A 115,343-nucleotide genomic window follows, 5' to 3' on the forward strand; every position below is an offset into this window, starting at 1 on the left:
GGACGGGTGGTCATGATTTTTCCTGTCAAAAGGATGTTTTCCCCTTTCTGCTAAGAGGCTAGAAGGAATAGCTAAGCAATCTTAAAAATCAACATTATAAGGTTGCGAATATATCAAAGTTCAACATATCCCTCCATCATGTTCCATGATATACTAAAATAAACCAAAATATAGTTCTTGGAGGTACTATGCGAAGACCGATATTAGGACTTAATACACGGGTTGAAACCAGTCTGGATGTCGCACCTAGGCAGCAAGCTGTGGTTCGTATAGAAGGCGCTGCCTTAGAAAAAAGGTTGCGCTCCAAACGTTCGGGCGCTTTCGTCGAAGCGATGACCAAGCTTGATGTTAGCGGTGTGGTTGCGACTAAGGAGAAGGTTCAAGAGCTTATTGATCAGATAACCAGTGAATTTCCTGAGCTAGCGGTTGATCAACTTCCCTTAGGTATAGTGAGCAAGTGTTACTTGGGGGATTCTTATGAAGTCCATTCACTAGATGCTGGTTTACAGATTATCAATCATTATAAACGAGGCGAGGTTCTACCAAATGGCATGGAGAAGGCTAGAAGACTGGCTATGCATCCTGCCTATGCTTACATCGAGGTATATATGAATATGATATGTGCTGTAGCTCAGTCTGGTGAAGTATCTATCATTAAGGAGTAGAGGACCGATGACAAATGAAGCGATCTCAACGGCTAACTTGAATCGGATAGAAAAATCATTAAGAGCTATTAATGACAATATCAACACTTCAATAAATTCTATTAATACCAATATTAACAATTCACTAAGTGCAATTCATGACAATATAAATGTAGTTTCTGATCAGGTTACAACAGTTGAACAACAACTGGAGCTTACAAAAAGTGACCTTGAACTTCTCGCAGAAGAGTTTCGTGAGTATGTCCGTCAGGACGCGCTAATTAAAAATGTCCAGTTGGCAGAAATGAGATTAGTTAAGGTTCGGCAAGAGATTGAGAATAAATACGGGCACTATGAGGAAGTTCGCCGTAGAGCGATTGGAATACTGCAAGCTGTCGATACCAGTTTGGTACGTAAAGATACAATTGAGAATGCATCGGAGGAGCAGCTGCTGGCTGCCCCACGATATTGGCTCGCGCCCTGCTTAATTGCATTATCCGCATGGCTTAGTGACAATAAAGAGTTGGCTGAGAAGGCAGTCATTGAAGCGATAAGAAGAGATGACGAAAAGACATCTTTATTTTTTGCTTTGGTTACTCGTCGTGGGGGGCGCTATCAGTCAAGTCGTGCTTGGTTGGAACGATACTTCGGTCAGCAGGATCCAAATGAGCTAAAGAGGGAAATCGTTGTTTTAATTGATGGTTTTTCTAATGGGATTTTTGGTACAGAAGCTAGAGCAAGATGCGGCTTACTAATTAAAAGCTGGTTGGACGAGTTATCGCAAAAGGCAGGGTTTATAGAAACGCAGCGAGACCAGTGGAAGAAGGCGCTCCAGGCACGTACAGAAAAGCTGGATTCTTCAAAATTTCCACATTTGCAGAAATATAGCCCAACTTGGCCAGAGCTCCAGTATTCGCTTGAGGGTGCAAAGCTGCATGAACTTATTTTTCAATATTTTAATTTTATACTTACACAAGAGATTATTCCTTCCAGGAATTTGGCTTTTGCAGTAGATCAGCTCCTCGACATTTTAGTTCGTGAATTCGATGAAGAAGAAATGCCGTTGCGGCGTGAAGAACGATTAAATGAATTAATTATAAAAGAAGATGGGGATAAAGTATCCGCACAGAATTTGTTCGCTAACGAGAAAGTCATTGAGGAGAGACTTGACTTTACCCAGTTATTAACGAACTTCTCCATGTACCCTGCAGAAACCAACGCTTCAGTTGCTACCCAAAAGCTGGCTATAGCGCTGTCAAAGGAATGGATTATCCATGCCCATGATGATCTAACTGCCGAGAATCGCAATTCTGTTCCAATCGATATTGAGATTAAATTAGATGACTGGAGTGGCATGTCGAGGGACGGGACTAATGAAGAGCAGCTGATTTCTGAGTTACAACAGCATATTCAATCAAAAAAAGAAGATGCTTTAAGAAAAAACAAACTGAGTATGAAAAACTGGATGGCACTCGTTGCAGGTATTGGATTCTTCATTTTGGGTATAGGCACATTAGTCTTGTTTATTGCTTCAGCAATCTTTTTGATGGTATTCACAAATGGCCTGATGAATGTAAAAAGGAATGAAAAAGCGATTGAGCAGAATTATGAGGAGCTATTCGAAAATCACAAACAAATTTTAGTGGCAACCCTAAGCGATATTGTGGATTATCGCCGAGAGTATGCTGCTGAAGACATGAATGCTGGTAAAATAGGCGATTTGCTTGAACAAGTGACACCAGAGCAATATACATATTCGACCTATGATTCTGCTCGAGCTGTTATTTCCTCACATTAAAAGGAGTGCATTTGTAATGCTAAATAGAAGCAAGCCAGTTATTCAGAATTCCTCAACAGATTCAACTGACCAAATGCAGGAGAAGCTGGATCTGAAAATTGAAGAGCTGCAGAAGCAAACGCTAAATCAATCACTAGCGGAATGCTTTCCAACATGGGATTTGAATCCACCAGCGATATTAGTTCGTAGACGGAGCTCGAAAGTACTATGAGTTCTCCGAATTACTATTCCGAATGGATTGAGCTGTTACATCAACTGAAAGAGATTGGCCAGGAAGATGAGAAGATTATCTCTGTTCTGGAAAAGGGAAGTTTGGATTGGACATCAGGTGTAGCTGATAAAATTGTGAATTTAACCCTAGATGTAATTGAGTTCAGATTAAAGTATACGACTCGTCAGTTTCAACAGGAATTAGATTATTCAAGTGGTCAGGAAGAGGCTATTATTTCGGCTATTATAAATGCTCGATATCGTTTTGATTTACTTTATCGGTTGTGCAGGCTTGCTATTTTTCCTGATGATATCAGGGAGTCTTTAGAGAATGTTGTTAGTAAGTACGTCAGAGACTCTCAGGAGGCATTGTTGGAAAGCGCAAAGCATGATCGAACGGGTCAGCTTGCTTATACGATTCGACATAATAGCTTAATACAGCAACAGTCTTCAGCAGCGGCAGTTCATGAATCTGTTGAACAGAAAGAGACGAATTCTAATCAATTTAAGCCTAGAAGAAGGGTGCTATTTTAAATGAGTGACTTGCAGACATGTATGAAAACCATGGAGCAGTATTTGAAAGCTAGAATCCCCTTTATTTCTATACGGACATCAGAACGATCCCGTGCGCTTAGTTTTATTGCCCAATTGTCGACAAAACTAAATTTAAACATTGGCTATCATACGCTGTCCCAGGGAATGAGGGATATATCCACTAACCGGCTTCTCAATGAGGACCGCTCGGTTATCGGTGGATTGGATTATGCAACACAAAAAATCGGTCAACTACAAAATCAAACCTTTGTTTTTACTGAAGTACAGGAGCTTGAAGACGATACTCGAATGGCAAGACAATTACAGGATGCTGTAATGCTTGCCACTGAAACAGGTGGGGCTATCGTTGTAATTACGAATAACCCAGTTTGGGGGCCCTTGCAGCGCCTCGGCATGTCGATTACGTTATCTCAGCCTAATGAGGATGAAATGTTGATGATCATCCGGGAACAAATTAATCCTTATCGAAGTGAAATGTTCATTGAATGGGGAGATGCTGAGGAGAGACAGGCAGCTGCAATACTCGCAGGTATAAGCCAAATCGAGGCAGAGAACGTCATCGCTACCTTATTAGCTAACGGCCGCATTGTGAACGATGATTTGAAGGAATTAATGCACGCTAAAGATAAAATTTTTGCCGATATTTCTGGTATTGAACGGGTCATTGTAAGAGAGGACTACCAAATTGGCGGTTTGGACGGTCTCAAGTTATGGCTTGAAGCTAACCGTCAGCTATTGACGGCGGACTTACGCGAACGTGGAATTCGACCTCCCAGAGGGATTCTGCTAGTAGGCGTTCCCGGATGCGGCAAGTCCTTATCGGCTAAGGCGATCGCCTCCTTATGGAACCTGCCATTATATCGTTTGGATTTATCCACCATACACGGTCAGTATTTAGGGCAAAGTGAAAGTCGCTTGAAGGAAGCATTATCCACTGCTGATCATGTGGCGCCATGCGTATTATGGATTGATGAGATTGAGAAGGGACTTGCTGGTGCAGTAGGCGGAGGTGATGGAGGCACATCGATTCGTCTGGTTGGCCAATTTCTTTATTGGTTACAGGAAAGCCTTGCAAGAGTTTTTGTTGTAGCTACAGCCAATGATGTATCCAAGTTGCCCCCGGAACTGCTGCGCAGAGGGCGATTTGATGAGTTGTTCTTTGTGGATTTGCCAACTGCGAGTGAACGGGAAGAAATCATAAAGATTTATATTGAAAAAGGGCTGAAAAGATCGATATCCAATGATTTATTGCAGCATTTGGTCAGGATTTCTGAAGGTTTCGCAGGTGCGGATTTGGAAGCGGCTGTTCGAGATGTTGTGAAGCAAGCCTTTGTAAAAGGGGATGATTCAATTACAGATGAAACCTTTATAAATTTCTTTACAAACGTTGTGCCTTTATCGCAAACAAGTCCCGAACAAATAGAGACGATTCGTACTTGGGGCAAAGAAAGAGCAGTCCCTGCTGGTAAAATAAATGAAGAACAGAACGGACATGGTGTGCACCGTCCAAGCGGACGAAGAGTTATGGTATAGTAACGAATATTACTTGGACGAGTACAGTTTATGTATAAGATCATTCTTGAGTGATGAATGTGAAACTGAAGCTGGTCTCAAGGTGGGGAGCTAAGTGTTTTGGCGCTTAGCTTTTTTGTTTTGGCACTGCTGTACCGTCGGCATCTCATGATCTTTAATTTCCAGACCGTAAGAAGCTTTACTGCAATTTGAATATCGATTAGAGAATGTATACAATATATACAATAAGTTCGGGGGGATTTATAGGAAGGAATTATACATAAGTCAGTTGAAATGCAACGAAAGTGATTTTTTTTACATAAGGTAGACTGTTTATCTCGTTCAGAAATGGATGTGCAAGACCGTGGGTAAATATTACCTGACGGATGAAATGAAAGGCGGCTTGGGCGATCGGGCATGCCGTAATGATCGATGGTGTGGTATACTCATCGCCGTTTTGCATAGGGATACTATACGAAAGAAAGAGGTTGAGGTATGACGCTCCTATTGATTTATCTGTTTCTTGCATTGGGTATTTCGTTTCTTTGTTCTGTGCTCGAGGCAGTTTTGCTATCCACAACCCCATCGTATTTAAATGTCAAGCTGGAGAACGGCAACAAAAGAGCGGGATTGTTCATCGAGTTGAAGAAAAATGTGGATCGCCCCCTTTCCGCAATTCTTACACTGAATACAATAGCCCATACCGTTGGTGCCGCAGGGGTCGGGGCGCAAGCGACTAAAGTATTTGGCGAAGCGTACTTTGGCATTATCTCCGTTGTGCTGACTATACTGATTCTTGTTTTTTCGGAAATCATTCCTAAGACGATAGGGGCCAGGTATTGGAGAAGCTTAGCGCTTGTCTCTGCTCAACTGATTCAGTATCTCATCTATATCACATATCCTTTAGTTATCATATCTGAATACATTACCAAAATAATAGCTAATAAATCTCACGTGTCCACAACGACGAGCAGAGAGGAATTATCTGTGTTGGCGAATGTAGGTACGGAAGAGGGTGTATTCGAGGCAGATGAGAACAAAATCATTCAAAGCATCATCAAACGTAAGGCAATCAGAGTACATGAGGTCATGACGCATCGTACCGATATTGTCGCCCTTTCCGTGAACGCTTCTCTGGACGAGGTTGTATCTGTGGTCAGCAAGGAGAAATACTCCAGATTGCCAATTTACGAAGACAGCATAGACAATATTGTAGGGATTCTGCATGCCAAAGATCTCATTAAGTACTTAAGTGGTCCTCATAGTGTGGACGAATTTAATGTACGGGATTTCAGCAGAACAGCTTATATCGCACCCATGTACAAGACGATGGATCAACTATTCAAGGACTTCCAGCAGAACAAAATCCATATTGCGATCATTATCGACGAGTTTGGGGGTACGGCAGGTATTGTAACCCTTGAAGATTTATTGGAGGAAATTGTCGGCGAAATATTTGATGAGGACGATGAGATTGTTAGGGATATCATTAAGGTAGATGACAACACATTCTATGTGAATGGAGGCATCAGCCTGGATGATGTTGTGGACTATTTCAAGGTAGATCTGCCGATTGAGCAATACGAGACGTTGAATGGGTTTATGATTGGCCAGCTCGGCCGGATTCCTAAGCTTGGAGATAGAGATTCTATTGAGTATGCCGGATTGGTATTTAAGATTGAGGAAGTCGATGGAAGAATGATTTCGAAGGTTAAAGTGTGTAAAGTTTTGGAGCATTAGGATTGGATCTGGGCTAGTATGGAAATACGATGCCTAGTATGGAAATGGCAGCCCGGGCATCGCGAGCGATGTCCGGCATGGTGAAGCTGTGAGGCTTGCCCAGCGATAGGCCAGTCACCGCCATGTCTGTATATATAATATATATCTACACTGTTCGCAGCCTGGAGGGAGAGGCCACAGTGAAGTAATCCTTGCTATTCGGCCCCAGGTGGGGTATGATGGAGTCAATGGAATACTGACCTGCCTATAAATTCACATTTTGCAGAGGGTTGTTATTTTATGGAGACGACCTTGTGCAATATGTGAATTTTTATTTTCTGAATAAGAGCTCATATAAATTTTGAAGGAGGTGTTCCGATGGAAGCTGGAACAGTGAAATGGTTTAATGCGGAGAAAGGCTTCGGTTTTATCGAGGTTGAAGGCGGTAACGACGTTTTCGTTCATTTCAGTGCGATTGTAGGCGACGGCTATAAGTCGTTGGACGAAGGTCAACGTGTTGAATTTAATGTGGTACAGGGTAATCGTGGACCGCAGGCTGAGAATGTCGTAGTACTGTAAAAAAGAATGAAGCTAATGCCCCGAACCCTGTGTTTTGGGGCATTTATTCTTTTTGTTTGATGAATAGATGATCATCGTAAACGGATATGGACAGCTGAAAGCATGGCCAGATTTGCCTTAGGTACAGAGCGACAAGATACCAAGAGGGAGGGTACGTTTATGTACTATTCGCGGAAAAGGTTGGAGGATATCCCCCAAGAGGCTACCGCAATATGGTCCTGTATTCAGGAGGATTGTAACGGATGGATCAGGGACAATTTTGCTTTTGCGGAGGTACCGACCTGCCATCAATGTCAGTCTCCTATGAAGAGAAGCATGAGTGAGCTGCCTGTGCTCGTGAATAAGAGAGAGGATCAGAAATTCCTCAAGAAGGGCATTCAGATCGAGAAAGAATAACAGCGCCCCATTCCCTTCATATAACAAACTCGCTCTATGAGCGGGTTTTCTGTTTTTCTTGGCTCGAATGGCAGCCTGTCACGTCTCTCTCGCGGGACAAACGTCGAGCCATACGCATCACGCATCTGTTGCACAGCAATGGCCTCCTCATAAGAAGATCCAGAAACGATGAACCACCACAGTTCCTTGTGGTGTCCCCAAATACTCGCAATATTACCTGTTCAAACGTGTCATCAAACCAGATCATACTGGAAGTGATGAATGTCATTACTCCACCATCAACATTCAGGAAATTCTCATCACAGCGGGGTACGAATCCGGGACTCCATACCGATATTCCACAACCGGTGTCGTCCTCCTTCGCTGACAGCATCTATACCGACCATGATGATTCGGGTGTGTTATAATAAAGTACAAAGTCCCAGTTTATGGATGGCTGAAAGAGGGTGGATATGATGCTGTTGTTCTTCTTGTGTTAATCATAGTTAACCGTTCCGCTTTCCCTTATAGAACATCTAAATAAGGAGCGGAACAGCATGAAATATGTAAACGGGAATGTTATATTTCCTGAGTCTTTGCTCAAGGAAATTCAGCAGTATATTCAAGGTGAGTTCGTATACATTCCACAACCAGGATCACGTAAACGATGGGGTGAAAAGTCAGGTCTAAGAGAACAATTGGATCGCCGAAATAACGAAATTCGTGAGTTGTACATGAAAGGCGAGTCCATTGAGCGACTTACGAAGCTGTACCATCTATCCCATGAAACGATAAGGAAGATCGTCTATTCGAAGAAATGTTAAAGCCAAGGCCCGGCAGTTTCCACTGCCGGGCTTTATTGTGTATTAAACACCTATACTTGTTGTCTCTCTATATAAAGAAGGAGTGAATCCGTACAATTTTTACAGGACAGTGAATCCTGAAGAGTTGGAGCGGTGAAAATGATATATGAACTCGACAACCATCAGTTTCATAGATGCAGGGACCTCGTAAACCGTGGGGTGAACATCGAAGAGAAGGCGATTGTAGAAGGGACAAATCCGGGCAGAATCTTTGTGGATCACATCGAGAAGCCAAGGAGCGGTCTCATCTGGCAGGGGAATCATGATGGGTTTATATTTGTTGGAGATTCAAGAAATGAAGCATTCAATCAGGATGTGAAAAGATACATTGATGAAGTCATCGCATTTGAGGCGAAGGCGCAAGGGCTGAACTGGTTCGAATGCATCGGCAATCATCCAAGCTGGTATACAGCATTTCATGACATCTTCCACGATAAGAAACTGGATTCGTGGGATCAGAATGTATATATGATATGCCCGGACACGTTTAACGCTATAGGGAAAGAGCGGCATCAGGACGATGAGTTTACCGTTGCCCAGCTGACGAAGGAGTTTCTACATCAAGGGACTATCGAGAATGTGGCGTTTGCCATAACCAAAATCCTGGACTGCTGGGAAAGCGAAGAAAGGTTCTTTGAACAGGGAATGGGATACTGTATTCTTCACAATCAGTCAATTGTCAGCATCTGCATGTCAGGATACCGATATAAGGACATTCACGGGACTGCGATCGAAACCCTTCCATCGTATCGAGGAAGGAAACTGGCTTACAAGGCTGCGTCTTATTTCGTGGATCACTGTTTTGCCAGGGGGTACAGGCCATACTGGGACTGTATGGAAGACAATCATCCATCGAATGCGGTCGCTAGAAATTTAGGGTTTGTTAAAGAATTTGGGTACAAGGGATATATGTTTAAGTTGTAGGTTTGCTTCTCTTTACACCCCAACCGGCCAGAAACCATAAGGCGTCGCTTATGCCGCGGGTTCCTGGCTGTTGCTAGGGTTCTACCTTGTGGTGCCGGATAACCATTTTTGGTACAGTTCCTCTTTAGTGTTTTGAAGCAGCTCCGCCAGCTTCGTAGAGTCCATTTTTGTTCTTACAAGCGCGGGAGCTCCCGTGTGAGCTTCTTCGATAGCAGAAAAAGCTACCTAGCAGTGATACGCCCATAAGTATCCTTTCGATTCCAGCCGCATGTCATCCGGTTTTCTTTCGGTTCCATAATGATGGTATGGTTGAAAGTTCGTTCCTCACCGTCTGTTTTGGTCTCTGCCCATAGTATTTCTGAAGACGTTCATCCAACTGCTTCACCATATTCAGCGTCATCGGCATGAGCAGATAGTCCAGGGCTTGAACACGAAAGGCTTCAACTGCAGGAGCCGTGGTTCGCCGCTGATCCCGCACTAAAAAAGCGACCGTGATCGGTCGCTTTTTTAGATTGTGTATCCGGATTGTTGTTACGACTAACGATGGTTATCCGATTCACTTTCATTGTACTTTTCGTCGCCGTCATGCAGCGCCATTTTGCTGCGGTCATTGCGGGCTTGCTGTTGTTGCTGGGCGTCTAAACTGTTTACAGGTGTCGTTTCCAGTTCTTTCACCGTATTGATGAGGTTCTTATCTGGCTCGTTTCTGTTCACTATGAGAAGATCCTCCTTGTCATATCAGGTGCGAACTTTAGTATGCACCGTCTGCAAGGTACGTATTCCCGGACGCGCAGTTGTTCAAGCTCTTTTCATTTTTTCCGTTTTAATTATGAAGACTTGGTGAAGGGAATTGAACGTTGAGAATCGTTCCCATATAATAATAGTTATAAGTAGTGCAGATGGTCGGGGGCTAAAGGTAGTCGAGGGTCCTGACGCTGTGCTGTTTCGAAACCATACCATAATCCAAAGGAGAGATTGCCATGTCATTGATTGGAAAAGAAGTACTCCCATTTAAAGCACAAGCTTATCACAACGGCAAATTTATCGAAGTTACTGAGGAAAATTTCAAAGGTCAATGGAGCATCGTTTGCTTCTATCCGGCTGACTTCACTTTCGTTTGCCCAACTGAGCTTGAAGATCTGCAGAACCAATATGCAGCGCTTAAAGAGCTTGGCGTTGAAGTATACTCTGTATCCACAGACACTCACTTCACACACAAAGCTTGGCATGACAGCTCCGAAGCTATCGGAAAAGTAACTTACATCATGATTGGCGACCCATCACATACCATTTCCCGTAACTTCGACGTTCTGATCGAGGAAGAGGGCGTTGCGAACCGCGGTACATTCATTATCGACCCAGACGGTGTTGTACAAGCTATCGAAATTACAGCTGAAGGCATCGGACGTGATGCAAGCACGCTGATCGACAAAGTAAAAGCGGCTCAATATGTACGCAACCATCCAGGCGAAGTTTGCCCTGCTAAGTGGAAAGAAGGTTCTGAAACTTTGAAACCAAGCCTTGATCTTGTAGGCAAGATTTAAGGAGACGAACTATGAAACTGGAAGCAGACATCAAACAGCAGCTTGAGCAGTACTTGCAGCTTTTGGAAGGGAATGTTCTGCTGAAGGTCAATGCGGGAACCGACTCTGTATCGGCTGACATGCTGGATCTGGTGAATGAACTGTCCAGCATGTCGGATAAAATTACAGTTGAGCAAGCATCATTGCCTAGAACACCAAGCTTTAGCGTGAATCGCGTTGGTGAAGACACCGGTGTTACCTTTGCCGGTGTCCCTCTTGGGCATGAATTTACTTCGCTCGTTCTGGCATTGCTTCAGGTCAGCGGAAGAGCACCAAAAGTTGAACAAGACGTCATTGACCGGATTAAGAGCATTAAAGGCGAGTATCATTTCGAGACTTATGTCAGCCTGTCCTGCCATAACTGCCCTGACGTTGTGCAGGCACTCAACATGATGAGCGTCCTGAACCCTGGCATTACCCACACGATGATCGACGGCGCTGCCTTCAAGGAAGAAGTGGAAAGCAAAGAGATCATGGCCGTGCCTACGGTTCACCTGAACGGCGAGTTCTTCGAGAGCGGCAGAATGACGATCGAGGATATCCTGGCTAAGCTTGGCACCTCGGATGCATCGGAGTTCGAGAACAAGGAGCCATACGACGTACTGGTTGTCGGAGGCGGCCCAGCTGGCGCAAGCGCGGCGATCTATGCTGCTCGTAAAGGGATTCGCACAGGCATCGTAGCGGAGCGTTTTGGCGGACAAGTGAATGATACTTTGGGTATCGAGAACTTTATCAGCGTGAAGTACACCGAAGGTCCTAAACTCGCAGCTAGCCTTGAAGAGCATGCGAAGGAATATGGCATTGACATCATGAAGTCCCAGCGTGCGAAACGTCTGGAGAAGAAGGATCTTGTTGAAATTGAATTGGAAAATGGCGCGGTGCTGAAGAGCAAAACCGTCATCCTCTCCACAGGAGCCCGTTGGCGCAACCTGGGTGTGCCGGGAGAAGCCGAATTCAAGAACAAGGGCGTGGCTTACTGCCCGCACTGTGATGGTCCTCTGTTCGCAGGCAAGCATGTTGCGGTGGTAGGCGGAGGCAACTCCGGTGTTGAAGCAGCGATTGATCTTGCTGGTGTTGCAGCACATGTTACCGTTCTGGAATTCATGTCTGAGCTGAAAGCGGACTCGGTACTGCAGGATCGCCTCAATAGTTTGCCAAATACGACTGTCATCAAAAATGCACAAGTGAAGGAAATCACAGGTGCTACTAAAGTAGACGGGATTACCTACACGGACCGTGAAAGCGGCGAAGACAAGCATATTGAACTGCAGGGCGTATTTGTCCAAATCGGTCTTGTACCGAATACAGACTGGCTCGCAGATACTTTGGAACGTACACGGATGGGCGAGATTGTCGTTGACAATCATGGTATGACCAGCATTCCTGGCGTATTCGCAGCGGGCGACTGCACGAACAGCGCGTACAAGCAAATTATCATTTCCATGGGATCGGGTGCAACAGCTGCACTGGGCGCATTCGATTACATGATTCGGAATCAATAATCCGTATAATACAAAGCTGGACAGCGGAATCACGCAGGTGTTTCCCGTCGTCCAGCTTTTTTTTTGTTATGCCGATTTCACCCAGCATCCGGTGTCCGGCTTGCTGCCTTTGTGCGATTATCCCTTTCGTTCAGGAAACATCTATTCCACTGTAATGCTGCCGGACTTGGTTTCAATGCTCACATGAACCGAGCCGCTGCCGGTCGTCCCCTCCGTCCGTCGTTTCTGCTCGCGCTGACCGTCTAAGGGAAAGGCGACAGATCGTCTGCCGCTTGAGGATTGAAGCCGCCAGGAAGCATCAGGCTCGCTGTCCGCTAGTCGTAAACGCACATTGCCGCTATGGACAGATACGTTCAGATCCTGATTCAGCTCCGCATATTCAAGCAAGATGCCCCCGCTTTTCCCTTCAATATGGAGACTATGCGAGCGAAGCTCTCGCCCTGTGACGCTGCCCGAACTCCCCTTGACCACAACTCTTCTTTCAAAAGAAGCAGGAATGACAACATGCAGCCGCGGCTTTTTTCCGAGATTGATCAATCGTGAGATATCACTGTTCAATCGAATGTTTAAGGATTTCTGACTTTCATCCACGATTATGCCTTCCCCGCCCCGAGGAAGCAGCAGCGAGGCCTTTAGCGAATCGACATCCGCAACCTCCAGGGTGAGCGGTGTGCTGCCGTGGTCAATGTGAACCGTATGAATATCTTCAAGTGATGCATGCCGGATATCTTCTGCTGTATCATCACTCGTACAAGCACTGAGAAGTAGTGTGACCATGAGCACGCATAGAAGCGATAAACGTGACATGAGCTGGGTATGCTTCATTGGGTTCCCCTCCTAATATAAAGGACTGCCTCACCTGATAACATGCGTTAAAGACCAAGCTAGCAGATAGGCATCCATCATCCATCCATTACGTCTCTCATCATAAGTGATGACGCAGCGTCACTTTCAAGCAAGATTTTAGGGGTTGAAAGTGACGTTACGTCATTTTATATACTGGTTGGGAAGCAGCTACCAATATCGGTTGAAGGAGACATGGATTTGAACAAAGGAGATGTGGTGATCTACGCTTGTGTTATTATCGGGGCAGGTGTTGGTTTGTATCTGGACAATGCGATCCCCGGGGTTCTGATCGGTCTTAGTCTCGGCTATCTCATCAAGGAAGGGATCAAGCCGAAGGGCGACCGGTAACTCGGCAATGCATAACAGAAGGAGGTGGCGAGGGCCATGAGGGAGATGATCCCAATTCAGCAGGTAGCGAAACAGTTGGGTATCACCGTCCGGACGTTGCGATATTATGACCAGATCGGCTTGCTGAAGGCTGTGTCGAAAACCGAGGGCGGACACCGTCTGTACACCGAGGATAATTTGAAGAAGCTGCAGCAGATCCGTTTTCTAAAAGAGATGGGCTTTCGGCTGGACGAAATCAAGTCGATGCTGCTCAAGCCGGATTGGAACTGGAACTCGGCACTGAAAAGTCAGCTGGCTTACGTGCTGGAAGAGCAGGAGCGGCTGCGTCATATGGAATCCTCCCTGCGTGAGCTGATTAGCGGGATTGCAATGGACGGGGAAGGAAATCTAATGGCGATGCAGAAGCTGATCCGTCTGTCGCGGCAGGACAGGGAGAAGCAAGCGGCTTTTAAGACGGCTGTGTTGAGTGAGAAGGAGATGGGCTTATGGCAGCAGCTCCCACGTATGAAAGCGGAAGATCCGGATTCGCTGGAATGGATCGCCCTGATTGGGCAGGTGCAGCGCTGCATGAAGGAGGGACCGTCCTCGCCTAGAATACAGAGCATTATAAGGCGTATGGCTGAAAAAACAGAAGAGAAATTTGCAGAGGAGCCGGAGTTTCTGGACAAGCTGTGGGAGCTTCGCAAATCACCGGAAGCTTCGGAACAGTTGGGGTTTTATCCGATAGATGCCGAGGTGCTTCATTTTCTGGAGAAAGCATTTGAACTATATCATTCCGGCTTGCAGCAGGATTCGCAGGACCAGGAAGAAGCATCCTTATGAGTATCCAGCTGCTGGTTACGATTGGCGGACTTGCACTGCTGGATACGTTGAGTCCGGCGACGATCGGCGTGACGCTCTATTTGCTGCTCAGCGAGACGCGGCGGCTTGGTTCCCGGCTATTTGTCTACCTGTCGGTGGTGGCTGGCGTGTACTTTGTTATCGGGGTGTGTCTGATGCTCGGGATGGAAGCGCTGGCCCATACGTTCACCTCTTTTATTCAAAATCGTCTGGTCAGCTGGATCTTGTTCGGTATAGGCGCTCTCTTGTTCATCGCCAGCTTCTATGTGCCAACGAAGAAACGGAAGGAGCTGCCAAGGGTAAGATCATACAGCTTGGGAGCCATGGCGATCCTTGGGTTGACGACCTCCTTGGTGGAGGCGGGGACGGCGTTTCCGTATTTTGCGGCGATTGGACTCATGGCCAGCGCGGAGCTGAACATGTTGCAATGGTTGCCAATCCTGTTCGGCTACAATTTCGTGATGGTGCTCCCGCCGCTATTTCTGTACGGTATGTACTTGCTGTTTGGACGCCGGGCACGGAGGCCGCTGAACCGCCTCAGCGAGAAGGTAGGTGCGATGTCCGGGTCTGCGCTATCCTGGGTCATGTGTATTGTCGGCCTGCTGCTTATTTTTAATAGTCTCGATTTTTTATAGTTTATCTTTCCTGTAACAAGATATTGAAAAACAAGCGGCCATCCTCTAATTCTCTAATTGGTGGAGAGCCATCACTGTCCATAACGACGCAATCCCCCTGACGCATACCAAGCTGTCAGGGGGTGTTTTTATTAGAGGATTACGAAGCTGTACCGCAGCCTATCTTGATATCATATTCTGTGCCGCGGGCGGAACTGGTTGGGAGACAGGCCGGTGCCCCGCCGAAATTGTCTGGAAAAATGGCTCGCCGAGTGATAGCCAAGCTCATCCGCGATATCCTCAATGGTACGGTTGGTGCTGACCAGCAGCTGCTTGGCCAGATTCAGCTTCATGTCGGTCACATATTGGCGAGGGGATACCCCGTAGATTTGCTTGAATATTTTGCTGAACTGGCTGCGGCTCATGTTCAGTTCGTCCGCAATTTGCGCGATGGAGCCGTCGGCAGAGACGAGACGCCGCAGCTGCTCCTCGATAAGGTGGGCCGTATCGGCTGCATGGATTGTGACCGGGGCGACCGTCCTCTGCTCTGCACTATCCGCCTGCTCCAGGGAGATGATCTCCTGAATGATCAGGAGAATATGGGCTTGCAGGTTGATTTTCTGCACTGGAGTCAGGGTCAGCCTACGCTCTGTAGGTGAGGAAGAGGGGCTGGATCGTTCCGGATCCAGGCTCCGATGCATCTGCGACTCGATGGCCTGAATATAGCTCGGGAGCTTGGTTGTGGCAGCGACGGAAGCCTGAAGCAGACTGTAGTCAGTACGGCTTAAAGACCTGCGCATATCCACATCGTCGATATCAAAGTGTATATTGAAAAATGAAAAGCTGCCCTTCGGCGATCCGTTACGGATCTCATGCCGGACACCGGCGCGGATCAGCAGCCAGTCCCCAGCATAAAGCGTCAGCTCCGCACGATTGATGACCAGCCCGGCTTCGCCTTCCTGGCAGTGGAGTACTTCATATAAATGGTGATGATGCTTCGGGTAGTGCCAGCCTGCAGGCTTGTTCCCGAAATGGCATCCTGTAATTTGCAGCGTGCTGGTCATATCCGGAAAGATGATGTCAGGGCACATGGAACTCACTTCCTCGCCTTGTTGCTCAACACACCTGGATTATATCATCAAACCCGGCACAAAAGGTCAAAAACTCGGACGTTTTGTGAATGGCAGGGTCCGGACCGTGCTTTTATATTGAAAGGAAAGCAGTGGCTCGTGAGGACCAGGTAACCGACTTCACAGCGAACAGGGGCAGGGAAAGGAGAGATGTGTCATGAGCAACAGTGCGAGCACTCCGGATTGGGTAAAAGCGTCAGCGCAGATCGTGCCGTCGGAACGCCAAGTAAGGTGGCAGGAGATGGAGTTGTATGCGTTTGTCCATTTTACAGTCAATACGTTTACGGACCGGGAATGGGGGCTGGGGAGCGAGGATCCTCAGATCTTCAACCCGACCGATTTGGATGCACGGCAATGGGTAGAGGTATGCAAATCTGCGGGCATGACGGGGCTCATTCTGACCTGCAAGCATCATGACGGGTTCTGCTTATGGCCGAGCAAGTACACGGACCATACGGTGGCTGCCAGCCCATGGCGCAGCGGCAGAGGAGATCTGGTGAAGGAAGTCGCCGATGCCTGCCGGGAAGGCGGTTTGAAGTTTGGGATTTACCTGTCGCCATGGGACCGTCATGAGCGCTCGTATGGAGACTCGGACGTATATAATGAATTTTTCCTGAATCAGCTGCGCGAGCTGTTAACGAATTACGGGGAGGTGTTCTGCGTCTGGTTTGACGGCGCTTGCGGGGAGGGTCCGAACGGCAAAAAGCAGGTCTATGACTGGGATGCATACTATGCGCTCATTCGGGAACTCCAGCCTGAGGCGGTCATTTCGGTATGCGGCCCGGATGTGCGCTGGTGCGGCAACGAGGCGGGACATACCCGGCCGTCGGAATGGAGCGTTGTACCTGCCTATCTCCAGGATAATGAGAAGATCCAGAAGGAGTCACAGCAGGTGGATGACGGTACCTTTGCCAGCAGAATGGATACGCAGGACATCGACCTTGGCAGCCGGGATGTCATCAGGGGCCAGCGGGATCTGATCTGGTATCCGGCAGAAGTGAATACGTCGATCCGTCCCGGCTGGTTCTACCATGCTTCCGAGGATGAGCTTGTAAAATCGGTGGATGAGCTGATGCGGATTTATTATGGCTCCGTTGGAGGGAATGCGAACTTCCTGCTCAATCTGCCGCCTGATAAGCGGGGACGGATTCACGAGACGGATGCGGAGCGGTTGCAGGCCCTCGGCGACAGGCTGCGGAGCATATTTCGCCACAACTTGGCGAAGCCGGCGATTATTCAGGCATCGGAGACGGCGGATGAGCTGTACGCAGCGTCTGCGATATTGAGCGATGATCCTCACTCCTACTGGCGACCGCGGGAAGGGACGGAGCAGGCTTGGCTGGAGATCGACCTCCGGGAAGAGGCGACCTTCGACCATGTCGTGCTGATGGAGCATATTCGCTCGGGTCAGCGGATTGAACGGTTTACATTGGAGGCGCGGAGGCAGGGCAGCGAGGAATGGACTGAATTGTGTAATAGGACGGTTGTGGGGTACAAGCGGATCTGCCGCTTTGCACCAGTAACGGCAAGGTGGATTCGTCTTACGATCCATGAATCCAGATGGTATCCAACCCTGTCCAGGATCGGGATATATATGAGCGAGCAGGAGGGACTGGCAGATGGCAAATCTTGAAGTGAAGGAATCTCAGTTTGTATATGATGGCAAGCCTGTTCAGCTATTGTCCGGAGCGCTGCACTACTTCCGGATCGTTCCGGAATACTGGGAGGACCGGCTTCTGAAACTCAAGGCATGCGGACTGAATACGGTCGAGACGTATGTGCCCTGGAATTTCCACGAGCCTCGGCCGGGGGAGTATCGTTTTGATGGCATGGCTGACCTGGAGCGATTCATTCGCCTGGCCGGAGAACTCGGGTTGTGGGTCATTGTTCGCCCCAGCCCATATATTTGCGCGGAGTGGGAGTTTGGGGGATTGCCTGCCTGGCTGCTGGCAGATGACCGGATTCAGCTTCGCTGTTATGATGAGAGGTTTCTGGAGCATGTGGATCGCTATTATGATGAGCTGCTGCCGAGATTAAGGCCTTTGCTGAGCACGAACGGCGGTCCGATCATTGCGCTGCAGATCGAGAACGAGTATGGAAGCTATGGCAATGACGCACAGTATTTAGCTTACCTTCGTGAAGGGATGATCCGGCGCGGCATGGATGTGCTGCTGTTCACCTCGGACGGTCCGACCGATCATATGCTGCAGGGCGGACCGGTGCCGGGGATGCTGATGACCGTCAATTTCGGGTCAGGAACGAAAGAGGCATTCGCCAAATTGCGTGAATATCAGCCGGATGGGCCGCTGATGTGCATGGAATACTGGAACGGCTGGTTCGACCATTGGGGCGAGGAGCATCATACGAGAGACGCTGCTGATGTGGCCCGTGTGTTCGAGGAGATGCTGGAGGAGCAGGCGTCGGTCAATTTCTACATGTTTCATGGCGGGACCAACTTCGGGTTTTACAACGGGGCGAACTGTCAGAAGAAGAATCAATATGAGCCGACCATCACGAGTTATGATTATGACTCGCTGCTCAGTGAATCGGGGGAACCGACGGCAAAATTTCACGCCGTGCGCGAGGTGATTGCGCGCTATAAGGATATCGGTCCGCTGACGCTGCCGGAGCGAATCGGAACACGCGCCTACGGCAAGGTGGAGATGACGGAGCAAGCAGGGCTGTTTGCCCAGGTAGAGCAGTTAGCTACACCCGTGCGGCGGACGACCCCGGAGCCGATGGAGAAGCTGGGGCAGCATTACGGTTATATTCTGTACCGTACACGAATCACCGGCCCGAGAGAGAAGCAGGAGCTTGTCGTGCAGGAGGTACGGGACCGGGCGTTGGTCTTCCTGGATGGGAAGCTGCAGGGCGTGCTGGAGCGCAATGATACGGAAACAAGCCTTGCATTTGATGTGCCTGCGGGGGGCGCGGAGCTGTCCATTTTCGTTGAAAACATGGGGCGGGTCAATTACGGGCCGTACTTGAGAGACCCCAAGGGCATCACGGAAGGGGTTCGGCATGGATTTCAGTTCCTGTATGACTGGACGATCCACTGTCTTCCGCTGGAGGACTTGTCCTCGCTGCAATATAGCAGCCTGTCAGGGAACGACCAGAAGGAGCAACCAACCTTCTACAGGGGAACGCTGCTTGTTGATGAGGTGAAGGACACATTCCTGCGGCTTGATGGTTGGACGAAAGGCGTGGCGTATGTGAACGGGTTCAATATAGGACGCTACTGGCATCGCGGCCCGCAGCAGACGCTGTATGTGCCAGGGCCGCTTCTGCGGGAAGGCAAGAATGAGATCGTGGTGTTTGAACTGCACGGTACGGCAGAGCCAGTGGTTCGTTTCGTGGACGAGCCTGATTTGGGTTAAAACGAGATGGGGAGATGATAGAGATGAGTGAGATCAAGGAAACGCTGCAGGAAGCGGAAGAGCAAGTGGTTGAAGCCGGAGTACATAACTTCAGCAAGGAGGAGTCATGGGTCAAGCCGGAAGAGCCGCTGCTGAACGAGCGGCTGGAATGGTTCAAGGATCAGAAGCTTGGCCTGATGATGCACTGGGGTCCATACTCCCAGCTCGGGATGGTGGAATCCTGGGCGCTGAGTGACGAAGACGGCGATTGGTCCAGGGATCATGTGGATTGGACTGACGATATGGAAGAGTTCAAGCGGGAATACTTCGACCTGAACAAGACGTTCAACCCGATCCGGTTTCAGCCGGATAAGTGGGCGGACCTTGCTGCTGATAACGGGTTCAAATACTTGCTGTTTACCACCAAGCATCATGACGGCTTCTGCATGTGGGACACGCATACAACAGACTACCGGATTACAGGGACGGACACGCCGTTCCATAGACATAGATATGCCGATATTTGCCGGGAGCTGTTCGATGCTTTCCGCGCCAAGGGGCTGGGCATCTCGGCATACTTCTCCAAGGCGGACTGGCACACGCCATACTACTGGGCGCCAGGGATGGAGCGTGGGCGGCATATGTGGCGCGGGCCATCCTATGACCCGCAGAAATACCCGTGGCTATGGGAGCAATTCGTACAGTTTACGCATGAGCAGATCATGGAGCTGATGACCCGGTACGGCCGGATCGAGTGCCTGTGGCTTGACGCGGGCTGGGTCCGTGACGGAGGACGTGTCCCTCAGGACATTCGTCTGGGCGAGGTCGTGGAGAGAGCCCGGAAGCACCAGCCATGGCTGCTGGTGGCAGACCGCACGGTAGGAGGCCCGTACGAAAATATCGTAACACCAGAGCAGACCATCCCGGATCGGCCGATGAATATTCCGTGGGAGAGCTGCATTACGGTGGGGCATTCATTTGCCTTCGGATATGATGACCAGTACAAATCGGCCAGACAGCTGGCCCACATCCTGCTGGAAGTGGTGGCCAAAGGCGGCAACCTGGCCTTGAACGTGGGGCCGCAGCCGGATGGACGGCTGCCCGCCGGCGCGATTCGAAGCATCAAGGCGCTTGGCGAATGGCTGAAAGTTCACGGAGAAGGGATTTACGGAACCCGAATCTGTGATCCTTATTTTACAGATGGCTGGGCTTTTACACGCAAGGAGAACGTCACCTATGCTTTCCGTCTATACAAGAAGGACGAGGACGTGCAGCAGCAGCTGGTGATTCCTTATACCGGAGGCGTGAAGCGGATCGAGCTTGTGGGTACGAGTGACGAATTGGCCTATGAGCGCACTGCGGCGGGACTGGTGGTCACACTCCCTTCGGCGGAGGTTACGGAGGCAGCACCGATTACACATACGTTTAGATTGTTCGCGGAGTAAAGATATAAGCGAGAAAGTGGCTGTGCCCAGGATCTACGTGTTCGCTCAATAAGACAGTGCGGGTTGATGGAAGAACAGCACAAGTAAGGAAATTAGGGGACTTTATCCTCCTTGTACGCCAGTTCGTCCCGTAACAGATCGTGGCAGGAACGTGGAAGGTGGCAAGAAACGTGGAAGGGCAATAAGAGCGTGTGTACAAAAGCAGGTCGGTGCCAATGGACGGTGGCCGGTGGGTTGGCGGTAGATCAACACCCCGGCCGCTTTGTATCATTATCCCGTTTGATCAGGGCGGCAACGGCACACTACCCATTCCATTTCCACCGCTCTATTTCCACCTCCGGCCCCTTGTCTCCTGAACGAAAGGGATAACGGTGCAAGGAAATGCAGCCACACCAATTTCCTGAGCGAAAGGGATAACGGTGCAAGGAAATGCAGCCACACCAATTTCCTGAGCGAAAGGGATAACGGTGCAAGGAGACGCAGTCACACCAAGTTCCTGAGCAAAAGGGATAATGACGCAAGGAGACGCAGTCACACTAAGCCCCTGAGCAAAAGGGATAATGACGCAAGAAGGCGCAGTCACCCCAAAGGTATCCCTACATAATTTGGACTCGATGTTTACTTACCCAGACATCGAGTCTTTTTTCTTTCCTCGCTAAGTATTTCCGGCTTTACGTTATGACCTTCCTCTAACTCATCGAACCGACTCCATGCGCTGCATGTATTCCCTTGGCGAGACGCCCTCCACTTTCTTAAACACCTTGCTAAAATAGAATGCACTTTCGTACCCGAGCTTCTGGGAGATCTCGTAGATTCTTCCCTCACCGCGAAGCATCATGTCCTTGGCTGCGGCGATTTTGGTATTCGTCACATACTCCACAAAGTTGACCTTGGCAATTCTGGAGAACAGATGACTCAAGTAATTCGGACTGAAGTTGAACACATCGGCGACTTGGTTCAGGGACAGCTTGGTATCGAGATTCCGGCGAATATATGCCTGAACGTTTCGCACCACCTGTTCTTTGTAACTCGTCTTACGCGAGGCGAGCATCTCGCAGCAGCCGTCGCGGAAGCGGACCAGCCAGCTTACAATGCCATCGATGGATTTCATTTGGTAGAGGGCGCGATATCCTTCCGGTTCATGTTCGAAAATCGATTCGACGATGTCCTCGCCGTCTGTCAGCAGCGATGTGGCCATGTACAGGACGCTGCAAGCGGCGTCCATGGCCGGAACGAGCAGGTCAGGCCGCTCCTCGAAACTGTTGATCATGCTGGATATTACCGAATGTAGAGCGTGCGTATCAAGCTCCTCGAAGGCGCGCCGGATCTCGGCACGAAGTTCGGTGAAATCGAACAGGGGCTGCTCTGCATCCCCATGCTCCGCTTGGTCATAGAAGACGAATGACTGCTCCTTCACGGCTGCCGGCAATATCTTCCGGGCGGCCCAGTAACTGTCCCGCAGCTGGTACGGGTCTTCTACCGCAAAGCCCGCCGCGCCAATCACGGTGACGTTGAAGTAATTATGCAGGACGCCTGCCATGTCCGCTAGCAGCTTCTGTACTTCCGGCATCCAGGTGTCCGGGGCCGTTCCTAGGGCCGGCAGGGTGATGGCGAAATTGCGCAGGTCCAGACTGGTGACATAGCAGTCGCTGACCGTGCTCAGGGTGTCCTTGGCCATCTGTACGGTGCTGGCGCATAAGGCCACCAGTTTGTCACCCCGAGACGGTACGGTATCCGGCCCAAGAATACGGCAGGTGCAAACCAGGTAAGCTGGAGCCGGGAATTCGATCCCCAGGTCTTCCTTCTGAAGCACATACTGGCTTTTGCTTTCAAACAGATGGTTGAACAGACGGATGAAAAATTTATCCCGCTGTGCCTGCAAATTGCCTCGCTGCAGCAGATCCGGATAAGTCTCCATCGTTCGGTAATCCCGGAGCAAGGAAGCCGCCTTGCGGATGGATTCGCCCAGCGATTGCGGAGTCAAATCAAGCTTGACGAGATAATCCACCGCCTGCAGCTCGATGGCGCTGCGGGCATATTCAAATTCCTCGTAGCTGGTCAGCATAATGAACAGCGGAAGGCGTCCATACCGCTCGCGGGCGGATGCCGCAACCTCGAGGCCAGACTTGACCGGCATTTTGATATCCGAGAGAACGATATCGGGACGAAGGGCTTCGATCATCTCCTCGGCCTGCGCGCCATTATGAGCGACCCCAACAATCTCGATATGGTAATCCTCCCATTTCAGCATGGACTGCAGCCCGATACACACCAGCGCTTCATCATCGGCAATCAGCAATTTGATCATGATGACATCCTCCGTTTCTCTTCATTATCCTGGTACTGCTCTGCCCTTATCTGGCAGTAAGGGGAGTGTCAGAATCGGCCGGGCGACTCGGTTCGGAGATGGGGCAGCAGAATGCGCATCCTGGTGTATTCGTTCAGGACACTCTCAATCGATATGCCGTATCTCTCGCTGTAGGTCAGGCGGAGCCGCTCGTTGACATTGCGCAGGCCCATACCTTCAGTGGTCAAGCCCTCCGGGTCAGGAGCGTGCTTTGATAAGATGCTGGCAATCTGTGCTTCGCTCATCCCCACGCCGTTATCCTCCAGCACAATCATAATTTCGTTCATTCCGCTGCGCTGCACACTGAGCCTGATATGGCCGCCGCCTTTCGGTTCAACCCCGTGAAAGATTGCGTTTTCCACGAGCGGCTGGAGCGTAAACCTTGGGATTAGCCCGGACAGCAGCCGTTCATCCTCGATGGCCGTTTCCATCGTGATTTTATTGCCGTAACGGTAGTTCTGAATCAGGAAATAATCATCCAGCAGACTGAGCTCCTCCTTAAGCGTCACCAGCTTGCGCATATCCTTGGCGACGCTCCGCAGAAGGCGCGAGAGGGACGTTGTCATCTCGGCAATCCCGGTTGCGTTCTGGATGGTGGCCATCCACTTGATGGAGTTGAGTGTGTTGTAGAGGAAGTGCGGGTTAATCTGACTCTGAAGCATGCGATATTCCAGCTCCTGCCTCAGCTTCTCGTCAGCCACCCGTCTTTCCATAAGAGCAACGATATCTTGGGACAACCGGTTAATTCCCCGACCGACATCGCCCAGCTCGCTGTTCCATTCCATATTACGGTCAACGAGGAAGTTTCCTTGTGCGATTTTATCGATGCGTTTCTTCAGCTTTTCGACCGGGAGACTGATAGTTCTCGTCAAATACACCGTAATGAACCCGCTGGAAGCCAGGACAAGCAGGCATACTCCGATCATCAGCAGCAGCCAGATATTCCATTGGGGGGCGAATTGTCCTTTCATTAAGGTCTGTGATAAAGCAACCCCTTTGCGTATCGGATACGTCACCGAGATCATTCGGTCCCCAGCTTCATTCTCCAGCAGAGATACGGATGTCACGCTGCCGCTGGCCGTATCTTCTTCATACGGGGAGACCGTATAGCTCGCCGTGATGGGGAGAATGCGATCCCCTTGAATTTCATAGCTGTTGCTGCCCAGGGTCAGCAGCAGCCTCGAATCTGACGGCAGAGGATAACCTTTCAATTTGTCAGTGATGATGTTGGTGCTCGCCAGCAGGTATACGGTCCCGGTGTGGCTGGCCCGGTCTCCGTAAATCGGCATGACAAACGGGATGGTCTGGGTGAGGGAGAACGGGTCTCGAATGATTCGCACCCACTCCTCGGAGACGTCCGGAAACAGCCCGGTCAGCTGGCTAAGATTATGAATGGTTAAGGGAACGGAGGCACTGACGGAATTGTCCACCTGGATAAACTTATCCTCATTGTCGGTTACGATCAGCCGACGCACATAGCCGTTGGAGCGGTTCACCCGGAAGTCCTCCTGCAGCGAGGTGAATGCATGAATCGCCCCCATAGCGGAGCTGGCCGGGCTCGAACGAAAATATTCATTCAGCATCCGGTTCGTCGAGGAATTGGTGCTGCTGGTCATCGCCAGCATGGACAAATTGATAAAATCCTGTTCGATAATATGAGACACCAGCTGCAGATTGAACTCGGTCGCCTGGATCGTCGTTTTCCGCTGAAAATAGGAGATCAGCTCATAGCTGAAAAACGACAGCAACGAAGCCATGAGCAGGGCGAAAATCGTCATCAGCATAATAATTCGACGTTTGATGGTCGCTTTTCGTCTCGTCAGAACCGCCTCCCCCTTGCCGGCAAAATTAAAAGCGCTTCCAAAGCGTTGGTATTCTTACCATACCAGAATCATTTTTCAGCTGATACTCCTCCCAGGACAGAAACTGCAATTTTTACAGGTTTTCATCACAATAATACAGCTTTCTGACCTGAGCTTAGAGAAAGGAACACAAAAGTGAATGAACAGACAACAAAAATGTATGCCCTTTCATTATAAATTCAACTAGGATATTTATAGAAGTTCGACAAGGAAGTCAGGCATCCAAACCAGACGAAAAGGGGAGCACATATGAGCATGCGTAAATTGTTAGGAATGACGTTGACGGTGATCCTGTCATTCACTCTGCTGGCCGGTTGCTCCGGTCAGAAAAGCACCACACCTTCGGCCGAGTCTCCTGCGCCGGACCAATCTGGAAGCGCTTCCGAGTCTCCGTCGACAGACCCGGTCACTTTGAAGTGGGCGCTGTGGGACTGGGAGGCAACGACGTATTATCAGCCATTGATCGACGCATATCGGGAGAAGAATCCGAATGTCACGATTGAATACGTGGATCTGGGCTCCACCGATTATATGACGATGCTCAGCACGCAGCTTTCGGGAGGGGCCGATCTGGACATTTTGACCGTAAAGGACATTCCGGGTTACGCCAACCTGGTGAAGCAGAATCATCTGGAGCCGCTGAAAGCGTTCATGAGCGAGCAGAACATCGATCCGGCACGCTATGACGGAACCGTTGAGCAGATCGTAATGAACGAAGAAGTGTATGCGCTTCCTTTCCGCAGTGACTTCTGGATTATTTATTACAACAAGGATCTGTTCGACCAAGCGGGCGTTCCTTATCCGACGAATGACATGACCTTGGACCAATATGATGAGCTGGCCCGGAAGGTAACCTCCGGCAGCGGAGCGGAGAAAGTATATGGCGCTCATTATCACACGTGGCGAAGCGCGGTTCAGCTATTCGGCATTCTGGACGGGCAGCATACGGTGGTTGAGGGGGAGTATGATTTCCTGAAGCCGACCTATGAACGAATTCTGAAGCAGCAGGAGGACGGGATCGTGATGGATTACGCGACACTGAAAACATCCAGCACCCACTACTCCGGCGTGTTCTACAACAATTCGGTGGCGATGATGAACATGGGCAGCTGGTTCATATCCACTCAAATCGAGAAGGTTAAGAGCGGTGAATCACAGGCAACCAACTGGGGGATTGTGAAGTATCCGCATCCGGAGGGGGTAGAAGCAGGCACGACGCTCGGCACCATCACCTCCTTGGCAGTTAACCAGAAATCCGCGAATAAAGCGGCGGCGCTGGATTTCCTGAAATTCGTGACCGGTGAAGAAGGCGCAGCCGTCATTGCCTCCACAGGCACGCTTCCGGCGATCAAGAACGAGGAAGTGATCAACTCGATTGCATCCATGGATGGATTCCCGACGGATGAAGCGAGCAAGGAAGCATTAACGACGGCAACCACCTATCTCGAGATGCCTCTGCATGACAAGAGCGCGGACATCGAAGTCATTCTTAATGAAGCACATGACAGCATTATGACCCAAAACACCACCATCGAACAAGGGCTGGAGGATATGACAACACGGGTACAGCTGATTCTCAACAACTGAGACAGTATGCCGGGTACCGATGAATTGACGGTCTTGACCAGCGGTGCAAGCGCGCGGCATCAAGCAACCTAAGGGCATGTATCGAGGGCGGGCTATAGCAGCCCGCCCTTCCTATGTAGCGCCAACAAGTTTGGAGGAGAACGGATGCGGAACGAAACGACAATCAATCCGAAAACAATAAGAAAGAGTCGCTTATCCAAAAAGACCCGAGAGCATTTGATTGCCTATAGCTTTATTGCCCCGAACTTTATCGGCTTTGCGCTCTTTACGCTGGTGCCGATGGTATTTGCGTTTATTCTGGCCTTTGTAAAATGGGATGGCGCAAACCCGATGGAATATACCGGGGTCAGTCATTTTATTCGTTTATGGAAGGACCCCACTTTTCATAAAGCGTTGTGGAACACCATTGTTTATACCGTCGGCGTCGTGCCGCTGACGATGGTGTGTGCGCTGGGGCTGGCGATTCTGCTCAATCAGAAGCTGTTCGCCCGCGATTTTATGAGAACGGTGTTCTTCTTCCCGTATGTGGCCTCCCTCGTTGCGGTTGCTGCGGTGTGGAACTTTATATTCAGTCCGACGATGGGCCCCGTAAACAATCTCCTGCACGCACTGACAGGCGTGCCGATCGAGGATCTGCCTCGCTGGGCTGCGGATAAAGATTGGGCCATGTTCACGGTCGTGCTGTTCACCGTATGGAAGAACATGGGCTATTATATGGTGATTTATTTGGCCGGGCTTCAGGGCGTCAACCCCGAACTGTATGAAGCCGCCGAGCTCGACGGCGCAAATGCCTGGCAGCGATTCCGGAATGTGACGATTCCTCAGTTAGCGCCAACGAGCTTTTTTGTCCTGATGATTCTGATCATTAACTCGTTTAAAGTCTACGATATCTTCATTAACCTGTTTGCCGGTGCGGATAACCAGCTGAACGATGCGACCAGGGTACTGGTCTATCAAATCTACAATACGGCATTTCGTTCGTTGGATTACGGTTATGCCAGTGCCATCGCCATCGTATTATTCCTGCTCGTCCTTGGAATTACGTTGATTCAGTTCCAGGGTGAGAAGAAGTATGGACAATAGGAGGATTAACAGATATGGTAGGAACTAACAAAGGGGTTAAAATCGGGGTCAAGGTGCTGGCCTATTTGATATTGTTTGTTGTTGTCCTATGTATGCTTGTTCCCTATTTGTGGATGCTTTCCTCTTCGCTCAAGCTGAACAAGGACGTGTTCACCTTTCCGATGCAGTGGATCCCGGAATCTCCGCGTTGGAGCAACTATAAGGAGATTTGGACGCGCATTCCGCTGGGAACCTTTATTTACAATACGGCCAAGTTGTCGGTGATCGTGACCGCGCTTCAGATTCTGACCTCGAGCTTTGCCGCCTATGCGTTCTCGAAGCTGAATTTTACAGGCAAGCATGCGCTGTTCCTTGGTTATATCGCGACCATTGCGATTCCTTGGCAGGCGTACATGGTGCCGCAGTTTATCATGATGCGTTCCATGGGGCTGAACAATACGCACCTGGCGATTATTTTACTGCAGGCGTTTTCGGCTTTTGGCGTATTTCTGATGCGGCAGTTCTACCAGAGCATTCCGGATGAGCTGTGCGAGGCAGCCCGCATTGACGGGCTGAGCGAGTACGGCATCTGGGCGCGGATTATGGTGCCCCTGTCCAAGCCGGCGTTGTCCACGCTGACTATTTTCACCTTCGTTTCCACCTGGAACGACTTTCTGGGACCGATGATTTATCTGACGAAAACCGAGCTCAAAACGATCCAGATCGGCCTGCGAATGTTCATCTCGCAATATTCAGCGGAATATGGGCTGATCATGGCGGCCAGCGTCATATCGATCATACCGGTGCTGATTGTGTTCCTGGTGCTGCAGAAAAACTTCGTGCAAGGCGTGGCTTCCACCGGCATTAAAGGATAGTGGCAGGCTATTAGGATCAGATTCTAATGAAGGGAAGTGGCCAAGATGGCATGCAATACGGGGGATAAGGATATCCGTGCAGCGCTGGCGGCGAATCCGCTTCGGTCCCGCGAGGACATGGAAGCCCTGCTTCAGCAGCTGCTTGCACCTTTGGAGCCGTACTACAGTCAGGGGAAGGCCCGGCTTGCGCTGGGCCACTCCGGAGCGAGCTATCCATCCGTCATCGCTGAGATGGAAGCGTTCTCTCGGGTGCTGTGGGGACTGGTGCCTTTGCTCGCCGGCGGGGGAGAGAGTGAGTTGTGGGAGCATGTACTTGAAGGCATTGCCAACGGTACGGACCCTGAGCACGAGGAGTACTGGGGCGTTGTTTCGGACTATGACCAGCGGTTGGTGGAAATGGCGGTGTTCGGTTATGCGCTGGCCCTGATTCCGGATCGAATCTGGAAGCCGCTTGGGGAGAAGGCGCGGCATAACCTGTACACCTGGCTTCATCAAATCAATGCGCATCCTTGTCATGACTGCAACTGGCTGTTCTTTCAGGTACTGGTGAACATCGGATTCCACAAAGCCGGTCTTCCCTATGATAAAGCGCAGCTGCAGCGGAATTTGGAGCGGCTTGACACTTTTTATCTGGGGGACGGTTGGTACAGTGACGGGCCGGAGGGGCATAGCGATTATTACGTGCCGTTTGCCTTTCATTACTATGGTCTGCTTTATTCCAAGCTCATGTCCGGGGAGGATCCGGAGCGCGCGGCGCTGTACCGGGAGCGGGCGAATGCCTTTGCTCCGCATTTCATGGCCTGGTTCTCCCCGAACGGCGCGGCGCTTCCTTATGGACGCAGCCTGACGTACCGCTTCTCACAAGCGGCGTTCTGGGGGGCGATGGCTTTTGCGGATACGGATGGAGTGGCACCGGGCGTGTTAAAAGGGCTGCTCCTCCGCCATTTGCGCTGGTGGTTCAGCCAGCCGATTGTGGATTCCGGAGGGCTCTTGTCCATTGGATACGCCTACCCGAATTTGGTGATGGCGGAGAACTACAATTCGCCAGGCTCTCCTTACTGGGCGCTCAAGGCGTTTCTGCCGCTGGCTTTGCCTGCTGACCACCCGTTCTGGGTCTCGGAGGAGCAGCCTTTACCAGAGATGGCTGTCGTGGACGTTCAGAAGCCCGCTCATCTGGTATTGGTGCGGGATCCGGTATCGGGGCATGTGGCGGCATTCAACAGCGGGCATGCCGGGACGAATGAACATACACATACGTCGGCCAAGTATGAGAAGTTTGTGTATTCGACGGGGTTCGGGTTCAGCGTGCCGCGCTCCGAGTGGGGGTTGTCCCAGGGGGCCTTTGACTCCATGCTTGCCCTGAGCGAGGGCGGGGACAATCTGTACCGGGTGAGACGACATAATAGGAGCACTTTGATCGAGGAAGATCTGCTCCATGCCGTGTGGAAGCCATGGTCCGATGTAGAGGTCAGCACATGGCTCATCGCAGGGCTGCCGTGGCACATCCGGATTCATCGGATCGCGACCCAGCGGGTGCTGGATGCAGCCGAGGGAGGATTTGCGCTGGGTATTGAGCAACCGCCCCTTCAGCGCGTCGGGGATGACGAAGCCTGGGCAGGGAGTGCCTGGGGCATCAGCGGGGTGAGGAGCCTGCTTGGCTATGACGGGGCCCGCCTCATCTGGCCGAATGCGAATACCAACGTGCTGCGGCCGCGCACCGTGATTCCGACGCTGACCGCTTCGCTTCAGCCCGGCGTTCACTGGCTGGCCTCTGCTATATACGGCGATCCGGTGATGGATAAGACAGAAAGCGGCCGCGCTTGTGCCAAGCAGCCATTCGTTCTGACTGAAGATGGGCTGGACGATTTGCCGCAGATTGGGCTGAAGGTGGAAATCGGTCAGGATGATATGATCGTTTATAGCGGGCGGGACAAGAAGATCAAGCTTAGGCTGCCGCTAGATCGGCAGCAATTCTAAAAGCACGACGATGATCGTGATCTCGCTTTGTTATCGACTCAGCTTCCCTAGATTTAGATGAGGAAAGGAATCGTCATGGACAATCCGAATATGAACAGAATCGGGCAGCGCCAACTATCGGATGTGGTTGAGAGGATGGTACCTCCAGGGCTGCATTTCTATTACCCTGACGGGGATGGACCGGCATTCTGGCAAAGGGTTAGGGAAAGCAAGGCGTACGCTGCTGATGTAGCCGAAATCAAGGCGGAAGGCAAGCGCCTTCTGGGGCAAGCGGTCCCGGAGCTAACCTATGCCTTGTTCTCCTTGTATGCGAAGCAGGGTTCGAGACTGGAATATGAGCGGGTTTATTTTGAGCGGAGACGGCGGCTGAACACTTTTGCGCTGTTAGGTCTGCTGGAGCCGGAACGCGAGGATTATGTGGAGGAGCTGCTGAATGCGGTTTGGGCGATTTGCAGTGAACTGACCTGGTGTCTGCCTGCGCATGTTGGCGAGCGGCGTCCGGTTGCGGATACGATAGATCTTTTCTCGGCGGAGACCGGGTTTACACTCGCTGAGCTTACGCTGCTGCTCGGGGATCGGCTGCCGAAGATGCTGAAGGCGCACATCCTGGAGCTGGTGCACCGCAGGCTGCTTCTGCCATTCCTTGAGAAGGGCCCGTATGAATGGGAGGAAGCTGAGCATAACTGGGCGGCAGTATGCGCGGGATCCATTGGCGCTGCTTCCCTGTTGCTGCTGCAAGAAGAGCGGGAGCAGGACCTGCTGGTCCGGATTCTGGAGAAAACCGAGCGCAGTATGGCCTGTTACCTGAAGGGCTTCGGGGAAGACGGGGGATGCCTGGAGGGGCTTGGCTATTGGAATTACGGGTTCGGTTATTTTGTGTATTACGCGGATCTGCTGTTCAAGCGTACTCAAGGGGAGCTGGACTGGTTCAGCCTCGAGAAGGTTGAGGCGATTGCGGGGTTCCAGCAGAAGTGTTTCCTGGGCGGAAACGCCGTCGTCAATTTCTCGGATTCATTCCCACATGAGCAGGTGCAGCTTGGGCTGTCCCGTTATCTTGCCGGCCGTTATGACAGCGTGCAGTCGCCACCGTCCGCGCTTCGAGCAGACTACCGGAAGGATCATTGCAGCAGGTGGGCAACGGCCCTTCGCAATTTGCTGTGGCGGGAGCAGGCCAGCAACGTACCGGATTGGCCTCCCGGAGACTACATGCTGGAGGATGCCGGCTGGCTGATCTCCCGCACGGTATCGAGCGCCGGAATCTTCGGCTTCGCTGCCAAGGGCGGTCATAATGACGAGCCGCATAACCATCTGGATCTCGGGCAGTTTATGCTCGCAGGAGACGGGGAGTTTTATCTATCGGATCTGGGCTGTGGAGAATATACGAAGGATTACTTCGGTGCTGGCCGTTATCTCTACGATTGCAATGGTGCTCAGGGGCATTCGGTTCCGATCGTGAACGGCTGTCTGCAAGCTGCGGGAAGGCAGCGGAAGGCATCTGTCGTGGAGCAGGCGATCAGCGGTCAGGAGGCTCGGCTTACGATTGAGCTGGCCGCCGCCTATGAATGCCCTTCGCTTCAGAGCTTGCGGCGCACCTGGCGGTGGCATAAGCATGAGCTTCCGTGCCTGGAATTAAAGGATGTATTTGTGCTGACTGACAGACCGGACGCGCTGCTGGAGCGATTCGTGACGCTGATTCGACCGGAGCAAGCGGAGGATGACGAAGGGCAGCTGCTGCTGGACCGCGGGACGCTTGCATTGAAGCTCGCCTATGACCGGGAGCTGCTGCGGCTGGAGGTGACCGAACGAATCTGGCGCAATCATGATGGGGAGGACGAGGTATGGTATACGCTGGATTTTCATGTGCTTCGGCCAGAGCGGCATGTGGAATTGGACTTTATATTTCAGTTTGTAAGACGCTAAACAAGCAACAGGCTGACGCTTAGTGACGCAGGGGATACGGCAAATGAGAAGGGAGAGGGATGGAAATGGTGAATGCGTGGGTGGATGAAGCGTGGCAGAGGTCGCTCGACAAGACGCTGCGCAATACGACTAGGATCGGTTCGGGGTTTCCGCATGCCAGTCAGGACGGTGTATACCAGCTGGCGGAGCCGGCTTGGTGGACCGCCGGTTTCTGGCCGGGGCAGCTGTGGCTGTTATATGCCCAGAGCGGGAAGGAAGAGCTGAGAGCACTGGCCGAAGCGTGTGAGGCGAAGCTGGACGAAGTGCTGGACGGATATGTGTGGCTGGACCATGATATCGGGTTTATGTGGACGTTGACGAGCGTGGCTAATTACAAGTTGACCGGCAGTGAGGCTTCACGGATCAGGGGCTTAAAAGCAGCGAACTATTTAGCCGCCCGCTTCAATGTCAAAGGGCAATACATCCGGGCCTGGAATCCATGGTCGGAAGGCGAACGCAACGAGGGATGGGCGATTATCGACTGCTGTATGAACATGCCGCTGCTGTTCTGGGCATCGCGCATCAGCGGTGATCCGCGGTATGCGCATATTGCCGAGGCACATCTGGATACGGTGCTGAAGCATTTTATCCGTGCGGATGGTTCCGTATATCATATCGTGATTTTTGATCCCCATACGGGAGAAAGACGGAAGGCGGTAGGAGGACAAGGCTATGCGCCAGAGTCAGCTTGGTCGCGGGGAGCGGCATGGGCGATCTATGGTTTGACGCTGGCTTATCACCATACCGGCAAGGACGAATATTACCAAGCAGCCACACGGGTGGCGAACTTCTTCCTCAGCAGGCTGCCGGAGGACCAGGTGCCGGCTTGGGATTTTCGTGCTCCGGAGGAGCTGCGCAGCTTGCGGGACACCTCGGCTGGGTCATGTGCCGCAAGCGGTCTGCTTCTTCTCGCGGATAAAAGTGAAGGCGGAGATGCCGAAGCTTACCGAGCAGGTGCTGTGCGAATCCTGAAGTCGCTATACGAAAATTACGGCGCCTGGGATCGTCCGGATGAGGAGGGGCTGATCCTGTCCGGCACCAGCAATTACCCGCAGGGCACCAATATAGACGTTCCGCTGATTTACGGCGATTTCTACTTTGTAGAGGGTCTGGCGCGATTGAAAGGGTATGGTCCGTTCTACTGGGAGTAACAAGCTTTACCAGGGATACCTGGATGGATGACCAATCTTCTGGCCTGGACGGGATAATCTGGCAGTATTCACACAACCGTCAGGCTCACTAAGGAGGAGGACATCAACTAAGTGATACAATAGCGTTAACGAGAAGAGCTTCACGGAATGGAGGTGCCTTTTTGCAGCGGATGGAGGATCGATTGCAAGCCTGCCTGTCAGAGCATGCATCGCTGATATCAGACCTGAAGCGGGTCAGAGCGCTGGAGCTGCCGGACTGGTGCATCGCCGCAGGATATATCCGCAACTACGTGTGGGACCGATTACACGGTTACGACGTCCGGGATAACCACAGCGATATTGATGTCGTCTATTATGATCGCCAGAATCTGTCCGAAGACAGAGATCGCTTGCTTGAACGGCATTTGCGCGAAGTGACCGGAAACGGGAAGTGGTCGGTTAAAAATCAAGCCAGAATGCATGTGAACAATGGGGACTCGCCGTATGCCGATACTGCGAATGCGATGGCGCATTGGCCGGAAACGGCCACAGCGGTTGGGGTTCGCCTGGACGAGCGTGACCATCTGGTTCTGGTTGCGCCGTATGGTGTGGATGATCTTTTTGAATTGAAGGTGAGACAAAGCCCGCTGTTCAAGAAGAGGGATGTATTCCTGAATCGCGTACAGAAGAAGGGATGGCTGGAGCTGTGGCCTCAGCTGACCTTGATTGCGGATTAGCGGTATTTTTCTATCAGTATGGGGAGCGCCATTGCAGAGGAGGTAGATGAGGAGCTTTTTCATAAGGAGCCTTATGATATCCATATGATCAAAGAGCTATAGCAAACGGGTGTCTATATCATAACCAACGGATCGAGGAGGAGCCGGGTTGATCGAAATTGTCGAGGTAACGGCGGATAATATCCAGGACAAGGGTTTTTTCTGCATGCGAAGCAAACCGAAAACGGAGGGCTATCAACGAAAGCAGGAGTGGCTGCTTCGCCGATTTGAGGAAGGGCTGAAGCTGAAGATCATCGAGGAAGATGGTTATCCTCGGGGTTTTATGGAGTACACCCCCATTGAGTTTGCCTGGCGTGGGGTTACCGGGGAGAATTATTTGTTTATCCACTGTCTGTGGATTGTAGGCCGGGGCAAAGGCAAAGGATACGGCAAGCAGCTGCTGAATGATTGCATAGAAGACGCCAGGCGCAGCCGTAAATCAGGAGTTTCCATCATGACAAGCAGTCAGACCTGGTTGGCTGACAAAAGCTTTTTTACTAAACAAGGGTTCGAGCTGGTCGATCAGACTCCGTCTGGCTTCGAGCTGCTTGCAAGGCGATTTGACGATTCTCCTGTGCCCCGGTTGGTTCATGGATGGGAGGAGAGGGCTGCCAGTTATCGTGAAGGCTTGACCATTCTGAAATCGGACCAATGCCCTTACATTCAGGATGCGGTGACAACCATCGTGGAGGTTGCCCAAGAACGAAATATACCGATCCAGGTGATGGATATGGAAAGCTCGGGGGACGCGCAGCACGCTGTATCGGCCTACGGGTCGTTCAATGTGATTTATAACGGCAAGCTGCTAACCTACCATCCTGTAACGAAAAGGGAGCTGTATAAGCTCCTGGACCAAGCGTAGGGCTGGAGATATTCCCGAAACTAAGGTGAATCTATGGAATGTGTGAAAAGGGTCGTATTGTTACTCACCATGTTGTTTGCCATTATGGGATGCCAAAGCGGTAAAGGCATTTCCGTCGAACAGGTGGAGGAACTGCTGGAGGAGCGTGCCTATCAACCATTAAAGCTGAATCAAAGCCAGAACTTTGAACACCAAGAGCGGCCCTGGCTCTGCTTATGTTCCGAGCTTAATGGCCAGCAGTATATCGTGGTCATCTCTCCCTCTGCTGAATGGACCGAGATTCCGCTGGGAATGGAAGGGCGTTTAACCTATGAGCAAATTGCAGAAGTTCTTGTACGAGAAGGCTTGGTGTCGGATATAGAGCGTATGGACCTGAATAATCTCAACCCGGGGTTAACGGATGACACCCCTATTCACTGGTATTATCATGATGTGTCTGGCGATAGATTGCACAGATTTGATCTGGAGGGTGAGCGGATCTCTCAAACCTCATTTTCTGGAAGGTAGCTACCTTTCGTTTAAGGCGATGCACTGCTCGAAAGAAATCAAAAGAAGTCAAAAGAAGTCAATCAAATTGCCTCCCTCGTTTCCTGCTGCTATACTTTTGCGTATGAGATAGGATTGGGGGTAGGTTTTGTGGCAGTGTTAACTTGCTCATTTGCTAGGAAGTCCTCATGCAAAGCCTGATTTGGGGCGATACTTTGCGTGAGGTGCGGTTAGGATGAAATTCGATCGCCCAAACTTCATATTATCGTTTCTAATGATTGGCTTTGCGCCTTATTGAATTTTTTAAAATCATAATAAGGGGCGTAAAAAGCGATGAGCACACCATTTATTAGAAACCATCAGTACAACGTCATTAAGAAACAATCCGAGTTCCTCCTGAAGACATTGCGATCTGTTGCGGATCGGGGAGTGTTGGAGACGGTAAGATACAGTGCCGTGACGAACATTGTGGAGGCTTTTCCTGTTGTCACCGAGGAGCAGAGACGGATGCTGGAATCCATATTGGCCTGCGAGACGGCCTATGATTTCCAGAGCTATCTGAGCGGGTTTGAACGGTATTTGGAGCCTTTCCCGGCGATTACGGAGAAGCAGATCCAGAAGCTGTTCCCCAAGAGCAAGAAGCTGAAAATACCGGATCTCCCATCGGTAGATTTCCGTTATATCACGTATCTGAGCTGGGTGGATATTGCCACGAGCAGGTTGTTTATTGTCTATCCGCTAGAAGGCCAGTTTGTGGGCATTGAGGGGAGAATTACGCCGACCAACAAGAAAGGCTACTGCATGTTCTGCAATCGGCATCAGGAGCTGGCGTTCTTCTCGGTCAGAACCAAGCCGTCCCACCCTTCGCCGGATAATATCTCCGCGATCGGTCAGTACGTATGCATGGATAACCAGGCTTGCAATCAGAGCATTACCGATACCGAACAGCTTGAGAAGTTTATTCTTCATGCGAGGAAATAACATCATAGATAAGAACGAGACTGCCATTTTTATGGCAGTCTTTTTATAACGTTTTTGATACCTTTACAGATCCATTAAATGGTATCATATGGAAACGAAAAGAAACGAAGGTCACGGTCAGGAGCCATAGCGAGAACGTCACTGCAGGAGGAGCTTATTATGAAGATAAGGGATGCCATCAATGAGATATTGGATGAACTGCCGGATGAGGAGCTGCAGAAGCTGTATTGGTCTATTCGGATTTTTCATGAACATTATGCCTTCAACAGAACCATACAGGATAAAGGTGTGGTCATCTCTCCGCTGTACGAGGATAGAGAACATATCAAAGCATGTTGGGACAAAGCATTTGCTCATCATGTTCCGGACGAGATCAAGGAAGCCATCCACTATGACCAATACAAGTGGCATCTGTTCAGCTATGAACAGGCCGACTGTCTTCAGGCCGAGGAGGCCAGAGCAGCCTTCGATTCGATGATGAAAGGTGACTTGTATGTGATGTATCAGCATGGGCCTGATGTATTCCTATATGAGCATGCGAAGGATCTGATATCCACGGATTTTGATGCACAGCAGGATATCTATGTTTTTGACAGGGAATTTAGCTGGACCTATATACACACGCATGAAGCTATGTGCGGGCCCTATTTTGCAACCTCGAAATAAAATGGTGTAGAGCGGAGGGGTTATGATGAAAGGAAGCAGCGATACCTACTCTTTGTTCTGGTTATCGTAGTAGTGACCGGATGCTCGGGACTGGGTGGTGAGGCTGCCGGGGATCGCGAGCGGGTTGTTCTGGTGGAAGAGGAAGCATTAGCGGCAGAGTTCGGTGAATTCGCGCAGCTCCCATGGTCTAAGGACATAATTCCACACATCGACTGGGCGCTGACAGGAACGTTTACATCGAATGGTTATGAGATGAGAGGGCGTGAGGGACAGGTCGGATTTCTTGATATAGGCTAGCGGGATGTTCAACAAGGCATTCACGCTGCTCATGCTTCTGATCAAGGCAAACTTTCTTCGCTATGTAAAACGATGGGAGCGAACATATAAAGCGGGGTGCTTTCATGTATTTTCTTCAAATGTCGGGTTTCCCCGGTTCCGGGAAATCGACGCTGAGCAGACGAATCGCCGCCATGACGGGGGCGCTCATTATTGATCATGATGTTTCCAAAACCGCACTATTAAAGGCGTCAGAGGGCGAAGGAATCGAATTGAGGACACTCGGCAGGCTCTCATACACGGTGGATTGGGCATTGGTTGAGTTTTATTTATCACAAGGGTATGATGTGATTTTTGATAGTCCATGTTTATATTCCGAGATGATTGAGAATGGCATGAATCTAGCGGAAAAGTATGGAGCTACATATAAATATGTGGAGTGTCTATTTCATGATTTCAACGAAATCAACCGCCGATTGCGGACCCGCCAGCGGATGATCAGCCAAATCTCGGAGACGGCGGAAGCCGATTTTATAGCTGCCATTCAGGACAGCAAGCGGCCTCCATCCCATATCAAAAGCTTGGTAGTGAATTCTTCCCAGCCACTCGACAGTTATATCCAAGATGTGTTGGATTATATCCGGGAATAGCATGCGTTCACTCACGAGCTGGTTGATAGATTAAGGTGTTATAAGAATTATAATAGGAATGAGGATAACCATGACAGAATATCGATTCCACCCAATGACTGAGGAATATGCAGCCGAAATCTCGACTTGGAAATACCCGGAGCCTTACTCGTTATACAGTATGGAGCACAGTGATGAAGATATCGCTGAACTGATGAATGGAGATTATTTCTACGCTTTGGATATGCAGAATGCTCTGGCAGGATTTATATGCAAGGGCAATTCAGCCCGGGTTCCCGGCGGGGTACAGGCCGGCCTCTATGATGATGCTGATGTTATGGATATGGGGCTGGGGTTAAGACCCGATGTCACAGGGAGGGGGAAGGGACGGGACTTTCTGCTGGAGGGAATCGCCTTCCTGAAGGAACGGTTTGAGCCTAAGCGGCTCCAGCTGGTCGTCGCTCTGTTTAACAAGAGAGCGATAGCCGTTTATGAACGGTCGGGATTTGTGAAAGGCAAAAAGTTCAGCAGCAAAGTCGGCGAGCGCGATATGGAGTTTGTAGCGATGCATTTTACAGGGGGGATAACGGATGACAACACATGAAGAGATCTATGCAAACCAAGCGGTTGCTTATGATTTGATGATTAGCCGGCAGCCTGATTTGACCGAAGTGATAAGTGAGATCAAAGGTTTTCACGATCTGGATGTACTTGATCTGGGGGCAGGGTCTGGGAGGTTGGCGATGATTCTTGCCCAGAAGGCCCGTTCATTGGTGTGTACGGACCGTTCTTCTTCGATGCTGGACTTATTAGAGCGTAAGTTCATTCAGCAGGGAACGGCTCGTCACTGGCAGACTGTTGTGGCTGATCACCGTCAGCTTCCTATTCCGGACGAATCCGTAGATTTAGCGGTTTCCGGTTGGAGCATCAGTTATTTAACAAACTCGGGCAACCCGGAATGGAGAAGCAATCTTGAACGTATAATGTCAGAATTATACCGTGTCGTCAGGGTGCATGGAACGATCGTCATTTTCGAGACGCTGGGTACGGGGACGATAACTCCAGATCCCCCAGAAATTTTGAAGCTATACTACAGTTCTCTTGAAAAGGACTACGGATTTCAACATACATGGATACGCACGGATTATACATTCCGGGACGTGGAGGAGGCGAAGGAGAACATGGCCTTTTTCTTCGGTGAAAGTATCGCACATCAGATTACGGTCAATCAATGGTCAACCGTGCCAGAGTGTGCGGGGGTGTGGTGGAAGCACTTGTGAGCGGCACTACAATAAATTCTCCATGATCATAACATCGATCAGCATGCATTAATAGAACACATCACCATTTCTCAGTCGAACTCACTCATGTAAGAAATGACCTCATCTCCATATGTGTTCATTAATGATCAATGGTTGTTGCTACGAATTTTCCTTCTGCGGGTCAGCGATAAAATGTCTACTCTTCGATCCGAGGTATCGGTGTTTTTTGTACTAGCTTCAGTTTGATTAAGGGCTGGATTTGACGGCTGAGCGTCGTAATATCGATGCCGAGCGTCGGCTATTAGCTTCATGGACGATCTATTGTTGACGATTCATCTCATACAAGATGTGACTCTGGACAGGAGACAGATCGATATCGCCTACGCAGCCGCCGAAGCTCCGGGTATGGGTGCTTACACATGGTACTTGGAGCTGTGCCTCGAATAAGTGTATGAAACTCGAATAAGTGTATGAAATAAAAAAGAACCCGCTAATGGCAGCGCTTTGGCTGATCATAGCGGGTTCTTGTATGGCGAGGCGGGAATATACGCCAGTCCTTGCTAGAAATCGTATGCAGCTTCCTTCGTCTCCCGGATTTGCGCATGGGTCTCGGTCAGCGTGACGGTATCCTCAACCAGCCGCTCAATGCGGAATTTCACATCATCGTTGACGATCTGTTTGCGCATAAAATCCTTTTCCTCGATAAATACATAAGTCTGAACGATATGGGCCTTCATATAAGCCAGAATCGGCTTCAGCTGCTGCTCCGGCATTAGAAAATGCTTGGGGGACCCAGCGGTCACAATCATGCTGACCACTTTATCCAGCAATGCGTTCTGCGGAAGCAGATCAAAAATGTTTTTCAATGTAGCAGGAATGGATGCCTGAAACACGGGGGTCCCGATCATCAGTGCGTCGGCGCTCATGATCGCGCTTGTCACATAGCCGGTGTCCCCTGGATATTCCAGATAGTTTCGACCGTCACTGAATTGCACATCATATTCGGCAAGGTCGATCATCGTGGCGGTTACGTCAGGATATTTGTCGGCCAGGACCTGCATGGCTTCATTCATGGCTGTTCGCGTCTTGGAACCGACGATGGAACCGGATAACAATACAATGTTCATCTGCCGGGCCTCCTATTCATGGTTTAGCTGTATATTTTCGAATGGCAGGTAAAATTTCGGTGCCGATTAACTCGATATTTCGCTGCAGCTTATCAAACGGCATGCCGCCAAAATCAATCTGGGCGATATAGCGCTGGTGACCGAACATTTCATGCTGGTACAATATTTTCTCGATGATTTGCTGCGGACTGCCGATATTCATAATGCTGCGTGTGTCGATGCCCTGGGCAAACAGCTGCTTGGAGAAGCCTTGTCCGTTCGTTTTCTTCATGCCCTCGTTGATATAGGGGTACAGCTCCTGCAGCGCTTGCTGCGATGTATCTGCCGCATAGAAGAAGCCTGCGGTGGCAACCGGCAGCTGAGCGGGGTCATGCCCTGCCTGACGGGCCGCTTGGCGGTAAGCGTCAATCGTCTGCTTGAAGACGGATACGGGGCCGCCCAGATGCGCCATAAACATCGGAACACCGGCCATCCCGGCTTTGATGGCACTGGCAGGACTGCCGCCGACGGCCCGCCATATCGGCATCGAGCCGCCTTGCGGTCGTGGTAGCACCTTCGCATTGCGCAGTGGGGCACGATACTCTCCGCTCCAATTCACAATCTCCTGCTCGTTGATTTGCAGCAATAGCTCGAATTTTTCCTCAAACAATTCTTCATAGTCCCGAACATCGTAACCGAGAAGCTCGAACAGGCCGATTCTCGAAGCACGCCCTGCGACGATTTCCGCGCGCCCCCCCGAGATCAGATCGATGGTGGCAAAGTCTTCATAGACGCGAACCGGATCTGACGTACTGATAATGGTGGAGGAGCTGGCAATTTTGATCTTCCGGGTGGCCTGCGCGATCGCCGCCAGCACTACCGAGTGAGCCTGGGTCGCAAAATAATCCTGATGGCTTTCACCCACACTAAAGAAATCGAGCCCTGCCTGTTCTGCAAGCTTCGCGTATTCAATAATCTGATGGATTCGTGCCTGGGTCGATATCCGTTCTCCCGTATTCGGATCGGGCAGATGGTCGCCCAGTGTATATATGCCAAACTCCAGTCCCTTGTGAGGGTTCAGACGGTATTGTTCCATGATGTCATCACCTCTTGGTTTATGGTGTTCATTCTTGACGGGACTATGCCCTTCATGCTGCTATTATATAAGTCATTATTGTTGATAGTAAGTACACACTTAAAAGTGGTATAGTATCTAAAAAGATACCAAGGAGGTTTCCCATGGAAAAGCAACCTGATCTGTGTCGTGTTGAGGACGCCTTGGACATATTGGTGGGGAAGTGGAAGCCGATTATTCTATTGCATCTGCTTCAGCAAGGAACGAAGCGCTTCAGCGAGCTGAAGCGGAGTATGCCGGGGATCACGCAGAAAATGCTTACCCAAAAGCTGCGGGAATTAGAGGAGGAGGATATCGTGGAGCGTATCGTGTATCCGGAAGTCCCGCCGAAGGTCGAGTATTCGATCACGGCGTATGGAAGAAGCCTGGAGCCGATTCTCGAAGCAATGCATGAATGGGGAACGAACCATATTGTGCACAAGATTCGGAAGCAGGAAGGGATGAATAAAGCGGGATCCCAAGAAGAGCGCAAGTAGATATCGTCTGCAAGGAAAAGGGCGACCTATCCGTACATAATGAGGTGATGAGGTTGAATATGCGACTGCCTTCTCCAGAACTAATCATGCAGATTGAACAGTCAGAGAAAGATTATATGAGCGACAGAATGTTAGCGATTCAAGAGCGAGAAGGGAATCCGGAAGGGATTGAAATGGTCCGTTTCGGGCAAGCGCTGTGTTTATATAGCCGGACGATGCCCTGGCCTTCTTTTAACACGGTGAAAGGAATGACATCTGAGGATCGGATTTATCTGGATGAGATCATAGCCTTCTACAGAAGCCGGGGGCGGAAGATGCAATTTGAAATGGTCCCGACCAGAGTGGATGGCCATCTGTTGGCCGAGTTAACCCGCCGCGGATTGTACCCATCGGGCTTCCATGCCTCCACCTATGGTGTCCCCTCTAAGGAACTGCTGAGCAGGCCGGATCATATTGAGATTAGGAAGGTCGAAGAGGGGGACTTTAGGACCTATGCGGCCATCCATTGTCGCGGGACAGGACTGCCGGAAGAGGGGATTCCGCATGTGGCTCGCAATAATCGTGTATTGTGGCGGCGGCCGGGCTGGGAATTTTACATCGCCTATGTTTCCGGGCAGCCTGCGGCAGCGGCCGTCATGTATATCCGGGATGGCATCTGCTCATTGACCTTTGCGGCGACTTTGCCGGAGTACAGAGGACAAGGTCTGCATCAGCTTCTGCTGAATACCCGAATTGCGCGGGCGTATCAGCAAAATTGTGAGCTGGTGGTTGGCCAGTGTGCTTTCCTGTCTCAAAGCCATCGCAATATGGAGCGGGCCGGGATGAAGCTGGGTTATGTCAGGACGACATGGACAGAATCGGAGTCCAATTGAAATCTTTATTTAAAAGGTCACGTTGTAGTAATATCTTCGCTAAATTCGTTAGTAACTTAACTGATGAAGAAATCAGCAGTGTTAGTAAGTTCGCGGATAGCGATATGTTTTCCTACTGGGTTATAAACGATATTGAGTTCCTGGCGGCTATTGAGATGGTGCTTGATTACAAGGGCGCGCATTTCAAACCTTTGAGAAGTGTAACTCAGGCTGTTTCTGTTCTTTACTAGAGCGTTTTCTTTTTTATCTTTTGCAGCGAGTATCGTTGACATTAATGAAATGACAAGAACAATGAACAAAAGGCGGACAAAAGCTTTTTTCATTCCTACTCCCTAAATATGGTATGATATTACAGGAATATCCTACTATTTGGATACTATATGTAAATAGCTTCCTCTGGCTATTTGAAGAAACGGAGTGTCGGAATGTATGAAAAAGTTTAGGATGTTGGATTATATTATATTTTTTACCGTTCCCCTTATTTTAACACTTCTGAATATTGCGGGGACAAATTCAATTATAGGGGCTGTTGTGGCTTCGGTTATTATCTCTATTTTTGTTAGTTTTATTTTTGGCACGATTACGAATGTAGTGTTTAAAAATAAGTCGGTTAAATAGACACGTCAAAGGCTTAATATGCTTGGACCTGTGGCTGCTATTGAAATAAAGTTTCTAAACTATATTGCGGGTAAAAACTTGTTGTGAACAGCGAAATGGCTGGGGTCTGTACCCAGCGTTGTACCCCACAGGGAGCAAGCCGGGAAACGCTGCTGAAGCGGCTGAAGAGTAGAGGCGACCATGCACAGTCATGGCCTGCCCAGCAAATTGACCGCTGTGTATCCAGCTTGTCTGAGGACATGTTTCGCATGCATCTTCATACGGATGATTTAACACCGGAACAGGTTATTGAGCGGATTGCAGGGGCGTGCGGGATTGAGATCCAGCCCGATCCTCGTGGGCGATTTCGAAGGAAGCTAGATCGGTTTATCACGAAAATAAGACATATTCGATTCTAGCATTGTGAAATGAGTCAAGGCTAATTGAAATCGTTGCTTACTGAACCCGGCTTTGGATTGTCCAAGGGCGGGTTTTTGCTGTGATATGTAGGGCAGCTCCAGGTGTGGACCGTTTAGCGATTCTACCCCCGCTTTAAATTCCAAAAATAGGTTGTAAGCGCATTATTATCTATCTTATAATGAGATTACATAAAATGATAGAAATAGAAGATGATACAGTCATCCAAGTGTCGATTAGCTTCAGGGTGCAGTGTGTGTAGGGAATTTGCAAGGCAATATTTCATTAAAGGAGCGATTGAAATGTTGAAACGAGGTAAACCGTTGTGCCTATTTCTGATGTTTACACTCCTCTTTGCTTTCGTGCCTGCTGGAAACGCCAATGCTGCACCTAACTGGAGTTTGGTCTGGAGTGACGAATTCAATGGAAATTCGCTGAACCCGGCCAACTGGACCGCCGAGATCGGGACTGGGAGTGGGGGCTGGGGCAACAACGAGCTGCAGTATTATACGAGTCGCCCTCAGAACCTGCAGGTGAGCGGCGGCAATCTGATCATTACAGCACAAAGGGAGTCATACGGAGGGATGAATTACACCTCTGCACGAATCAAAACCCAAGGACTGCAGAGCTTTACGTATGGCAAGATCGAAGCGAGAATTAAGCTGCCGTCCGGACAGGGACTGTGGCCAGCATTCTGGATGCTTGGGGAGGATTTCAGCTCGGTAGGCTGGCCGTACTGTGGTGAGATCGATATTATGGAGCGGGTGAACAATAATCCGCATGTGAACGGAACGGTCCATTGGGATGCGAACGGTCATGCAGAGTACGGACGGACATCGGGGAATCTGGATTTCTCGCAATATCATACCTACAGTGTGGAATGGGACCCGAATTATATTCGCTGGTTCGTCGATGGGGTCCAATATAACGAGTTCTACATTGCGAATGGAACTGGGAACACGGAAGAGTTTCAAAGACCATTTTTTATTATTCTGAACTTGGCGGTAGGTGGCAATTGGCCAGGGAGCCCGAATGCATCGACACCATTCCCGGCTCAGATGCTGGTAGACTACGTACGCGTTTACCAGGATAGTAACCTGTCCAGTATTGTGAATGGTGGCGTGTATACTTTGGCGTCCAAAGCCAGCGGCAAAGTGCTGGACGTGGCTGAAGTGTCGACAGCAGATGGGGCGAAGATGCAGCAGTGGACGAATTTCAACAGCAACAACCAGTGTTTCAGATTAGAGAGTACGGGAGACGGCTACTACAAGCTGGTAGCGATGCACAGCGGGAAGGTGGTTGATGTGCCCAGCTCCAGCAGGAATAGTGGCGTGCAGCTCCAGCAGTGGACCGATAATGGCACCGATGCCCAGCGATGGCGAATCGTCTCTGTAGGCGGGGGATATTACAAACTGGTGTCCAAGGCGAGCGGACTGGTGATGGATGTGTCCGGGGCTTCCAGGGCTGATGGGGCAGCTGTACAGCAGTGGGAGGACAACGGATCCGATGCCCAGCTGTGGAAGTTTACGAGATTGAATTGAAACTTGCTGCTTGGGAAGATGAACGTCACTGCACCGTGGATAGAGAAACCCGGAAGTTTGAAGGGTTTCTCTTTTTTGCATGGACAGATGCAGAGTAGTATTTTACAAATAAATATACTATAGACATAATATTACATCTAAACTATACTTATAGTAAGCGCTTACAATCATAGATATATCTTTTACTTACCTTTACTAGCAACTATTGTATCCCCCTACCATTTCCCGAAAGAGGTGATGCTTCCTATAGCTGTACGTGTCGCTGGGTTGTATTCCATTACAGAGGAGATGTGATGATGAAAAGAACGCTCTCAAGGTATGTGTCGGCGATTCTGGCCTTCACTGTGGTGCTGTCCGCGGTTGGACTTCTGCTGCCGCCGGTGTCGCCCGTGTCCGCGGATGGTGACGGGACCACGGCCAGCATCGAGCAAATTTTGAGGAATCAGAGGCCGGACGGCGGTTGGCGGAAGGATTATTCTGTAACGAGCGGAGAGTGGGCAAAGTCCACAATAGACAATAAAGCAACCTATACGGAAATCAGAAGATTGGCAGCAGAATACACCAAAACGAGGGATAGCCGATATTCGGACGCAGCGGTAAGAGGGATCCACTTCCTCTTGAATATGCAGTATGCGAATGGCGGCTGGCCGCAAATTTATCAGGGCACAGGCTATCACCGCCATATTACGTACAATGATAATGCGATGATTAACGTGATGATGCTGCTGGATGATGTAGCCAATCGGAGGGGCGATTTCGCCTTTGTGAACACTTCTTTGGCGGATCAGAGTAGAGCAGCGGTTACTCGAGGAGTAGATTGTATATTACGAACCCAGGTCGTTGCAGGCGGCCGGTTGACTGCATGGGGACAGCAGCATGACTCTGTAAGTCTGGCGCCAGCGGGAGCGCGCTCCTATGAAGTGCCTTCCCTTACAGCAAGTGAAAGTACAGGCATTGTACGTTTTCTGAAAACAAGACCTCAAACCTCACAGATCAGAGCCTCCATTCAAGCCGCCGAAGCCTGGTTCCAGACGGTGAAGATCACGGGGATTCGTGTAGTGAAAACCAATGATGATGTCATCGTGGTTGAAGATCCGAGTGTAACCACGCCGATCTGGGCGAGGTTCTATGAAATTGGAACCAACCGACCTATCTTCGTCGGTCGTGACGGCATCGTAAAGTACAGGCTCAGTGAGATTGAGCAGGAACGGAGAACCGGCTACAACTGGTACGGCAATTGGCCAGCGAGTCTTTTCTAGAATCTGAGGATACAGTGTAAGGGCATCGCTTGTTGCGGTGCTCTTTTGCTGCTGGGATGCGACTGCCTCTCCATGACAAGCATGTCGTAACAAACTGCCCAAACTGGAACAGCGTGAGCTCTTTTTCGAATGATTGCCGGATGTGTCCTGAATTCAGGTGAATTTCGTTCCTGCCGTTTTTGGCAATCCTCCATCTGCCGCATATGATGATTATAAAGGTCAGATAACGTCAAATAAAGGGGAGAGGGAATATGTTGGGGTGGACACCGTTTCGTAAACGTGGAGAAGAATCCATCGATCGGATGATCCCATCGTTTCAGGATGTTCTCGCTCAGGACTGGCTGTCCTCATTTCACGGTGCGGCGCTGTCCTTCAAGACAGACATCCAGGAGACGGAGAAGGCATACCGGATTGCTGTGGAGCTGCCTGGCTTTCCGAAGGAGGACATCGATATACGATATGAAGCGCCTTATTTGGTCATTCAAGCGGTCCGAAGTGAAGAAGCCACTATGGAGGACTCGAAGCATCATATCATCCGGAAAGAGCGTCGCTTCGGAAAATATATGCGCAGATTGTATATGCCGGGCATTGATGAACACGGAATTGCTGCCTCCCTGAAGCGCGGGGTGTTGCAGCTTGAGGTGCCGAAGCTTGCACAATCCCGCGCCAAGCGTATTCAGATCCGCGACGACCATGGATCACGATGAACAGGGGGGCAAGCATTCGAGGCAGACAGAGCTGAAGAAGCGGGACTTGTCTATGGGGGGAGCCGCTTCGAGCCCGGTCAGGCGGCCGGGCGGCCTGATCCTGGATCATATATCCAGCATCATCGAAGTTTCGCCAACGGTGCGAAGCACCAGTTCAGTCAGTTGCTGGACCGTTAAGGCTTCTGCCGGGCGAACAAGCTGATGCATGTCGAGGTGAGCGGCCATTCGGGCCGTGACATCAAAATGCCATTTCGTCAAACCGCTGCCCTCAAGAAACATATTGCGATAAGTATGGCGGTGCAGGAGAGGAAGACGCTCCAGCTTGTTCACCGGCCGAATGCTGACCTCGCTAGCATGAGCCTTCACAAGTTCAAATACACCTGCCAGCGGCAGGGCTTCATTGGTGAAGCGGGACGCCACCGGAACGGCGTATTTGGTCTCACGATCGAATAAAGGACGGTACTCGTCTGAACTGAGCCCGAAGACATCGAGGCTTTCCTGCCACAATTTCTGTTGCGGATAGGCTGGCATCGCATACGGTTTATCCTGATCCCCCAGCTTGACGGCAATGACGTCATCGCTTAACAGATGACAGCCGCGCTGAAGCAGCGCTGACGCCAGTGTGGATTTGCCATGACCCGAATGGCCGACAAAGGCATACGCCTGTTGTCCGATAACCACCGCGCTACCGTGAAGGGGAAGGATTCTCCGCTGGAGCAGTGCGGCTCCCATGCAGGTTCCGAGGACATAGAGGCGAAGTTTATCCTCGTGATCCTCGTAAATGGCTTCCTCCGGGGAGATCCGGATGGAGGTACCATCTTCCACCGCGAAGACGGCAAGCCCGGGCACCCGGAACATGATGCGATGCGGGGAGCAATGGTAAGACTTACGGCCGTCTGAATGAGCGGACCACATATCGCTAAGGTCGGCATATAGAACGGCTATATCGGCAGGACGGTTATGGGGAGATGGCTGCAGCTCAGGCAAGGGCAGCTCGCTTTGTATCGTTAAGCCGAAGGCCTGGTAGACCGGCTGCTTCAAGGCTGGGAACATCGCACTCACTCCATTTGTTTTATAGTGGAGAATAAAAAAAGTCAGCCCGTATACCCCGAGTGGTATAAGGGCTTTCTTTTTTTGGAGGATAATGTTTGTGAATTAGCTGTAGTGAACCACTTCATCCGGATCCGGCTGAACGGCATCCGGAAGAGAGCTCCCGGGACCAGCCATCGTCATTTTCATGTCCAGTACTTCCAAAGTAGGTGTGCTCCATTCCTTTTTCATATGGTTTCACCTCCTTATTAGAATATATCTATAGACAAGGCACAGAGCCTGACTATCTGTATTCAAAAGTTTTTCTTCAGAAATCGGTGCAGGATGATGCTGCGCATGAGCAATTTTATCGTCGGACTGTAGGCCTGGTTCGGTTCCAGCCCGTGACGAGCCTCATCGAGCGCCGATTGGAACACCGGCATGTTGATGAATTGCTGCATACGGGAATCCTTGCTGATGTGCTCAAGCTCATTCAGAAATTGCGGCCAGTCCTTGTTCATGCGCTGCACAGCATCCGCAGCCTGAATGCCTCTCGTTCGCTGGTTTAGGCGTATCGAGTCCGGAAGCAAGCCCTCAGTCGAGCGACGAATGAGTGCCCGGTCCATGCCGTTGCTGACGAATTGCTCGATCGGTGTGCCTAGACATAAGCGGATGACTCGCAAGTCATTGGTCGGATCATGACTCCATACCGAGTAGCGAAGAGAGAGCTTGCAGTTGGTTGTCCCGGTCGTGCTCCAGACATTTACCCGGTTGAAATGCTGCTGCCGGGCTTCAAGGGGGTCTGGCGAGAGATCCGCCATGGAGCCGATGCCTGTAAATGCAGGGTCTTGAAGCTTCTCTTCAATTCCTGCTCTTCTGGCAAAATCGGGATTGATCAGCTGCGGAATCGCCGGGTGGGAAGCGGCGGGTTTCCATCGATCCAGCGCAGGAATCGCTTTGCGAACAAGAACGGAGATCAGCCGTTTGCGCCCGATATCTGCGTTCCTCCCATACTGACCCAGCTCCCGCGACAGCCGTAACCAGCGGAGCTTCTTTAATAGCCTGGCATAATAATCGAGCGCCGGGCCCCAGGATATGCTGTAATTGCCTCGCGCTCCATTCAGCAGAATGCCGACCTTCTCTAGCTGAGCCTGCTCGTAAATTCCCCGCAGCCAGAATGTGTTGTCGAAAAACTTGTAGGGATGCTCTAGCGTATCCAGCCAGTCGTCGATTTCGGTAAAGGGATTTTTGTCGTGAAAACTCAAGTACTGGTCGTTAATATTTCCGACATATTGAACCGTCTGCCTGATCAGCGGGCTCTCATCGGCGAGTCTTCGCTTGGGCGTCCAATCGACAAAGCCATCTGCAGGAACGTAGCTGTAGGTATGCAATGTCCGATTCTCCTTCTGCAGCGCCCGGGCTGCCAGGCTGACAACAGAGCCAGAGTCCAGGCCGCCGCTAAGGTGAGCGCCGACATTCAGGCGGGTCCGGCGTAATCTGGAGGTGACAGCGGTGTGAAACACCTCCCGAAAGGCTTCAACGTACTCTTCTGTGCTGCCAAGCTTTAATGGCTGAATATCCGACAGGCTATTGTAACGTTGGATGGACAGTTTCCGGTCCTGCACCTTGAACGTATGGGAAGGCGGAAGCTGGTAGATTGATCCATAGATCGTCCTTGAAAGATCTGGCGGTTCGAACACGCCGCTAATGGCCAGAAACTCGGCCAGCCAACATTCATTAAGCTTTCTATGTATATAGGGAAGGGAGAGCAGCGGGCTTATCATCGTGCTGAAGGCCATCTGCTCGGCATCATGATAGTAATACAACGTTCGGGCCCCCGAGAAATCTCTGGCTCCAAACAGCAGCTGTTGCTGTTCGTCCCAGATAACAAACGCAAAATCCCCAACCAGCCGCTCCGGCGTTCGTTCTGCCCACGCTTCATACGCCAGCAGAATGATTTCGCTGTCGGTCAAGTGAGCTCTCTTCCCGGGCGGGACTTGCAGCAGCTCCATAAGCTCATCACGATTGTCAATAATGGCATCTGCGGTAATCGCAAGGCCGCGACGGGCGTCATAGAACGGGAGTTGTTCATGATGGGATTGGACCGTCACCCACTGCGCATGATTGCCCAGCATAATATGGTCCTTATGCCATACATCGGTTCGATCAGCGGGGTACTTCCCCAGCGCGCCCATGATGCGATGAATATCCTCGGAAGGAATCGGTTCCCTGCAGCCACGATAAATACCGGCAATTGCACTCATTGTCTGCTCCTCCGTTTAGGACTCCATTCCTGTCTCATCTACTTCGATACAAAATGTATCTACCCAATTATATAATGTGTATACGTAATGTAGCAACAGCTAATTTTGGTTTTAGGTATTCGTGACAGTGTTATGGGCATTATTGCTTAGGCTGGATGGACGCCTTTTCCTTTGCAGAGAACAGCAGTTCACAGCATAGATATGCAAGCAGAATGCCCAGTCCGTCATTTACCACATCATATATTCGTCCTCCGCGGAAGAAGAAGAGCTGGAGAACCTCGGTGAAGGCCGCGTAGACGAGGCACCACAGGAAGGCCGATCGTATTTTGCCGAAGTTGGATGCCAGGAGAGCAAGGATGAAGAAACCGATGAAGTGTCCTATTTTGCGTATGATCCATCCCACCTCGGACCAATACAAATCCAGCCTGAGCAGCTCTGACCAATCCGGAGACGGATTAAAGCGGAAGTTGATGATGTGGTAACGGATGAGCAGGTTAAAGTTCAGGGAGCAGGTAAATATGAGCAGGACAGCAGCCCATATCACAGTTAACAACATTCGCATTGCACGGCTCCTTTATGAAAACGCTTCTATAATATAGATGTTCACCGATGAGAAGATTTTCGATACATTATGTATCCATTGGGATAGTATATTATATCAGCTTGGCGTTAGTTTCAATAGCGTAATCGTTCGAAATTTCATAAATGGGTGTGATCCGAGCAGCAGAGTAGGCAGATGAATGAACCCATTTCTTCACCATTGACTACTATGTAGGAAGGAGGGATGAGGAATGTCCGATAAGCTCACAGACAATTTGAGGATGAATATAGGGTCAAAGGCTGATCCGCTAGAGCCGGAGGAGCTTAATTCCAATTTCATGAAGATCGATGAATCGCTGAAGGATCAGGGCGTTAATGTCAAATGGTTCGGTGCGGTTGGGGATGGGATAACGGATGACACGGCGGCCTTTCAGGCGGCGATGCAAGCTTGCGACAAGAGATACCGCTTGTTTATCCCGGCCGGGGACTACCTGGTTCGGCAGACGATCGAGAATCATAGCCGGGGGATTTTCGGGGTGGCCTCCTATGTAGATGGTGCCCAGGCGGGCAGCAGAATCATCTGGGATCCGGAGGATAATGAAGCTGACTTGCTTCCGTGCATACGAATCCAGGATGCTGGCATCCATGCGGTCTTTGAGGACTTCACCGTGTCTGGAAAGACAAGCTATACGCCCAAGAACCTGGCAAATTGGGTCGACAAGGAGCGGTTCGAACAAGGGCTGTATGAGATGTTCTCCCCGGGTCCGGCGGGGATCGAAATCGCAGGCAGAGCTCAACCGATATTCCGAAACATCCGCACGCTAGGCGTGAAAGTCGGACAGCTGCTAAACAGCACCAACGGACATATCTATTCGTATGACTGCAACTGGGGAGGGCTTGTTGGCGTCTACTGCCGGATCAACTCCGGGGATTATCTGTATCAAGGCGGCATGATTACAGGAGCGTTTTGCGGAATCCTGCTCGGTACGATTCTGCATGCAGGTCATCGCGGCGGAATCGAAGTGAATTTGCATCGAGTGCATATGGGGTTTGCGCCTTATGGAATATATCAATGTATTGATGGCGGTCTGGACGACTATAACCGTGCTCCTTCGGTATTGGGACTGAGGGGCATATTCACAAACGCCCAGTTTGAGCAGTGCGGAGAAGCGGCGATTAAACTGCTGACCAAGTCGCTTACCTCCAATTTGAGGATGTTCGGCTTCGGGTTCTCATGGTCTGTTCTGGACTACCCTCCCGAACATTCGGGCTGGGCTTATCCGTTGCCGGATACATTGAAGCCCCGGGAGGAGAAGCAGCAGTATGCTGCATGGTTTGGCACGGTTCAGGCTCCGGTGACCATCAGTGAGCATCTGGGAAAACTGCGGAGATCGTCTGCTCCGGGTGCTAGAGGCACCGCGTTTATCGATACACTGACCGGGTATCAGGCCTCGGATCTTTCCGGACTCGAAATGGCAGATGTCGTTATTCGGCGAAAAGTTTCATCGATATACCGTAACGAGGACTTGCATACCCGCATGATGGAAAGGGAGCATCGTGCTCTAATGCCTGTCTCGGCGCCCAATCTGCTTCGAAATCCGGAGGTGCTGTCCAATTGGACAGCCACGAATGGCGCTTCGCTCAGTCTGGTGCGGGCGGATCAAGTGCCCGTGCCGATCAGCAACGAGATGAAACAGATTTTAGGTCCAGACCCGGTCATTCTGAAGGTAACGCCGGACGGCGACAGGTCGCCGACGGTAAGTATTAAATTTAACGCGGACAGACTGCCTTATCGGGGGGATGCGGGCCGGAACTTGGCGATGCAATATTTTATTCTGGAAACAGAATATGAGACCCCTCCTTACTATAAAACGATTGGACGTATCAGCGGGGAAAACCACGAGTATATCTTCAACGACGCTTCCAGTTGGCAAAATAAAGAGTGGAAGCATCAGCGGGGGAGGGAGATCGCGAGCAAAACCGGTCTTCTCTACGACTTCAGCATCGGATTTATACCAAAATCAGGCGACACTTATATTGCCGGGGTTATGGTCACCTGGGACCATATCGGCTCCTACTCGCCTTATCCGCATAGTTATATGACGAGTTCACTCGAGATTGGCGGTCAAGGCAGCGGGGTGATTCTAACCGATTCGGTCACTCAGGAGCGATACTTGTTATCCATGGCGAACGGCAATATTCAGATTACGAAAATGAATTGAAGCTATCCCCCAGTACCATAGTGATAACACGGGCTTTTCTTATTTGTGCAATCTGCGGTTTCGTTAATCCTTGATTAACGAGGCCGTATTTTTTTGGGGCAAAATCCAAGACGAGTAAGCGTTAACAAGCGGTATGGCTAGGGGAATCGTTGCTACGAACTGTGTCGTCGCTTATGAAAAGTCATGAAAATTACCGTTGACATGATACAATCTGTATCGTAAATTATGGGATATGAACTATACAAATCGTAGCAATTTAGGATTGAGGATTGTGCGAGTATGAAAAGTCACGGGTTTCAGTGGACTCCAAAACAAGCATGATTAGGAATCTACATTAAGCGCGGGGGGTTGCGAACAGATGGAGCTTAAGCATTATTTTCGGGTGATTCAGAAGCGATGGTGGATCATCGCAGTCATTGTGATCGTAGCCATGGCGGCGGCAGGGATCAAAAGTTTCTATTTTACGACACCGGTATATTCCGCAAATGCCAAGCTGATTGTGAACCAGTCCTCAGGCGACGGACTCAACACCAGCACGATCCAGACCAGCATATTTCTCATTAACTCGTACAAGGAAATTATCAAGTCCTCGGCAGTGATGAACAAGGTAGTTGAGCAGTATCCCGAGTTAGGAGAAAGCTCGGCGAGTCTGGCAGCGAAGGTGTCGGTCTCGGCTGCTAACAATTCGCAAGTTATGAACCTGATGTACCAGGACATCTCCTATGAGAAGGCCGCCAATGTGGTCAATGCCGTATCGATGGTGTTTAAGGAGCAGATCCCTCATATCATGAATGTCGATAACATCACGATTTTGAGCGAGGCAGATACGAGCATATCCCCCGCCCCTATTAACTTTAACCCTTTGATGAACATATTGATTAGCTTCGTGGTGTCATTTCTGCTGGCGATCGGTTTTGTGTTTCTTCTCGACTATCTGGACGACACGCTCAAGACGGAAGAAGAGATTACTAGACTCATGGATGTCCCAGTGCTCGCCGTGGTGGGCCGCATCTCCAAAGGCGATATGAAGAAACCCAAGCAGCCGAAGGCCATGAAACAGCAAAAGGTAGGTGAAAACCAGTATGCGCCGCTCAATCAATAGCAACAGTCTCGTTGTTTCTCTGAACCCGAAGTCCCCTATCTCCGAAGTCTATCGCTTGCTTCGTGCTAAAATTCCGTTCTTCTCCAAAGATCAAGACCTGAAAACGGTAATGGTGACATCCTCCCAGCCCGGGGAAGGAAAAACGACCACCATTAGCAACCTAGCCGTTACGTATGCTCAAGAGGGCAAGAAGGTGCTGCTGGTCGATGCCGATATGCGAAAACCTTCCCTTCACAAAATGTTCTCCATGATAAACCACCGCGGCTTGAGCACTTTGTTGTCGGGCCACAGCAATATACAGGACTCCATTGCGGAGACAGATATTAGCAACCTGTACCTCCTTCCCTCCGGGCCGGTTCCTTCGAATCCGTCCGAGCTTATCGACTCCCCGGGGATGCGTGAGCTCCTGACGCAATTGAAGGAGGATTATGACGTGATTCTTGTCGATACGCCAGCGATGTTGTCGGTTTCGGACAGCACGATCGTCAGTCCGCTATGCGATGGCGTTATCATCGTGGCCGCAGCCGGAAAAGTGCAGAAGCATAATCTGAGGAAAGCGAAGGAACAGCTGGATCACGTCAATGCCCGCCTATTGGGGATCGTGCTGAATCGCGCGCAATAACGCGCCATAAATAGATGCCCGTCAGGATCAGGCCTGCCTTAGACAACAATCCGGAATGGGATGGAAGGCGCCTTCGGCAAGCTTGAATCAGGTAATGTCTACTGCACCTTTATCACTGTAGGCACTCGGTTACGCTGTGGGTCTTGATCGGACCTTAGACATGATTGTCGAGGGTGTAATGTGAGGATGGGTTGAATGCCCTATGGTCTATAGAAGGCTTAGCTATGTTTTTTTCAGCGGAAGAGCATATAGCTAAGCCCTTCTGATTCACCATCACAATGATTTTGGCATGTAAAAAAATAAAAAGAGTTGGAGAGTGAAGAAATGAAGAAAGTGAAAAAAGCCATTATACCCGCAGCGGGACTCGGAACACGTTTTCTGCCAGCGACAAAAGCCATGCCGAAAGAAATGCTTCCGATCGTGGATAAGCCGACGATTCAGTACATTGTTGAAGAAGCGGTTGCCTCCGGTATCGAGGATATCATCATTGTGACAGGCAAGGGCAAGCGCTCCATCGAGGATCATTTTGATCATGCATTTGAACTGGAACATAACTTGTTCAGTAAAGGGAAGTTTGATCTTCTTGATGAGGTGCGCCGCTCTTCCGACGTGGATATTCATTACATAAGACAGAAGGAAGCGCGAGGTCTTGGACATGCTGTGTGGTGTGCGCGCAACTTTATAGGGGACGAACCGTTTGCAGTGCTTCTTGGGGACGATATTGTGAAGTCCGAAGTGCCTTGCATCCAGCAGCTGGCAGAGCAGTTCGAACAGGTTCAGAGATCGGTGATCGGGGTGCAGACGGTTTCTGAAGACCAGACCCACCGTTACGGGATTATCTCCCCGCTGGAAAAGATCGACCGCTTATATAAGGTGGACTATTTTATCGAGAAGCCCCCGAAAGGCCACGCGCCTTCAAGGTTGGCGATTATGGGCAGGTATATATTAACGCCGGAAATCTTTGATTTCTTGGAACGGCAGGAGGAAGGCGCCGGTGGAGAAATTCAGCTGACCGATGCGATCCAGAGGCTGAATGAGCGCGACGGGGTATACGCCTATGATTTCGAGGGAACCCGCCATGATGTCGGCGAGAAGCTCGGCTTCATTATGACGACCCTGGATTTTGCACTTCAGTACGAGGAGCTACGAACACCGCTGTTGCAAGGCATGGAGACGATTCTTGAACGCGAGAAAATCCAAAACAAAACGCTGATGAGGTGAACGAAAGGATGTATCCTAATCCGCAACGAAACGAAGTCGATGTCGTTTTCAAAAGCGCCCCGGAATATGCCAAGGCGGCATTGGAAGAGCGAGATTCCAAAGCTTCGTATCTGGTGATCAAACGGATCATGGATGTTATGCTCGCGCTCATCGGGCTGGTGCTGTTGTCTCCGCTCTTTATCCTTGTTGCCCTGCTGATTAAAATGGAGGACCCGAAAGGGTCCGTTTTCTTTTACCAGACACGCATTGGCAAGAACGAGCGGCCGTTTCGGATGTACAAATTCCGTTCGATGGTGTCCAACGCAGAGGAACTGCTGGAGAAGCTGCTGGATCAGAATGAAGTGGGCGGCGCCATGTTCAAGATGAAAGAGGACCCTCGCATTACGAAGATCGGAAAATTCATTCGCAAAACCAGCATTGATGAACTCCCGCAGCTGTGGAATGTGGTGCGCGGGGATATGTCGCTCGTAGGACCGCGGCCGGCATTGCCACGAGAGGTGATGCAGTATACGAGCTATGACAAACAGCGCTTAAGCGTCAGCCCGGGGTGCACGGGCTTATGGCAGGTCAGCGGACGCAACAATCTCAGTTTTCAGGAAATGCTGGAGCTGGACCTGGAGTACATTGAGCGAAGAAATTTGTGGCTGGATATCAAGGTGATGCTGCGTACCGTCAAAGTGATGGTATTCCCGAACTCAGCCTACTAAATGGAGTTGTGTAGAACATGAATATGACAATAAGCGTGATCATTCCGACGTATCACCGGGTTGAGGCACTCATGAACTGTATGGATGGTCTTCTGAAGCAAAGCCGATACCCTGATGAAATCATTTTTGTCGTAAGAAGCACGGATGACGATACGCTTCAAGCGCTGTCGCTGCGAAACCTGCCGAATCAAACCATCGCCCTTGTGGAGAAGTCAGGTCTGATTCATGCATTGAACACAGGGGTTCAGCACAGCACCGGAGCGATTGTTGTGCTGACTGATGATGATACGATTCCTCATTCCGATTGGCTGGAGAAGATTGAGCAGCACTATATACAGCGTCCCGAGGTCGGTGGAGTCGGGGGGCGCGATATTGTCCATTTGCGCGGGGAGCCCATTCCGGCCCAGAGGCAGGAGGTTGGCGTCATTAAGCCATACGGCCGGATCATAGGCAATCATCATGTCGGACTCGGAGGCGTTCGGGAGGTAGACATTCTGAAGGGCGCCAATATGAGCTACCGAAGAGCGGCCATTGAGGGCCTCAGGTTTGACGAAAATTTAAAAGGCACCGGGGCGCAGGTCCATAATGAGCTGGAATTCAGCCTATCGGTGAAGAAACAGGGCTGGAAGCTGATTTACGATCCGGAAGTATGCGTGGATCATTATCCGGCGGAGCGGTTTGATGAAGACAAGCGCAATGCTTTTAATGAAACCGCCTTTCTGAATATGTCGCATAACGAAACCTACTCCCTGCTGAAGCACTTAAGCGGAGCTCGAAGAATTCTGTATGTTCTGTGGATCATCATCGTTGGCAGCAAGTCTTCCCCTGGTCTTCTGCAGTGCATTCGAATGCTGCCTTCGCAGAAGGGCACGGCGTTCAAGAAGGCATGGCTCGCCTTAAAAGGCAGATGGGGAGGATGGAGAACATGGAGAGGCTCTTTGGATTAGGCGCTTTCAAGTCTCGCCTTGGAAGATGGGCCGAGATGGTGCTCATCTTGGCGGGGATTGTCATTCTCGGCGTAATGGTAGGCTTGGCCAGCTCTATAGGCTCGCTTCACATGCGCATGCTGGAATTTACCCTCCTGCTCCTCAGTATGCTGATGGCGCTATATCTCTGCTTGAACCGACCTCACATGCTCATATCCTATACCTTGCTGCTATGGGTCATCAGCCCGGAGATCAGGCGGCTGCTGGATTGGTCGTTTCAATCGTACACGGACCTTTCCATCATCATTCTCATTCCCTATTGTGTCAGCCTGGTGATGATTGTGCCTGTTGCCAAGCATATTAAGCGGCTGGATCCGAAGATTAGCCTGGTGCTGAAAATTTTATGCGCCGCATTAGCCTACGGATTCTGCCTGGGGTTTCTGAAATATGGGTTCTCCTCTGTCTATGATCTATTAAATTATACGGTGCCGTTTCTGGTCATGATCTACGTGAGTGTTACGCCATTTAGCAGCGAGGTGCGAGACAGGTGGCTGAAATGGTTCTCATTCCTTGCCGTGATAGTCGGGGCATACGGCATATATCAATATTTGGCACTGCCGCCCTGGGATGAATTCTGGATGATATCCTCCGAGATGAACTCCATAGGTCAGCCAGAGCCTCAGAAATTCCGGCTGTTCTCATTGCTGAATTCTCCGGGGCCTGCGGGTGTGTTTCTGGCCGCTGCCTTGGCGCTGATGACAGTGCAGAGGAAATGGCGCGCTTTTGGCATGGTGGGTATCCTGATCGTCGCCTTTGCGCTGTTGTTGACCTTGGTCCGCGTGGGCTGGATTGCATATGTCATTATGATCGCAGCGTATTTCCTTCGGTCGCAGCTGAAAAGCAAACTGCAGCTGTTACTATTAGGTGCCCTGATCGTGATGGCTTATCAATTGTTGCTTCCTCTGCTGCCAGGGGCGGGCGAAGTCTCCTCGCGAATCGAAACCTTCGGCTCGCTGGATGAGGATCATTCCTTCAACGAAAGACTGGTGTTCTCCACCCATATTATGTCGATGGTTATGGGGAATCCGGTCGGCATGGGACTGGGAAGCTCCGGCCTGGGAGCCAAGCTTGCTCAAAGCGACAATGTGGTCAAGGTGTTCGATAACGGTTATTTGAATCTGTTCTATACCTTTGGCCTGCCGTTTGGTCTGGCCCTGATCTCTGTCGTGATATTTCTGTTTATCCATGGCTTCAAAGCCAGCAAGAGCGAGAAAAAGTTCTCGCCGATTTCGTTTGCAGGGAGCAGCGCCCTGCTCTTTCTCCTGCTAGGCAGCAACGTGCTGCTGGGTTTTAGCGGATTTATTCTGCTATGGATCACCGCCCTTGGCTTTATTCCAAAGCCGGAGACCCAGGATGGGGGATGAGTATGTCTGTTGAAAGAGGTAAGCCGATGAAAATCTGTTTTGTGACACATAAAGTGAAAAAAGGCGATGGGCAGGGGCGAGTCAACTATGAGGTCATCACCGAGGCCCTTCGTCAAGGGCATGAGATTATCGTTATCTCGTCCGAATTATCGGAAGATCTGAGGTCTGACCCCAGGGTGGAATGGGTTCAGATTCATGTGCGAAGGGTGCCGACATTCCTGTTAAGATACCAGGCCTTCGCCATATGGTCTGCAATCTCGCTGTGGATTCGCCGAAGCCGCATCGATCTGGTGGTCGTGAACGGATTCATTACCTATGCTGGATCGGACATTAATTGCATTCATTTTGTACATAGTGCATGGGTGAAATCCAAGTACCATCCGTTTCGGGAGCGGAAAACGATACACAGCCTGTACCAACTGGCATACAACAGTCTGAACGCTTTTCTGGAGCGGATCTTCCTGAGAAGAACAAGGCACATTATAGCGGTATCGGAGCAGGTCAAGCAGGAGCTTGTGCAGGATGCCGGTATCGCAGCCGACCGGATTACGGTGGTGCCAAACGGCGTGGATCTGAACGAATTTTATCCGAGATCTGTTAACCGTGCTGACTTTCAGCTTGAAGAGAACAGGATATATGCTCTATTCGCGGGCGATCTCAAGTCCAAAAGAAAAAATCTGGACACCGTGCTCAAGGCGCTCGCCGAGGTTCCGGATATTCATTTGCTCGTCCTGGGCGATGTAGATAAGAGCCCTTATCCGAAGCTGGCGGAGCAGCTCGGATTAAACGAACGTGTTGTTTTTCTCGGCTATAGGAAGGATATTGCGGACATTATGTCCCTTTCCGACCTGTTTATTTTTCCCTCAAGGTATGAGCCGTTCTCCCTTGTCATCCTGGAGGCGATGGCGACGGGCTTGCCGGTGATTACGAGCAGCAGATGCGGGGTTGTGGAGCTGTTGTCCGAAGACGCGGCGGTTGTAATGGACGATCCCGAAGACACGCAGGCGCTGGTGAGCGCACTTCGGGAACTGGTTAACAACCATGAGCGCATCCAGCTTATGGCGCAAAAAGCGAGGGAGGATGCTGGACGGAACTCCTGGGGGAGGATGTCGATTCAATATTTAAGTTTGTTTCAAGAAACCTCTAGGGTGAAATTCCATACCAGTAAACAGACCTGAAGGGACAGAATAAAATGGCGATCACAAATTTGATGAAGCTGAGAAGAAGCGGAGGCAGTCTAGCCAATGTACTGCAGGTATTTGCCTCCAATATATTCATCCTTGGACTTAATGTAGGGACGGGCGTGATCATCGCCAGGTTTCTCGGGCCCGAAGGGCGGGGGGAACAAGCCGCGATGATCATGTGGCCCTCGTTCCTGGCCTATTGCCTTACGCTGGGCATCCCGGCAGCCCTTGTCTATTACATGAAGAAGAAGGGCGAGGATCAGGCTTCTCTCTACATGACTTCCTTGTATTTGAGCGTGATTCTGGGCTTCGTGGCGATGGGTGTGGGAGCCGTGCTGATCCCGTTCTGGATGAAGGACTACTCCCAGGAGGTTATCAGCTTTGCAGTCTGGGCGCTCATCATGTCGCCGATTACGATGATCGGTACGATCAATACCGCGGCACTTCAGTCGCGGGAGGAGTATCATCTCTACAATCTGACCAGATATTTGCCGGTGGTGGGCACCTTGCTAATCCTGTGCGGCCTGGTTGTGACAGGAAGCATCAATCCGTTCTATACGTCGGTGGCGTATCTGTTCCCTGTACTTCCGGTCACGGCATGGATTACGTTCAAGCTTGTTTCGGAGTACAAGATCAGACAGAAGAACAAGGTGAAATCCGGCAAAACGCTTTTGAGCTATGGTGTGCGCTCCTATGGCACGGATGTGGCCGGGACGTTATCCGGATATATTGACCAAATTCTAGTTGTCGGCTTGCTGTCGCCAAGCAGCCTCGGTCTTTATGTCGTATCCCTGAATCTTGCCAAAATATTAAGAACGCTTCAGGGCGCGGTCACCTCGGTGCTGTTCCCGAAAGCCTCGGGTCTTGAGCGCGAGGAAGCGTTGAAGCTGACGTTTAAAGTGTTCCGGATCAGCACGATCGTTACATTGATTGTCGGCGCAGGTGTTTTTATCATAGCTCCGTATCTGCTGGTGATCTTGTATGGGAAATCCTTTGTCGAGGCGATCGGCATATTTCGGATACTGCTCTTCCAAACGGCGATCACGAGCGTATGCTGGATACTCTCTCAAGGCTTCATGTCGATCGGAAGGCCGGGAACGGTAACCATCATTCGGGCGACAACACTGGGCCTCAATGTTGTATTCATGAATGTGCTTATCCCGCGGTTAGGCGTACAAGGCGCAGCGATCTCTTTATTGACTACGGCGCTGATCGAACTGATGGTCATATTTCTGCTGTATACGTTCAAACATCGTGTGGAGCTTCGCCACTGGATGTTCTCCAAAAGTGATGTTGTCTGGCTGATCGACCGTGTACGCAGGCAGAAAGAGCGTGGCAGTGCCGCAATGTAAACCATGGAGAAGAGGAGAAAAAACGGAGAGAGCCATAAGGAGGGGAACCTTTGCATATCTTGCACATTGCGAATCATGTAAAGCAGTCAGGAAACGGGATTGTGAATGTGATGATTGACGTGGCCTGCGAGCAGGCCATGCTCGGGCATCGCGTGGCGGTGGCTTCGGAAGGCGGGGAATACATAGAGCTGCTGAAGCGGCATCATGTCGAACATTACAGGTTGGATCAAACGAGAAAGCCGTGGCAATTGCTGCAGGCTTTTTTTCATTTTCGGCGCATTACCAAACAGTTTCAGCCTGATGTCATCCATGCCCACATGATGACGGGCGCGCTCCTTTCACGGTATCTGAGGGGATTTCGGAAATACAAGATCGTAACGCATGTTCATAATGAATTCCAGAAGAGCGCGGACTTTATGAAGGTGGGCGACACCGTCATCGCCGTAAGCCAGGCGGTGGCTGAGTCGATGGCGAGGCGCGGCATTGAGGAGGAGAAGCTGCGGGTCGTGCTTAATGGAACGATCGGCAGCAGAAGGAGTGAAGATCTGGAGGCCGTGCAGCTTAATGGCCGCTCCATCGTGACGGTGGCCGGACTTAACGAGCGGAAGGGCATCGCCGATTTAATCGAGGCGTTTGAGATCGTATCGGCGCGATGCCCGGATTCGGAGCTGTATATTGTGGGCGATGGACCGGAAAGTGAACGGTTTAAACAGCAGGCTGCCCAGTCGGCGAGCCGGCACAAAATTCACTTTGAAGGATTTCAAACCGATCCGAAGCGGTATATGAGTTCGTCCGATGTATTCGTTCTGGCCTCGCATAAGGACCCGTTTCCTCTCGTTCTGCTGGAGGCGAGGGAGTCAGGCTGTGCCATCGTGGCCACGGAGGTGGACGGGATACCGGAGGCGCTGGACTTTGGACAGTCAGGAATGCTGGTTCCCCCACAGTCGCCGGATAAGCTGGCAGAGGCGCTGATTACCATGTTAAGCGATGAAGAGTTGCGTCAAGAATACAAGCGCTCTGCCCAGCAGGGGCTGGATTTCTATAGGGTCGAGCGGGTTGCAAAAGAAACGCTGCGCATTTATGAGGAACTGCTGGTCCGTGAGAACCGTTTAGTCAATTCCGAGCAAGGATGAGTGATTGAAGCTTTGGAAGCTTCACCATTAAGCAATTGGAGTGAATCCGATGAAAGTAGCAATGATTGCCAATACGGATCATAACTTGAATTCCGGCGTATCCGGAACGAGGCTTGCCATTGCAGATGCATTAAGGAACTTGGGGGTCCATGTGGACACCTATTTTATGGATGACTTAAAAGTGTTTCAGGGCGGCATTCTCGACAAATTGATATTCCCCTGGAGACTCGCTTCCAAACGGTCGAAATGGCGGGCGTATGATGTGCTTGATATCGCTTCGGGCGACAGCTGGGTACTGTCTTATTTCCATAAACGTCCGGCGATTGTCGCAAGCAGTCATGGTCTTGAGCATTTGGCGCATGAGGAAGTGTTGGAGGAGAACCGGCTGGGTCATTTGAAGCTGAGCAACAAGTATTTTGTCTATTGGGGAGGCTACCGCATCTGGGAGGTATCCCAGTCCATTAAAAGGGCGGACTACTCGATTGTCCTGAATTCCCAGGACGAGGGCTTCGTCCAGCATCAGTTAGACAAGGACTTGAGGCAAGTGAAGGCGGTGTTTAATGGCATCCCGGATTACTTGTTGAACCCGCCATTGGATGAGATGGGGATGGAGAATACGTCCGTCATTCGAATCGCACAGGTGGGCAGCTACATTCATCGAAAAGGCATTATGTATAGCACCCAAGCGCTGGGAGAGATTCTCGCCCGGTATCCGAATGTCGAGGTGGCTTTTATGGGAACCGGATGCGAGGAGGAGAGGGTGCTGTCTGATTTTGACGCTGAGGTGCGGCATCGGGTCACGGTTATCCGGTCGTATAGCCATCGCGACCTCCCGAATTTATTAAAGGGGTACCACATTAAGCTGTTTCCTACCTTGTCCGAAGGGTTCGGCAAGACGCTAATCGAGTGCATGGCATGCGGGCTGGCTCCTGTGACGACGGATACCGCGGGTCCAGGCGACATTGTAACCGATGGCGAGGATGGACTTCTCATCCCTAAACGCAGCGTGGCGCATATGGTACTGGCATTGGAAAAGCTGATCAATCACCCGGAGCTTCTGACGAAGCTGCGATATAACGCCTATCATACGGCGCAGAGCTTCACTTGGGATAATGCTGCCAGAGCCCGCTTGGCATGTTATCAAATGGCTGTTAACTACAGGGCCCAGCCTGCCCAAACTTATGGAGGAAAGAGAGATAACCATGAATGTGCTATCGACCGGAATGGGATGGATTGATATTCAGCATGGCGGATTGAACCGGTATTTTGCCGATTATGCAAAAGCGATGAAGGAATACGGCCATCAAGGGCTGGGACTAGTAGTAGCCCCCAAGGGAGCCGAGCTGCCGAAGGAACACAATATTCATAACGCCACGGGCGAGCTTGAGGCCAGCCACTTTCTCCCGCGCATGAGGTCGGTTCAAAGGCACACGGTCCAAGCGATTCGCAGCTTTCAGCCCGATGTGTTCAACCCGCATTTTGCCTTTTATACCACGATGGTGACACGGCAGCATATTCCTGCTCATATCCCGATCGTTACCCATTTCCACGGGCCGTGGGCGATGGAGTCCAGGGTGGAGGAGAAGGCCAGGGCCGGGGTGGTTAAAGGTGCGAAGTACTGGGTGAAAAAACAGGTGGAACAGCTGACCTACCGCCGCTCAGACGGATTTATTGTGCTCAGCGAATACTTCCGCGACATATTGACGGAAACCTATGGTGTGGAGCCGAGCAAGGTTCACATCATCCCGGGTGCTGTGGATCATCAGCTGTTCCGTCCGCATACGGATCGTGACCAGTTGAGGACTGAGCTTGGCATCAAGCCTGGGCAGCCGGTGCTGTTCTGCATACGGAGGCTGGTGAAGCGGATGGGGATCGACCGGCTGATTCAGGCCATGGTTGAAGTGGTCCGCCATCATCCCGGCACGCAGCTGTGGATTGGCGGAGACGGGCCGATGCGCGCTGAATACGAGACCTTGATCCGGCAGCTGGGACTGTCCGCGAACGTCGAGCTGCTTGGAAGAATTTCGAACGAAGAGCTGGTCAGGCGCTATCAGGCTGCGGATATCAGCATCGTCCCCACGCTTACCCTTGAGGGATTCGGCCTGATTACCGTAGAGTCGCTTGCTTGCGGAACGCCTGTGCTGGGGACGCCATACGGCGGGACAAGGGAAATCCTGCACCAGATTTCGGATGAGCTGATGTTTCAAGACGGCACTTCAGAGTCAATTGGCCGGAAGATTATCGACGTGCTCAATCAGGAGTCGTTCCTTCCGTCCCGGGAAGCATGCCGGGAATTCGTATTGCAGAAGTACACCTGGAGCCGGGTGGCTGAAGCGGTGACCGAGGTGTTCAAGGAAGAAGTTGATAAGAGGAAGGTATTCCGATCATGAAAATAGCCTTCTATAACCATACAAGCACGATCAGCGGTGCAGAGATTAGCCTGCTGCTGACAGCCAAACATATGACCGAGGCCAGTCCGGTCCTGTTCGCCCCGGAAGGCGAGCTGCTGGCGAAGGCGCGAAGCTATGGCATCGAGGTCTGTCCGCTTCCGAGCTTCCGGGCCAGAATGACCCGCAACCCGGTAATGCTGGCCGTTTATGCGGCAGGGACCTGGTGGGCGGGCTGGAAGCTGGCCCGGACGATAAGAAGAAGCGGAGTCGATCTGATTCACGCGAACTCGATTAGGGCCGGCATAATGGCCAGCCTATTTCGTTGGTATCACCGGCTGCCGGTGGTATGGCATATCCGAGATATGCCGCCCCAAGGGGTGATCGGGCGGGTCGTCGGGCGAATGGCCGGCACGGCCCAGGCGCTGATCGGCATTTCCGAGCCGGTCATTCAAGGCATATCGCATGCGGCGCCCGTAGACAGGGTCCATCTCGTGCACAATGGCGTCGAGCTCCGAGCGGTTGATCCTAGCCGGAGGCGGGAGATCGGGGACAGGATCCGCAAGCAGCTTCAAACCCCGCCGGATGCGGAGGTGCTGGCGATCATTGGTCAGATCGCGCCGTGGAAACGGCAGGAGGATGCGCTTGAGGCCTTGTCCAGGCTAGTTCGGGAGGGGCGTAACGCCGTCTTGTGGATTGTTGGAGAGGCCAAATTCCGGCAGGAGAACGAGCGCTACCTCGCCAAGCTGAAAGCGAAGACACGTGCGCTGGGACTTGAGGAGCGGGTGGTATTTACTGGGTTTAGAGAAGATATATTGGAGATCTGCTGCGGAGCGGATCTCCTTTTATTATGCTCGGACAACGAGCCGTTTGGCAGGGTCATCATCGAGGCCATGTCCCAGGGAACACCGGTCGTAGCGTCACGCGGCGGAGGCGTGCCCGAGATTATAGAGCACAACGAAAGCGGCTTGATGTATGACAGCGGGAGCATACACGAGCTTGTTCATTGCATTCGGCGGGTGCTGGATGACGAGACACTGTGGCTGAAGCTGAGCCAGAACGGACAAGAAAGAGCAGAAGCCATGTTCTCCATTACAGAGACATCCCGCAAGGTGGAGCGGATTTACCATCAGCTGCTGCATAGCTCCAGCGCTCCGGCCATGGATCGCCAGCAGGCAAAGGAGATGATGTAATGCAGAAACTGAAAGTGGCGATTGTCCACGATTATCTCAATCAGATGGGGGGCGCCGAAAGGGTGGTGGCCGTGCTGCACAAGATGTTCCCTGAGGCGCCCATCTATACGACGATTATCGACCGGGACAAACTGATGCCCGAATTGCAGGACGCTGTCATTCACACGACGTGGATGCAGCGCATCCCGGGAATTCTGCACAGGTTCAAACTGTTCTTCTGGCTGTATCCTTTCGCGGTAGGGTCGATGAGGCTGAAGGGGTACGATCTTATTCTCAGCTCCAGCAGCGCTTATGCCAAAGGCGTACGCAAGGAACGGGGAGCGCTGCATGTATGCTACTGCCATAGCCCGATGCGTTTTGCATGGAACTTCGAGTCCTATATGGAAGGCGTCCAGGTTCCTGGCGCTTTGAAGCGGATCGCCAAATGGCTGACGCTCCCGCTGCAAGCCTGGGATCGGCGCAATTCCAGACAGGTGGATCGCTTGATTGCTAACTCCACGGCTGTGAAAGAGCGAATCCGGCAGTGGTACGGCATGAATGCCCCGATTATTTTTCCTCCCGTCGAAATCCGCCGCTTCGGTATCTCCGATGAGGCGCCGGAGGATTACTTCCTCGTTGTGTCTCGCCTGGTGTCCTACAAGCGAATCGATCTGGCTGTCGAGGCCTGCACGAAACTGGGGCACAAGCTGATCGTAATCGGCGATGGCCCTGACCGGGCTAGACTGGAACAACGGGCAGGAGAGGGTGTCGTCTTCCTCGGAAGAAGAAGCGATGAGGAGGTTGTGGGCTATATGCAGCGCTGCAAGGCACTCATTTTCCCCGGGATTGAGGATTTCGGAATCACGCCGCTGGAAGTGAATGCATGCGGCAGGCCGATCGTTGCTTACCGCGAAGGTGGAGCGCTGGACACGGTGCTGGCCGGGCAGACGGGGCTGTTCTTTGAGGCGCAAACCGTCGATTCGCTGGCTGACGTCCTCAGCCGCTTTGATGAATATGAATGGAATCCATCAAGGATTCGTCAGCATGCCGAGAAGTTCGGTGAGGAAGTATTCATGGAGCAGCTGTACTCAAGCATTGACCGGCTGCTCCAGTCCAAAGAAAGAGAAGCGAAGATTACGCAAGCGGAGGGGAGCTGGTAAGCGTGCAAGTCGTCTTATTGTCCGGAGGCAGCGGTAACCGGCTGTGGCCGCTATCGAATGAAACGAGGTCCAAGCAGTTTCTGAAAATTCTGAACACCCGCTCGGGTGACCGTGTGTCCATGGTTCAGCGGGTATGGGGGCAGCTCGGCGAGATGAATCTGCAGCAATCGTCGGTCATTGCCACCGGGAAATCGCAGGTCGAGTTGTTGCAAAATCAGCTCGGGTATGAAGCGGAAATCATCGTGGAGCCCGAGCGCCGAGACACGCTTCCGGCGATTGCATTATCCGCCTGTTATTTATATTCCGTTAAAGGGGTAAGCCTGCGGGATATTATCGTTGTCCTTCCCGTTGACCCTTATGTCGAGAACCATTTCTTTGAGAAAGTGAAGGAACTGGAGCAGCTGATGCAAGGCACGGACGCTGATTTGGGACTGATCGGGGTGTCGCCGGATCACCCGTCCTCCAAGTTCGGATATATCGTCCCTGAAGCAGCCTCCGAATTGGAGGATGGCACGGGCTACTTCAAGGTCAGCCACTTCGTGGAGAAGCCGGATGAAGAGCTGGCCAGGCAATTGATGTCGCAGTCTGCGCTGTGGAATTGCGGCGTATTCGCATTCCGGCTCGGGTACGTGATTCAGTATCTGGAAGATCGCTCCCTGCCTATTCAGTATGACGAACTGCTCAAGCAGTACGGTCAGATCGAGAAAACGAGCTTTGACTACGCGGTTGTAGAGCAGGCGAACAAGATTGTCGCTTTACCGTATCAGGGGATGTGGAAGGATCTTGGCACCTGGGATGTGCTTACCGAGGAAATCCAAGTGCCGCTTGTGGGCAAAGGCACGCTCACCACAGATTGTGTTAACACCCATGTCATTAACGAGCTGGACATACCGATCACGGTGATCGGAGTCCCCAATTTGATTGTTGCGGCAAGCCCTGACGGCATCCTCGTGTCCGATAAACATGCCAGCAAACGGATCAAGGAAGTGCTTCAGTTTGGCGATCAGCGTCCGATGTACGAAGAACGGCGCTGGGGGCGCTACCGTGTACTGGATTACACGAAGTATCCGAACGGCAACGAGGTGCTGACGAAACGGATCTGTGTGCTGGAGGGCAAAAATTTGAGCTATCAATACCACCTGCTGCGAAGCGAGGTGTGGACTGTCGTGTCCGGGCACGGCGAGATGATTCTGGACGGGGATGTCCGCATCATTGGCAAGGGAGACGTGGTGCTCATTACGGCGGAGGCCAAGCACAGCCTGCGTGCGATTACGGATATAGAAATCATCGAGGTACAGACCGGAAGTCAATTGATTGAGGATGACATTGTCAGGCTTGCGATGGACTGGGAAGAGATCAAGGAGATTGTGATGAGCTGACGTACACGTCCCGTTCTCCGGCTCTGGAAGCAAGTGTGACAGGATATCCGGTAAATCTTTTAAAGTAGGAGTGAAAACGATGAGAATAACGGTAATCGGTACGGGTTACGTTGGATTGGTGTCCGGGGTTTGCTTCGCAGAGCTTGGCAACAGGGTCATCTGTGTAGATAAAATGGAAGCCAAGATTGATCAGCTAAACCGGGGCGAAGTGCCGATCTACGAGCCCGGGCTTCAGCCGCTCATCAGCGCCAATCGGGAGGCTGGACGGCTGAGCTTCACCACCGATCTCCGTGCATCCGTAGAGGCGTCCGAGCTTGTCATCATTGCCGTAGGGACGCCATCATTGCCGAACGGACAGGCGAATCTTAGCTATATTGAGCAAGCCGCTGCGGAGATTGGTCAGGCGATGAACGGCTACAAAATCATCGTGACCAAAAGCACGGTCCCGGTTGGTACGAATGAGCGCATCAGAGATATGATCCGCCAGCATACGGAGGAAGTGTTTGACATCGCATCGGTGCCCGAATTCCTGCGGGAGGGGACTGCCGTCTCGGATACATTGAATCCGGACCGCGTCGTTATCGGCACGGATAGCGCAAGGGCTGCGGAATGCCTGGTAGAGCTGCACAGCCGCTTGACGGATCATCTGATTGTCACCGATATACGCAGTGCTGAAATGATCAAGTATGCATCCAATGCGTTCCTCGCTACGAAAATTTCATTTATCAATGAGATTGCGAACATATGCGAGAAGGTCGGAGCTGATGTGACCAAGGTGGCTTATGGCATGGGTTTTGACAAGCGCATCGGCTCGTCCTTCTTGAAGGCCGGGATCGGATATGGCGGCTCCTGCTTTCCGAAGGATACCCAAGCGCTCATTCAAATTGCCGGACAGATGGATTATGACTTCAAGCTGCTCAAATCGGTGGTCGATGTGAACCGGGAGCAGCGTTATAATGTGATCCGCAAGCTGGAAGGGCTGCTGGGCAACCTGGCTGGCACCACAATCGGCGTATGGGGATTGGCATTTAAGCCGGAGACGGATGATGTCCGGGACGCCCCGGCCTTTGAAATCATTGCCGAGCTGCATAAAAGGGGAGCGCAGGTACAGGCGTACGATCCCGTTGCTGTAGACAATTTTCGTAAAGAGTACGGTTCGGATGGCATTGTATACTGCAGCACTGCGCGGGAGGCCGCCTGGCAAGCGGATGCCCTCTGCATCCTGACGGAGTGGAAGGAATTTCAGGAGCTGGAGCCGCTGGAGGTTGAAGGCTGGTTGAAATCGCCATACCTGATCGACGGCAGAAATATATATGAAGAAGAGCAGCTTTCGGGCACGAATATCGTGTACTATTCCGTCGGACGCCCGGGCATGAACAGCGGTTTGAAGGAACCGGCGCCATTATTGTCATTATGACAGCAGGCGAGGTGAATCATGATGACCAATACTGCTGATGCGCTATACGTCCACGATCTGTCCAGGGAGTTGTTATTGCTGCTTCATCTACTGGGCAAGCGCCAGCTGGATACGGAAGCGTTAAGGCCATTAACCGCGGACCTCGACTGGGCATTGTTCAATAAGCTGGTGGTCCATCATCGGGTGGTCCCGCCTGTGTATCTGGCGTTGCAAGAGCATTCGGCGCTCGTTCCGGAACATGTTATTCCGTTTCTGCACCGCCATTATCATCAGAACATGATGAAGATGCTGCATCTGGGCAGGGCGATGAGTCAGGTCCGTGAGGCATTCGAGCACAGCGGCATACGCAGCCTCTGGCTAAAAGGCCCCTTATTGGCCTTACAGCTGTATGGGGATATGGCACGCCGGTCCTCCAAGGATCTGGACGTGCTTGTGGACGACCGGGATGTGGAGAAGGCCCGGGAAATTCTGATCGAGCTGGGATATGTGCCGGAAGAGGAATGGCTCCTGAACAACTGGAAAAGGAAAAGCCATCATCTGTCGATGGAGCATCCGGAGCACGGGGTCCAGGTCGAAATTCACTGGCAGTTAAGTCCGCATTCCGGCAAGGACTGCACCTTCGACGATCTGTGGTCGCGGAGAAAGGAAATCGTGCTGTCGGGCCAGTCCTTCTACGGGATTGGAGGCGAGGACCTGCTGCATTATCTTGCGGAGCATGGCGCCAGGCACGGATGGTTCCGGCTGCGGTGGCTTCTGGATATCGCGGATCTGCTGCCACAATCAAGCAGCGCGAATATGATCGCGCATCTTAAGCTGCATGGAGGCCGGCACTATATAGGCCAGGCATTGCTGCTGTCAGGTCAGCTGCTGTCTGCGGCGGTTCCGAAAGCGCTAGCGGACGAGACGGTGAATGTGCGTTCTTATCGACTCGCCGGAATGGCTCTTCATTATATAAAACGAATGGTCCAATTGAATCCGGTGCCGGAGAAAAGCGTCGCTTGGCATTATCACCGCTACCTGTTCCTGCTTATGTCAGGCAAGCAGCGCGTGGCCTACATTGCCGGTAAGCTGCTCCCGAGCTCAAGGGACGCGTTGATGCTTCCTTTGCCCAAGCCGCTGCGCTTTCTTTATTATCCGTTGCGGCCGTTTCTATGGTTCTGGCGGCGGATGAAACAACCGTCACTATGATGTTGATGGCTGTCTGATGTTATCACCGAAGGAGGGAACGATGGATGAACACGGATATTATCACTGCCGAGGATCTGATTGTGCAGTCTGAGGGCTTTCTGGTCAGCGAAATGGATGGCGAGAAAGTGATGCTCAATATTGAAAGCGGTAAATATTACAACCTGGGCCGGATCGGCGGGCGGATCTGGGAGCTGGCCGAATCGCCGATCTCGGTCACGGGGATGGTGGAGCAGCTGGTAGCCGAATATGAGATCGAGCCGGACACTTGCAGACAGCAGGTGGAGAGGTTTGTGAACCAGCTGGCAACCGAAGGCCTGATCCGGGTGACAAGAGCGGAATGAGCTTGCTTCGAAAAGCGCGCCGGTTCATATCCTATCCATGGCCTATGCGGTTCATGTTCATCGAGGCGTATCTGTTCCTGGCTTGGGGGAGGATATTCAAGCTGCTTCCCTTCCACAAGGTCAGACATACCCTTGGCGAATATATGAAGGAGACGCCAATCAGCGGCTGTACAGAGCAGGAGCAGCGGCTGCTTCGTCAAATTTCCAGGGCGATCCATACGATGAGTCGGGTGACCTGGTGGGAGAGCCAGTGTCTGGTCAAGGCGGTGGCGGCGATGAAAATGCTGGAGCGAAGAGGTCTGGCATGCACGCTGTATCTCGGCAGCGGCCGGGATGACCACGGCAAGATGGCTGCGCATGCCTGGCTTCGCAGCGGCTCGTATATCGTGACAGGCAAGGAAGGGCATGAGCGATATGCCGTTGTCGGTATTTTTGGCAAGGATAGCGCGAGGAACAGGGCAGCGGCGGCCGTCAAGCGCCAGCGCATATAGCCGATATCGTGCATGAAAATGTCTAACTGCATGTAGGAAGTGCATGTATGAAGGTGCGTGAAGTTCATGGCGTGGGAGAAGGAAGAAGATGGGGAAAGGCATAGGGTGAGTGAAGGCATAGGGTGTCTACTGCGTATAAGGAGTTATGACCGTGAAGGATTTATTCTATTATGTTCGTAAACTGCGTCAGATCGCCGGAGGCAGACTATATCTCAATATGTTCCTGATTCTGCTGATCAGTTTGCTGGAAGGGATCGGCTTATACCTGATCATTCCGCTTCTGGGCCTGGTCGGGGTATTCCAGGGCGATATGGGCGGCGTGCCGCTTGTGTCCCATCTGCTTGAGCTGCTCCGTTCCTGGTCGTGGGAGCCGAGTTTGACAAGTGTGCTGATCCTGTTCGTGATCATTGTCGGCGGGCAGGCTCTCCTGACCCGGAGTCAGTCGATCCTAAATGCAGCCATTCTGCAGAAATTCATTCGCACGCTTCGGATGGAAACCTATGAAGGCCTGCTGCATGCCAAGTGGGCGTTCTTCTTGCGCAAGCGCAAGTCCGACTTTCATCATGTGATGTCCAATGAGCTGGGCCGCGTGAACCAGGGCACCTTCCTGTTTCTCCAGATGATATCTTCTCTGCTGTTCACGCTCGTTCAGATCGGGCTGGCCTTCTGGCTGTCGCCGGTACTTACGCTGACCGTCCTGATCAGCGGCGGGCTGCTGGCACTGTTCGGACGCAGATTCATCCGGAAATCGAAGTCGATCGGCGAACAGACGTCCGAGCTGTCCAAGCGTTATTTTGCGGGGATTACGGACCATTTTAGCGGGATCAAGGATATCAAGAGCAACCGGCTGGAGCAGTCGCATCTGAGCTGGTTCAGCCGCCTGTCGGGCCAGATGGAGGAGAACTTCATCCGGTTCGGACGGATCAATGCGCTGTCACAGCTTATTTACCGGCTGTCCTCGGTGGTGCTGATTGCCGGCTTTGTGTTTCTGGCGCTGGAGGTGCTGCGCACGCCGGCCGAATCGCTGCTTGTGGTGGTGCTTATTTTTACACGGCTATGGCCGAGGTTCATCAGCATTCAGACGAGCTCCGAGCAGCTCGTATCGAATCTTCCCGCCTTTCGCACCATGCGGCAGTTGCAGCAGGAGTACGAAGCGGAGCGGGAGATGACAGGGGCGGTGAGCGCCGCGGTCGCTCCGCGGCTTCATATGCAGGAAGGGATTGAATGCCGGGATGTCGATTACCGTTACGATCCTTCCTCGGCCGAGTACGCATTAAGCGGAATCCGTGTGTTCATTCCCGCCAACCGCATGACGGCCATTGTCGGCAAATCCGGCGCAGGAAAAAGCACGCTGATCGACCTTGTGATGGGGATGATTCAGCCTGAACGCGGAGAGGTTCTGGTCGATGGCAGATCCATCAAGGACCAGACACAGCTGATGGCGCTAAGAAATGCGGTCGGCTATGTGGCGCAGGATCCATTTCTGTTCAATGAAAGCATCCGCGATAACCTGAAACTGGTGGCGCCGGAAGCGACCGATGAGGAGCTGTGGGCGGCACTGGAATTTTCCTCCTCCGATGATTTTGTGAGGAGGCTGCCTCAGGGTCTGGATACGGTGATCGGCGATCGGGGAATACGTTTATCCGGGGGAGAGCGCCAGCGAATTGTGCTGGCCCGAGCCATCCTGAAACGGCCATCTATTCTTGTGCTGGACGAAGCGACAAGCGCTCTGGACAGCGACAATGAAAGACGGATTCAGGAGGCGCTGGATAAGCTGAAGGGCAGCATGACCGTCATTGTTATCGCTCATCGGCTGTCCACGATTCGCCACGCCGATCAGGTGATCGTGCTGGAGCAGGGACAGGTGGTACAGCAGGGGGGCTATCAGCAGCTGGCCCAGGAAAGCAAGGGCACCTTCAGGCAGCTGCTGAATTATCAGACCGGCTCTTCGTTGTAGGCGCTGGATGGGTTATAGTTGTCTGGTTAACCATTGGTGTTTAAGTGAGAGGCAAGAAGTAAGAAGCAAGAAGTAAGAAGTACGAGGTAAAAAGCAAGGAGTACCGAGAAGCACGGAGAAGTATGGCAAGAAGTAAGAAGTAAGAAGTATAGCGAGCTGAGAGGGGAAGAGCTCCTTCGGCTCGCTTGTTTGCGTATGTAAGCCATGGCAGGCGGTTGTAGAAGCTTGTATCCCCATACATGTACCAATTGCATGTACAGGAATAACATAAGGGGAGGACTTGTATGATTTTTCGTACAAATCAAGCCAATATTCAGTAAAATGGCCGATTTTGTATTATTTTTCATATAAAATTAGAAGCCTGGAGGGATGACGAGGGAATTTGTATGATGATTCGTACAAATGGCTGGTCATCCCTCGATTTAGCCTAGGCTTTGTATGATAAATCACACAAAGTCACAAAAGTACGAAGTGGCAACGCACACAGCCATCCTGTAGTTCGAAGGACGCCTCGATCTATCTGCCTGAGCAGAAGTGATCGGGGCGTTCTTTTTGCAGTTCACGGGCTGATACCACAATAAGTGATTATTTTCACAATCAATGATTAATTTCTGACAAATAGATACAAATTCACCTAAAATGAAACCTTCATCCCATTTATCATGTATTATTAGGAGACATATCATCCTTTTTAAGGAGGTTCGTGATGACGATTTTGTCGAGATTCAGGGATATTATGGCGGCAAACGTGAATGCTTGGCTGGATAGATCGAAAGACCCGGAGAAGACGATCAAGGAATATATGCAGGCCCTGCGCAGCGACCTCGGTCAGGTGAAGGCCGAAACGGAGTCGCAGGTTGCCCAGGAGAGAAGAGCGAAGCGGGCGCTGGACGAAGGTCAGGCTGACGTGCGCAAGCTGCAGCGGTATGCTGAGAAAGCGGCGATGGAAGGCAAAGACGAGGATGCACTCAAGTTTCTGGAGCGCAAGGCGCTGGAAACTGAGAAGCTTGCCCCTCTTCAGGAAGCCTATGATGCGGCCGCCTCGAACTTGGCCAAGATGAAGGAGATGGAAGCGAAGCTGGTGAAGGATATCGGCCAGTTGGAAGCCCGCTATGCGGAGCTGAAGGGCAAGCTGGCCGCGGCGAAGTCGCAGCAGGAACTGAACGAGCGAGGCGCTGGCGCCGGGGGAGCGCATGCGGCGCTGTCCGCCATGGAGGAGAAAGCAAGCCTGGCCCTGAACGAGGCGCTGGCGCTGGCTGAGCTGCGGGGAGGAGCCCAGGAAGACGATCTGGATGACCTGATTGCACAGCTGGAGAAGGAGCAGCGTGCAGGTGGGTCGAACGCTGGACCCGACGCGGGGGTTAATGCGGGTACTGGCTCCAGCAGCGAGGTTGATGGACCGAAGACGATGAGCGCTGAAGACGAACTGGCCGCATTAAAGGCCAGATTAAATCCAAAGGAATAGCCGCATAGATAGGCTGATCGAGGTGAGCAAATGCCGGTAATTGAGTATAAATGCCCGAACTGCGGCAGCGGTATGGTGTTTGATGCGAATACGGGAGCATTATCCTGCCAAAGCTGCGGACGACAAGATCATATTGAATCTATCTCTGATCCCCTCACGAACGTGGTGTTTTCCGAGGAGGACAGGACGAGAGAGTATCACTGCAACAGTTGCGGAGCCGTCATTATGACAGAGCCTGAGACGAGCGCAACGAACTGCACCTTTTGCGGGTCGGCCGTTGTGCTTGGCGACCGGCTTGCGGGAAAGCTTGCTCCGGCGCAGATCATTCCGTTCTCGATCAGCAAGGAGCAGGCGATGGAGGCTTTTCGGAAATGGTGCAGGAAAGGGCTGCTGACCCCAAGCGGATTTATGACGGCCAATCGGGTGCAGAGCATCACCGGGGTGTACGTTCCGTTCTGGCTCTATGATCTGAAGAGCGATGTAGAGGTCCATGGCCGCGCGACGAAGGTGCGGATCTACAGACTGGGCGATTATGAGTATACGGAAACGAAGCATTACAGCATATACAGGGACATTCATCTGGAATACGTGAAGGTGCCGATTGACGCTTCGGAGAAAATGAACGACGAGCTCATGGATAAGCTGGAGCCGTTCCCTTACAGCAAGCTTGAGCAGTTTAAAACCCCTTATCTGGCCGGTTACATCGCTGAAAAATACAGCTACACCGACAGTCAGCTGCTGCCTCGGGCCAAGGACAAAATCAGAAGTTTTATCGATTCCTATATTTCATCCACGGTAACGGGTTATTCCACGGTAAGCTATACCGATGTCGATATCGATACCAGAGCGAAGCATGCGGAATATGTGCTGCTTCCGGTATGGATGGTCAATTACAGCTATAATAAGAAAAATTATATATTCGCTATGAACGGACAGACCGGAAAGGTGGTAGGGAGGCCGCCGATCAGCAAGCTGAAAGTGACTGCGTGGTTCACCGGCATCTCGGGAGCAGCATTCCTCGTTCAACAGCTGATATCACTCATCATACAGGGAGGTGGTTCCTAATGAGAAGAGCTCGGATCCTGCTGGCTTCCCTTCTTTTCACCGTGATGATCGTGACAGGGGCTCTTTCCTGGGCGACGGAGGCCAGGGCCGATGAGAAACAGCTGATCTTTGATGATGCCGGTCTGCTCACAACCGAGGAGTATGAAGAGCTGAATCAGTTGGCAAATGAACGGTCGGCTGAACGAGAGACGGACATTATGATCCTGACGGTGGATGGTCCGGATGCCTATGATGTGATGAGGATGACACAGGACTTTTATGATGAATATGCGCCAGGTTACGATCAGCCTCACGGAAACACGGCCATCCTGATGGTGGATATGTACCACCGCGAGTTTTATGTTGCCGGTTTTAAGAAGGCGGAGGAATATGTGAACAATCAGAGGGCGGACGAGATTCGTGATCACATTACGCCCGATATGGCGAACGGCGACTATAAACTTGCCTTCCAGAAGTACATCGAGGATGTATATGAATACATGGGCATAACCCCGGAACCGGATATGGGCACGGATTCGAATTCAGGTATGGGTTCGGGAACCAGCTCGGGAACCAGCTCGGGCACAGGCTCGGGCGGAGGGAACAGTTCGAGTTCCGGTAGAGGCGGCGGTTCCGGTTCGGCGTATTCCCCATCGCGTGAGGCTGACGACAGCATTTTTAATAATATCTGGGTTCAGATTGGCATCTCCGTTGTCATCGGCGGCGTTGTGGTCGGACTGATGCTTTACAATGCCGGAGGCCGGGTCACCGTCAATGGCCGCACTTATGAGAACTCAAGCGTGTCGGGCGTACGGGCCCGCAGAGACCAATATCTTCATACGACAACAACCAAAAGGAAAATCGAACGAAACAACAACTCTGGCGGTGGCGGCTTCGGAGGTGGCGGCGGGGGCCGGACTTCCGGCGGGCATTCGCACAGCGGCAGCAGAGGTTCATTTTAACAGAAGGGATGGGAGTATCGATGGGATTCTTTAGAAACCAGTTCGCCAATGTGGTGGAATGGGATGAATTTCGGGACGACATGATTTTTTGGAAGTGGAGCAATAAGGAAATTAAGAAGGGCAGCAAGCTTGTCATCCGGGCCGGACAGGACGCTGTGTTTGTGAATAATGGCAAAATCGAGGGCATTTTCAAGGATGAGGGCGTGTACAACATCGACTCGGAGATCATCCCGTTTCTGTCAACGTTAAAAGGCTTTAAATTCGGGTTCAACAGCGGCATGCGGGTCGAAGTGCTGTTCGTGAACACGAAGGAGTTCACCGTGCGCTGGGGCACGCAGAACCCGGTTCTGATCCCGACGCCGCAACTGCCAGGCGGCATGCCGATACGTGCCAACGGCACCTTCAATTTCAAAGTGAGCGACTACGTCACGCTGATTGACAAGATCGCCGGCATCAAGAACAGCTATCTGGTCGAGGATGTGAAGATTCGCATCACGTCCGTGCTGGATCAGCTGCTTATGAAGTGGATCAGCCGGGAAGGCAAGGACATGTTCAACCTTCAGGCCAATGCGGACGATATCGCCCGAGGCATCCGCGATGATCTGGATATGCAGGTGATGGACAACGGCATCTCCATTACAGGCTTCCAGGTGATGAGCTTCAATTACCCGAAGGAAATTCAGGATATGATTACGAAGACCGCATCGCATGAGATGATCGGCAACCTGCAGAAATACCAGCAGGTGAGCATGACCGACGGCATTGCTTCCGGCAAGGTTCAGGGCGGCGGCGCCGCCTCCGACATGGCAGGCATGATGATGGGCATGAATCTGGCGAATGAAATGATGAAGAATATGAACCAGAATGGCGGGTCATCGTCTTCCGGCTCGAATACACCGCAACCGCCGAGCGGCGGTGCAGCCTCCGGCGGCGGACAAAAGCCGAACTTCTGCCCGAACTGCGGGACGAAGAACGAAGGCGCCAACTTCTGTCCGAATTGTGGTCAGAAGCTGGGATAAAGGTTAAAGACAGCAGAAGCGCGCTTGTCTGCAAGGACGAACGGACCCGCAAGACGGGGATGAAGCAGCCTGGATCGGGAGGAAATTATTCCGAACAGGCTGTTTCTTTTTATAACTTTTCAATGTATGCGCTTCAATTTCATGATATAATGCATCTAACCTTATCCTTAGAGATTCAAGGAAGAACCGGTCAGGAGTGTTGCTAGAATATGAGACGATATAACATATGGCGACCGATACTGCTCATTGCCATCGCGCTGCTAACGAACAATCTGGTGACGAATGTGTGTCTGTTGCTCGGCTTGGCGCAGAATACCGCGAGCGATATTGGCTTTATCGCGATGATCATTGCTGCCTTTGTCACATATGGCCGATTCACGAGCCAAAATCGAAAAAGAAAATAAAATACGAGTTTCAACAGCTTGCACAGCTGGCTAAAACTGCTCGAACTTAACATTCATTTGACATATGTAAAGGGAAAATGAATGTTATTTTTTCCACGGAAAATAAGGCTCCGCCGACATACCACCCCTAATTTCACACCCGCTGTAATGCTTGTGTTACTTATTATTGTTGATCTATCAATGCATGTCCATTTCTGTAAACCTTTCATCCCCTTTCCAAGGAGGAATATTCCACTTAATTGTTTTACCGCGCTACAGAAGCAGCTGGTTGAAATGGGCTAAATTTTTGTTGAAAAGGGTCAGTTTTATTAATATATTGTTATAGTAAAGAGTCTGTAAAAATAGCAATCAGTATTATTCCTAGGAGGGTTATCCTGAAATGAAAAAAGGGGTCATATCATTAATAAGTCTGGCATTGTCTGTTACGATGCTGGCAGGCTGCGGTTCTTCGAATACAGGAACAGAGCCGAGCGGCAGCGGCAGTGCAGGCGAAGAGACACCGAAAGCAAACTTCAAAGTCGGAATGGTTACGGATGCGGGCACCATTGACGATAAATCCTTCAACCAAGGCACGTTCGAAGGGATTGTAAAGGCCAGCGAGGATTTTGGTCTGGAGCACAAATATCTGAAGCCGGGCGGCGAGACAGAAGCGGATTATACGAAAGAAATCACGAACCTGTATGATGCGGGCTTCAAGTTTATCGTAACACCGGGCTTCAAGTTCGAGACAGCGATCTTCAAGGCACAAGACAGATATACAGATGCCAAATTTGTACTGATTGACGGAGCGCCGAACTCCGGCGAGCCAGGAGCAGAGCCTGTGGTGAAGGAGAACACGGTATCCATCTTCTTCGCAGAGCATGAATCCGGCTTCCTTGCAGGTGTAGCTGCTGCCCTTCACGTGAAGGAAGGACAAGCTGGCTTCATCGGCGGATTGGAAATTCCACCAGTACAGAAGTTTAACTGGGGCTTCCAGCAAGGCGTGAATTACGCGAATGAGAATCTGGGCACGAATCTTGTCATCAACAAGGAGAACGTGGTGTATCAGGGCTCCTTTGACAACGTAGCGGCAGGTGGCCAACTGGCTGCCCAAATGTATAACAACGGTGTGGACGTTATCTTTGCAGCTGCTGGCGGCGTAGGCGTCGGTGCAATTACCGAAGCGAAGAGCCGTGCGGAGCAAGGCGAAGACATCTGGATCATCGGCGTTGACGTTGACCAATACAGCGACGGAATCTATGACGGGGACAAGTCGGTTGTTCTGACTTCCGCGGTGAAGAAAATCGACGCTGCAGCTTACGATATGATCAAAGCTGAACTCGACGGAAACTTCCCTGGCGGACAAACGATCACATTGGATGCGAAGAGTGACGGTGTAGGCCTTCCGGAAGAGAACCCGAACCTGAGCGAGGAAGTGCTGAGCCAGGTGGACGAAGTATTTAACAAGATCAAGTCCGGCGAAGTGACCGTGAGTGCAGAACAAGGCGATCTGATCAAGTAAGAGGAAGATCCCTTGGGGTGCTTCGACAGTAGAGAAAGACGTGTTTGCTAAGAAGAGACGGATGCCATCCGTCTTCTTTTTATGAGTAAGGCTCAAGTGAGGCATTTAATCCATAGAAAGTGAGGACCCTATAAGACCATGGACTATGTTGTCGAGATGGTGGGCATCCGCAAGGAATTTCCGGGTATTGTGGCAAATGACGACATTACACTCAGGCTGAAAAAGGGAGAAATCCACGCATTGCTTGGCGAGAACGGGGCCGGTAAGTCCACGCTCATGAGCATTTTGTTTGGCATGTATCAACCTGACCGTGGAACGATCAAGGTGAGTGGCAAAGAGGTGCGCATTACGAACCCGAACGTGGCGAGCAGGCTTGGCATCGGTATGGTGCATCAGCATTTCAAGCTGGTAGAGCCGTTTACCGTGACCGAGAACATTATTCTCGGCAGCGAGACGCGCAGGCTTGGCTTTATGCTCGATGTAAGAACCGCTGCCAAGCGGGTCGAAGAGCTGTCCAAGAAATATGGGCTGAATGTGGATCCTTATGCGAAAATTGAGGATATTTCGGTGGGGATGCAGCAGCGTGTCGAGATTTTGAAGATGCTGTATCGCGATGCCGAGGTGCTGATTTTTGACGAGCCGACAGCTGTGCTGACACCTCAGGAAATTGAAGATTTGCAGAACATTATGAAGAACCTTGTCAAGGAAGGCAAGTCGATTATTCTGATTACGCACAAGCTGAAGGAGATCAAGGCGGTAGCGGATCGCTGCACCGTCATTCGCCGCGGCAAGACGATCGGCACGGTCGATGTGGCGGAGACGAGCCGCGAGGAAATGGCGGAGATGATGGTCGGCCGCAGCATTTCCTTTAAAGTGGACAAGGTCGAGAGCAAGCCGGGTGAACCGGTGCTGGAGATTCAGTCCCTTACGGTCAAGAACAGCAAGAAGGTGGATGCGCTCAAAGCGTTCACGCTGGATGTGCGGGCAGGCGAAATCGTTGGCATCGCTGGTGTGGATGGGAACGGTCAGTCCGAATTGGTGGAGACGATAACCGGACTTATGAAGGCCGAGAGCGGAAGCATCCGCCTGAATGGTCAAGAGATTTCCGGATTGTCTGTGCGAGAGCGCAATGAGAGCGGAATCGGCCATATCCCTGAGGATCGGCAAAAGCGGGGGCTGGTGCTGGATTACACATTGGAGGAGAACATTATCCTTCAGGTGTATAACAAGCAGCCTTACTCGAAGCATGGAATTCTTCAGCCCGCTGTCATTCGCAAGCATGCGGAGCAGATTATCCAGAGCTTCGATGTCCGTTCAGGCACCGGCGCCAGGTCGGTTGTGCGCTCCATGTCCGGCGGCAATCAGCAGAAGGCCATTATTGGCCGCGAGGTCGAGCGCGATCCGGATCTGCTTATCGCGGTCCAGCCAACGCGGGGTCTTGATGTGGGTTCGATTGAATATATTCACAAGCGTCTCGTGGAGCAGCGTGATAAAGGAAAGGCCGTGCTGCTCGTTTCGCTTGAGCTTGATGAAGTGATGAACCTGTCGGATCGTATTGCGGTCATTAACAACGGCGAACTGGTAGGCATTGTGAACGCCTCCGAGACGAACGAGCAGGAGCTCGGGCTTATGATGGCCGGGATTCATAAGGAGGAGGGCACGTCATGAATAACAGTGTGAAATCGTTACTCGCCGTCCTCTTCGGACTGCTGGCGGGGGCCGTGCTGATGATGCTGACCGGACATAATCCGATTGAAGGCTACCAATATCTCGTTCAAGGTGGGTTGAAAAATCCGGAGCGGATCGGGAATACACTCGCGACCGCAACGCCGCTCATTCTGACGGGACTGTCTGTCGCTTTTGCATTCCGCACCGGGTTGTTTAATATCGGAGCGGCTGGACAGATGCTGGTTGGTGGCTTCTGCGCGACAGCGGTCGGTCTGTCACTGGATCTTCCGCGCGGTATGCTGCTGCCGCTGATGGTGCTGGCCGGATTTATCGGCGGCGCGCTGTGGGCGGTCGTCCCCGGCTTCTTGAAGGCACGTTATAATGTGCACGAAGTGGTATCGACCATTATGATGAACTGGATTGCCTACTGGACGGTTTACTATGTGATCCCGGCGTATTTCAAAGGGGACAGCGTGGAGACAGAGTCGCGGCAGCTTCCGGCTAATGCGATGCTCCGCGAGTCATGGCTTAGCGATATGTTCCAGGGCTCTTACATCAATCTTGGATTCTTCATTGCCGTGCTAACGGTCATCATCGTGGCTTTCCTGATCAATAAAACAACGCTGGGCTACGAGCTGAAGGCGGTGGGCTTCAACCGCCACGCTTCCGAATATGCCGGCATTGGCGTGAACCGCAGCATCGTGCTGTCGATGTTTATCGCTGGCGGCATCGCGGGTCTTGCCGGGGTTGCCCAGTATACGGGCAATGCTTCCAGCATTCAGATCGGGATTCTGCCAAGCCAGGGCTTCGACGGCATCGCGGTTGCGCTTCTCGGTGCCAACGCGCCGCTTGGCGTACTGGCTTCGGCCCTGTTCTTCGGACTGCTGTATTCCGGAAGAGGGTTCATGAACGCGATGACCGACATTCCGCCGGAAATTGCGGATACAATTATCGCCATCATTATCTATTTTGCGGCGACAAGCATACTGATTGAGCGTTTGATCCGAAAGTTGCGGCTGCGCCGTTCGGCAAACAAAAAGCAGGAGGACTGAGAACATGTGGACAACGATTGAACAGATATTCCCGTATGCCATCGTTTTCACGATTCCGCTTTTGATTACCGCCTTGGGCGCGCTGTTCAGTGAGCGAAGCGGGGTTGTGAACATCGGTCTGGACGGGCTGATGATTGTCGGTTCCTTTATCGGAGCTTTTGTAGTATCCAAGCTTCAGGAGCAATATTTGGGATCCTGGTGGGTGCTGTGGGTCGGTCTTCTGGCCGCGGCTGCAGCGAGCGCCTTGTTCTCCCTGCTGCATGCTTTTGCAAGCATTAACCTGAATGCCAACCAGATTATAAGCGGTACGGCAATTAATATGATCGCTGGCGCACTAACGATCTTCCTCGCCCGCAACATTACGGGCAGCGGAAATATCCGGGTGACCAGCGGGTTCAAGTCATTTGATTTTCCGGTATTGTCAAAGATCCCGGTCATCGGGGATCTGTTCTTTACCCGAATGTATCCGACGACCTTGTTTATTATTGCGCTGCTCTTGATCAGCACGTTTATGCTCTATAAGACGCCATTCGGGCTGCGCCTGCGCTCCTGCGGTGAGCATCCGCATGCGGCGGAGGCCGCGGGCATCCGGGTGAGAAGAGTCCGTTATGTGGGCGTCCTCATTTCCGGTGCGTTCTCGGGTCTTGGCGGAGCGGCAATTCTGCTCACCTATTCCGGTGAGTTCAACGGCAATGTAGCCGGTCTTGGCTTCCTGGCGCTGGCTTCCTTGATCTTTGGCCAGTGGAAGCCGCTCGGAATTCTGGCAGCAACCTTCTTCTTCGGCTTTGCAAGCACGATTGCCAACGTATCGCAGGTCATTCCGTCGCTTGCGGTCATTCCGCCGGTGCTGCTGAAGATTTTCCCTTATGTCGTGACCTTGATCGCGCTTGTTATATTCTCGAAGTCTTCGCATGCACCAAGAGCGGTTGGGGAGCCGTTTGATTCCGGCAAACGATAAGATTCATAGCATGATAGATAGGGATGTGCTGATCTGAGATAGAGATCGCGCTCTCCTTCACATGACAGCCTCTGAGTGGTCAGTCCCGTAAGATCGGGCTCTGATCTGCTCAGAGGTTTTTTTACATAAAACCCCCTTTGGATTAGCTCTCTCAAAACAATTCTGGTATATATAGTTAATGAGTGCAGAATTTAATAGAAAAGGAGAGTGAAAGTTAAGATGTTGTCGGGGTTGCATAGGTGCAAACAGCTAGGAAGTGTGTTTCTTGCCATCATGTTGGTTGTCACGATGATTCTTCCTTCCGGCTTTGTCCGGCTTGCGGAGGCTTCTCCGAGCAATGACCAGGTTGTGATCAGCCAGGTCTATGGCGGGGGTGGCAACAGTGGCGCGGTGTATACGCATGATTTTATCGAGCTCTATAATCCTACGAACTCCTATGTTGACCTTGCAGGCTGGAAGGTGCGCTATGCTAGTGCAACGGGCACGTTCAACAACGTGACGGAGCTGAGCGGCAGACTCGGACCTCACCAGTATTATTTAATTCAGCAGAGAGGGGGACAATCAGGGAACGGGAATGCTTTACCGGCAGCTGATCTGACCGGAAACATCGATCTGAGCGGGACGAATGGCAAGGTCGATTTGGTGGATGCCACTGGGGCGGTCGTTGATTTTGTAGGGTATGGCAGTACGGCATCGGCAGCCGAGGGTCAGCCGACGCGTTCGCTGTCAAATGCAACCGCAGCCATCCGCAAGGAGATGCCTGGAGGTCCGGCAGGCAATCGGGGGCTGGATACGGATAACAATGCGAATGATTTCACCGTCACAGCGCCGGATCCGCGCAATACGGCCTTCACAGGCGCTCCGGAGCAACCGGGGAATCAGCTTGGGGAAGTAACGGCCGCGCCGGAGCCGAATGCTTGGCCTGCCGGAACGGCCATTACGCTGGCGCCGCCTGTCGTCGGGGCTTCCGTCTATGCGGACGTGTACGCTTCGGGCACGAACAACGGTTCAGGGTTTCGTCTGATCGATGGGCCGATTGAACTGCAGGAGCCGATTCGTATCGAAGCCTATGCTGCCATGGAAGGCCTTGATAACGGACCGACCGTTTCGTTTGTGTATGATATTTTGTCTCCGGTTCCGGTAGCCGAAGCCCGCACGAAGGAACGATCGGAGCATGCATGGACTGAAGGAATCATTACGCATATTGAGGGCAGAGAGATTTACATTCAGGATGATACGGCCGGCATCGTGCTCTATGACTATCCGCTGGATGCGAGCGTGGGCGATAGGGTCAGTGCGGCCGGTGTCATGGATATCTACAACAACCTTCAGGAGCTGAAGCCGCATCCGCTGCTGCCTTATGAGGTGACGGAGAGGAATGCGGGTGTGCCGCAGCCGATCCGCATCAGCGGAGCTGATCTGGCACCGGATCAAGGGGAGGCATACGAAGCAAGGCTTGTCTATATGGAGGATGTGGCTATTACGGCCCAGAATCGGCCGGGCGAGTATACGGCGGTTCAGGATGGCCATGAATTTATCATTTACTCAAGCCTGCCAAAGCTTGAAGTCGGCAAAGTGTTCAGCCGCGTTACCGGCGTAGTCAAGCAGTACAGAGATATCTATGAGCTGATTCCGCTGAATGAGGCTTCCCTGGTGGAGGAGCGGCTGTCCGTCATCGCCAGCCCAGGCCCGGGGCCGATCGTGCCGGGAGAAAAGGTGACCTTGACGACGCCTGCCGAAGGGGGCAGCATCTATTACACGACGGACGGCACGGAACCTACGGTATCCAGTGCGTTGTACAGCACCCCGATCCCGATTGACCGGGATATCACGATCAAAGCGATTGTGGTTGCGGGTGGGGAGCAGAGCCGGGTATTTGCGTTTGACTACCGGGCCGCCCTGCAGCCGCGGATCGGAGATATCCAGGGTGAGACGCACGTTTCACCATACAACGGACAGACGGTTCAAGACATTGAGGGGGTCGTAACTCAGTACGGATATACGTTTTCTAACGGCAATGATAAAGGTTTCTATATTCAGGACCCTGAGCCGGATGACAATCCGAGAACATCGGATGCCATATTCGTCTACGCTCCGAATGCCACGTTGCCGGATATCGGCGAGACCGTGTCCGTGACGGGCAGAGTCTCGGAATATAACGAGGGCAGTGCCAGCAATCTGACCACCACGCAGATCGAGCTTCAACGCTACGAGCGTCTGGGGCCGGCTGACGCGCTGCCGGAGCCGGTTACGCTGGGCAAGGAAGGGCTGCCGCTCCAGGCAGCAATCATTGATAATGACAGCTTCGCTGAATTCGATCCGGAGGAAGACGCGATCGACTTCTATGAGTCGCTGGAGGGCATGCGGGTTCGACTGCCGCAGCCGACAATTATTAGTCCTTACTGGACCAGCGCCGGAACGTATAACATTCCGGTTCGCGTGGAGAACGATGTGGAGGATGTACTGACGCCGCCGGGCGGGCTTGTGCTGAAGGAACAAGGCAATCTCAACCCGCAGCGCCTGTTGATTGCGTACGGGAATCCGGGCGAGGAAGTCGGTACAGGGGACGTGTTCACCGAGGATGTGATCGGTGTCATCGGATACAACAGCGGCAACTTCAAGGTGATTCCGCCCAAGGACGGTTTGCCGAGCCTGATCAGCAGCCCGTTCGAGCAGGAAGTATCCACGATCCGGGCCGGCGAGGATCAGTTGACGGTGGCGACGTACAATATTGAGAATTTCTATCCGGGTGTCGGTGCTGCCAAGATCAACAAGCTGGCCGAATCGATTGCAGACCATCTGAAATCCCCGGATATTATTGGCCTGGTCGAAGTGCAGGACAATAACGGCGAGCGCAATGACGGCACGACCGCTGCAGATCACAGCTATCAGGTTCTCGTCGATGCCATTGAAGCAGCCGGGGGACCTGTATACAGCTATACCGATGTCGAGCCGGTGAACAACAGCGACGGCGGCGCGCCGGGAGCGAATATCCGGGTAGGGTTCCTCTATAATCCGGAGCGGGTGAAGCTGGCGGATAGCGTGCATCAGCGCAAGGGCTCGTCCACCGAAGCGACGCAGTATGATGCGTCCGTGGATCAGCTTACCTACAATCCGGGCCGGATCGATCCGCTGAACCCGGCGTTTGCATCCTCCCGCAAGCCGCTGGCGGCCCAGTTCGAATTCCGGGGCGAGAAGGTGATTGTGATTGTCAATCACTTCAACTCCAAGTCGGGGGATCAGGGGCCTTTCGGGGCTGCCCAGCCGCCTGCGCTGTCAAGTGAATTGCAGCGTCATCAAATCGCGGCGGTTGTGAACGGATTTGTGAAGGAGGTTGTGTCGGGCAATCCGGAGGCCAACGTGGTTGTGCTAGGCGATTTGAATGATTTCCAATTCACGGAAACCGCAGCGATCCTCAAAGGCAGCGAGCTGGACAATCTGATTGAGAAGCTGCCGATCGGAGAGCAGTACACGTATACCTATGACGGCAATTCGCAGGTGCTCGATCATATTCTGGTCAGCAAAAATTTAACGCGCACCGCCCAGATCGATGTCGTCCATCTGAATGCGGACTTTCCGCCTTCCCGAGGCCGCGTGTCAGACCATGATCCGGTCGTTGCCGCGATTGATCTTGGAGGAAGCGCCGAGGGCGGCTTCCCGCTGACGATTCTGCATACCAATGATACGCATGCGAATCTGGATACCACAAGCTCGCCGGACAACATTGCGCGCCGGGTGACCGCGATCAAGGAAGCGCGGGCAGCTTCGGTGAACCCGCTGCTTGTGGACGCCGGGGATGTGTTCTCGGGTACGCTCTATTTTAATAAATATTCGGGATTGGCTGATCTGGAGTTCATGAATCTTGTAGGTTACGATGCGATGACCTTCGGCAACCACGAGTTTGATAAAGGATCCGAGGTATTGCGTGATTATATCGAGCAGGCACAGTTTCCATTTGTCTCTTCGAACGTGGACTTCTCGGCCGATCCGGTGCTCAGCTCCAAATTCAAGGATGAGGTGACGCGCGATGCACAGGCGGGTTCTGTATATCCGGCGATCATCATGGATATGGACGGGGAGCAGGTGGGCCTGATTGGACTGACGACAGAGGATACAGCGAGCATCTCCTCTCCGGGCCTTGTTACGTTTGAGGATGCGGTAGCGAAAACGCGGGATACGGTAGCGATGCTGCAACGCGAAGGGATTAACAAAATCATCGTGCTTTCCCATCTCGGCTATGACGCTGACGCCAATCTGGCGCGAGAGGTCGAAGGCATCGACATTATCGTAGGCGGTCACAGCCATACGAAGCTGGATGAGCCTGTCCTGGATCGCTCGGACAGCGAGCCGAAGCTGATTGTGCAGGCCGGGGAGAAGGGGCAGTACCTCGGCCGGCTTGAAGTGGTATTTGATGAGGAGGGTGTGCTTAAGGAGTGGGACGGACGCCTCATCTCGGTCGATGAGAAGGACGGCCATGACCAGTATGTCATTGCCCCTGACCCGGAGGCGCTTCACCTACTTAATACCAAATACAAACCGGGCGTTGAGGAGCTGAAAGGAACACAGGTCGGACGGACGCAGGTGCTGCTGAACGGCGAGCGTGCCGATGTGCGCACCAAGGAGACGAACCTTGGCAACTTGATTGCCGACGGAATGCTGGATGCGGCGAGGGCGGCTGGTACGGGTGCTGTAATGGCCTTGCAGAACAGCGGGGGCATCCGCGCGTCGATTGAAGCCGGGCCGATCACGATGGGGGACGTGCTGACGGTGCTGCCGTTTAATAACGATCTCGTGACGATGACGCTGACCGGTCAGGAGATCAAGGAGGCGCTGGAGAACGGCGTCTCCCGCATCCCGAGTGCTGATGGGCGCTTCCCGCATGTCTCGGGCATGAGATTCATCTATGATTCCACGAAGCCGGCAGGCGAGCGCGTGCTGCGGATGGAGGTAAGGGGAGCGGACGGCTATGAGCCGATCGATCTGAGTCAGTCGTATGTGATGGCGACCAACGTCTTTACTGCCCAGGGCGGAGACTTCTATGAGTCGTTGAAGCAGGCTTATCTCGAAGGCCGTGTGAATCTGTTGTATTTGCCGGACTATGAGGTTTTCTCCAATTATATTGAAAAAGTAGGCACGATCACAGCCGACACCGCTGCGGTTGAGGGGCGGATCACCGATCTGAAGGGAGCGCCGCTGCCAGAGGTTCCGGGGCCTGGAACGCCTGGAGGGCCGGGAGCACCCGGAACCCCTGGTTCACCAGGCACACCAGGCACACCAGGCACACCGGGCTCCCCTGGTACCCCTGGAGCTCCTGGGCCAGGGACGCCGCCAGTGCCTGGACCTGCACCGGGTACGCCGGGCACGGGTACACCTGCCGCTCCGGGCACGGTCCGGCTTGAAGTGCAAGCAGTAAATGGCGAGGCAGCAGCCACCGTTACCGAAGCTGCGATGCAGCAAGCGTTGAAAGAGCCGCATAACGGAACCGTGAGGATTGAGGTGACAAGCCCAGGCAGCCAGCTGCTCACCTCTGCAGCGGTTACGATCAGCAGCGGGGCCTTGCAAGCATGGCTTGCCCAGGCTGGGGCCGATGTACTGGCGATTGTGACGCCATATGCCAGCTATGAGCTTCCTAAGAAGGAGATTCATCTCCCGTCGTTAGCACAGAAGCTGGGCTCGGAGGGGGGCGGTCTTGCGCTTGTGTTCACCCTTGCGCTGAACCAAGATGCGCTAGAGTCAGCAGCAGCGCGTGGCTACAGTGGGCTTCAGGCAGTTGATTATACCGTAGCACTCCGGACCGCGGACGAGAGCGTCATGCTGGAATCGTTCGATTCCTACGTGAAGCGGACGATGAAGGCAGGGCGGCCTTACTCTGCCTCAAGCCTTGCTGTCGTGCGGATCGATGGTGATGAGGGGACGAGCGCTGCTTATACCCCCGTTCCATTTATGACTGAAGGAGATGCCATTGTAATCTACAGCAAGACCAATAGCACCTATCTGGCGCTTCACAATCCGGTAACCTTTGAAGATATCGCGACGCATTGGTCCAGAGGGGACGTCGAGTCGCTTGCAGCCAAACGCATTGTAACCGGACGTACGGCAACCCGATATGCTCCTGACGATGAGGTCACCCGTGCGGAATTCGCAGCACTGCTGACACGGGCATTGGGGCTGGCTGGACATCCGAGCGGTCAGGGCGCAGGTCAGGGACAGGTGCCAGGACAGGGAGCTGTCTTCAAGGATGTCGCTGCATCCGACTGGCATGCCGGGTATATCGAAGCGGCGGTCAGAGCGGGCATTGTCAGTGGATATGCTGACGGCACTTTCCGGCCGAATCAGACGATTACTCGGGAAGAGATGGTGCTCATGGTGTTCAAGGCATTGGAGGCGACCGGATATGAGGCAAGCGGAGGTTCCTCCCTGCGCTTTGCCGATCAGGAACGGATCGGTGCCTGGGCAGCAGAAGCAGTACAGCATTTAGTCAGCATGGGGATTATGAACGGAGACGAGCGGAATCGATTGATGCCTAAGTCCAGCAGTACCCGTGCGGAGAGCGCGGCTGTGCTGAATCGCATGATCGGGAAGCTGACGTATTCGAAATAGGGTTTGGATCGAAGCAGCAGTCTTGGCCTGAGATGATCTCGGGTCGGGGCTGTTTTTTTTATCTAATGAAAAAAATAGCAACCAAATGTGACCAATACACGTCCAGCATTGTGTTATAGGTAAAAGGAGGCACAACACGATGCAAAGCGATTCGCTCCGGCCGGGCGGAGATATTGGCGAGATTTACGAATTGTATGGAAGCATGCTTTTCAAAATCGCGATGATTCATCTTGGGAATAAGCAGGATGTGGAGGAAGCGCTCCAGGAAACCTTCTTCAAGCTGATAGATAAAGCGCCGCATTTCAATGACAGCGAGCACCAGAAGGCGTGGCTGATCCGCGTCCTTACGAATCAATGCAAAAATATGCGCGGCAGCCTGTGGCGAAAGCGGGTGACGAGGCTGGATGATGTGCAGGCGTATTTTGCGGAGCCTTCTGACCGGGCGCTCATCGATGAGGTGATGAGTCTGCCTTTTAAATATAAGACGGTGATTCACCTGTATTACTATGAAGGTTATTCGGTGAAGCAAATCGCCCATATATTGCAGATCGGCGAATCTGCGGTCAAAATGCGGCTTGCGCGGGGCAGGGAGCTGTTGCGAATGGAACTGGAAGGGGAGAATGAGGCATGAACAGGAATGCGTACAAAAAATTGATGGATCATATAGAACCGGATGAAGGAGTGAAGAAACGGATGATGGAACGAATGAATAAAGGAAAAGTGCAGTCGACAAGATGGAGCCGCAGGGCGGTCGCGATGGTCAGCCTGGCAGCGGTATTGGGCCTCGGTGCGGTTGTCACGTTCACGTGGGAGCGCGGTGCAGACGATCAGGCGCTTACCGCCGTTAAGCCCGAAGGGACCGGGCAGCACGGTTCGACTAATCCATCTGAGGTGGCGACAGAGCCAGTAACCATCCCGCAGGTTGAGTTGCCTGGGGACAGCGGGATTCAAGCGAACATGATCGGGCTTGTGGTGTACCAAGGGAATATCTACACTCAGTCGAGTACACGCATTACACCGGAGGCAGCTGAGCAGCTGCTCGGAGATAAGCTCGGCAGATCCAAGGCGGGCATTACGGAGTGGAGTGATGCTTCGGATTATACCGAATTGGCTTCTACGATTGGCGAGACCGATATTTACGCTGTCAAAGGCTACGATACCGATTTCCGTATTATGTCATACCAGGTCATTGACGGTCAGGTCTATGCCGAGTTCTACGACCACCTGAATGGCATTACGATTGCAACAGGGGAAGACTTGATCGGGAAGCTGAATGTTAAGGATCGGATTCAGACCGCACAATGGCAGAGCTTTGACAGCTGGAACATGGGCGAGAACCGCCTGCAGGCGGTTCAGGCGGCAGATGCCCTCTCATCTTTCGTGACCGCGCTGCATACAGCCAGTCCGGTGGCGGAAGAGGCGCTGGGAGAGGAGCCGTATGCGAGCAGCGAGCAGAAGTTTCTGTATTTGAAACTGGAGGATGAGACAGAGGTAGAGCTGCGCTTGTTCAAGCTGGGGAGCGGGAACTATGCCAAATACGGCCTTACCCCTGTTTTCCTTCAGGTGGAGGATGCCGTCTTTAATGCGCTGTGGGACAGCATGGAATAGTGTCTTTATATAGAGATAGCCCAACCTGACAAGTTCAGGTTGGGTACTCTGCATGGAGAACAGGCCTAGGTCTCAAGGCATGAACACTAACAGAAGCTGACTCTGTTAGAATGATGAAGCTTAAAAAGGATTCAGCACATGATAAAACACGTTTGGCGATGCCATCCGGTAATAATGGCTGCACCAGCCGACACCTTTATGGTTCCAACGATTGGTGGTGCTGTAGACGAGCCGTTCCTGCTCCAGCTCCTCGATGCGAGGAATACGTCCTTCGGCGTAATCGAGGATGCGCATTGCGGCCGTATCGAGCCGGGTCAGCACGCCGCCATAGCGAATATCGATCACTTCCCAACCGAACGGCTTGAACATGCGAAGCCACTGTGTCCGGTGGGCGAGGCGAAGCTCCGTGACGGCCGCAGCAATGGCGGGCAGCTCCACTTCAGCGATATGCCGAAGAGTGGCATGGTCTTGCGTGTCATAAGCCTGCTTGAGCCGGATGCCGATTTCGCTTTTGCGCTTCAGCACAGCGCTCAGCTTCTCCGGCATTTCGAACAGATAATCCAGTGCCGCATTCTTGTCTCGCTTGTTCTGAATAGCCAGCTCCAGCTTGGCGTAGTGGTCGTTTAGCGCCAGCCCCTCGATCTGCTTGTCGAACAGACCGAGAAGCACATCCTGGTACAGCAAGAACTTGGACGGATTGCTCTGCTTGGCGTTGTTCGGCTCTTGCCCCGGAATCTCGTCCAGATCCTTGAGCAGCAGGAAAGCTTCCATCTCCACGCCAGTGCACAGCTTCACCCGCTGCGCAAGCTGCGCCTGACTCGGCGTCCCCTCTGTGTAGGCATGCTCTGCGTACAGCTGGAGACCGAGGAGGGCTGCAAACGGGTTGCCCTCGTTGCCGTCGTCTCCCCACATGGTGGCGTATACTTCACGAATGCCTTCCTCCTTGCACACTTGGAGGGCCACATCCGAGGCGTTCAAGGATAGACCGTAGTTCACGCCGAACGTATTAAATATCCATACGGCGCCCGCGAACACGAGGTTGCAGCCCAGCGGGCGATGATTGGCGATGACCTTCGTATAGTCCTCAGGCTCGGTATGGGTGTAATCCCAATACACCATGTCGACATCCTTCGGGATTCGACGAGCCATATCCTCCGGGATCGTCGTCTCTTTATCGTAATAATCATCGCCCTTGCCGGAGGCAAGCTTCAGGAACATGTCGCTCCACATCATCGGTTTCAACCCGCGGGCGCGCACTGCCGCCAGCACGTTGTCCAGATGCGAGACCATAATGTCAAAGCGGTCCTGGTACCCGTTCAGATCCAGGTATTTTCCGCGCCCAAGCTCTTCGGCTTCGTCCATGCCGATATGGATTTTGCGGCTGCGAAACGGTGCGGTAGCCGACTCGATCATTTTCTCGATCAGCTTGTCTGTCTGCTCGCTGCCAACCAGCAGCGCCCCCTTGGTATCGCGGTAGGACTTCACAGGCTCCCACTTCAGGAATTCCTCCAAATGAGCAAGCGTCTGGATGCTCGGGAATGCTTCAATGCCGAAGCTGTCGGCATAATCATCGATTTCTTTAAGCTCCTCCTCGGTGTAACGGCCCCGCATATAACCGAAGTACGGTTCTCCTTCGATTTCATACGTGTCCTCCATATAGAGCATGACCGTGTTCATGCCCATCAGGGCGAGTTTGTTCAGAATGGCCTTGAACCCGTTCACCGTTAATACCGCATTGCGGGACAGATCGAACATCGGACCGATTTGATCGAACTGCTGCTTCTCCAGGACGCGGAAATCATCGCCGGTACGAAGATGCTGGACCAGCAGCCCAAGCCCCCTGAAAAACTGATGTTTTTTGCTAAACCTGATCATGCCTTGTCCGCGCTCATAACTGACCTCGAGTGCATCGTCCTGGGTATCCAGGGGTCCTTCTACAAGCACCGGGATACCGTCCTCGCTGAATTGTACGTCCAGTTCAGGCAACAGCTGCTGGATCCCTGCTAACAGCTCCTGTATATCCCCTTCGAAACGCAGCTTCATTCCTATCCACATCCTTTATCGATCATCAAAACGTTATATCATTATAATGTTTAATCTTATTGCAATCCGATGGGGAAAGCAACCTCACTTTTCACTTTTAACTTGAATAATTAAGGGAGCGTATTGTCGAAAAATAGTGTCGGTGCGAAAGGAGGGGACGTATGCGGAAATATGTCACAGCCCAGCGGGATATAACACGAAAGTCAATAGGCAGCTATGCAGCTGCCTATTGACGTAGCACCGGCCCCGTCCGTGTGGAGGATCGGGGCCAGTGCCGGGCAGATGGCGCTTTGCTGACGCAAGCTCCAGCAGACAAGGGTGAATTGTCAGCGCACGGAAGTCAGCTGGAGCTCATGCCGGTGGAAAGTGCTTGCTCCAGCCGGACCATCCGCTTCATCAGCTTTTTCAGCATGACGGAGGCTTTTACTTTGATCTCGAGATCATTCGAAACATGAAGCTTGTATTTCCCTTGCAGGATAGCCTCCTTAAGCTCAACCGCCGATTCGCATGGGGTATCCAGCTCGTTGAAGATGCTGCCGAATTGCAGGCATTGATGCGTATCGCTGCCAGCGGTGACCGGCTTGCCCAGCTCGGAAGCAAAGCGCTGTACCTGTTCCTGATTGCTGTCGCAGCCGTACTGGTACATATCTTTGGCATTGAGATCAAAGGCGTCCAGCCGTGCCAATTGACGTGGGCTGAGATGATGCAGCGGCGTGCTATCACGGAATGGATGTGCACCGATCTTGAGCAAAGGATACGCTTCAGCGATATCCATCAGCTGATCAAAGGGGATAAAGGCGCCCTTATCGGTATACCCGTCAAGCTTACGGCGCACCTCAAGAATGGACCACTTGCTGCCGATCAGCAGAATATGCCCGTTCTCTAATATATCCACCTCCATCCCGGGGAAAATCTTCAGCCCATACGCCTCATAATAGTCCCCTTGGTACGGAAACAGGCGATCCAGCTCCGAATACACCTCGTAGAAGTTGCGGGTATTAAAATGCTCGGTCAGCGCCAGCGCGTCCAGCCCGCTATCTTTGGCCTCACGCAGCATCTCCTCATAATATTCCGGCGAAAAGTCAGACGCCTTCGACAACTTGGCATGGGTATGCAGGTCAATTTTCATAGGTTCAACACTCCTTCATCATCTATAGGTTGCCGGAGCAGGTGACGCCTGCGGTTTACAGTCTGCCGCTGATCCAGAATAATAACGATACATAGACAGCCGATCCGGACAGAAACATAATATCGCGGGTCGATACTTTCAGATGGGCCAGTTTCAGTTTTTTGGCCGCCGGATTCTTCATGCCGTAGGAGAAGCCTCTCGTTTCCAAAGCCTCCACTGTCGTTCGGGATCGCTTGGCAGTTGCAAGCATAAGCGGGAAGAAGGACAACACCAGCAGTTTTAAATAATACGCTGCCATTCTCCAATACATGACTCCGGGTTCCTCCGGTGCTTTGCCCCGGAGCCGGTAGGAGAGCAGGACATTCCGGAATTCCTCGAACAGCACCGGAAGTATGCGATAACCGTAAGACAGGCTGAATGAGAAGGCGGCGGGCATGCCTAGGGCGAGCAGACCGTCGCTTATCTTCTCAGGGTCCATGCCAGAGAAGACCGTGATGCTTGCCAGGGAAACAACGGACAGCTTTAAAGTCAGCTTCAGCAGCGGCAGCGCAGAGCTGATATCTCCGCCGAAGAAGAGCGACAGAATAAACAGCCATCCGACCTGCCCGATAAGCCCAAGGCACAAGACCAGGATAATAAACGGGGTAACCCGCGACAAAATGGTGGTGACCACCATCATCAGGAACATGCCTGCGAGAACGGTCAGATTCGAAATGAACCACGGCACAATCGCAAAGAACAGATACCATATCAACAGACAGCGAGGATCAAGCCGGGACAGGGACGCGTGCCCGCTGCCATAGGCGGTATTCATCAGCTCCAGCTGAATCCGTTCGATCGTGATTTTGTTAAGCCAGCTGCGGACAAGCTGCATGATGCGGCACCTCCTTTCCAGTCAATATGGCATGGACGAGCTGTGCGAACTCGGCAGGCGTGCTGCCCGTCAGATGAAGATCCAGCCGGGAGGCTGTGTCCATGATCTGAGTGGGTGCCAGTCCTGCGCGGCTGATCAGATGATGATCGGCAAAAATGTCGGCGGCGGAGCCGTCTCCGGCAACTGTACCGTCGGTGAGCACGATGACCCGAGTGGCCCACTGCTGGACGAGCTGCATATCATGGGTGGCGATGACGACCGTCCGCACGAATCCCTCCAGATCCTGCAGGGTGCCAAGCAATTCTTCACGGGTCGCCAAATCGAGATTGGCTGTCGGTTCGTCCAGCAAAATGAGATGGGGCAGCACCGCTGCACCGATCGCAAGGGAGACTCGGCGCTGTTGCCCGCCGCTGAGAAGCCGCGCATCCCGGTCTTTCAGGGACTCCAGCCGGAAGCTTTCGAGCATCTGGCTGATCCGCTGCTCGGCATCGGGATAGGCTCTGCTCTTGAGGCAGTGCGCCACCTCTTTATAGACATTGTCCTCGATGAACATATCCTCCGGGTTCTGGAACACATACGACACATGAGAGGACAGCTGCTCGATGGACTGGTGCTTCGTATCTTCGCCCATGACCTCTACCGCGCCAGCTGAAGGCTTGGCAATCCCGGCAATAAGCCGCAAGAGGGAGGATTTCCCCGCACCGTTGTTCCCGACAAGCGCAATGCGCTCCCCTTCATACAAGCTCAGGTTGATTCCGCGCAGCACTTCACGCTCGGCCCGGCGAATCGTCCGGTAGCTTAGACGGGCCTGCTTGAATTCAACAATAGGACGGGCTTGGGCATCCTCCGGCCCGCTTTCAGTCAATCTGCTGCCAGGGCGGGAATGTCCCCCGCTTGCTTCGGAGGAGCTATGAGCCCCCGGCAGATCGGCACGCCCGCCCAGCATGCCGCTGAAGTAAGCGACCGCTTCATCGGTCGTGACGGGATAGCGGACCTCATCTTGGCCAAGGCGCGGGGCGTTATCGGGATGAAGCCCAGGCATGCATTTGGCGGATTCCGGAGGACTCGATAAGCCTCGTCCGTCCGCATCCTCCGGCCAATCCTGCTGGTCGTGAGAAGCAGCCCCATTCTCCTTCCGCAGCAGCGAGGAGAGATGGACAGCGGCCTGCGTTACTTCCGGCGGCTGGATGGACAGCCGCGCGAGATCGTCCAGGCGGTTCAGCCCATCGGCAACGGGCAGCTGCCAGAGCACCTGCCCGTTCTCCATCAAGCATACTTCCTTGCAGTAGTCGGCAATGAACTCGGTATGATGCTCGATGACGATAACTGTTTTGCCATAGTGCTCGTTCAGGCTCCGCAGCACCTCGTACACCTGGCGCGCATGCTGCGGGTCCAGCTGGGACACCGGCTCATCCACGACAAGGATGTCGGGCGACAGGGACAGCGCTCCGGCGAGGGCGAGCAGATGCTTCTGACCGCCGCTCAGCTCCCAGATGTAACGATCCTGCAGGTGAGTCAGCCCGCACATCTCAAGCGCCTGCAGGCCCATCACGCGGTAATCGGGCAGCCCGTAATTGAGCGGGGCGAACATGGCTTCATCCAGCACCGTCGGACGCACCAGCTGATTGTCAAAGTCCTGATAGACGTATCCGACCATGCGGGACAGCTCTGCTACATTTTGGGTGTTTGCAGGCTGCCCGCAGATTTCTACTTCCCCGGAGAAATCGCCGACATAATAGTGGGGGATTAACCCGTTAAACAGTTTGCAGAGGGTGGACTTGCCACAGCCGTTGCCGCCAATGATCGCAGTGAAGCTCCCGCGTTCAATCGCAAGGGATGCTCCCTTCAGCACCGGCTCCTCCGAGCCGGGGTACACAAAGGTCACATCTGTTAAACGAACAGCCAGATCCGATTCCGTAGCTGTGTTATGCATGCGGCGCATCTCCGGAGTTGCGGCTGCGTTTCTCGGCACGGGCGCGCATGATGATGATGGTAATGGCAGCAATAACAGCCGCTGCGGCAAGGCTAAGCCAGATCGCGCCAACCCCGAAGCGGTCCTCGAATCCGCTATCCCATTCGCCGAAGTTCCAGTCGGTCTCGGACAGCGACTCCGCAACAAAGGCGACGACAGCCAGGACGATCCCGGTGATAACAACTTTCGGTGTGATCACACCTGCGGACTCGTATTTGGTAGATTTTACACGTGGTTTGATCCCGAGCAGCGGTTCAATTTTTCCATAGAGTCTCGGAACCAGATATAATGTAGGCAGCAGGGCAAACAGTGTGCCGGAGAACAGCACGTCATTCAGGAAGCTTACGCCCTCCACAATGACGACGCTCGGAGCGAGGCCGGGCACGGCTTCGAATTCCTCGACGCCTATCCACACTTTGCCGATATCGACGAGCGCACTGCACAGCTGGTGAATGATCACGCCGGTCATCGCTGCGATGCCGACTTGTCTGCGGTTAAGCGGGTCTCTGACCATGCGGCCGGCGACATACATGGCGAAGGAGAAGGTAAGGAATTTTTCAAGCTCGCCCAGTCCGCCGAATTGACCGAGCATCAGCTCGCCGAAGATCACTTCGCCGACCGATGCGCCCACCGCAGCGTAGACAGGGTGGAACAGCATGCACAAGGTCAGGGGAATAAAAGCGAAATACTCAACAGACAGCTCAATAGGCCCCAGTTGAAGTGCAGGAATCAGTTCGGTGAACATGTTCGATAAGCCGTACAGGGACATGGACAGGACAAAAATCATCATTTTCTGCGAGGACGTAAGGGTGTACAGATTCGATTGATTAGCCATTTGAGAGAACAGCCTCCTTGAATAGGAATTTGCTCTCAGTATAGAGACCCTTTATTAAAACAGACGCTGGAGTATGTCAACGTTCTGTAATAAATTTTACATTAGGATATAAATGAAATAAAATTTACATATGAAGTATCCTTCTCATTGTCACTTATCAAACCAGAATCTACATTCCAAAGGAGTGCAATTGCTGTGATCAACCTGTTTCCGGATAAATCCGCGCTGTCCCCCAGTCAGCTTAAAATCGCCGATTTTATAGAGCGTTACCCTGAAGAAATGCTGTTTATGACCGAGCAGGAAATTGCGGATCGGCTGGGGATGAGCATCGCTACCGTGTCCCGGTTCTGGCGAGCCGTTGGCTATGACAATGCCAAAGCATTCAAGTTAAAGCTCCGGAACGCTTCGGACATTACGCCGGCACTCAAGCTCGAGAATACGATGTCGCGCATGGATGCGTCGAGTCTGCCGCTTGTCATGCTGGAGCAGGTCATGGAGCACCTGCAGACGACCGCGGAGAAGACCCGGCCGGATGAAGTGGAGCAGGCGGCAGGTATCATCGCCGGCGCGAGAAGGCTGTATGTGTATGCTCCAGGCCCTTCGCTATCGCTCGGCGATCTGATCGCTTACCGGCTGTCCCGCTTTGGCATCTCGGTCCGGATTATGGCTGGCAGCGGCCACGAGCTCCTCGAATCGCTGGTCAATCTGGAGAAGAGGGATGCGGTGCTGGTCTTCAGCTTCACCCGTATGCTGCCTGAAACGGAGGTCATTCTGGACTGTGCCAGCCGAGTCGGCTGCCCGGCGTTGATGATTACGGACCGGGAAGATCTGCGGTACGGTACTTCGGCTGAGGTGTCCTTCTGCGTCAGCCGGGGTGATATGGGCGAATTTCATTCGATGGTAACCCCACTGCTGCTGGTGGAGCAGCTGATCCTCAGCATCGGATTGATGAGCCGCGAAGAGGTGCTGAACAAGCTCGACTATTTGGGCGAGCTGCGGGCCCGGTATGCGGATAAGCTTCCGCGGGGGAAGGTATAGACCTTTATTTGGTCACTAAGGCTCAGAGCGTGAAACCGGAAGGGACAAGCATACAAGCTTGCTTCCTCCGGTTTTTTTATTTTTGCAAGGACGTATTCGCCTATGCATGATCCGGTTATAGGTCTATAATGAAGAGGATTTATCCCCAGATTTCATATGAAAGAAAATATATAACAGAAAAGAATGTGATGATGTTATGCAGCTTCGCTTGCGAGAGCAGAGGAACAGCTTTCTGGAGAAGCATTTGTCCGGAGAGACGATGGATTATCGGCAGATTATGGCTTTGTTCCTGCCCATCCTGATTGATCAGTCATTTATTATCGGTTTGAATCTTGTGAACACCGCGATGATCAGCTCATCGGGGGTGGCCGCGGTCAGCGCCGTGAATATGGTGGATGCGCTGAACATTTTTCTGATCAATGTGTTTGTGGCGGTCGCCACCGGAGGAACCGTGGTGGTGGCCCAGTATAAAGGCAACGGCAATGATCGGATGGTGTCTCGCGCTGCGGCCGGAACCGTCACTTCGGTCACGCTGTTGTCGCTGGCGATCGGTCTTCTGATTATCGGGTTCCACAATCCGATTTTGCAGGTTCTGTTCGGCTCCGCCTCTCCGGATGTGCTGGACAGTGCACGGACCTATTTGCTTGGCAGCAGCATTTCCTTTGTCGGGCTGGCGGTTGTTCAGGCGGTGTGCGCCGCGCTGAGGGGCATCGGCAGGACGCGGGCGTCCCTGGCCTTGTCCCTGATCATGAACCTGCTGTACGTGCTGCTTAACATCGTATTTATTACGCTGCTCAATATGGGCGTTATCGGTATGACGGTGGCGGTGAACATCGCACGATTTGTCGGTGCGATATGCGCCTTGTACTATCTGTTCCGGATCGATGCCTCACTGCATTTGAGAATTCGGGATCTGGTCCATTTTCCGTTGTCGATGCTGCGTAAGATTATGTTTATCGGCCTGCCGTTTGCTGCGGAGCAGATGTTCTTTAACGGTGGCAAGCTGCTGACACAGGTATTTATCGTCAGTCTCGGCACCTATGCCATCGCAACGAATGCGATCAGCGGCTCACTGGCGATGGTGTTCCAGATTCCAGCCGTGGCGCTTTCCTTGACCGTGGTGACGGTCGTTGGCCAATGCATCGGTCGCGGCCACATCGAGGATGCGCGCAAGTTCATCAAGTCGTTTCTCTGGCTCGGCTCCATTCTGCTGGCTGCCATTGCTTTAATTCTGATGCCGATGTTCAAGCTGCTTGTCGGCCTGTTCGATCCGCCGGCGGAGATTGTGGACGATATTTTTCTGATTCTGCTGATTAACGCCGTAATCCAGGTGCCGCTGTGGCCTATCAGCTTTATTCTGCCATCGGCGCTCCGGGCGGCAGGGGATTCCAAATTCACCTCCATCACGTCCATGTTGACGATGTGGCTGTTCCGGGTGGTGCTCGGGTACGTGCTTGGCATTACGCTGGGCCTCGGCATTCTCGGGGTATGGCTGGCGATGAACTGTGAATGGGGCGTGCGGGGGGCCATCTTCCTGTGGCGCTTCCGGGGCAAGAAGTGGTATGAGCACAAGCTGATATAATGTGACTTACGATAAAGGGAATGGCAATAATGGCTACAATCTGAATATATAGGTGACGCAGGTAATTCCTATGCCGTATTGTTCCGGTTGCAGAGCGCAAAAAAAGGCAGTCTCGAAAAGGTCGATAGAACCTCTTGAGATTGCCTTTTTTTCAGGTGAATTAGAACGAGATCAAACCGGATGTATGCAGCAGCACGAGCAGCATCAGGATCGGTGCAACGTACCGCAGCATGAACAGCCATATGCTGAACCAGCGGGTGGACAATCCGGCTGCCTCGGCAGCCGTTTTCCAGAAGTAGCCGGCAAAGATGGTCGTGATCAGACCTCCAAGCGGAAGCAGAATGTTGGAGGTAATGAAGTCCAGCCAATCAAAGAAATTTTTGCCGCCCATACTGGTAAGTGCCGGAGCGATGCCAAAGGACAATGCCGAAGGGATGCCGACCAGAAGCACCAGGACGCTGATCACCAGCACCGATCTGCCCCGGCCCCATCCGAAGCGGTCCATCACATAGGTGACCGGGACCTCGAACAGGGAAACGGACGAGGTCAGTGCCGCAATTGCCAGCAGGACAAAGAATAGTCCGCCGAAGAATGCGCCCAGAGGCATCGCCGAGAAGGCGGCCGGCAGCGCCATGAAGACAAGAGATGGTCCCGCATCCGACTCAATGCCAAACGAGAAGATGGTCGGGAATATGATCAGCCCGGCGATCAGGGCATAGATCAAGTCGCCTGCCCCGATGGCCAGCGTAGCCGAACCCAAGGACTGACGCTTGTCCACATATGCGCCATAAGTAAGCAGAATCCCCATCCCCAAGGAGAGGGAGAAGAAGGCGTGACCTAGCGCAACCAGGGCGGCTTCAGGACTTAATTTTGAAAAGTCGGGATTCAGGAAGAAGGATACCCCTTCGCCTGCGCCCGGAAGTGTGACCGCGCGAATCATCAGGACGATCAACAGAATGACAAGCCCGGGAATCAGTACTTTGTTGAATCGTTCAATCCCGCCGGAAATGCCTTTGGCTACAACAAACGAGGTGATCAGAATGGCGATAACCTGCCAAATTATCGGCAAATAGCCGCCGACAAAGGTGTTGAATTGCCCGCTGAAATCGGTGTTGTCGTACAGCGTTCCACTGAAGGACAGCACCGCATAATGAAGCGTCCATCCCGCCACGATCACATAGAAGGTCAGGATCAGGAAGGGAGCCAGTACCTGCAGGAAGCCTAGCTTGCCGAAGATTCTCGCACCCCCAGCCTTCACGAACGATGTGGCGGCACTGCCGCGGCCCGCTCGTCCAATGGCCAGTTCTGCCAGCAGGAGCGGCAGTCCCACCAGGATGAGACAGATAATGAAGAGCAGGAAGAAGGCGGCTCCGCCGTTAGCGCCCGTAATATAAGGGAACTTCCACATGTTCCCCAGGCCCACGGAGCTTCCGATCGCGGCCAGTATAAAGCCGGTCGATGAGAAGCGATCGTTCCTCCCGGATGATGGTTTGGATTTGGATAAATTCATGCAATACCTCCCGAATTTTTATACAAGGTGCTTCTATTATATTGCAAGTTTGGGATGAAAGGCATAAAAAAATGATGAAAGCGAACACATGCTCATGACAAACTTGTATAACTGATATCATAAAAGATGATTCCGGTTTTGGTAAAGTGAATTTTAGATGGCATGATTCTCTATTGTCACAATATAGGGCCATGATCTGTCTGAAGAATAGTTGGAGCCATGCATTCAAATTCAAGAACAGGATGGGAGATTCTGATGCTCGATCATATTTATATCACACATAGACCGCTCTTGTTCCATATCGCTTACCGTATGCTGGGGAGTGTGTCAGACGCAGAAGATATCGTTCAGGATGTGTTCTCGCAATATATGCAGATGGATAGAGACGGGATTGTGAATGATAGAGCGTACCTTGCCAAAATGACGACAAACCGCTGTCTCAACCTGCTGAAGTCGGCAAGACGCGTGCGCGAAGCTTATATGGGTCCCTGGCTTCCGGAGCCGCTGCCTGCTGATTTCGGGATGGGCGCGCATGATTTTGCGGAGCGCAGGGAAAACATCGGGTATGCCTATGTTGTGCTCTTGCAGCGTTTAAGTCCGTTGGAGCGGGCTGTATATTTATCCCGGGAGGCTCTGGGATTCGAGTATCGGGATATCGCGGGTATGCTGGACAAGACAGAGGTGAGCTGCAGGAAGATCTTCAGCAGAGCGAGGAACAAGCTGCTGGAAGCTACGGATAACAAGCCGAACCGAACGCGGCGGAAGACAGCACAAGCGACGGAGCAAGAAGAGCAGACACGGATGGCTGATACGCCGACGGAATCACAGGAGCAATTTGTTGAGGCATTTATGAGGGCGTGCGACACAGGGGACTTCAAGCCGCTGTTGTCCCTCCTGCTGGATGAGGTGACACTCCTCTCAGATGGCGGGGGCAAGGTGCGGGCAGCACTCAATCCGATTCGGGGGATTGACCGGGTGCGAGCCTTTTATGAGGGGCTTGCAGCCAAGGGGGTATTCCGCGAAGGATTTGAGGCTGTTTCCATCAATGGGGAGCCGGGAATCGCGAGGCGGGATGATGGCGTGGTCACCATGGTGATCACCACAGAGAGGGAGCCCGAAGGCTCCCGCATACGGACGATTTACATGGTGTTAAACCCGGACAAGCTGCGACAATTTAATCAAAGCAGCCCGGGAACATACCGTTAGCGATAGCGATTCGGTTCCAGGCATTGATCGTGATGATGGCCATGATCAGATGAACATACTGTTTTTCGTCGAAAAACTGACGCACCCTAACATACACTTCATCCGGCACACCAGCCTCGGAGATGGAGGTTACGTACTCGGTCAGCTCCAGCACGGCTCGCTCTTCATCTGAGTAGATCGGCACCTCCCGCCACATGGGCAGGAGCAGCAGCCGGTCCATGCTTTCGCCCAGATTCAACAGGTCCTTGGCGTGCATATCCGCGCAGAAGGAACAGCCGTTCACCTGCGAGGCCCGCAGCTTGATCAATTCGTACAGCTTGTGATCCAGACCGGTGCCCGCAGCGAACTGTTCTAAGCTCAGCAGCGCTTTGAAGGACTCGGGGCTGTGCTTTCGATAATTGATTCGAAGATTCATAGTAATGTCTCCTTTACGGTAAAATGGTGGATGATCACCCATATGACAACCGACAGGAGCGTATTGTGACATGCTAGCGAAAAAAAAGAGCCCCCCAGGAGGCTGAGCGGAACATCCGAGCAGGAAAGCACCGTCAGGTGCGGTCCCGGATACGTTCCTGGTCTCCAAGAGGGTTCTTGTTATTTGCAACGTTAACAAGCTACTTTTCCGCTTTAATCGGAATGCGAAGAACATCGTCACGCTTATGAGTGGTATATTTCCAAATATAGATCTCGAGCTCAGTTTTGTTGAAATTCTCATAGACATCTATACGTTTATTGTTGTCATCGCCCAGTATACCGATCATGGCCGGCATGCCATAGTTCCGTTCTTTGCCGTCCAAATAATAGGTTTGATTGACGCCGCCGAAGTCGGGGTCGGAACTCAAGGACTCCACATAGAGGTTATTATCCTTCATGTAATAGGTCCATGTGATCGGATAACCGGCAATGCTGGACGTGAAGCCTTGATGTTCAGCCGAAATATCGGTTAAACGGATCGGGCTCGTGTCACCGGCAAATTCATCGACGCGGTGCTTGGCAACGAGAGATACCGGTTGATCCGCTAGATCGGAGGCATCGAGTCCCGCCATTTCAAATCGCAGCTCCGTCTGGTAATTTTTTCCCTCCACAAGCCATATTCCTCCGCTTAGCATGTTTCCGCCAACGTCCAGCTGATAGTTCATATACGGAAGACGCGAATATTTTTCTTTGTGGGTCAGAACGAGCCGGACTTGGGTCGGCGTCACGATCATTTCATGAATCATGGTCCCGTCAGCGACCTGATCTACAGGGATATTCAGTGCCTGCTTAAAGGTGCTGTTATCCATATGTTTCTTGGAAAGGGCCATATTTAAACCCCAGGTCCCGTCCGCGGTTTCGAGTGTTCGATCATAGGTCAGCTGGAACGTCGTCCCCTCCGCTTGCAAGGACTTAGATTTGAATATTTGCTGGCTCAAATACTCTCCGGAGGCTCCCGGGGTTCCAAATACAGAGGTCTGTGTTTCCTTGATGATACCTTCCTTATCGTTCATAACCTCAATCCGCACCCAGCTTCTGTTCCTCATCTTGGCATCGGTAAACGTAACCGCTGATTGAATCATTACCTGTCCATCGGGCTGCTCGAATGACTGCAGGGTTACGTTGTCAATGCCATCCTTCTGAATAGTGAATACCTGCGTATTCGGGTTGTGAGGGTCATAGTCGAGCGGCTGCCGCCCAGCATCGGTAAAATGGATATTCTCGATCACAAGGGCCACATCCGCCATCTGTCCATCAGCAACCCAATCGGTTTCGAAATATCCCTGAAATACGCCCAGTTCCTCATTCCATTGATGGAAATAACGGCCCTCGATAAACTGCCCATTCTGATCTCTAAGCCCGATATGATCGAAGGCAGCGTGACCATCCGTCTGTTCACCTGGATTCAAGCTGTACAGCAGAAAGGTTCGGTTCTCATCGATAAACGCCGTATGCACCGTTAAGGTAATGCCGTCCTTCGTAACAGATTGCTCAATCGTTTGTCCAAGCCCCTTCTCCAGTGCAGTTTGAATTCCGGCCCTGTAGGATAGAATATTGGACCAGTCAACGTTCAAGGCCGCATAGACAGGTGTTGCCATCAAGGCGACGGAGATTCCCGTGATGATGGCAATCCGTTTGCGATTTCGCAGACGAGGCGGAAGCGATTCACCCACTGCCACCTTCAATTCGTTCTGCTCGATGCTGCTCCACATCCGGTCAAAATCAGGTTCCGGCACATGATTGGCCGTTTTCATCTGATGCTTCAGATTGTTCTCAAGGCGTTCCATATTGTTCCTCTCCCTTCACCCCATAGCGGTTATGGCGTTCGAGCTTTTTTCGCATAATTTTCAATGCTTTATGAATTCTTGACTTCACCGTGCCGACAGGAATGTTCAACGTTTCGGCAATTTCTGCAATCGACAGCTCTCCGATATAGCGGAGTGTGATGACAGACATCAGCTTGTCTGGCAATTGCCGCAGCAGATGCTCCCATTCCGCCGCCGCTGCTCTTTCCAGCACGACAGTATCCACCGACTTCACCGCAGCGGCGGTCTGCTCATGCAGCCATTCGACTTGGCTCTGCTTCTCCCGCTGGGTCTGATTCCTTCGAAGCAAGTTCAGGCAATGGTTCATCGTGATCCGCATAATCCAGGCGCGGATATGCCCGACATTTCTCCAATCCTGACGAAATACGGTCACGAAGACGTCGTGGCAGAGATCTTCCGCATCCTGCGCATTTCGCAGCATGTAATAACAGGTGCGGTACACATCCTTGTTATAGGCATCGAATAACTCGCGTTCCGTCAATCCAAGGCACCCCTTTCTTTTTCGTTATGCCTTATAGACAATTGACCCCGGAAAAGGGTTCATCTTTTTTTGAAGGATCACATACCTTGCTATGTATTGATTCCATTCTAACAAAAAAGAACCTCTGCCCATCGTATAAGAAGGAGAGAGGTTCTGTGGATCTGTGGATAGGCTTAGAAGCCATCGTCATGCTCGTCCCCTGGGTCGGTGGCTGCCATGCCTGAATACCGTTCTCCAAACGCTCAGAGTATAGCAATTCATACAATAAGGCACGATATCAATCTGTTATCGGTCGCCAATATCCATATTGTGATAGAATATAATAATCGTTATGGGATGACCGAAACGAACAACAAACTGTGACTGTTGGCTTTATCTTGCTGAATAAACTGACGATGCTTGAAAATTCATAATAACAAAGGTGTGTGTGAAATGATTAAAGGATTATATGAAGCACATTTACCAGTAAGAAATTTAGAAGTTTCGATAGAATTTTATAAAAAATTGGGTTTAAATTTTGCTTGGCGTGATGATGACACTGCTTTCTTTTGGATAGAAGAGGGAAAAGTTGGCTAGGTTTATGGCAAGGAGATGAGTATAAGACTCCTTACCATCCTTCATTACGACATATTGCTTTTGGAGTATCATATGAAGATTTGAAAAAGTCTTTAAAATGGTTAGAATCTATTCAAGTTGAAGCTGTACCGTTTGGCAGAAGAACATCTGTAGAGCCATTTATTCGTCCGAATCAAGGTAACGCTTCCGTTTATTTTAATGACCCAGATGGTAACAGTTTAGAATTAATATGTTATGTTCCAGTTCCAGATGACTTTAAAAAAATTACTGATAAGTTGTCTTTTGAGGAATGGGAAAAACTTATGAATAATGATTTGAGATGAGATTGAACCACCTTCTAAGGAGGGTGGTTCATTTTTCACCCAGAATCAACATTTGAATTTAACATAGCCAAATCATAAAACGTATTTACCAATTAAGACAGCTACAGAACCCCATCCTTAACTTGATCTAGCCCTCTTTTTTAAAAGTCGACGTAGGCGTCAACGTACTTCTGCATAACGTATTCTGCTCAAACCATGCGGAACCAGCTGATTTGCACTTCGCCTTTCAATGTGAGGAAGACGTCAGCCCGTCCGGATAATCCCGTCAGCTCCGCTTGAACAGTGGTCCAAGCCTGGCGTCCCCCGGTTGGGATAACCTTGCAGGTTCCAGCGACGGGGCCGTCCGGGCTGCCGGTTGTAATGACGATCTCTCCGCCTTTAATATGGCCGGATACTCTCGCTTCGAATGTTGCCGGGGAGTCGCCGAGATTCACGTCATGGAAAGCGATCCAGCCGTTGTCCTGAGCGAGACGGATACTTTCGCCGCCTTCACGACACTCATCAATGAATACGCCGCTGTAGTTATCATAATTGACCGCTCTGACAGGCTCCGACAGCAAACGCGGAGGGATGGTCTCGCCATCGACATGAAGAACGACAGTTTCCGCGATCTGCTCCGAGGAAGAGCCGATCATGACGGTGTACGCGCCCGTTTCGACACAATAACTCTCCCGTGTCACATCCCATATGGCGAGCTCCTGTGCGCGCAGCTCGAAGGTGACGGTCTCGGAGGCGCCGGCTGCAAGATGCAGGCGACGGAACCCTTTTAATGTTTTGAGCGGACGCGGAACACGGGATTGCTGGGCCTTCACATAGAGCTGAACAACCTCGTCCCCGTCCATCGGACCTTCATTCCGGACCTGAACCGATACGGTTACGTGAGCATCCCCGTTGATTCGCGGAGCACTCAATTGCAGGTTGGTATACGTGAAACTGGAGTAGCTGAGCCCGTGTCCGAATGGATAGAGCACCTCTCCGTCAAAATATTGATATGTCCGCTTGCCCTTAATAATATCGTAGTCCATCAGGTCAGGCAGCTGATCAACGGACTTGTACCATGTCATGTTCAGCCGTCCGGCCGGGTTGTAGTCCCCATACAGCACGTCAGCCACCGCATGGCCCAGTTCCTGACCACTGTGTGAAGTGTACAAGATGGAAGGGACATGCGCTTGTTCCCAGTTCACCGCGAATGGATAGCTCCCTACCAGCACCACCACGGTGTTCGGATTGGCCGCGTATACAGCCTGAATCAGCGCCTGCTGGGACGGCGGAAGCGTAATGTCCGGCCGGTCGATGGTCTCCTTGCCGTTAATGAACGGGCTGTTGCCTGCGAATATAACAGCGGTCTCAGAAGTCGCTGCAGCCGCGGCAGCTTGCTCGATGCCGTCTTGTACCCGCTCCACGATGAACGAAGCGCCAGAGACTTCCTTGTGATCTGCCACGAGGAGCCGTCCTTGCTCGTCTGCAAGTACCGGTTTGCCTTCCCACGACATCAGGGCTGCAGTGCCGTCTTCCTGCGTCTGGAAGCGGAAGGCTTCCTTGACGAACCAGCCGCGCGCTTCTTCCGCTATGGCCTGTAGGCCGGCTTCGCTCTCTGTCACATATAGGCGAGAGGTGACTTCCCGCAGCGTCTCGCTGCCCCAGCCCCAGTCGCAGCGCTCGAACATCGAAGCCTGCGCAGAATCATCGACAGCGGTTACCAGCTGCTTCTCATCGCCGGAGACAACAACATACTTTCCGGTGGCTGCACAGCGAAGACGGACAAGGTCAAGACCCGAATGGAAATGAACGCTGCGTCCATCCATTTTCTCCATCATGCCGGCAAGCGGCGTTACACGGTAAGGCGGAGTACCGCTGTACCAGTCGGTGTATGCTTCGTCTGCGAGCGGGCCGATCACAGCAACAGAGGAGATGTCCGGCTTCAGCGGAAGCAAGCCCTCATTCTTCAGGAGAACCACCGATTCCCGGGCGGCTCTCAGCGACAGCGCGGCATGCTCCGGTGCGCACAGCTTCTCTTCCGGCACATGGCTGTAAGGGTTCCGGTCATCCGGATCAAATTCGCCAAGCCGGATGCGGACCCGGAACGTGTTGGACAACACATGGTCAAGGTCGCTTTCTGCAAGCAAGCCCTGGGCCAGTGCATCCCGAAGAGCCTGGAAGGAAATCTCCTGGTCGTCGGTGATGCTGTCGATGCCGGCTTTCACGGATCCGGCGACCGCCTCGGCGTAGGATGCGGTATATCCATGATCCATCACCGTTCCGAGCACGTCGCCCGCATCGCCCACGACGAAGCCGTCCATGCCCCATTCCTTTTTCACGATGTCGTTCACTTCATGATTCAGGTTGCACGGGGTGCCGTTAATGCCATTGTAGGCAGTCATCATGGAGCCTGCGCGGCCATCGCGGAAGGCGGGTTCGAAGGCTTTCAGATAATATTCACGCTTGTTGCGCGGGTCGATACTGACCGCGGCGCTCCCGCGATCCACTTCGTTGTTGTTGCCGTAGAAATGCTTGAGTGTGGCTACCGTTTTATAGTAGAAAGGATGGTCGCCCTGCATTCCCTTTACCAATTCAGTCGAGAGCACGCCGGTCAGATGCGGGTCTTCCCCGTAAGCCTCCTCGGTTCTGCCCCAGCGCGGATCACGCTCCATATCAACGGTCGGCGACCAGATCGTCAGCCCGTTAATCTCCCGGTTGCGCTGGTAATAGACGCGGGCTTCATCCGCAATGACCGAGCCGATACGGTGCATCAGTTCAGGGTTCCATGTGCAGGCAAGCCCGATATTTTGCGGAAATACAGTGGCTTCACCGAGCCAGGCTACCCCGTGCGCACCTTCTGTACCGTGCTTGTATTTGTGAATGCTAAGACGCGGAATGTCCGTTTGGTATTGGCACATCAGCTCGATTTTTTCTTCGAGGGTCAGGCGGGAAATCAGGTCAGAAACGCGTTCCTCCAGAGGAAGGTCAGGATTTTGAAAAGGATAATTCATCGTCGAAAACCTCATTTCTTCAATAAATGTGTAGCGGTATTTGTTTGTAAACGCTATCATATATAAGAAGGTTGTCGGTTCTTGTCACATTCCCGACAGAAATAAGAATAGGCAACTTTAGCATAATGGCTTTAAGCGCAAAATAATACCGGGATAATTAGCGCCGTTTTCATGTGGAAATTTCGACTCTTGATAGAAGCGGAAGCGTAGTTCTCATAAAAACACCCGCCAGGAAAGGTGGACACCTTATCCGGGCGGGTGAGAGCTGCAATATGACTTTACGACAGGAGAGCCATTCTCCTTATGATTGAGCTTGAGTCTCATCATCCGTGTGTGCCTTCATCATTAGAAGCGGAGGGGAAGAGGGGGACTCGTGAAGCAGAGCGTTCGCCTTTGCCCCCGGATTTCAACCGCTGAGGCGGTGAATGAAGAAATATGAGGGCAAGAGCATCGGAAGTCCCCCCTTATTCCCGCAGAGGCACATATCTCGTCGAAAATTAAGCACGGGGTCATGAGCCTATTATATAATAGGAAGCTATTTTTGCGGGATTGCTGCTATTCTTTCAGAGAGCCGATCAGCAGTCCCTTGATGAAATATCTTTGCAGGAATGGATAGAACAGCACGACCGGACCGATGGTCAGAATGGCCGTGGCCATTTTCACGGATTCCTGCGGCAGCGCCTCGACACCGACCAGCGCGCCGCTGCTCTGCATTTGCTGAATCATGCTGATTTCGGAGTTCAGCTTGAACAGCAGGTATTGCAGCGGATACAGCTTCTCGTTATCGACGAGCATGATGGCATTAAACCAGTTATTCCAGTAGCCGATCCCGTAGAAAAGCGTAATGGTTGCCAGTACGGGCATACAGAGCGGGAAGAAGATGCGGAAGGCGATATAGAAATCGCTCGCGCCGTCAATCTTCGCCGCTTCCGTCATCGCTGACGGGATCTGTGACATGTAGTTGCGGACCAGGAACAGGTTGAATGGATTGAACACCAACGACGGAATAATGAGTGCCCAGATCGTGTTGTTAATCCCGAGATTCAAGTTGATCAGATACCACGGAACGAGCCCGGTGTTGAACACCATCGTAATGAAGAAGAACAATCCGAGGCCGTTGCGATAGCGGATATGCTTGGCGGCCAGCGTGTACCCGGCCATCCCCGTAATGGTGACAGCCAAGAGCGTACCGACGACCGTAATAAAGATCGAGATCATATAGCTGCGGTACAGCGGGGTGCTTCCAAGCAAGAGCAGCTTGTAGGCATCTAGTGAAAATTCGCTTGGGAACAACTGATAGCCGAACTGCCGGATGCTGGTTTCATCCGTGAAGGAAACCATGAGCACAAGCAGCATAGGCAATATGCACAGCAATGATATAAGACCGATGATAACCGCATTGACGGCATCAAATAATTTAGGTCTGGTGGATGTCATCAGGTTCTCACTCCTCTCCGAGCTGTTGCGGATCGATTAGAACAATGCATGATCCGGATTGATTTTCTTCACGATTTTATTGCTGCCCCATACCAGGATGAAGCCGACGACGGACTGATACAGACCAACGGCCATTGCCTGGGCCGGGTTGCCGATCGTACGGAGGGAGCGGAACACATAGGTATCGATGACGTCGACCGTCGGATACAAGAGACCGTTGTCCTTGACGATAGCGTAGATCATGTCGAAGCTGCCGTACATAATTTTGCCGAGCGCCAGCAAGGTGAGGATGGAGATCGTCGGCAGCATCAACGGGATCGTAATATGGCGAATAAGCTGCCAGCGTGTCGCGCCGTCGATTCGACCTGCCTCATAATAGCTGTCATCAATGCCGGTAATCGCGGCCAAATATATGACCAGATTCATCCCGAGGTCTTTCCATACAGCGGCAATGGTCAGAATCCAGGTCCAATATTCCGGAGAAGCGTACCAGTTGACCGGCGAAATGTTAAACATGGCCAGAACCCGGTTGATAATGCCGTAATCGGTGGACAGCAGACTGTAAATAATGTAACTGACGATGACCCAAGACAGAAAATGCGGAAACAAAATGGTGGACTGGGTCACTCTGGAGAACCAGCGGCTCCGAAGCTCGTTAAATAAAATGGCGAGCGCCATCGCGGCCAGCGTGCCGACGACAATGAACAGGAAATTCAGCTTCAACGTATTGAAGGTAACCTCCCACGCCCGGGGGGACGAGAAGAAGAACTTGAAGTTATCGAGGCCCACCCATTCTGAATTGAAGATTCCTGTCTTGAAGTTGAACTTCTGAAAGGCAATCAGCATGTAAGGGAGGGTTAAATAACCGAATACCAGCGTGTAGATTGCAGCCGGAATGACCAACAGATAGGCTGAGCCATTATTGCGGAGTTCCCGCAGAAGGCCGGTGCGGTTTTTTTTCATGAACTAGGCACTTCCTTTCACTTGAGTATGTCGTCTGCAGGTCGAAGTTTCTGCTTTCAGTGTAAAGAGAGTTGCCGTGAGCAGTAAACTATGAAAATAGGGTTTGAGCGGATTGGAAGGGAAGAAAGATCACTTTAAAAATCGATAAAAACTTCAAATTTGAGCATCAAAAAACGGGGTTCACATATTGAATATGGGCCGAAAGACCTTGATATAACAGCATTCTTGAGGGAGTGTCCCGTTTTTGTCGCCAATATCCGACATTTTTTAGAATGCGTTTTCATATTGCCCAATGGGATAAGCAATTGTAAGATGAGAGTAAAGCACAACCGGATCCATACTCCATCTCACTTTGATAGTAGTTACATTGAAGTTACATGAAATTAACTCATACCTTACGTTTGTTGTCAACTATAGAGAGAATAAAGTGGCGGCAAATAAACTTCAACGAAGATAGCAAGGGGGGGAGAAAATGATCAGACAGAGATTATTCCGTTATGCTGTGTACCGAAACATGTTTCTCAGCTTTGTATTGCTTACGGCGGCCATGATTGCTCTTGTGACTGTAGTCCTGTTTGTGTTGTTCTCCTGGAGTACGGCGAAAGAAGTAGGAAAGATCTCCGAGTCCATGCTGAAACAGAACAGTGCCGTCTCCAGCGTCATTCGGGAGCAGGTGTATAATGTCGGCAATTTGCTGCTTAGCGATCAGGAGATCGTGAATGCCCTATTGGACAAGGAAGCTACACCGCTGAAGCAGTATGGGGTATTCACGAAGCTGGGCCAGATTCAGTCCACGTACCCATTCATTCATTCGATCGGCATATACAATGGCTCCACTCACTCGTATTTGAATACCAAGGGCATCACGCTTGAGGAGGAGGAAGAGCTGCTCGGG

The 115,343-nt window shown here is 51.9% G+C and carries 98 protein-coding genes and 1 pseudogene (1 of these 99 running past the window's edge); 75 read left to right on the forward strand and 24 right to left on the reverse strand.

The features are described 5' to 3' along the window. Positions 1–188 precede the first annotated feature (188 nt). The 9 genes from CHH67_RS06190 (at position 189) to CHH67_RS06235 (ending at position 9,179) form a co-directional block, all read left to right on the forward strand. Complete coding sequence (locus tag CHH67_RS06190) at positions 189–665, forward strand: hypothetical protein (protein WP_095264212.1); 477 nt, start codon at positions 189–191, stop codon at positions 663–665. Positions 666–672: 7 nt separating this feature from the next. After that, the gene (locus CHH67_RS06195) at positions 673–2,442 is read left to right on the forward strand and encodes a hypothetical protein (RefSeq protein WP_095264213.1); all 1,770 of its coding nucleotides are present in this window, start codon (positions 673–675) and stop codon (positions 2,440–2,442) included. A gap of 207 nt (positions 2,443–2,649) precedes the next feature. Further along, a complete protein-coding gene (locus CHH67_RS06205; protein ID WP_095264215.1) occupies positions 2,650–3,186 on the forward strand; it encodes a hypothetical protein in 537 nt (178 codons plus the stop codon). Between the two features lie 21 nt (positions 3,187–3,207). Beyond that, positions 3,208–4,740, forward strand: coding sequence for an AAA family ATPase (locus tag CHH67_RS06210; protein ID WP_244908102.1), 1,533 nt, complete (start codon positions 3,208–3,210; stop codon positions 4,738–4,740). A gap of 474 nt (positions 4,741–5,214) precedes the next feature. Beyond that, entirely contained in the window at positions 5,215–6,459 is a 1,245-nt protein-coding gene (locus CHH67_RS06215) for a hemolysin family protein (protein ID WP_095264217.1), read from the forward strand. Positions 6,460–6,816: 357 nt separating this feature from the next. After that, the gene (locus tag CHH67_RS06220) at positions 6,817–7,017 is read left to right on the forward strand and encodes a cold-shock protein (protein WP_095264218.1); all 201 of its coding nucleotides are present in this window, start codon (positions 6,817–6,819) and stop codon (positions 7,015–7,017) included. 159 nt (positions 7,018–7,176) lie between these two features. Then, complete coding sequence (locus CHH67_RS06225; protein WP_095264219.1) at positions 7,177–7,413, forward strand: cold-shock protein; 237 nt, start codon at positions 7,177–7,179, stop codon at positions 7,411–7,413. A 536-nt stretch (positions 7,414–7,949) separates the two neighbouring features. Beyond that, the gene (locus tag CHH67_RS26695; protein WP_095264220.1) at positions 7,950–8,216 is read left to right on the forward strand and encodes a CD3324 family protein; all 267 of its coding nucleotides are present in this window, start codon (positions 7,950–7,952) and stop codon (positions 8,214–8,216) included. A gap of 138 nt (positions 8,217–8,354) precedes the next feature. Next, positions 8,355–9,179 (forward strand): GNAT family N-acetyltransferase, encoded by an 825-nt coding sequence (locus CHH67_RS06235; RefSeq protein ID WP_095264221.1) that lies wholly within the window; start codon positions 8,355–8,357, stop codon positions 9,177–9,179. A gap of 537 nt (positions 9,180–9,716) precedes the next feature. Here the strand turns inward: CHH67_RS06235 and CHH67_RS26130 are convergent. Further along, on the reverse strand, positions 9,717–9,893 hold the full coding sequence (locus CHH67_RS26130) for a hypothetical protein (protein ID WP_176475551.1): 177 nt from the start codon (positions 9,891–9,893) through the stop codon (positions 9,717–9,719). 266 nt (positions 9,894–10,159) lie between these two features. Between CHH67_RS26130 and ahpC the strand changes: the two genes are divergently transcribed. Further along, on the forward strand, positions 10,160–10,723 hold the full coding sequence (gene ahpC, locus CHH67_RS06245; RefSeq protein ID WP_095264222.1) for an alkyl hydroperoxide reductase subunit C: 564 nt from the start codon (positions 10,160–10,162) through the stop codon (positions 10,721–10,723). Between the two features lie 11 nt (positions 10,724–10,734). Then, a complete protein-coding gene (gene ahpF / locus CHH67_RS06250) occupies positions 10,735–12,264 on the forward strand; it encodes an alkyl hydroperoxide reductase subunit F (protein ID WP_095264223.1) in 1,530 nt (509 codons plus the stop codon). Between the two features lie 141 nt (positions 12,265–12,405). On the opposite strand, the gene CHH67_RS06255 is transcribed toward ahpF, so the two are convergent. Further along, on the reverse strand, positions 12,406–13,089 hold the full coding sequence (locus tag CHH67_RS06255; protein ID WP_095264224.1) for a DUF4097 family beta strand repeat-containing protein: 684 nt from the start codon (positions 13,087–13,089) through the stop codon (positions 12,406–12,408). Positions 13,090–13,308: 219 nt separating this feature from the next. Here CHH67_RS06255 and CHH67_RS26135 point away from each other — a divergent pair, with 219 nt between their 5' ends. The 3 genes from CHH67_RS26135 to CHH67_RS06265 are packed head-to-tail and all read left to right on the forward strand — an operon-like array spanning position 13,309 to position 14,933. Beyond that, positions 13,309–13,458, forward strand: coding sequence for a hypothetical protein (locus CHH67_RS26135; RefSeq protein WP_176475550.1), 150 nt, complete (start codon positions 13,309–13,311; stop codon positions 13,456–13,458). Between the two features lie 45 nt (positions 13,459–13,503). Then, positions 13,504–14,280: a MerR family transcriptional regulator gene (locus CHH67_RS06260; protein WP_095264396.1), complete on the forward strand. Its 777-nt coding sequence runs from the start codon at positions 13,504–13,506 to the stop codon at positions 14,278–14,280. After that, positions 14,277–14,933 (forward strand): GAP family protein, encoded by a 657-nt coding sequence (locus tag CHH67_RS06265; RefSeq protein ID WP_095264225.1) that lies wholly within the window; start codon positions 14,277–14,279, stop codon positions 14,931–14,933. Before CHH67_RS06260 ends, CHH67_RS06265 begins: the two co-directional genes overlap by 4 nt. Positions 14,934–15,103: 170 nt before the next feature. On the opposite strand, the gene CHH67_RS06270 is transcribed toward CHH67_RS06265, so the two are convergent. Then, on the reverse strand, positions 15,104–16,003 hold the full coding sequence (locus tag CHH67_RS06270; RefSeq protein WP_095264226.1) for an AraC family transcriptional regulator: 900 nt from the start codon (positions 16,001–16,003) through the stop codon (positions 15,104–15,106). Between the two features lie 196 nt (positions 16,004–16,199). Between CHH67_RS06270 and CHH67_RS06275 the strand changes: the two genes are divergently transcribed. The 3 genes from CHH67_RS06275 to CHH67_RS06285 are packed head-to-tail and all read left to right on the forward strand — an operon-like array spanning position 16,200 to position 20,843. Further along, positions 16,200–17,675: an alpha-L-fucosidase gene (locus tag CHH67_RS06275; RefSeq protein WP_095264227.1), complete on the forward strand. Its 1,476-nt coding sequence runs from the start codon at positions 16,200–16,202 to the stop codon at positions 17,673–17,675. After that, positions 17,662–19,419, forward strand: coding sequence for a glycoside hydrolase family 35 protein (locus CHH67_RS06280; protein ID WP_095264228.1), 1,758 nt, complete (start codon positions 17,662–17,664; stop codon positions 19,417–19,419). Before CHH67_RS06275 ends, CHH67_RS06280 begins: the two co-directional genes overlap by 14 nt. A gap of 23 nt (positions 19,420–19,442) precedes the next feature. Next, on the forward strand, positions 19,443–20,843 hold the full coding sequence (locus CHH67_RS06285; RefSeq protein ID WP_095264229.1) for an alpha-L-fucosidase: 1,401 nt from the start codon (positions 19,443–19,445) through the stop codon (positions 20,841–20,843). A gap of 694 nt (positions 20,844–21,537) precedes the next feature. Here CHH67_RS06285 and CHH67_RS06290 read toward each other — a convergent pair. Together CHH67_RS06290 and CHH67_RS06295 are read right to left on the reverse strand one after the other, a co-directional pair. After that, complete coding sequence (locus CHH67_RS06290; protein WP_095264230.1) at positions 21,538–23,151, reverse strand: response regulator transcription factor; 1,614 nt, start codon at positions 23,149–23,151, stop codon at positions 21,538–21,540. Positions 23,152–23,219: 68 nt separating this feature from the next. Beyond that, complete coding sequence (locus CHH67_RS06295) at positions 23,220–24,968, reverse strand: sensor histidine kinase (RefSeq protein WP_244908103.1); 1,749 nt, start codon at positions 24,966–24,968, stop codon at positions 23,220–23,222. A 339-nt stretch (positions 24,969–25,307) separates the two neighbouring features. Here CHH67_RS06295 and CHH67_RS06300 point away from each other — a divergent pair, with 339 nt between their 5' ends. The 16 genes from CHH67_RS06300 (at position 25,308) to CHH67_RS26485 (ending at position 40,027) form a co-directional block, all read left to right on the forward strand. Next, a complete protein-coding gene (locus CHH67_RS06300; protein ID WP_244908104.1) occupies positions 25,308–26,639 on the forward strand; it encodes an ABC transporter substrate-binding protein in 1,332 nt (443 codons plus the stop codon). Between the two features lie 144 nt (positions 26,640–26,783). Continuing rightward, positions 26,784–27,722 carry a carbohydrate ABC transporter permease gene (locus CHH67_RS06305; protein ID WP_095264233.1) on the forward strand — a complete coding sequence of 313 codons (939 nt, stop codon included), beginning with the start codon at positions 26,784–26,786 and terminating at the stop codon, positions 27,720–27,722. A gap of 14 nt (positions 27,723–27,736) precedes the next feature. After that, positions 27,737–28,576 (forward strand): carbohydrate ABC transporter permease, encoded by an 840-nt coding sequence (locus CHH67_RS06310; protein WP_095264234.1) that lies wholly within the window; start codon positions 27,737–27,739, stop codon positions 28,574–28,576. 45 nt (positions 28,577–28,621) lie between these two features. Beyond that, positions 28,622–30,553, forward strand: coding sequence for a DUF2264 domain-containing protein (locus tag CHH67_RS06315; RefSeq protein WP_179292068.1), 1,932 nt, complete (start codon positions 28,622–28,624; stop codon positions 30,551–30,553). Between the two features lie 90 nt (positions 30,554–30,643). Beyond that, positions 30,644–32,473: a hypothetical protein gene (locus CHH67_RS06320; RefSeq protein WP_095264401.1), complete on the forward strand. Its 1,830-nt coding sequence runs from the start codon at positions 30,644–30,646 to the stop codon at positions 32,471–32,473. A 59-nt stretch (positions 32,474–32,532) separates the two neighbouring features. Further along, the gene (locus CHH67_RS06325; protein ID WP_095264235.1) at positions 32,533–33,663 is read left to right on the forward strand and encodes a glycoside hydrolase family 88 protein; all 1,131 of its coding nucleotides are present in this window, start codon (positions 32,533–32,535) and stop codon (positions 33,661–33,663) included. A gap of 170 nt (positions 33,664–33,833) precedes the next feature. Then, complete coding sequence (locus CHH67_RS06330) at positions 33,834–34,379, forward strand: nucleotidyltransferase family protein (protein ID WP_095264403.1); 546 nt, start codon at positions 33,834–33,836, stop codon at positions 34,377–34,379. Between the two features lie 148 nt (positions 34,380–34,527). Then, positions 34,528–35,280, forward strand: coding sequence for a GNAT family N-acetyltransferase (locus CHH67_RS06335; RefSeq protein ID WP_095264236.1), 753 nt, complete (start codon positions 34,528–34,530; stop codon positions 35,278–35,280). Positions 35,281–35,349: 69 nt separating this feature from the next. After that, the gene (locus CHH67_RS06340) at positions 35,350–35,787 is read left to right on the forward strand and encodes a hypothetical protein (RefSeq protein ID WP_141235839.1); all 438 of its coding nucleotides are present in this window, start codon (positions 35,350–35,352) and stop codon (positions 35,785–35,787) included. Positions 35,788–36,099: 312 nt separating this feature from the next. Beyond that, entirely contained in the window at positions 36,100–36,747 is a 648-nt protein-coding gene (locus CHH67_RS06345; RefSeq protein ID WP_095264238.1) for a FusB/FusC family EF-G-binding protein, read from the forward strand. 159 nt (positions 36,748–36,906) lie between these two features. After that, positions 36,907–37,413 (forward strand): DUF4275 family protein, encoded by a 507-nt coding sequence (locus tag CHH67_RS06350; RefSeq protein WP_095264239.1) that lies wholly within the window; start codon positions 36,907–36,909, stop codon positions 37,411–37,413. Between the two features lie 72 nt (positions 37,414–37,485). Then, positions 37,486–37,710, forward strand: a complete 225-nt coding sequence (locus tag CHH67_RS06355) for a hypothetical protein (RefSeq protein WP_095264240.1) — start codon at positions 37,486–37,488, stop codon at positions 37,708–37,710. Between the two features lie 104 nt (positions 37,711–37,814). After that, entirely contained in the window at positions 37,815–38,339 is a 525-nt protein-coding gene (locus CHH67_RS06360; RefSeq protein WP_095264241.1) for a P-loop nucleotide/nucleoside kinase family protein, read from the forward strand. 94 nt (positions 38,340–38,433) lie between these two features. Then, positions 38,434–38,922, forward strand: coding sequence for a GNAT family N-acetyltransferase (locus CHH67_RS06365; protein WP_244908105.1), 489 nt, complete (start codon positions 38,434–38,436; stop codon positions 38,920–38,922). Then, on the forward strand, positions 38,909–39,598 hold the full coding sequence (locus CHH67_RS06370; RefSeq protein WP_095264243.1) for a class I SAM-dependent methyltransferase: 690 nt from the start codon (positions 38,909–38,911) through the stop codon (positions 39,596–39,598). Before CHH67_RS06365 ends, CHH67_RS06370 begins: the two co-directional genes overlap by 14 nt. 291 nt (positions 39,599–39,889) lie before the next feature. Then, positions 39,890–40,027 (forward strand): hypothetical protein, encoded by a 138-nt coding sequence (locus CHH67_RS26485; protein ID WP_218832006.1) that lies wholly within the window; start codon positions 39,890–39,892, stop codon positions 40,025–40,027. Positions 40,028–40,140: 113 nt separating this feature from the next. Here the strand turns inward: CHH67_RS26485 and CHH67_RS06375 are convergent, their stop codons facing one another. Beyond that, on the reverse strand, positions 40,141–40,707 hold the full coding sequence (locus tag CHH67_RS06375; RefSeq protein ID WP_095264244.1) for an NADPH-dependent FMN reductase: 567 nt from the start codon (positions 40,705–40,707) through the stop codon (positions 40,141–40,143). A gap of 16 nt (positions 40,708–40,723) precedes the next feature. Beyond that, positions 40,724–41,782, reverse strand: coding sequence for an LLM class flavin-dependent oxidoreductase (locus CHH67_RS06380; RefSeq protein WP_095264245.1), 1,059 nt, complete (start codon positions 41,780–41,782; stop codon positions 40,724–40,726). Positions 41,783–41,925: 143 nt separating this feature from the next. On the opposite strand from CHH67_RS06380, the gene CHH67_RS06385 reads away from it, so the two are divergent. Both CHH67_RS06385 and CHH67_RS06390 read left to right on the forward strand, forming a co-directional pair. Continuing rightward, a complete protein-coding gene (locus CHH67_RS06385) occupies positions 41,926–42,297 on the forward strand; it encodes a winged helix-turn-helix transcriptional regulator (RefSeq protein WP_095264246.1) in 372 nt (123 codons plus the stop codon). Positions 42,298–42,383: 86 nt separating this feature from the next. Continuing rightward, positions 42,384–43,169 (forward strand): GNAT family N-acetyltransferase, encoded by a 786-nt coding sequence (locus CHH67_RS06390; RefSeq protein WP_244908106.1) that lies wholly within the window; start codon positions 42,384–42,386, stop codon positions 43,167–43,169. Between the two features lie 56 nt (positions 43,170–43,225). Here CHH67_RS06390 and CHH67_RS06395 read toward each other — a convergent pair whose 3' ends face one another. Then, positions 43,226–43,492: a hypothetical protein gene (locus CHH67_RS06395; protein ID WP_095264248.1), complete on the reverse strand. Its 267-nt coding sequence runs from the start codon at positions 43,490–43,492 to the stop codon at positions 43,226–43,228. A gap of 993 nt (positions 43,493–44,485) precedes the next feature. Here CHH67_RS06395 and CHH67_RS06405 point away from each other — a divergent pair. The 3 genes from CHH67_RS06405 to CHH67_RS06415 all read left to right on the forward strand — a co-directional run bounded on the left by CHH67_RS06405 (position 44,486) and on the right by CHH67_RS06415 (position 47,690). Further along, positions 44,486–45,724, forward strand: a complete 1,239-nt coding sequence (locus CHH67_RS06405) for an RICIN domain-containing protein (protein ID WP_095264250.1) — start codon at positions 44,486–44,488, stop codon at positions 45,722–45,724. Positions 45,725–46,017: 293 nt separating this feature from the next. Continuing rightward, on the forward strand, positions 46,018–46,983 hold the full coding sequence (gene pelA / locus CHH67_RS06410; RefSeq protein WP_095264251.1) for a pectate lyase: 966 nt from the start codon (positions 46,018–46,020) through the stop codon (positions 46,981–46,983). 251 nt (positions 46,984–47,234) lie between these two features. After that, positions 47,235–47,690, forward strand: coding sequence for an Hsp20/alpha crystallin family protein (locus CHH67_RS06415; protein ID WP_095264252.1), 456 nt, complete (start codon positions 47,235–47,237; stop codon positions 47,688–47,690). Positions 47,691–47,795: 105 nt separating this feature from the next. On the opposite strand, the gene CHH67_RS06420 is transcribed toward CHH67_RS06415, so the two are convergent. From CHH67_RS06420 to CHH67_RS06430, 4 genes are all read right to left on the reverse strand, one after another. Next, a complete protein-coding gene (locus tag CHH67_RS06420) occupies positions 47,796–48,743 on the reverse strand; it encodes a phosphoenolpyruvate carboxykinase (ATP) (protein WP_095264253.1) in 948 nt (315 codons plus the stop codon). Positions 48,744–48,845: 102 nt separating this feature from the next. Then, on the reverse strand, positions 48,846–48,971 hold the full coding sequence (locus CHH67_RS25925) for a paeninodin family lasso peptide (RefSeq protein ID WP_141235837.1): 126 nt from the start codon (positions 48,969–48,971) through the stop codon (positions 48,846–48,848). A 62-nt stretch (positions 48,972–49,033) separates the two neighbouring features. Continuing rightward, positions 49,034–50,983 carry an asparagine synthase-related protein gene (locus CHH67_RS06425; protein ID WP_095264254.1) on the reverse strand — a complete coding sequence of 650 codons (1,950 nt, stop codon included), beginning with the start codon at positions 50,981–50,983 and terminating at the stop codon, positions 49,034–49,036. Between the two features lie 139 nt (positions 50,984–51,122). Then, a complete protein-coding gene (locus CHH67_RS06430; RefSeq protein WP_095264255.1) occupies positions 51,123–51,545 on the reverse strand; it encodes a VanZ family protein in 423 nt (140 codons plus the stop codon). Between the two features lie 229 nt (positions 51,546–51,774). On the opposite strand from CHH67_RS06430, the gene CHH67_RS06435 reads away from it, so the two are divergent. The 32 genes from CHH67_RS06435 (at position 51,775) to CHH67_RS06595 (ending at position 93,189) form a co-directional block, all read left to right on the forward strand. Beyond that, positions 51,775–53,745, forward strand: a complete 1,971-nt coding sequence (locus tag CHH67_RS06435) for a glycosyl hydrolase family 28-related protein (RefSeq protein ID WP_095264256.1) — start codon at positions 51,775–51,777, stop codon at positions 53,743–53,745. Between the two features lie 358 nt (positions 53,746–54,103). After that, positions 54,104–54,847 (forward strand): YveK family protein, encoded by a 744-nt coding sequence (locus tag CHH67_RS06440; protein ID WP_095264257.1) that lies wholly within the window; start codon positions 54,104–54,106, stop codon positions 54,845–54,847. Next, positions 54,816–55,469 carry a CpsD/CapB family tyrosine-protein kinase gene (locus CHH67_RS06445; RefSeq protein ID WP_425320432.1) on the forward strand — a complete coding sequence of 218 codons (654 nt, stop codon included), beginning with the start codon at positions 54,816–54,818 and terminating at the stop codon, positions 55,467–55,469. The genes CHH67_RS06440 and CHH67_RS06445 overlap by 32 nt, the downstream gene beginning before the upstream one ends. Before the next feature lie 324 nt (positions 55,470–55,793). Then, complete coding sequence (gene galU / locus CHH67_RS06450; RefSeq protein WP_095264259.1) at positions 55,794–56,690, forward strand: UTP--glucose-1-phosphate uridylyltransferase GalU; 897 nt, start codon at positions 55,794–55,796, stop codon at positions 56,688–56,690. An 8-nt stretch (positions 56,691–56,698) separates the two neighbouring features. After that, complete coding sequence (locus CHH67_RS06455; RefSeq protein ID WP_095264260.1) at positions 56,699–57,397, forward strand: sugar transferase; 699 nt, start codon at positions 56,699–56,701, stop codon at positions 57,395–57,397. A 17-nt stretch (positions 57,398–57,414) separates the two neighbouring features. Continuing rightward, entirely contained in the window at positions 57,415–58,344 is a 930-nt protein-coding gene (locus CHH67_RS06460) for a glycosyltransferase family 2 protein (protein WP_244908107.1), read from the forward strand. Next, a complete protein-coding gene (locus tag CHH67_RS06465; RefSeq protein WP_179292069.1) occupies positions 58,323–59,747 on the forward strand; it encodes an O-antigen ligase family protein in 1,425 nt (474 codons plus the stop codon). The genes CHH67_RS06460 and CHH67_RS06465 overlap by 22 nt, the downstream gene beginning before the upstream one ends. A 2-nt stretch (positions 59,748–59,749) precedes the next feature. After that, positions 59,750–60,925, forward strand: coding sequence for a glycosyltransferase family 4 protein (locus tag CHH67_RS06470; RefSeq protein WP_179292070.1), 1,176 nt, complete (start codon positions 59,750–59,752; stop codon positions 60,923–60,925). A 32-nt stretch (positions 60,926–60,957) separates the two neighbouring features. Continuing rightward, positions 60,958–62,283: a lipopolysaccharide biosynthesis protein gene (locus tag CHH67_RS06475; protein WP_176475546.1), complete on the forward strand. Its 1,326-nt coding sequence runs from the start codon at positions 60,958–60,960 to the stop codon at positions 62,281–62,283. A gap of 50 nt (positions 62,284–62,333) precedes the next feature. Beyond that, positions 62,334–63,416 carry a glycosyltransferase family 4 protein gene (locus CHH67_RS06480; protein ID WP_095264264.1) on the forward strand — a complete coding sequence of 361 codons (1,083 nt, stop codon included), beginning with the start codon at positions 62,334–62,336 and terminating at the stop codon, positions 63,414–63,416. A 49-nt stretch (positions 63,417–63,465) separates the two neighbouring features. Beyond that, a complete protein-coding gene (locus CHH67_RS06485; protein WP_095264265.1) occupies positions 63,466–64,653 on the forward strand; it encodes a glycosyltransferase family 4 protein in 1,188 nt (395 codons plus the stop codon). Next, entirely contained in the window at positions 64,640–65,806 is a 1,167-nt protein-coding gene (locus CHH67_RS06490; protein ID WP_244908108.1) for a glycosyltransferase family 4 protein, read from the forward strand. The genes CHH67_RS06485 and CHH67_RS06490 overlap by 14 nt, the downstream gene beginning before the upstream one ends. Then, positions 65,803–66,996, forward strand: coding sequence for a glycosyltransferase family 4 protein (locus CHH67_RS06495; protein WP_095264267.1), 1,194 nt, complete (start codon positions 65,803–65,805; stop codon positions 66,994–66,996). Before CHH67_RS06490 ends, CHH67_RS06495 begins: the two co-directional genes overlap by 4 nt. Further along, complete coding sequence (locus CHH67_RS06500; RefSeq protein WP_095264268.1) at positions 66,996–68,135, forward strand: glycosyltransferase; 1,140 nt, start codon at positions 66,996–66,998, stop codon at positions 68,133–68,135. Before CHH67_RS06495 ends, CHH67_RS06500 begins: the two co-directional genes overlap by 1 nt. A 2-nt stretch (positions 68,136–68,137) precedes the next feature. Continuing rightward, a complete protein-coding gene (locus tag CHH67_RS06505; RefSeq protein ID WP_095264269.1) occupies positions 68,138–69,514 on the forward strand; it encodes a sugar phosphate nucleotidyltransferase in 1,377 nt (458 codons plus the stop codon). A gap of 79 nt (positions 69,515–69,593) precedes the next feature. Beyond that, a complete protein-coding gene (locus tag CHH67_RS06510) occupies positions 69,594–70,931 on the forward strand; it encodes a UDP-glucose dehydrogenase family protein (RefSeq protein WP_095264270.1) in 1,338 nt (445 codons plus the stop codon). 18 nt (positions 70,932–70,949) lie between these two features. Next, complete coding sequence (locus CHH67_RS06515; protein ID WP_095264271.1) at positions 70,950–72,119, forward strand: nucleotidyltransferase family protein; 1,170 nt, start codon at positions 70,950–70,952, stop codon at positions 72,117–72,119. A gap of 44 nt (positions 72,120–72,163) precedes the next feature. Then, the gene (locus CHH67_RS06520; RefSeq protein WP_095264272.1) at positions 72,164–72,460 is read left to right on the forward strand and encodes a lasso peptide biosynthesis PqqD family chaperone; all 297 of its coding nucleotides are present in this window, start codon (positions 72,164–72,166) and stop codon (positions 72,458–72,460) included. After that, positions 72,457–72,951, forward strand: a complete 495-nt coding sequence (locus CHH67_RS06525) for a lasso peptide biosynthesis B2 protein (protein ID WP_095264273.1) — start codon at positions 72,457–72,459, stop codon at positions 72,949–72,951. The genes CHH67_RS06520 and CHH67_RS06525 overlap by 4 nt, the downstream gene beginning before the upstream one ends. A gap of 145 nt (positions 72,952–73,096) precedes the next feature. After that, positions 73,097–74,908: an ABC transporter ATP-binding protein gene (locus CHH67_RS06530; RefSeq protein ID WP_244908109.1), complete on the forward strand. Its 1,812-nt coding sequence runs from the start codon at positions 73,097–73,099 to the stop codon at positions 74,906–74,908. Between the two features lie 706 nt (positions 74,909–75,614). Beyond that, complete coding sequence (locus CHH67_RS06535) at positions 75,615–76,373, forward strand: PspA/IM30 family protein (RefSeq protein ID WP_176475545.1); 759 nt, start codon at positions 75,615–75,617, stop codon at positions 76,371–76,373. A gap of 30 nt (positions 76,374–76,403) precedes the next feature. Beyond that, positions 76,404–77,438, forward strand: coding sequence for a TFIIB-type zinc ribbon-containing protein (locus CHH67_RS06540; protein ID WP_095264276.1), 1,035 nt, complete (start codon positions 76,404–76,406; stop codon positions 77,436–77,438). Next, positions 77,438–78,379, forward strand: a complete 942-nt coding sequence (locus tag CHH67_RS26700) for a TPM domain-containing protein (RefSeq protein WP_230875589.1) — start codon at positions 77,438–77,440, stop codon at positions 78,377–78,379. The genes CHH67_RS06540 and CHH67_RS26700 overlap by 1 nt, the downstream gene beginning before the upstream one ends. Positions 78,380–78,399: 20 nt before the next feature. Further along, the gene (locus tag CHH67_RS06555) at positions 78,400–79,398 is read left to right on the forward strand and encodes an SPFH domain-containing protein (RefSeq protein WP_095264277.1); all 999 of its coding nucleotides are present in this window, start codon (positions 78,400–78,402) and stop codon (positions 79,396–79,398) included. A 209-nt stretch (positions 79,399–79,607) separates the two neighbouring features. Then, on the forward strand, positions 79,608–79,802 hold the full coding sequence (locus tag CHH67_RS06560; protein ID WP_095264278.1) for a hypothetical protein: 195 nt from the start codon (positions 79,608–79,610) through the stop codon (positions 79,800–79,802). Positions 79,803–80,181: 379 nt separating this feature from the next. Beyond that, positions 80,182–81,303 (forward strand): BMP family lipoprotein, encoded by a 1,122-nt coding sequence (locus CHH67_RS06565; protein WP_095264279.1) that lies wholly within the window; start codon positions 80,182–80,184, stop codon positions 81,301–81,303. A 138-nt stretch (positions 81,304–81,441) separates the two neighbouring features. Continuing rightward, on the forward strand, positions 81,442–82,971 hold the full coding sequence (locus tag CHH67_RS06570) for an ABC transporter ATP-binding protein (protein ID WP_095264280.1): 1,530 nt from the start codon (positions 81,442–81,444) through the stop codon (positions 82,969–82,971). Then, entirely contained in the window at positions 82,968–84,023 is a 1,056-nt protein-coding gene (locus CHH67_RS06575) for an ABC transporter permease (RefSeq protein WP_095264281.1), read from the forward strand. The genes CHH67_RS06570 and CHH67_RS06575 overlap by 4 nt, the downstream gene beginning before the upstream one ends. Before the next feature lie 4 nt (positions 84,024–84,027). Next, positions 84,028–84,981 (forward strand): ABC transporter permease, encoded by a 954-nt coding sequence (locus CHH67_RS06580; RefSeq protein ID WP_095264282.1) that lies wholly within the window; start codon positions 84,028–84,030, stop codon positions 84,979–84,981. Positions 84,982–85,254: 273 nt separating this feature from the next. Next, on the forward strand, positions 85,255–91,581 hold the full coding sequence (locus CHH67_RS06585; RefSeq protein WP_244908110.1) for a 5'-nucleotidase C-terminal domain-containing protein: 6,327 nt from the start codon (positions 85,255–85,257) through the stop codon (positions 91,579–91,581). Positions 91,582–91,720: 139 nt separating this feature from the next. After that, on the forward strand, positions 91,721–92,212 hold the full coding sequence (locus CHH67_RS06590; RefSeq protein ID WP_095264284.1) for an RNA polymerase sigma factor: 492 nt from the start codon (positions 91,721–91,723) through the stop codon (positions 92,210–92,212). Next, positions 92,209–93,189, forward strand: coding sequence for a hypothetical protein (locus CHH67_RS06595; protein WP_095264285.1), 981 nt, complete (start codon positions 92,209–92,211; stop codon positions 93,187–93,189). The genes CHH67_RS06590 and CHH67_RS06595 overlap by 4 nt, the downstream gene beginning before the upstream one ends. 120 nt (positions 93,190–93,309) lie before the next feature. Here the strand turns inward: CHH67_RS06595 and CHH67_RS06600 are convergent, their stop codons facing one another. The 5 genes from CHH67_RS06600 to CHH67_RS06620 form a co-directional block, all read right to left on the reverse strand. Beyond that, positions 93,310–95,232: a beta-N-acetylhexosaminidase gene (locus CHH67_RS06600; RefSeq protein WP_095264286.1), complete on the reverse strand. Its 1,923-nt coding sequence runs from the start codon at positions 95,230–95,232 to the stop codon at positions 93,310–93,312. A 340-nt stretch (positions 95,233–95,572) separates the two neighbouring features. Beyond that, positions 95,573–96,361: a PHP domain-containing protein gene (locus CHH67_RS06605; RefSeq protein ID WP_095264287.1), complete on the reverse strand. Its 789-nt coding sequence runs from the start codon at positions 96,359–96,361 to the stop codon at positions 95,573–95,575. Between the two features lie 55 nt (positions 96,362–96,416). Further along, positions 96,417–97,235 carry an energy-coupling factor transporter transmembrane component T family protein gene (locus tag CHH67_RS06610; protein WP_095264288.1) on the reverse strand — a complete coding sequence of 273 codons (819 nt, stop codon included), beginning with the start codon at positions 97,233–97,235 and terminating at the stop codon, positions 96,417–96,419. Next, positions 97,210–99,168 (reverse strand): ABC transporter ATP-binding protein, encoded by a 1,959-nt coding sequence (locus CHH67_RS06615; protein ID WP_095264289.1) that lies wholly within the window; start codon positions 99,166–99,168, stop codon positions 97,210–97,212. Before CHH67_RS06615 ends, CHH67_RS06610 begins: the two co-directional genes overlap by 26 nt. Further along, the gene (locus CHH67_RS06620) at positions 99,161–100,042 is read right to left on the reverse strand and encodes a DUF8171 family membrane protein (RefSeq protein ID WP_095264290.1); all 882 of its coding nucleotides are present in this window, start codon (positions 100,040–100,042) and stop codon (positions 99,161–99,163) included. The genes CHH67_RS06615 and CHH67_RS06620 overlap by 8 nt, the downstream gene beginning before the upstream one ends. A 195-nt stretch (positions 100,043–100,237) precedes the next feature. Between CHH67_RS06620 and CHH67_RS06625 the strand changes: the two genes are divergently transcribed. Together CHH67_RS06625 and CHH67_RS06630 are read left to right on the forward strand one after the other, a co-directional pair. Beyond that, a complete protein-coding gene (locus tag CHH67_RS06625) occupies positions 100,238–101,080 on the forward strand; it encodes a MurR/RpiR family transcriptional regulator (protein WP_095264291.1) in 843 nt (280 codons plus the stop codon). 196 nt (positions 101,081–101,276) lie between these two features. Beyond that, positions 101,277–102,662: an MATE family efflux transporter gene (locus CHH67_RS06630; RefSeq protein WP_095264292.1), complete on the forward strand. Its 1,386-nt coding sequence runs from the start codon at positions 101,277–101,279 to the stop codon at positions 102,660–102,662. Positions 102,663–102,822: 160 nt separating this feature from the next. On the opposite strand, the gene CHH67_RS06635 is transcribed toward CHH67_RS06630, so the two are convergent. Continuing rightward, positions 102,823–104,172: a sodium-dependent transporter gene (locus CHH67_RS06635; RefSeq protein ID WP_095264293.1), complete on the reverse strand. Its 1,350-nt coding sequence runs from the start codon at positions 104,170–104,172 to the stop codon at positions 102,823–102,825. A gap of 252 nt (positions 104,173–104,424) precedes the next feature. On the opposite strand from CHH67_RS06635, the gene CHH67_RS06640 reads away from it, so the two are divergent. Next, positions 104,425–105,378, forward strand: a complete 954-nt coding sequence (locus tag CHH67_RS06640) for a sigma-70 family RNA polymerase sigma factor (RefSeq protein ID WP_095264407.1) — start codon at positions 104,425–104,427, stop codon at positions 105,376–105,378. Here CHH67_RS06640 and CHH67_RS06645 read toward each other — a convergent pair. From CHH67_RS06645 to CHH67_RS06655, 3 genes are all read right to left on the reverse strand, one after another. Next, positions 105,347–105,793: a carboxymuconolactone decarboxylase family protein gene (locus CHH67_RS06645; RefSeq protein ID WP_095264294.1), complete on the reverse strand. Its 447-nt coding sequence runs from the start codon at positions 105,791–105,793 to the stop codon at positions 105,347–105,349. The two genes, CHH67_RS06640 and CHH67_RS06645, sit on opposite strands and share 32 nt — an antisense overlap. Before the next feature lie 199 nt (positions 105,794–105,992). After that, on the reverse strand, positions 105,993–107,639 hold the full coding sequence (locus tag CHH67_RS06650; protein WP_095264295.1) for a DUF4179 domain-containing protein: 1,647 nt from the start codon (positions 107,637–107,639) through the stop codon (positions 105,993–105,995). After that, entirely contained in the window at positions 107,626–108,159 is a 534-nt protein-coding gene (locus CHH67_RS06655) for an RNA polymerase sigma factor (RefSeq protein WP_095264296.1), read from the reverse strand. Before CHH67_RS06655 ends, CHH67_RS06650 begins: the two co-directional genes overlap by 14 nt. Before the next feature lie 432 nt (positions 108,160–108,591). On the opposite strand from CHH67_RS06655, the pseudogene CHH67_RS06660 reads away from it, so the two are divergent. Then, positions 108,592–109,058 (forward strand): annotated as a pseudogene (locus CHH67_RS06660) (VOC family protein). Positions 109,059–109,246: 188 nt separating this feature from the next. Here CHH67_RS06660 and CHH67_RS06665 read toward each other — a convergent pair. From CHH67_RS06665 to CHH67_RS06675, 3 genes are all read right to left on the reverse strand, one after another. After that, on the reverse strand, positions 109,247–112,048 hold the full coding sequence (locus CHH67_RS06665) for a glycoside hydrolase family 3 protein (protein WP_095264297.1): 2,802 nt from the start codon (positions 112,046–112,048) through the stop codon (positions 109,247–109,249). A 555-nt stretch (positions 112,049–112,603) separates the two neighbouring features. Beyond that, entirely contained in the window at positions 112,604–113,485 is an 882-nt protein-coding gene (locus CHH67_RS06670) for a carbohydrate ABC transporter permease (protein WP_095264298.1), read from the reverse strand. Between the two features lie 36 nt (positions 113,486–113,521). Then, on the reverse strand, positions 113,522–114,448 hold the full coding sequence (locus CHH67_RS06675; RefSeq protein WP_095264299.1) for an ABC transporter permease: 927 nt from the start codon (positions 114,446–114,448) through the stop codon (positions 113,522–113,524). Between the two features lie 472 nt (positions 114,449–114,920). Between CHH67_RS06675 and CHH67_RS06680 the strand changes: the two genes are divergently transcribed. Beyond that, on the forward strand, positions 114,921–115,343 hold the 5' portion of the coding sequence (locus CHH67_RS06680; RefSeq protein ID WP_095264300.1) for a helix-turn-helix domain-containing protein. The gene runs 1,854 nt beyond the window's last position; the window shows 423 of its 2,277 coding nt (coding positions 1–423); the start codon lies at positions 114,921–114,923; its stop codon lies off the right edge, out of view.

Source organism: Paenibacillus campinasensis (genome assembly GCF_002272015.1).
GTDB lineage: Bacteria > Bacillota > Bacilli > Paenibacillales > Paenibacillaceae > Paenibacillus_AQ > Paenibacillus_AQ campinasensis.

Coding starts and splice junctions, on each gene's coding strand:
- galU (WP_095264259.1), top strand. CDS start 55,794: ATGAAGAAAGTGAAAAAAGCCATTATACCCGCAGCGGGACTCGGAACA.
- CHH67_RS06470 (WP_179292070.1), top strand. CDS start 59,750: ATGTCTGTTGAAAGAGGTAAGCCGATGAAAATCTGTTTTGTGACACAT.
- CHH67_RS06460 (WP_244908107.1), top strand. CDS start 57,415: ATGAATATGACAATAAGCGTGATCATTCCGACGTATCACCGGGTTGAG.
- CHH67_RS06575 (WP_095264281.1), top strand. CDS start 82,968: ATGAATAACAGTGTGAAATCGTTACTCGCCGTCCTCTTCGGACTGCTG.
- CHH67_RS06515 (WP_095264271.1), top strand. CDS start 70,950: ATGATGACCAATACTGCTGATGCGCTATACGTCCACGATCTGTCCAGG.
- CHH67_RS06255 (WP_095264224.1), bottom strand. CDS start 13,089: ATGAAGCATACCCAGCTCATGTCACGTTTATCGCTTCTATGCGTGCTC.
- CHH67_RS06265 (WP_095264225.1), top strand. CDS start 14,277: ATGAGTATCCAGCTGCTGGTTACGATTGGCGGACTTGCACTGCTGGAT.
- CHH67_RS06290 (WP_095264230.1), bottom strand. CDS start 23,151: ATGATCAAATTGCTGATTGCCGATGATGAAGCGCTGGTGTGTATCGGG.
- CHH67_RS06520 (WP_095264272.1), top strand. CDS start 72,164: ATGAACACGGATATTATCACTGCCGAGGATCTGATTGTGCAGTCTGAG.
- CHH67_RS06590 (WP_095264284.1), top strand. CDS start 91,721: ATGCAAAGCGATTCGCTCCGGCCGGGCGGAGATATTGGCGAGATTTAC.
- CHH67_RS06375 (WP_095264244.1), bottom strand. CDS start 40,707: ATGAACATTGTATTGTTATCCGGTTCCATCGTCGGTTCCAAGACGCGA.
- CHH67_RS06650 (WP_095264295.1), bottom strand. CDS start 107,639: ATGGAACGCCTTGAGAACAATCTGAAGCATCAGATGAAAACGGCCAAT.
- CHH67_RS06570 (WP_095264280.1), top strand. CDS start 81,442: ATGGACTATGTTGTCGAGATGGTGGGCATCCGCAAGGAATTTCCGGGT.
- CHH67_RS06365 (WP_244908105.1), top strand. CDS start 38,434: ATGACTGAGGAATATGCAGCCGAAATCTCGACTTGGAAATACCCGGAG.
- CHH67_RS06270 (WP_095264226.1), bottom strand. CDS start 16,003: ATGTGCCCTGACATCATCTTTCCGGATATGACCAGCACGCTGCAAATT.
- pelA (WP_095264251.1), top strand. CDS start 46,018: ATGATGAAAAGAACGCTCTCAAGGTATGTGTCGGCGATTCTGGCCTTC.
- CHH67_RS06620 (WP_095264290.1), bottom strand. CDS start 100,042: ATGGCTAATCAATCGAATCTGTACACCCTTACGTCCTCGCAGAAAATG.
- CHH67_RS06310 (WP_095264234.1), top strand. CDS start 27,737: ATGGTAGGAACTAACAAAGGGGTTAAAATCGGGGTCAAGGTGCTGGCC.
- CHH67_RS06190 (WP_095264212.1), top strand. CDS start 189: ATGCGAAGACCGATATTAGGACTTAATACACGGGTTGAAACCAGTCTG.
- CHH67_RS06385 (WP_095264246.1), top strand. CDS start 41,926: ATGGAAAAGCAACCTGATCTGTGTCGTGTTGAGGACGCCTTGGACATA.
- CHH67_RS06500 (WP_095264268.1), top strand. CDS start 66,996: ATGCAGAAACTGAAAGTGGCGATTGTCCACGATTATCTCAATCAGATG.
- CHH67_RS06630 (WP_095264292.1), top strand. CDS start 101,277: ATGCAGCTTCGCTTGCGAGAGCAGAGGAACAGCTTTCTGGAGAAGCAT.
- CHH67_RS25925 (WP_141235837.1), bottom strand. CDS start 48,971: ATGAAAAAGGAATGGAGCACACCTACTTTGGAAGTACTGGACATGAAA.
- CHH67_RS06535 (WP_176475545.1), top strand. CDS start 75,615: ATGACGATTTTGTCGAGATTCAGGGATATTATGGCGGCAAACGTGAAT.
- CHH67_RS06525 (WP_095264273.1), top strand. CDS start 72,457: ATGAGCTTGCTTCGAAAAGCGCGCCGGTTCATATCCTATCCATGGCCT.
- CHH67_RS06330 (WP_095264403.1), top strand. CDS start 33,834: ATGGAGGATCGATTGCAAGCCTGCCTGTCAGAGCATGCATCGCTGATA.
- CHH67_RS26695 (WP_095264220.1), top strand. CDS start 7,950: ATGAAATATGTAAACGGGAATGTTATATTTCCTGAGTCTTTGCTCAAG.
- CHH67_RS06260 (WP_095264396.1), top strand. CDS start 13,504: ATGATCCCAATTCAGCAGGTAGCGAAACAGTTGGGTATCACCGTCCGG.
- CHH67_RS06380 (WP_095264245.1), bottom strand. CDS start 41,782: ATGGAACAATACCGTCTGAACCCTCACAAGGGACTGGAGTTTGGCATA.
- CHH67_RS06605 (WP_095264287.1), bottom strand. CDS start 96,361: ATGAAAATTGACCTGCATACCCATGCCAAGTTGTCGAAGGCGTCTGAC.
- CHH67_RS06530 (WP_244908109.1), top strand. CDS start 73,097: ATGACCGTGAAGGATTTATTCTATTATGTTCGTAAACTGCGTCAGATC.
- CHH67_RS06595 (WP_095264285.1), top strand. CDS start 92,209: ATGAACAGGAATGCGTACAAAAAATTGATGGATCATATAGAACCGGAT.
- CHH67_RS06285 (WP_095264229.1), top strand. CDS start 19,443: ATGAGTGAGATCAAGGAAACGCTGCAGGAAGCGGAAGAGCAAGTGGTT.
- CHH67_RS06295 (WP_244908103.1), bottom strand. CDS start 24,968: ATGACGATTTTCGCCCTGCTCATGGCTTCGTTGCTGTCGTTTTTCAGC.
- CHH67_RS06455 (WP_095264260.1), top strand. CDS start 56,699: ATGTATCCTAATCCGCAACGAAACGAAGTCGATGTCGTTTTCAAAAGC.
- CHH67_RS06600 (WP_095264286.1), bottom strand. CDS start 95,232: ATGAAGCTGCGTTTCGAAGGGGATATACAGGAGCTGTTAGCAGGGATC.
- CHH67_RS06565 (WP_095264279.1), top strand. CDS start 80,182: ATGAAAAAAGGGGTCATATCATTAATAAGTCTGGCATTGTCTGTTACG.
- CHH67_RS06360 (WP_095264241.1), top strand. CDS start 37,815: ATGTATTTTCTTCAAATGTCGGGTTTCCCCGGTTCCGGGAAATCGACG.
- CHH67_RS06665 (WP_095264297.1), bottom strand. CDS start 112,048: ATGAATTATCCTTTTCAAAATCCTGACCTTCCTCTGGAGGAACGCGTT.
- CHH67_RS06225 (WP_095264219.1), top strand. CDS start 7,177: ATGTACTATTCGCGGAAAAGGTTGGAGGATATCCCCCAAGAGGCTACC.
- CHH67_RS06425 (WP_095264254.1), bottom strand. CDS start 50,983: ATGAGTGCAATTGCCGGTATTTATCGTGGCTGCAGGGAACCGATTCCT.
- CHH67_RS26700 (WP_230875589.1), top strand. CDS start 77,438: ATGAGAAGAGCTCGGATCCTGCTGGCTTCCCTTCTTTTCACCGTGATG.
- CHH67_RS06205 (WP_095264215.1), top strand. CDS start 2,650: ATGAGTTCTCCGAATTACTATTCCGAATGGATTGAGCTGTTACATCAA.
- CHH67_RS06350 (WP_095264239.1), top strand. CDS start 36,907: ATGAAGATAAGGGATGCCATCAATGAGATATTGGATGAACTGCCGGAT.
- CHH67_RS06540 (WP_095264276.1), top strand. CDS start 76,404: ATGCCGGTAATTGAGTATAAATGCCCGAACTGCGGCAGCGGTATGGTG.
- CHH67_RS06420 (WP_095264253.1), bottom strand. CDS start 48,743: ATGTTCCCAGCCTTGAAGCAGCCGGTCTACCAGGCCTTCGGCTTAACG.
- CHH67_RS06305 (WP_095264233.1), top strand. CDS start 26,784: ATGCGGAACGAAACGACAATCAATCCGAAAACAATAAGAAAGAGTCGC.
- CHH67_RS06490 (WP_244908108.1), top strand. CDS start 64,640: ATGGGATGGATTGATATTCAGCATGGCGGATTGAACCGGTATTTTGCC.
- CHH67_RS06300 (WP_244908104.1), top strand. CDS start 25,308: ATGCGTAAATTGTTAGGAATGACGTTGACGGTGATCCTGTCATTCACT.
- CHH67_RS06320 (WP_095264401.1), top strand. CDS start 30,644: ATGAACAGAATCGGGCAGCGCCAACTATCGGATGTGGTTGAGAGGATG.
- ahpF (WP_095264223.1), top strand. CDS start 10,735: ATGAAACTGGAAGCAGACATCAAACAGCAGCTTGAGCAGTACTTGCAG.
- CHH67_RS06435 (WP_095264256.1), top strand. CDS start 51,775: ATGTCCGATAAGCTCACAGACAATTTGAGGATGAATATAGGGTCAAAG.
- CHH67_RS06395 (WP_095264248.1), bottom strand. CDS start 43,492: ATGAAAAAAGCTTTTGTCCGCCTTTTGTTCATTGTTCTTGTCATTTCA.
- CHH67_RS06315 (WP_179292068.1), top strand. CDS start 28,622: ATGGCATGCAATACGGGGGATAAGGATATCCGTGCAGCGCTGGCGGCG.
- CHH67_RS26485 (WP_218832006.1), top strand. CDS start 39,890: ATGGACGATCTATTGTTGACGATTCATCTCATACAAGATGTGACTCTG.
- CHH67_RS06370 (WP_095264243.1), top strand. CDS start 38,909: ATGACAACACATGAAGAGATCTATGCAAACCAAGCGGTTGCTTATGAT.
- CHH67_RS06405 (WP_095264250.1), top strand. CDS start 44,486: ATGTTGAAACGAGGTAAACCGTTGTGCCTATTTCTGATGTTTACACTC.
- CHH67_RS06465 (WP_179292069.1), top strand. CDS start 58,323: ATGGAGAGGCTCTTTGGATTAGGCGCTTTCAAGTCTCGCCTTGGAAGA.
- CHH67_RS06555 (WP_095264277.1), top strand. CDS start 78,400: ATGGGATTCTTTAGAAACCAGTTCGCCAATGTGGTGGAATGGGATGAA.
- CHH67_RS06440 (WP_095264257.1), top strand. CDS start 54,104: ATGGAGCTTAAGCATTATTTTCGGGTGATTCAGAAGCGATGGTGGATC.
- CHH67_RS06430 (WP_095264255.1), bottom strand. CDS start 51,545: ATGCGAATGTTGTTAACTGTGATATGGGCTGCTGTCCTGCTCATATTT.
- CHH67_RS06485 (WP_095264265.1), top strand. CDS start 63,466: ATGAAAGTAGCAATGATTGCCAATACGGATCATAACTTGAATTCCGGC.
- CHH67_RS06275 (WP_095264227.1), top strand. CDS start 16,200: ATGAGCAACAGTGCGAGCACTCCGGATTGGGTAAAAGCGTCAGCGCAG.
- CHH67_RS06235 (WP_095264221.1), top strand. CDS start 8,355: ATGATATATGAACTCGACAACCATCAGTTTCATAGATGCAGGGACCTC.
- CHH67_RS06195 (WP_095264213.1), top strand. CDS start 673: ATGACAAATGAAGCGATCTCAACGGCTAACTTGAATCGGATAGAAAAA.
- CHH67_RS06345 (WP_095264238.1), top strand. CDS start 36,100: ATGAGCACACCATTTATTAGAAACCATCAGTACAACGTCATTAAGAAA.
- CHH67_RS06340 (WP_141235839.1), top strand. CDS start 35,350: ATGTTGTTTGCCATTATGGGATGCCAAAGCGGTAAAGGCATTTCCGTC.
- CHH67_RS06560 (WP_095264278.1), top strand. CDS start 79,608: ATGAGACGATATAACATATGGCGACCGATACTGCTCATTGCCATCGCG.
- CHH67_RS06510 (WP_095264270.1), top strand. CDS start 69,594: ATGAGAATAACGGTAATCGGTACGGGTTACGTTGGATTGGTGTCCGGG.
- CHH67_RS06415 (WP_095264252.1), top strand. CDS start 47,235: ATGTTGGGGTGGACACCGTTTCGTAAACGTGGAGAAGAATCCATCGAT.
- CHH67_RS06645 (WP_095264294.1), bottom strand. CDS start 105,793: ATGAATCTTCGAATCAATTATCGAAAGCACAGCCCCGAGTCCTTCAAA.
- CHH67_RS06280 (WP_095264228.1), top strand. CDS start 17,662: ATGGCAAATCTTGAAGTGAAGGAATCTCAGTTTGTATATGATGGCAAG.
- CHH67_RS06325 (WP_095264235.1), top strand. CDS start 32,533: ATGGAAATGGTGAATGCGTGGGTGGATGAAGCGTGGCAGAGGTCGCTC.
- CHH67_RS06495 (WP_095264267.1), top strand. CDS start 65,803: ATGAAAATAGCCTTCTATAACCATACAAGCACGATCAGCGGTGCAGAG.
- CHH67_RS06585 (WP_244908110.1), top strand. CDS start 85,255: ATGTTGGTTGTCACGATGATTCTTCCTTCCGGCTTTGTCCGGCTTGCG.
- ahpC (WP_095264222.1), top strand. CDS start 10,160: ATGTCATTGATTGGAAAAGAAGTACTCCCATTTAAAGCACAAGCTTAT.
- CHH67_RS06390 (WP_244908106.1), top strand. CDS start 42,384: ATGCAGATTGAACAGTCAGAGAAAGATTATATGAGCGACAGAATGTTA.
- CHH67_RS06610 (WP_095264288.1), bottom strand. CDS start 97,235: ATGCAGCTTGTCCGCAGCTGGCTTAACAAAATCACGATCGAACGGATT.
- CHH67_RS06615 (WP_095264289.1), bottom strand. CDS start 99,168: ATGCATAACACAGCTACGGAATCGGATCTGGCTGTTCGTTTAACAGAT.
- CHH67_RS06475 (WP_176475546.1), top strand. CDS start 60,958: ATGAAGCTGAGAAGAAGCGGAGGCAGTCTAGCCAATGTACTGCAGGTA.
- CHH67_RS06675 (WP_095264299.1), bottom strand. CDS start 114,448: ATGAAAAAAAACCGCACCGGCCTTCTGCGGGAACTCCGCAATAATGGC.
- CHH67_RS06215 (WP_095264217.1), top strand. CDS start 5,215: ATGACGCTCCTATTGATTTATCTGTTTCTTGCATTGGGTATTTCGTTT.
- CHH67_RS06210 (WP_244908102.1), top strand. CDS start 3,208: ATGAAAACCATGGAGCAGTATTTGAAAGCTAGAATCCCCTTTATTTCT.
- CHH67_RS06580 (WP_095264282.1), top strand. CDS start 84,028: ATGTGGACAACGATTGAACAGATATTCCCGTATGCCATCGTTTTCACG.
- CHH67_RS06220 (WP_095264218.1), top strand. CDS start 6,817: ATGGAAGCTGGAACAGTGAAATGGTTTAATGCGGAGAAAGGCTTCGGT.
- CHH67_RS06670 (WP_095264298.1), bottom strand. CDS start 113,485: ATGACATCCACCAGACCTAAATTATTTGATGCCGTCAATGCGGTTATC.
- CHH67_RS06635 (WP_095264293.1), bottom strand. CDS start 104,172: ATGAATTTATCCAAATCCAAACCATCATCCGGGAGGAACGATCGCTTC.